The sequence below is a fragment of the Salinisphaera shabanensis E1L3A genome (genome assembly GCF_000215955.2).
In the GTDB taxonomy this organism is placed as follows: domain Bacteria; phylum Pseudomonadota; class Gammaproteobacteria; order Nevskiales; family Salinisphaeraceae; genus Salinisphaera; species Salinisphaera shabanensis.
Genome location: NZ_AFNV02000002.1, coordinates 1 through 110,369, shown reverse-complemented (window position 1 = coordinate 110,369; position 110,369 = coordinate 1). Strand labels below are relative to the sequence as shown.

Sequence of the window (110,369 nt, the reverse complement as noted above, 5' to 3'; positions counted from 1 at the left end):
GCTTAAGTGAACGGCATTAGGCCCAGAGGCCGGCTTTCCTGCGTTACGAGCGGGGCCGAAGCCCGGTCGTGCCCGCTATCAGTGGCGCTCGCGCACGATATTGAGCATGCGGCGAATCGGCTCGGCGGCACCCCAGAGCAGCTGGTCGCCGACGGTATAGGCGGCCAGGTATTCGTCGCCCATCGCGAGCTTGCGCAGGCGCCCGACCGGGATCGACAGCGTGCCGGACACGGCCGTGGCCGTAAGGTCCTTGAGGGTATCTTCCTTGTTGTTGGGCACAACCTTCGCCCATTCGTTGTGGGAGGCGATGCGCTCTTCGATCTCGTCGATGGAGACGTTCTTCTTGAGCTTGATCGTGAACGCCTGGCTATGACAACGCATGGAGCCAATGCGCACACACAGCCCGTCCATGGGGATGGGGTTGCCGTCGAGGCCGAGAATCTTGTTGGACTCGGCGCCCGCCTTCCATTCTTCCTTGGACTGGCCGGTTTCCTCGATGAGCGTATCGATCCAGGGCAGGGCGGAGCCGGCCAGCGGATAGCCGAACTGGTCGACCGGGAAGTTCGGGTCGCGCATCTTCGCGGTGACGTCGCGGTCGATATCCAGAATGGCCGAGGAAGGCGTATCCAGCTGATCGGCGACGGTGTCGCGCAGCTGGCCCATCTGCACCAGCAGCTCGCGCATATGCTGCGCGCCGGAACCCGATGCGGCCTGATAGGTCATCGCCGACATCCATTCGATCAGGTCAGCTTCGAACAGGCCGCCCAGGCCCATGAGCATGAGGCTGACCGTGCAGTTGCCGCCACAGAAGGTCTTGGTGCCGCGATCGAGGTTCTTTTCGATCACGTCGCGGTTGACCGGGTCGAGCACGATGGTCGAGTCGTCGGCCATACGTAGCTTGCTGGCGGCATCAATCCAGTAGCCGTCCCAGCCGGCGTCGCGCAGGGGCTGGTACACCTCGCCGGTGTAGTCGCCGCCCTGGCAGGTCATGATCACATCCATGGCCTTGAGCGCATCGATGTCCTTGGCGTCCTGAAGCGCCGGCACGTCCTTGCCGATGTCCGGACCGGCCTGGCCAGCCTGCGACGTGGAGAAAAACACCGGCTCAATGCCGTCGTAATCATTTTCCTCGAGCATGCGCCCCATGAGCACCGAGCCGACCATGCCGCGCCATCCAACGAACCCTACTTTAAGCATGCTTTAGCAACCCTTTCTAAGCGTGATTGGTACACGTTTGTGCTTGGGGCCAGTTTAACGTGAATCGCAAGCTTGGGCGGAATGCGCCGGGTTCGCGCTTTGGGCGGGCTGTTTTCGCGCGTCCGCGATACGCATGAAAATTCAGGGCCGGTAAAAGCTAGCCGCGCTGGGCAGAAGCGCTTGGCAGCGGTCCCCGCGAACCCACAAGCGCAGGCATGCGGCCGGTGTCGGCCGCATGCCTGGGGGGCGGTCAGGCCCTGGGCTGAGAGTGTCTAGCAGTTCTCGTCGGACCAGGCCTTGAGTTCTTCCACGGCGGCCTTGAAACGCGGCGACTTGAGCGGCGCGTGTCCGGGGTCGTTGCGCAGCACATCGGCCATGGTGTTCATGTGTTTGCGTAGCGAATCGTGGTTCAGGCGGCCTGCGGTGTCGGTAAGCGACGCCGCGACCTTGCGCAGCTGCTTGTTGTCCACTTCGGCGCTGCCGGGCGCGCCCAGCGGGATCAACGGCAGCATACCGGCTGCGATCATGTGGCAATCTTCGCGTACGTCGGGGTCCATTTCGACGTATTGCTTGGCCGATTCCTCGGTTTTATCGATATCGGCCTGCGAGCGATCGTCTGGCTGGCCCATGAGCTGCTTGATGCGTGCTTCATGGGCCTTGTAGAACTTCGCATTGTGGCGGGCGATGTCCGATTTCTGGCCTGCCTCGCCCATGAGGGCGCCGTATTTGGCCTGCAACAGCGTCAGGTGGGCGCGTATGAAGCTGCGTCCGGTGAAGCCGTGTCGATCGACCAGGGCGTGTTTTTTCGGGTCGGCGTCGATACTCGCGCCCACGCGTTCTATCGTCTCGGGCATGGTTGACGAGCCGGTTTGCTGGTCGCCGTCTTCGGCGAACGCCTCGACACCCCCATGGGCTTCGATATCGGCCTGGGCCGCTTCCAGGCGCGATAGCAGGTCTTCGCTGAGTTTGACCTGCACCGGCGCCTCGGCGGCCTGTGCATGTTGCGCGTTGACGACCATACAGGCGAGCGCCAGGAGCGCGGCGAAAACGGTCTGGATATAGCGGTTGCTGTGCATCGAATTCCCTGCGGCAATATTAAAAGCGCGCAGACTGCGTCACGCCGCGCTTTCAGTCCACGATGCCGGAGGCCGTTAAAACATTGCGCCGTAACTAGTTGCGCAATGCACAGGCGCCTTTGTCCATGCCATCACGCGAGCGTCTACGGCACGCGTCAGTCGGCGTCGCCCAGGCGCTGGCGCAGCGCCGCGTTCTCGGTTTCCAGTTCCTGCACTCGCGCCTCCAGCTCGGCGATACGGCTTTGTGACGACCCGCCACTGCCGCGGTTGGCGGCGGCTTGTTCGGCATGCGCTGCGATATCCACCGGCCCGCACAGCTGATGCATCAACTCGGCTTCCTTGCGACCGGGCGTGCGTGGCAGCTCAACCAGCAGGGCATGCGCGTCGTCGCCCATCAGGTCGGCCACGGCTGCGAGCACGGCAGCGTTGTCCTCGAAGGTATGCAGCCGGCCGCTACGCGCGCGCAGTTCGCCCGGTGTTTGCGGACCGCGCAGCAGCAGCAGGGTAAGCACGGCGTACTGGCCCTTGCTCAGCTGCAGGTCGTTGTAGGTCGTGTTGCACAGGCGCTGCTTGTATTTCTCGACGCCGTTCTTGAAGTTCTCTTCGATATGCACCTGGCTGCGATCGCGCAGGGCGCGCGCGGCGCGTTGTACCTCGGCGGGCTTGAGCGCCATGACCGGCTCGCGCGCAGACTTCTGATTGCAGGCGTTGGTGAGCGCGTTGAGCGTGAGCGGATACTGATCCGGCGTGGTGACGGCCTTTTCCATCAGACAGCCGATAACGCGGGCTTCGGTGGCGGTGAGTTGGGGCAGCATGAATCTCTCGCAGCGGTGGAATCGACAGCGCACAGGCGCTGCCAACAGTCTAACGCGCGCGACGCGATTCGCTGGGCGTGATCCGCTTAAAGCAGCGGTCGCAACGCTTTCGTCAGCGTGCCCAACATGCGCGAACAAATCCCCATTTTGCGGCCAAGACGCGCGTGCCGATAACGCACAGGCGACTCGTCGTCATCACGCTTGCGGTGATAGCCGCGCATCGCGGTCTGGGCATCGATAACCGGGTCAGCGGACTTGGCGTGAGAGGGCGCTTTAATTGCGCCGGCCTGTCCATCTGCGACAGGCCGGCCTTTGCCGGATCGCGTACCGGCTTAATTGACAGAGAGGTCCGCAGGCACGATGTAGAGGCGGTTGCCGTCAATGGTGTTGCTGTCGAGCATCTTCTGCTCCAGCTCACCGCTGGATGTTGACCAGGTGGCGAAGTCATCGTCGTTGAGCACGCCGAGCGAGTTGCTGTCGATCACCCAGAGCCCTTCCATCTTGTCGTGGGGGTAGCTCACCTGGGCGACCATATCCACCACCAGCTGCTTGTCCACCGGGACGATGTTGTAGGCGGCCAGGCCGGCCCAGCCGTTTGCCTGCACCACTTCCTCCAGGGTCTTGCCGCCGATGGTCAGGCCCAGCTCGGCGTCCTGACTCAGGTCACCGCCTGTGGCCAGGGTTTCCAGATTGGTGCCGGTGCTCAGATCAATGCGGTACACCGTTTTCTGGGCGGCCGGGTTGGCCGCGTCCGCACCTTTCGGGCCGCCATACAGGAAGCTGCCGTCGCGCTCGATCACCAGGAACTGGGTCGCGCTCAGCGCCGCCAGCTCGGAGTTTGAATTCTGGTTTTTCTCCTGCTTGTACAGGTACTGGCCGATGCTGCCATCGTCGAGGTTGATGGTCACGATGCGGGTGAGATCCAGGTCACGCACGCCCTTGTCCGGGTTGTACATGGTGGACTGCATGATGCCTACCAGGGTCTTTTCGTCCGGGGTAATCGCCAGCCCTTCCATGCCACGGTTGGCACGACGATTGGCGAACTCCGCCGGCAGGGTGTAATCGTCACGGTCGTCATCGGCGAACGGGTTGATACGGCCGATTTCCTTGCCATCGGCATCGAAGTGGACGATGTGCGGGCCGTATTCGTCGGACACCCAGAAGGTGCCGTCACTCAGCGCTACCAGGCCTTCGCCATCGAGTCCGTAATCGTCCAGGCGCAGCGGGTTGCTCTCGGCGTCGTAGGGCTGGGTCGGATCTTCCAGGATCGGAGAGCCATCGGCGTTGTAGGGCGTTTCGCCGGTGCCGCCGAGGGCACTGCTGTTGGGCAGGCCGGTGATCAGCGTGCCATCCGGGCGCTTGAGCAGAACGGTATCGAGCAGCACCACCTTGCCCTCGGCGGTCACTTCGAAGTGACCAATGCGAGGCGTGTAATTCGGGGTCGGGAACTTCTTGCCCTTGCCCTGACTGCCGGTAAAGCTGGCATTGGGGCCACGGTCGGTGAGCGCATAGAAACGGCGGCTGTCGGCCGGGTCGCCGGTCATGGCCGAACCGAAGCCCCCGTTGCGCACCTCGAAGGGCTGTTGGGTATTGGCATCGATCAGATCGGAGCGCAGCACCGTGTAGGGCAGGTCCACGCCTTGTGCCGGAACGTCGTCGGCGGGCGAAGTCGTCGACGCGTCCGTACGGCGCTCGTTATCGGATGAGTCGCTATCACAGCCGGAAAGTAGAGCGGCGAAGATCATCGAGGCGGTCAGGGTTTTCTTGAACACGGGCACGGTCCTTGGTGTTTTTCTCGGGCGGAGGTTCAGGGCTGACAGAAGGTTCTGTCGTACTGGTAGACAAACCGGGTCTTGGTCTGGCCATCGGGCTTGACCCAGTCGCTCAGGCCACGCAGCGCGTCAAAAGCCTGGCGAGCCCGATTGACGACCTTGCGGGTGTAGTCCGCGGACGGGTCTTCGTACTTGAAGGAAATCTCGGCCACTGCCGGTGCCTGGTCGCCGGAGGGCGCGCCCGCATACCAGAGCGTGATGCTGATCTCGGCATCGTGCTGGCCCAGGTCGATGTCCACATTGCGGTAAACGCGCTCGGTTACCGTGAGATCGCCGACCACGGATAGGGTCAGATCGTCATCGAGGTCATAGTCATCCTCGAAGCCGGGAAAATGCGCATGGATATCGTCCATGCGATTGAGTTTGCGGCTGTTGGGCGCCTTGGTGGAGTGGCTATACACCACCTTGAACGGCACGCTGCTGTTGGCGCCGACGTCCGCTTCCAGTTTGCTTTTCGCGCCCTTGGTGCTGGAGGAAAGATCCTCGAAATCGGCGATGTATCGATCCGGGCTGCGAAATTTCAGCGTTACTTGCGAATCGTCGTTTTCCACCCGTTCGCGAAAGCTGTAACCCCGTTCCTCCAGCACGCAGGTGCCCTGAGTGTCGAAGAACCGCACTTGCCTGTCATGATCCAGGGTGGCGGTGCCGGTCACGTTGCGGTCGATGGCGTCTTCGATGGCGGGTTTGGCCGCCTGCATCAAGCTCACTACATCGCTTTGTTCGTTCTGATAATGAAACCGACTGGCATCGAGCATCAGTTTGTATTCGCGCGAAATGACGTCCGGAGTGGCCTGCACCGGCATCGCCATCAGCACGCACAGCATTCCCAGGCTAGCGGCAATAAAACGTTTCATTGTTATCGCCCCCCAGGCTTTAAGAATCGTGCAGCGCAAGCGCGACGAGATTCTAGGAAGCACAAATGACGCTTTGATGACCTGCTGTTGGAAAAAAACGCAGTTTCTGGCTGTCGTCGGTGCCGGTCTTGGAACGCCAGGGGCCGAAGGGTGCCGGCGCCGTCTTGATGGGCGGCGCGCAGCGAAAGCCGAGCACCTGAGTGAACTCGCTCAGCCAATGCGTTCCGTGGCTTTTCAGCAGACTCCGGGCGCTCGTGGTGCTGGCCCTTGCCTTAGCGGCGCCGACGACGTCACAGCGGGCGGTCTTATGCAGTGCTCTCGGTGCGGTCAGCGGGTTGGTCGCCGGGCTTGGGCGCGGCGTAGACGCGTTGCGTCACTACTGCACCCTTCCGGTCAATCTGCGAACGGCTGGATACTTGGCGTACAGTTGGAAACGCCAGCCTGAGTAAGGAACAGCGACTTGCGCAGGGCCGCTGCCGGCGCGGGCCGGCAGACTCTCAATGACCCACCGGCCGAGCTAAGGCTGTGCCGGTCGCGCCTATGAAGCGTTGCCCTCTGCGCCCGTAAGCAGGTCTGAAATAGCCGCCCAAAGTTAAGCGGCTCGCGACATTTCAGAGGCCGAGCTGTACGAACAGATAGCCCCACAAGCCGCCGGCCACAACCAGCATGGCGATCAGCGCCATCCACACGCGGCGGTATTCACGGATCAGCGTCGCGCCGGTCGAATCGGCATCGAGAAAACGCCCGATGGTGATCTCGGACATGCGTTGGCCCTTCATTTCCTCGAAACGCTCGATTTCATAGCCGCTGGGCTTGAATGCAAGACACATCACGATGAGCGTGATCGTGCCCAGCGCGAAGGCCATCATCAGGTTGTCGATACCGGCGGGGTAGGAAATCAGCTCGTGCCGTTCGAGTTCGCCCAGCGTGATGAAGCTGATCGAGCCCACCAGCATGCAGGCCAGCACCGCCGGCGCGCTGGCCCGGCGCCATTTCATCGCCGCCACAATCGTTGGCAGCCAGGCGACCGCGAAGATCGAACCGGCATAGATGGAAATCCAGTAGATCCCGGCAGGCCGCGCGATAGCGATCACGCAGACGATGATCGAAACGATCACCTGCGAAATACGCCCGGCGAGCACGCTGCGTTTTTCGTCCAGCTTCTTTTCGAACAGCTTTTCGTAGAGATCGCGTGCCAGGGCGAAGCCTGTGAGCACGAACAGTGTGGACGCGGTGGACATGATCGAGGCCATCAAGCCCGCCAAACCCACGCCGGCCAGCACCGGGTTGGTATGGTCCATGAAACCCACGATCATGGCGCGATCCGCCGGCTCGATGCCCGGCTGGATCACCTGCATCGCGCCCGCGGCGAGATAGACCATCAGCTGCATGGCGGGTGCGAAGAACACGCCGATAACGGCGACCTTGAGGATCACGAAATCGTTCTTGGCCGGGAACACGCGCGAAACCAGCGCCGGCGTACAGGCAAAAAACAGAATCCAGACCAGGAACTGCGAGATCGACCAGCTCAGCGCGCGATCGTTGGCGCCGGCCAGCGTCCAGTAACCGGGCAGACTGTCGCTCAAGCCGCGCAGATTCTCCATGCCGGCCTGGCCGATGAGCATGGGCGAGATCACGAAGGCGATCGCCAGCATGGTGAAGAACATCATGGTGTCGGTATAGACCACGCCATACATGCCCGACAGGCTGCAGAACACCATCAGCGCGAAGGTGAAAGCGATGATGATCACCGGAAACGGCACATCGATGATCTCGGCGAGCACCAGGCCGGCGCCAATGAGCTGGATGATGCCGTAGCCGAGTAGGCCGATCACCATGAGAATGAGCGCGACCACGCTCACCCACTTGTTATTGAAGCGCCGGTCGAAGAAATCCATCATCGTGCGGCATTCCATGGCCTTCATCTTGCGCCCGATCCAGACCACCGCGATGAGCGTGCCGAGCCACGCGCCGAACGAGCCCAGCGCACCGATCACCAGCGGGCCTTCGCTATAGGAAATGCCGGCAATGCCCATGAGCGTGACGGCGCTCAGAAAGGTGGCGGCCAGGGTGCCGGTCAGCAACAGGGTCGAGCCCTGCTCGCCCATCACATAGAAATCGTCGCGGTTTTTGATGAAGCGTGTAAGCCCGGCCGCCACGATGACGTAGGCAGCAAGCACGGCGATGAATATCGTCAGCGTAATGTTCATGGTGGTCCCCCGTGGGCGCGGCTAGCGCTTATCGCTGCGTTCGCGCTTGAGACGCAGAATGGTCGGGCGGTATTCGCGCAGCAGAATCGCGCCCACCACCACACAACAGATCACCGTGGTCAGCAGGGCATTGCCGAACAGCATGAGAACGTAGGGTTTGAAGTCCATGAAGGTCTCTCGTGGTTGAGCGTCGGACGCGGTGCGTTTAAACGTGCCCGGCGCGGGCCAGGGCGGCGTTGAGCAGCACGTCGGCCGCGTACTTTGCATGTTCCGGTTCGATCGACTCGGCCTCGTGATGGCTCAGGCCATCGGCACAGGGAATGAACACCATCGCCGTGGGGCAATGTTTGGCCAGATGAAAGGCATCGTGGCCGGCGCCGCTGATGATGTCCTGCCAGGCATAGCCGAGGCCTTGCGCGGCATCGCGCACGTGGCGCACGCAGGTTTCGTCGAAGGGCAGGGCCGGGCTGCGCCAGTGCAGTGACAGGTCGTAGTCTACGTCGCGCGAGGGCAGGCGTTCGTCGAAGCGTGCGCGAATCGTATCGATTGCGCGGTCGACCACGTCATCCTCGGGATGGCGCAGATCAAGGGTGAAATGCACGTCGGCGGCAATCGTATTGCGTGAGCCGTGGGCGACATGGAATTCGCCGACCGTGGCCAGCAGGCCATCGATACCGGCCACGTATTCTTCCACGGCCGTGATCGCGGCACTGGCTGCGAACAGGGCATCGCGGCGGACCGGCATGGGCGTTGTGCCCGCATGGCCGGCTTTGCCGGTGAAGCGTACATCCAGCCAGCGGATCGCCTGGCCACCGGTTACCACGCCGATGGTTTTGTCGTTGTCTTCGAGCACGGGGCCCTGTTCGATATGCGCTTCGAAATAGGCGTCGTATTTGCGGGCTAGCGGCGTGGCGCCGGCCTCGCCGGTGGCTTGCAAACTCTCGGCAACGCTCTGGCCGTTGGCATCCTCGCGCGCCAGGCCGTCATCGAGCGTCATTGCGCCCGTGAACACCGAAGAGCCCAGCATGGCCGGGGTGAAACGTGCGCCTTCTTCGTTGGTCCAGTTGGCGATTTCGATCGGCGCAACGGTTTCGATTTCGTTTTCGTTGAGCGTACGTACGGCTTCGAGTGCGGCCAGTACGCCGAGCACGCCATCGAAACGCCCGCCTTTGGGCTGGGTATCCAGATGGCTGCCGATGACCACGGGCGGTACATCGTCGCGCCCGGCTCGACGTGCGAACAGGTTGCCGATGGCATCCCGCGAGATGGTGAGGTTTTCGGCTTCGGCCCATTGCACGAACAGCGAGCGCCCGGCGGCGTCTTCGTCGGTGAGGGCGAGTCGGCTGCTGCCGCCGTTGGCGGTCGCACCGATTTCGGCCATCGCCATCAGGCTGTCCCACAATCGTTGGCCGTTGGTTTCGAGCATAAGCGTGTTGATATCGTTGAATGGGCGCGTGGGCGCCTCGGTGCCGGCTGGCCGGCGAGCGGCAGCGGTCGCCAGTGCTCGGCGTTGCCCCCGCAAACGCCTCGTGCGTGCTTTTTTATCTAGCGGCAATAGCACGCCATCAGTCAAAGCACGCAATATTATTTGTATTATTAGTACTGCTAATAATGGTTTGATTCCACGGGGCCTGAATGGCTGATATGTCGAGCAAGAACGATGCGCCGCCAAGCGGTGAGCATGGCCAGCGGGCGCTGGCGGCCCGGCTGGACTGGAACCTTATTCGGACCTTTGTCGTGGTCGCCGACGAACTCAATCTGAGCCGTGCCGCCGAGCGGCTGTTCGTGACCCAACCGGCGGTCAGCCAGGCGCTCAAGCGTCTGCAGGCACAGCTGGGTTATGCCCTTGTTCAGCGCCGTGGCCCCCACATCACCCTGACCGGGGCCGGCGAAGAAGTGCATCGGATCGCCAGCGGCGTGTTTGCCGATGTCTCCAGCCTGGAAATGCCGGCCCGCGATGCGCTCGAGCAGGTGGTTGGTCGAGTCAAGCTGCTGAGCGTCAGCCGCGTGCATTCACAGCGCTACAACGATTTTCTCGCCGATTTCCATCGCCGGTATCCGCGTGTAGAGCTGGAAGTGGAGGTGCTGCGCGGCCACGACGTATTGATGGCGCTACGCCAGAACACGGCGTCTTTCGGGCTCGGTCTGTGCCGGGTCGATACCCCGGGTATCGAGCGACGGCTAATCGTGCCGCAGCGTTATGCGCTGTTCTGCGGGCCGCCGCATTCGCTCTACGACCGGGCCGAGGTGGATATCGCCCGCTTGCTGCACGAAGATCTGGTCACGTTCACCGGCGATTACCTCGGCGATACGCTTTCGCCGTTAACGCTGTTTCGCGAACACCACGGTTTTCAGGGCCGGCTCGCGGCCTCGTCGTCGAATCTGGAAGAAGTCTGTCGGCTGATCATGTGCGGTTATGGCATCGGCTTTTTGCCCGAAGGCGCCTTCCGTCGCGAAACCGAGGCCGGCATGTTGCGCAAGCTGCCGCCGCAAGAAGGCCTGGCCGATGTCGATATTCATCTGCTCTGGAACACCCAGCGCCCGCTGCGCGTGGCCGAAACGGTTTTTCGCGACGAACTGCTGGCCGCATTCGATCGGGAATAAGCCGCGCTATTCGCGGGCGGCGGCACAGTCCAGACAACGCAGTGTTGGGTCGCGCGCCAGGCTCTCGTTCCGCCGCCGCGCTGCGGCTGTCATTGAGATAGGCACAGACTTTCGGCTACGAGTTCTTCGAGCAGCACTTAAAGGCTTTTGCGCGCCGCGGCCATCGGCCATGCCGTCACTGCGGCGTAAGGGCGACGCTAGGCAAAGATGTCACGCGATAACCGACGTTCAGGTGGCGCCAGAGCGGCCCAAAGCCGAAGAATAAATCCCAAGTGCGCCAGCGATTTGAGCGGTCAAGGGCAGCGCTTTGCTAGCCTCTTTTAAATACGGCGAGAGATCGCGGAAAGCCTCTTGGTCGCACAAGCCTACTTCGACCTCAACACCGGCTTGGCGTAGTAGCGCGATACCCGCCCCACTATTGCGAGGGTCTGGATCGACGAGCGCGATAACTACGTTTGCCACCCCAAGTTCTGCGAGCGCCTTGGCACATGAGGGTGTCCGGCCGTGGAACGAGCATGGCTCAAGCGTTACAAAGACCGTTGCTTTTGCAAAGTCGATGTCATCGGACGACGCGAGCGCCGCTGCCTCTGCATGTTTCTTACCCGGCGGCTGTGTATGGCCTCGGCCCACGAGTCTGTCGTTCACCACGATTACACAGCCAACCGGCGGGTTTGGTTTGCAATACGTCCTGGCCTTTCTCCCTTCTGCCAGGGCTTCTCGCATGAAATGCGCTCCAGTCATCTTCGATATCGCTAACTTGTGCTCAGGACTTGCCGATGCGCAGACGATCGGCCTTGATCCGGGCGGTAGAGCCGTAGCGCCAGGCGTGATTCACACAGCCGTGGCCGACCGGCGCGTCGTAATAAAGTGCGATGCCGCGCGCGGCGCTGTATTCGGCGAATATCTCGACTAGCGACTCCATGCCGCAGGCCAGTGCACAGCGCTCGAAGCGCCCGAGGCAGATCGCTTTCATGTGGCGGGTGTCGAGCGAGTCGAGCAGTTGCTGCAGGCAGCGCTCGAGCCGGAACTCGGCCTCGCCGACGTCTTCGAGCACGAGGATGGCGTCGTCTGCCAAAGTCAGGGCAGCCGGGGTGCCGGCCACACTCGCGAGCGTGGTGAGATTGCCGCCGACCACGCGCCCGGTCAGGCGGTTGCTCGGACCGCTGTGATACAGCAGTGGCCATTCGCTGGCTTGTCCCTGCAAGCAGGCGACCAGCGATGTCATCGAGGCCGCACGTTCGGCCTGTTCGGCCGGCGTATCGCCGGGCAGGGCGAGCTCGGTGGCCACCGGCGCATGAATCGCACGCCGGCTGCGATGTTCGAAGGCGGCCAACAGCAGGCTCATATCCGAATAGCCGATCAGCGGTACCTCACGCGGGATACGGGCCCAGTCGATCGCCTGCACGAACTGGGCCGTGCCATAGCCGCCGCGCAGGCACCAGACCGCATCGATATTCGGTAATTCGAATGCAGCCTGCAGATCCCTCAGACGGTCGTCCGCGGTGCCGGCAAGATAGCGATGGTGATCGCGAGCGTGTTCACCCAGGCAGGTTTCAATACCGGCGGCATCCATCACGGCGCGTACAGTATCGATGCGTTCGTCCTTGACGCCGCCGGCCGGGGCGATGAGCGCGACGCGCGCGCCAGCAAGCGGTCGCAGGGCATCGACAAGATACGCGGGCAGCATGGATTCACAGCTCATGGGACTGCACACGATCGCCCAGCCGCGCGGCGGCCATATCGCGCAGATGCTGGTGGTGGGTGAAGAACAGCACCTGCGTTTTTTCGGCCAGCCCGGCCAGCACGTCGAGGCCAGCCATGGCGCGTTCGTCGTCGAAGTTGATAAACAGATCGTCGGCGACGACGGGTAGCGGCGTGGCACGTTCCAGATAATCCTCGATCGCGGCGATACGCAGGGCGAGATAGAGCTGGTCGCGCGTGCCTTCGCTCATGCCCGGTGGGGCCACGCGGCTGCCGTCGGATCGTACACCCACGATCTGCAGCTCGTCGCGGTCATCGAATTCACCGGTTAGCCGCTCGAAGGAGCCGCCAGTGAGCTGGTTCATGAGCGCCGAACCGCGTTCGATAAGCGGGCGCTGCTTGTCCATGGCATAGCGCTGGCCGGCCCATTTGAGCAGCAGCGCGGCTGTGCCGACACGTAGATAGCGCTCGGCAGCGTCCTGCATATCGGCGAGTGCGGTCTGGCGTTCGGCGGCAGCGGTCACGGCACGATCGTCGCCGCCGATGGCCTCGAATTGTGCACGGGCTTCGTTGCGGGCATCGCGCGCCGGGCCGAGTTCGGTGTCGAGATCGGCCAGTTGGTCGGCCAAGGCATCGATCTGTTCGCGCAGCGAATCGAGATCGCTGGCTTCGGCCGCAGCGACGAGGTCCTTGACCGGCTGGCCGTCGCCTTGGTCGGTCAGCGTTTGGCTGGTGGCGGTATGTTCGTTGACCAGCGCCTGCCGGCGCTCGGCGCGGTCGATGACGGTTTCGAGCGCGGTGGCGTCGGCAACGCCGGCCTGACGACACAGGGTGTCGATACGGCGTTGCGCTTCGGCCTGCGTCGTCTCGTGTTCGGCGATCTTGTCGCGATGGGCGACACGGTCCGCCGCGCGGGTTTGCAGGCGTTGGTGTTGGGCCTGGGCATCGCGCAGCGCGGTGCTCAGGCGTTGCACGCTCTGTTCGGCGACCTCGTTGTCGTTGGCGGTGTGGCCGGTCGCGGCCAATACGTGCGCGAGCCGGGTTTCGAAACGGCTTTGACGATCGACGAGGTCGGCGTGTTCGGCGGCCAGTTCCCGGCTTTGGCGGGCATGCTCGCGGCCGGCATCGAGTACGTCGAGCGCGGCCTGGCCGGCCTCGGCGTCCAGAACCGTATCCAGGCCCAGTTCGTCGAGCGCGCGGCGCCAGCGCTGTTGCCAATCGGCCAGGGCCGTTTCGGCTTGCGTGTGCTCGTTTTGCAGCGTGTCGATACGGTTGGCGTGTTCGCTGCGTTCGCGTTCGATACGTCGGCGTTCGTCGCGGCGGCGCTGCTCGCGCTCGACGAATTGGCGGGCGTGTTCGATGAGTATGGCCAGCGATGCATGAGCGGTCTGGTTCTCGTCCACGCCCAGTTCGACGAGCTGCGGCGCGACGTGTGCACGCTGTGCGTCGATCCGTGCGGCCAGATCATCGCGGGTCGCCTGGGCGTCAATACGATCGGCACGCGTATCCAGCACCGCATCGCGCCGGTCGAGCCAGTCGCGCATCGCGCTCGGGCTGGCGGGTTCGAGTTCGGTGGTAAACCACAGTGATGTCCATTCGGTGCGTAGGCCGTCGAGACGGGCCTTCGCCTCGTCGCGGCGCGCCGTGGCCTGTTCGAGGGCCTGCTCGCGTTCGGCCAGATGGCGTTGGCGTTCGGCGTCCTGGGCGATGGCTTCGGCATGATCGAAGCGGGCATCGGCCAGTTCGTCGGCTGCCTGGCTGCTGCGCTCGAAGGCATCGGCCGGGTTCTTTTCAGTGGCCTTGTCGAGCTTGGGCGTATCGGCGTCGTCGAACAGGTCGCGTTCGCGTTGCTCCACGTAGCGCCGGCGCACGAGCTGCCAGCAGGCATCGCGTTGTACGCGGGTCGTTGCCAGGGCCTCGGCGCTGGGCAGCGCTTCGTCGGCGCGACGCCGGGCTAATGCGTCGCGGGCGCGCTCGACTTCGTCGGTCAGTTCGTCGACACGCTGCTGATGGCGCTTGCGTGCCTCGCTGGCGTCGGTGATCTCGGTCTCGAATTCATCGACCCGTGCGCGCGTGGGCACGTCGAGGGTGGCTAGCGTATCGCTGTCGGCCACGGCCGGCTTTAAGGCTGTAAGGCGGCGTTCGATATCGCGATCCAAGCGGTCCACGTTTGCCTGGGCATTACGCAGCTCGGCTTCCAGATCGCCTTCGCGGGCGGCAGCCGTCAGCCAGGCTTCGAGCGCGCTGATCTCGGCGGCGGCGCCGAGCGTTTGCGCTTCGGTCGCCAGGCGTGTGTCGGCGTCGCGTGCAGCGTCCAGATTACGGGCAGCGTGATCGAGGCTTTGCCGGCGGGTCGCTTGGTCGGTCGCCAGACGGCGGGCCTGGGCGAGTGTTGCCGCGGTGGGCCACTCGGCGTTGTCGTCTCGCCCCCCAAGTTCGGCGCGGTCATGGGCCAGGGCGTTGGCGAGTCGCGCCTGCTCGCGTTCGATTTCCGCAATACGTTCGCGGTCGGCGGCGATCTGGCCCCGCTGCTCGGCCAGCTGTTCGATCGACTCGCCGGCCTCGCGCAGGGCCGGGTCGTCGGTGAGCGTCTCGATTTCGGTGTCGATGCGAGCGATCTGCTCCTGAATCGAGGCGATCGCTGCGCGGGCCGATTCGATGTTTTCGCGTGCACTTGCCAGCGTTGGGCGCGCCGCCGGATCCAGCGCCGGTGTCTCGCCGAGTTCGCTTAGCTCGGCCTCGATCTCGCGATAGCGTCGGGCAGGCTGGGCCACGCGGCGAATGCGTTCGAGTTCGCGCCATTGATGATTGAGTTCGCGCCGGCGTTCGGCGAGCGTTTCGTAGTGTGTTTCGGCGGTCTCGAAGGCTTCGCGTCGGCGCTGCCAGTCGCCGACCGTGACTTCGTGCTCGCGAATATCGGCATCCGCGGTCTTCAGCCGTGCTTCGGCCTGATAGTAACGTCGGTTTTGCGAGACGTTGGGCGACCACAAACCATCGGCTTCGGCCATCAACGCTTCGCGTTCGGCGAGCACGTCGGCCAGACCGGAGCCGGCGGATAGCAGCGCCGTATCGGCGTTGGCATCGGCCGCGGCCAGCGTTTCGCCGCCGGCGCGCAGGCCCTCGTGATCGAGGCTGAACATGCGGGTGAAAAATGCTCGGTCGGCGCCGGCGAGCTGGCGTTCCAGATCGGCCTCCAGCCGGCTTGCGGCGTTGCCTTCGGCGTCGAGCAGCGTGTTCTTGCGGCCTTTCTTTCGGATCGCCTCGATCTCGGCTTCGCCGGCTTCGATGCGCGCGCCGATACGCAGCGCGTTGTAGGCATGGACGAAATTCAGATCGGTCTGGGTCGGAAAACCGAACAGGAAATCGCCGACTGCCCTGCGCGCCGTGGACTTGCCGGCCTCGTTGGGGCCGAACACGATATGCAGATCGGTTTCGCCGGGCGTGAAGGCCAGCCGCCGATCGGTGAAATGGCCATAGGCCAGCAGATCGAGTCCGGCGAACCTCATGGTGCGCTCTCGTCGGCTGCCAGACGCGAGAGCAGATAATCGCCGGCGCCGTCGATCAGCGTGGCGGTATCACCGTCGATGGCCGCGCGCAGTAGCGCATCGTCGGCGTGTTCGCGGATTTCGTGCGGCAGGCGTTCGGCCAGCCGACGAATGTCTTTTTCGATCATCGCGCGTATATCGGGATCGTTCGTGGCTTCGTCGAGCAGACGCTGCATTTCGCCGAGCGCGTCCTGGCGCTCGCGACGGGTGGTGGCGTCGAGTTCTGGTTCCGTCGCCTGCTTGACCTTCTCGACATAGACGGGCGTCGAGCTCAGCCCGGACGCGGCCGCGCGTGCCTCGGCCAGCAGGCGTTCGGGCGCGGCGGCAAGTGAGTCGTGCAGGGCGGTGGTACCGGTCAATCGCAAACGAATGGCGAGCAGGCGGCCGTCGACGGCATCCGCGCCGGTTTCGATGGCGAGCCGCATGGCCGCGATCACGTCGTTGAAGTCGTCCGCAGCCGATACGTCGACCCCGCTTTCGGCCCAGCGGGCGACATCGCAATAAATTGGACGCAGCTCGGCGACGCGCCCGTCTTCCACCACGACCTCGTAAGCGCTCTTGGCTCCGGTTTCGCGGATCGAGCGGCCTTGGAGATTGCCGGAGAATACGACGTGCGGATGCTCGGCGAGCACTTCGGCACCGTGTACGTGCCCGAGCGCCCAGTAGTCGTAGCCCTTGGCGGTGAGTTCATCGAGCGAGCAGGGCGCATAGTTGGCATGACCGCCGCGTCCGCCCAGGCCGGTATGCAGCACGCCGATATTGAACGCGCCGGCTATCGGCGCCGGGTAGCCGGGCACCAGGTTGTCGGTCACGGCGCGTTCGGCATAGCTGGTGCCGTGCAAGGCCACGTCGAGGCCGTCGATGATTTTTGTTTCCGCGGCTTCGTGGGAAAAGACATGCACGTTGTCCGGCAGCGAAAGGCTACGCGTCATCTGATTCTGGGCATCGTGATTGCCGTGAATCAGATAGACGGGAATCGCGGCGGCGGCCAGCCGGTGCATCTGGCGCACGAAGAACACCCCGGTCTGATAATCACGCCAGTCGCCGTCGTAGAGATCGCCGGCGATAACGACTAAATCCACCTTGCGCTCGATGGCGGTATCGATCAGTGCAGTCAGTGCTTCCCGGGTAGCCAGGCGCAGCCGTTCGGCCACGCCGGGCACGTCGTCCGAGAGCCCGCGCATGGGGCTATCGAGATGGATATCCGCAGTGTGGATGAAACGAAACGAGTGCAAGGAGGATGGCGTGATAGCTAAGCGAGTGCGTGCATCTTAGCCCCGCTTGGGTAGCACGCCCAATGCCGAAGTGGTCGCATAAAACAGGCGGCTCGGGCAGAGTCGCGGTCATGTCGAGTATTGTTCGTACCCGCGCGTTGCGCGCGATCGTCGCCCTGAACCTGTTGTGGCTTGCCGGCTGTGCCGCATTGCGCCCCAACGACATACCGCGTCGGCCGGCCGACGCGGTGCGCGCCGAACTGGTTTCGCTCATGCCTGCGAGCGTGAATGACCGCGCCGGGTGGGCAGCCGATATCGAAACCGCCTTTGCGACACAGAATATCGAGGCCTCGACATCCAATCTGTGCGCGACGCTGTCGGTGATCGCTCAGGAATCCTCCTACCGCGTCGCACCCGTGGTACCCGGTCTGTCGCGTATCGCGCGGGCAGAAATCGAGCGGCGCGCCGCCGCGGCGCATATCCCTGGCTTTCTGCTCGACAAGGCGCTGGGTCTGGAATCCTCTACCGGCCAGACTTACGACGAACGCCTCGATACGGTGCGCACCGAAAACGATCTGAACGATCTGTTCGAGGAATTCATCGATCGCGTGCCGTTGGGTAGCACGCTTTTCGGCGGCTTCAATCCGGTGCATACCGGCGGGCCAATGCAGGTGGCGATCGACTTCGCCGAACAACATGCCGACGACTATCCATATGACGATGCGCAATCGGTGCGTAAGGAAGTGTTCAGCCGTCGCGGCGGGCTTTATTTCGGCATCGGCCATTTGCTGGGCTACGAAGTCGATTATCCGAGCCCGCTATACCGCTTCGCGGACTACAACGCCGGCTGGTATGCCAGTCGCAACGCCGCGTTTCAGCGCGCTGTGAGCCAGCTCACCGGCACAGAACTCGCGCTAGACGGCGACTTGATTGCCTATCGGGCGTTTTCCGTGAGCAATACCGAACGGGCGACCAAGTCGCTGCGTGATCGCCTGCGTATGGGTGAAGGCCCGATCCGCCGTGATCTGACCGAAGGCAACGGCCCCGATTTCGAACAAACGCGGCTCTACAAGCGCGTGTATGCACTGGCCGATGAGGCGGCCGGCGAGCGCGTGGCGCGCGTGATTCTGCCCGGCATCAAGCTGGAAAGCCCGAAGATCACCCGTAATCTCACAACCGCCTGGTTCGCCGAGCGGGTGTACTCGCGTTGGCAGGCTTGTATGCAGCGTGCCGCGCCGCGCTGATCGAGCGCGTAGCGGACTGCGCTCACTCGATGCACAACAATTGAACGCCGCCGCGAACCGAAAGTCTGCAGCGGCGTTCTAGCATGCCGTTCTACGGCGTCACAATGGCGAAGCCACGATCCGGCGCCTCGAGTAGAGAGAAAAACCGGCCGAGACTGGCGCGGTCGCCGTCGACTTTGAGTTGTTGCGGCGACAGCTGGCCACCGATGAGTGCGAGCAGTGCCGGGTGGGTCAGACGCACGGTAGCGTTGGCATTATCCGCCGGCGGTCGCTTCCAGTGATGGAGCACGCCGTTCTCGATCGTCAGTACGTGGTTCTCGCCCCGATCCTGGAAGTCGAAATTGATCGTGAGATTGCTCGTCGCGGCCTCGGGGCCGTTCAGGCGCGCGGCCATGGCATCGAAGAAACGCTCAATCGGCACCTGACGCAGCAGGCCGATGCCGCGCGACATATCCAGTGATGTGCCCTGGGCGCCTTCGCGCAGTTCCTTTGCACCGGTGAGATAGACGTCGCGCCACGGCCCGGATTGGGCGCGATAGCCGAGCTGGTCGTAGGTTTTGGCCAGAAGCGCCTTGGCGGCGTCGTTGTCCGGCTCGGCGAAGACAACGTGGTTGAGCACTTCCGCAGCCCAGCGATACTCGCCGGCGTCGTAGGATTGCTGGGCTTTCTCGATCACGGCATCGGTGCCGCCCATGAACGCGACGTACTTCTTCGCCGCGTCGGCCGGCGGCAATGGGTCGAGATTGGCGGGATTGCCGTCGAACCAACCGAAGTACCACTGGTAGACCGCTTTCGAATCGTGGCTGATCGTGCCGTAGTAGCCGCGGTTGTGGAACGGTTTGGCCAGGGATTCGGGCAGTATCAGCTGTTCGGCGATTTCGCGTGGGGTATAGCCGGCGTTGGCCAGGCGCAGCGTCTGGTCGTGGATGTACTTGTAGGTGTCGCGTTGGATCTTGAGATAGTCGACGATCCGGTCGTGGCCCCACACCGGCCAGTGGTGGCTGTTGAACACCACATCGGCCCGGCGTCCGTAGCGTTGCAGCGCCTCGTCGATATAGTCGCTCCACTTGAGCGCATCGCGCACCTTGGCGCCGCGCAGGGTATAGATGTTGTGCAGCGTGTGGCTGACGAGTTCCGCGCCGCAGAACGCCTTGAGCTGGGGCAGATAGAAGGTCAGTTCGGCGGGCGCTTCGGATTCGGGCGCGTACTGGAAGTCGAACTCGAGCCCGTCCACGGTCAACGTCTGGCCGGTGTGATCGATCACGTCCGTGGGCGCGAGAATACTGAAATGGCCCTTGGACGGCGCCTTGCCGAGCCCCGAATCCACATGGCCGCGCGGGCTGCGCGCCAGCGCGCCGCCGAACATATAGGTTGCCCGTCGGCCCATCGCCGGCCCGGCCAGCAGGTTCTCGCTGGTCGATTCCTGCATGAAGCCCTTGGGCGCGATGATGCGCACGTTGTCGCGTTGGGCGTGTTCGGCGCTGAGCACGCCCTCGATACCGCCGAAATGGTCGATATGGCTATGCGTAAAGATGACGGCGACGATCGGCTTGTCGCCGAGGATGTGGGCCTTGGCCATACGCCAGCCCGCGGCGGCCGTCTCAGCGGTGGTCAGCGGGTCGACCACGATCCAGCCGCTGTCGCCCTCGATCAGGGACATGTTCGACAGGTCGTAGCCGCGCAACTGATAGATGCGGTCGGTGACCTTGTACAGGCCGTGCAGGTCGTTGAGTTGGGCTTGCCGCCAGAGGCTCGGGTTGACGGTATCCGGGGCATCGCCTTCGATGAAATCGTAGGCGGTCATGTCCCAGACCGTATTGCCGTCGGCGTCGGTGATCACGAGATTCGGATCGCGTGCGATCAGCCCGCGCTCGGCATCCTCGAAATCGGCCTGATCGTCGAGCGGCAAATTCTGGGCGGTCGTGGCATTGGCTTGCTGGGTCGCCGTGCTGGCAGGCGTCGGTGTCGCAGTCTGCCCGGCTTCGACGACGACGCCATAGCCGGCCAGCCCGGCGCCCAGGGATAATGCGATCAGAGCAGCGGCGCGCGTATTCTGGTTCATTGTTTGTCCTCTTTTGGTGACGGGCCGTACGCGGCGTCGACGGTCTTTGCCGTGATGCGCTGCCTGAACCCGGACCCTGTCATCGTGTGTGCCCGGGCGGTCTTCGGTTGACACTTCGCGCCAAACTTTTAACTTTTAGCGACACGTGCGCGGTGGGGCCGCTATGACGAGCCTGGTCAGAAACAGTGCACTCGACGGTTTTGAGGCCTTCGTACGCCAGCTCGGCGGCGATCCCCAGGCGCTGCTGTCCGACTGCGGCATTCCGCTGGATATCGAGACCCAGACGGATGCGTTTTTGTCCTATCGGGCCTTGATCCGGCTGCTCGAGCTCGGGGCCGAGCGCCTGCAGTGTCCCGACTTCGGTATGCGCATGGCCCAGGCTCAGGGCATCGGGATTCTGGGCCCGTTAGCGGTGGTCGTGCGCCATGCCGGCACCGTGGCACAGGCATTCGAACAGGCCGCGAAATACCTGCACGTGTTCAACCCCGGCCAGCGCATGACCATTCGCCGCAACGGCGCGCGGGTATGCCTGCGGTTTCAGATCCTGCTCGACAACGTGCCCTATGCGCGTCAGGCCAACGAGCGCGCGCTGGTGTTTCTCAAGCGCACCCTTGAATTGGGTGGGGAGGCGGCGCCGCCGCGCCGCGTGCTGTTCAGCGACAGCCAGCTGGCCCCCACGAGCGTCTATCGAGAGGTGTTCGGTACCGACGCGCTGAGCTTCAACGAGGCGGTCTGCGGGCTGGACGTGGACAGAGCCACGATGACGGCCTCGCTACGGCGTTCGAACCCGCATATCCGGTCGATGGCGATCGCCTTCATGGAACAGACCGGCGGCACTCGTGAGCGCGAGGTTTCGACACGGGTGCGCGAAATCTGTCGTCGCCTGCTGCCGACCGGCGGGGTAGGTATCGATATCGCCGCCGAGTATCTCAACCTCAATCGGCGCACGCTGCAGCGCCGCCTGGTCGACGAGGGTACGAGTTTTTCGGCGGTGCTCGATGCGGTACGGATCGATCTCGCGACCCGCTATCTGGGCGAAAGCGATCTGCCGCTCAGCCAGGTCGCCGCGCTGCTCGGCTATACCGAGCAGAGTGCCTTCAATCGCTCGTGCCGGCGCTGGTTCGGCGAAACGCCCCGTGTGCGTCGGCGCGTCCTGTTGGCCGGTACGCATCCGTACCGTTTGGCGCCGTAGGGCTCAGCCGACGCGGTGCGTGCGGCACGGGATTGTCTTGCGGACTGCTGTGCGAACGTCGCATTGCAGGTCATCCCGAACAATGTGGCAGACTCATTGCAAGGGGAAATCAACGATATAACGACATCCAAAGGGAGAATCCATCGTGACACCTTCAATGGGCCGTCTGGGCCGACTCGCCGTGTTATTTTCTGCCGGCGTACTGGCGTTATCGCTGTCCGCCTGCAGCCAGGACGAAGGCGGCACGGTCGACGATATTCATCTCGTCAAAGCCGACGCGCTGACGGTTTGTACCCATATTCCCTACAAGCCATTCCAGTTCACGGGCGACAACGGGGAAGTGGTCGGCTTCGATGTCGATCTGGTCGATCTGCTGGCTCAGGATCTCGGTGTCGAGACGAACGTGGTAAGCGTCGATTGGAATCAGATTACGTCGGGCGCGGTGCTGGCGGCCGGTAAATGCGATTTGGCCATGGGCGGGGCAACGATCACCCCCAAGCGTGAAGAAGCGGTGCTCTTTTCGGACCCGTACTTCAATGCCACCCAGGCGCTGTTGGTGAAAAAAGGTAGCGATTACGCAGGCCTTGAGGACCTCGAGGGCAAGCGCCTGGGCACGCAGACCGATACCACCGGCGCGATCTACGCAGAGAAGCACGCCGAGGAACACGGCTACACCACCGTGGTTTTCGATGATCTTGCGCTGGAAACCACGGCCGTGAGCGCGGGCAAGGTCGATGCCGCGATCAACGATAACGGGCCGCTCTATCAGTACGCCGCCGATAACCCGGAAACCGAGATCGCCGCCGAATTCGATACCGGCGAGCGCTACGGCTTCCTGGCCAAGAAAGATGACGAGAATGCCCAGAAGCTTATCGATCGTCTCAACCAGGCGCTTGCCACCGCCAAGGACGACGGCACCTACGACGAAATCTTCAAGAAGTGGTTCGGTCAGGTGCCGGGCACTATCAACGAAGAGTAGCCCGGGCTCATGACAAATCGGGGGGCGGGCGTCGGGCAGCGAAAGACGAGCCCGCGTATACGAGCACGGCGTATTCGCGCGGTGCAATACGCGGTGCTCGTGGTGGCCTTTATTGCCGCAGCACTACTGGCAGACTGGCCGCAGATCGGGCGCACGTTTTTCGATCCGGGTCTGATTCGGGACACGGTCGCGCACGGGCTCTGGCTCGCGCTGTGGAACACGCTCGTCTATACCGCGGGTGGCTTCGTTCTGGGGCTTGTGGCCGGCACGTTGCTGGCGATGATGCGCTTGTCCGAGGTGGGGCCGTATCGCTGGCTGGCGACAATATATATCGAGTTCTTCCGCGGCCTGCCGGCACTGGTGGTATTCATGGCGTTTTCGCTTTTGCCGCTGGCTTTTCCCGGCCTGGCCATGCCGTTGCCGCCTTACGGCACGGTCTGGGCGGCGCTGGGTATTGTCGGTAGTGCTTATATGGCCGAAACCATTCGGGCCGGCATTCAAGCGGTGCCCAAGGGGCAGATCGAAGCGGCGCGGTCGCTGGGTATGTCGGCCGGCCAGGCGATGTGGAAGATCACGCTGCCGCAGGCATTTCGCATCATGATCCCGCCGTTGACCAACGAGTTGATCATGCTGATCAAGGATTCGTCATTGGTATTTATCGTGGGTTTGTCGGCGGCCAATTTCGATCTCACCAAGTTCGGGCGGGCGGCGGCGAACAGCAACGTCAATATCACGCCACTGGTCGTGGCCGGGCTAGGGTATCTGGTCATTACGTTGCCGTTGTCGATCATCGTACGGCGCATGGAAGCCGCCGCATCCAAGGGGCGATGAGATGACCCAGACCGATCCACTGGTCGAAATACGTGGACTGAACAAGTATTTCGGCAGCAACCATGTATTAAGGGATATCGATTTCAGCGTCGCACGCGGTGAAGTGGTCTGCGTGATCGGTCCGTCCGGGTCGGGCAAATCGACGTTGTTGCGCTGTGTGAATCTACTGGAAACGCCGCAATCCGGCACGGTCAAGGTCAACGAGCAGGAGCTGACCGATCCGGACTGCGATATCGACGCTGCGCGTCGCCAGATCGGTATGGTGTTTCAGCAGTTCAATCTGTTTCCGCACCACAGTGCATTGGATAACTGCACGCTCGCGCTAACCACGGTCCTCAAGAAGAAACGCGATGAGGCTGAGCGTATTGCCCGTGAAAATCTCGAACGCGTTGGTCTGGCTGAAAAGGTGGATGCCTACCCGGCACGCCTGTCGGGCGGCCAGCAGCAGCGGGTTGCGATCGCACGGGCGCTGTCGATGGACCCGGCACTGATGCTTTTTGACGAGCCTACGTCGGCACTGGATCCGGAACTGGTCGGGGAAGTTCTGACGGTCATGCGTCGTTTGGCCGACGAGGGCATGACCATGATCGTGGTCACGCACGAAATTGCGTTTGCGCGCGAAGTCGCCGACCGGGTCGTGTTCATGGATGGCGGGGGCATCGTCGAGCAAGGAAAACCGTCGACGCTGCTGTCCGAGCCGCGCGAGCCGCGCACACGCGATTTCCTCAAGCGCGTGCTCGAACCTGTGGCCGATTGACGTTTTGGTATAGCGGCGGAGGGAGGCGCAGCCTATGACCCACGTCTATCCGGATTGCATGGCCCGCCCCAGTTCTATCCCCTCGACGGCGCGGATGGCGTGTCGGACGGCCGTTCAAGTCACGCCGAAATTAGTCGATAGATACCGCTCTGGCCATGCGCGGCTCGCGCAGTACAACACGCCCTGGTCAAACACATGAAAACGGCTCTAATGGCGCAACAGGTGGGAGATTCCGGACGCTTGAGAGAGTTGCGCTCGCTCAAGCTGCTGGATACGCCCTTCGAGGATCGCTTCGACCAATATACGCGCCTGGTCGCAAGTGTATTCAATGTCCCGACCGCGCTAATCACGCTGGTGGAGGCCGATCGGCAGTGGTTTAAATCGATGGTGGGCTTTGATCGGCGCGAGACGTCTATCGAAGAGTCGTTCTGTGCCCATGCGCTACCGCTGGATCTACTCTACGTACCGGACGCAACGGTCGATCGCCGTTTCCATGACAACGCCCTCGTAGTGGGCGAGCCTTATATCCGATTTTACGCGGGCGCGGTTCTCAGAGGACCGTCCGGCGAGTCGCTGGGTACGCTGTGCGTGATCGACCAAAGACCGCGCGAGTTCTCCGACGTCGATAAATGGCGGCTGCTGATGTTCGCCAAAATTGTGGAAAGCGAGATCAATCTGCACCAGCAATTTGACCATTGGTCGCTAAACCTGCAGCACAGCGCGATGTATGACTCGGTTACATCCTTGCCAGGGCGCGCTCTTTTCGAGGAGTTGATTGGCAGTACGTGGGAACAGGCGTCGGTCGCGGCAAAAACGTTGACCTTGGTGCATTTTCACCTCACCAACTTCGAGGTTTTGCATTCACTGGCCGGCCGCGCTGGCTGTGACTACGTGATTTCAACGGTTGCCCGCCGACTGGAACGCAATGTCCGCGGCGAAGATCGCATCGGAATGCTGGGCCCCGACCGCCTCGGGCTGGCAATCACATCAGGCCCTGGCGTGCCGGATGAATCGCTCGAACGGGTTAACGTACTCGTGCGCACGCTTGCCAAACCTGTCGAATACAACGGTGTGCGGTTGCCCATCGAGCTCAAGGCGGGTATCAGTCGGGCGCCCGGCGATGCCCGCGACATGGATACCTTGGTTGCCCATGCGCGTATGGCTGCGGCCGACGTACAACCTGGCGCCGCAAGTGTGCGCTGCTATTCGAGCGATGTGCATCTTACCGTGGCGCGCGTTCATGAGCGCCAATATCGCCTGGCCGAAGCCTTGCGCACGGAGGCGCTGGATCAGGTTTATCAACCGATTGTGGAGTGCAGCAGCGGCCGGATGATTGGCGTCGAAGCGCTTGCGCGCTGGAACGACGGCGAATGGGGCGCCGTCAGTCCAGCCGAGTTTGTGCCGATCGCAGAAGCCGATGCCACTCTGCGGCGGCTGTTGACTCGCTGTACGCTCAATCGTGCCTGCAAGCAGCTCGCGCAATGGCGCAGCCAGTTCGATCTTGGGCTATATGTGGCTGTCAATATTGCCGGCGCGGAGCTGTACTGCGAAGACTTCGCCGATATGGTTGCGGGGCTGGTCGAGCAGCATCAGGTGCCGGCGTCGTGTCTCGTGCTCGAAATCACTGAGCAAAGCGTAATAACCGACGTCGAAACCGCGGCGAAGACGATGAAAGCGCTGCGCCAGCAAGGTTTTCGCTTTGCCATTGACGACTTCGGCACAGGCTATTCCTCGTTACGCTATCTCCAGCAGCTGCCGCTGGACATCCTCAAAATCGATCGCAGTTTCACCCAGCTCATCACCCAGGACACGACGAGCCACGAGTTGACCGTCGGCATTCTTCAGATCGCGCGCACGTTGAGCCTTGCCGTCGTGGCCGAAGGCGTAGAAACGGCCGAACAATACGCCGTGCTTCAGCAACTCGGCGCCGGCCATACTCAGGGCTTTCTGTTGGGCCGGCCGCAGTCGGCGGCGGCTATAACCGAGCAACTGCAGGCGTTGCAAACGTCGCGTTGAGCGATACAGCAGATTGTCTGCGCCCCGACTCGCGATCGTTTCAGAGTCGTTGGCGCAGTTTCGCGCTCCAGGCCTTGAGATCGAGCAGCAGCTGGAGTTGCGCGGGCTCGCCTTTCACGCGCTGCATGAGCTGGGCGATGACCTCGTCGTAGTCGTCCAGGGTCAGGCCGCCGTCGGGGGCGAATTCCAGGCGTTTCGATAGCCAGTTGTTCCAGTCGTCGCGTTCGGCGTCGACCAGCGTTTCTGGAAAATGCCGGGCGCGATAACGAAACAGCAGTTCGTTGAGCCGATTGTCCGCGAACACGATCGGACCGTCGGCCAAGTCGGCGGCCGAGGTGCGTCGTACCTGATCGGCCAGCTTGCGATCGTCATCGCTGACGAAGCCGTCGTAGAGCGCGGCCTCGGCGTCGCCATCGGGCTCGAAGGCGTGCGCATCGAATACCGCAACGGCCTTGGCTTCGACTTCGGCCAGATGATCGTGGATTGCTTTCCAGTTGCGCCGGCACTGGTTAATATCAAGATCCAGCCGCGCGGCTTCTGATTCGCGCATCATCTCGAATGGCGCAAGCACGGGGCATTTGTTCAAGTGCACGCCCTTGAGCGCGACGCGCGGCGTGTCTTCGGGCAGGTCGGCCGTGGGGGTGAAAATGCGTTCGAATATTTCGTCCGGCGGCAGTTCCAGCAACGGTGTTGGGTCGACGCGCAGATCGTAGACGATCACGCAGTTCTTATTGTTCGGATGAGACGCGATCGGCATCACCGGCGACAGACAGCCATTTGAGGCCGGAAACTTGGACGACACATGCAGCGCCGGTTTGCGCGTGCCCATATCCAGCATCTTGCGGGCGCTGTGCTTGTCGCGATTGTTCACCACGTAATCGAACAGCTTGGGCTGCTTGTCGCGGATGAGTTTCGCCAGCCCGATCGTGGCATGCACGTCGGATAGCGCATCGTGGGCGCGTTCCTGGGCCAGGTCGTTGGCACTGGCCAGATGTTCGAGCTTGAAGCTGGGCGTGCCGTCTTCGCGCTTCGGCCATTCGATGCCCTCCGGGCGCAACGCGTAGGCCAGGCGCACCATATTAATGATGTCCCAGCGCGAGCAGCCGTTCTGCCACTCGCGGGCGTAGGGGTCGAAGAAGTTGCGCCAGAGCGTGTAGCGGGTGACCTCGTCGTCAAATTGAAGGCTGTTGTAGCCTACGCTGCAGGTGTTCGGCACCGCCATTTCGGCCACGATCGTTTCGATGAACTCGGGCTCCGGCACGCCGCGTTCGAGTGCGACTTGCGGTGTGATGCCCGTGATCAGCGTGGCTTCGGGGTGGCCTAGCATGTCCACCGGCGGCTGGCAGTAGAGCACGACCGGCTCGCCGACGATGTTGAAGTCGAGATCGGTACGAATGCCGGCGAACTGGGCGGGCTTGTCGCGGCGCGGGTCGGCCCCGAAGGTTTCGTAGTCGTGCCAGAAATAGGTGGGCTGATTAGGGTTCGCGGTGGCCATTACGCAGCACTCGTATTACTGCCGTCCTTCTGCGACTCCAGCGCTTCGGCGTTTTCCATCCACGCAGCTTCGGCCTTGTCGAGCTGTTTACGCAGCTTGCCCTGTTCCTGTGACAGACGCGCGATCTCAGTGGAGTTGCCGTAGACGCTGGGCTTGGCCATTTCTTTTTCGATGGCGGCGATCTTTTCTTCGAACTTGGCCATATCGGCTTCGGCCTGCTTGATCGCCCGGCGCAGCGGTTTTTCCTTTTCGCGCTGGGCGGCGGCGTCGCGGCGAGCATCGGCGCCGCTGCCGCCGACGGTCGTGGCTTTCTTGGGCTTGTCGCTGCCTTCGCGGGCCGAGTTCTGGCGGGTTAGCCACTTGGCATAGTCGTCGAGGTCGCCATCGAAAGGCATCAGCGTGCCCTCGTCGACGCGCCAGAGCTGATCGCAGGTGGCATCGATCAGGTGGCGATCATGGGCGATCATGATGACCGCGCCGGTATAGCCGGCAAGCGCGGTTTCCAGCGCGTGGCGCATGTCCAGATCGAGATGGTTGGTCGGCTCGTCGAGCAGCAACAGATTGGGCTTGTCGTAAACCACCAGCGCCAGCGCCAGGCGGGCTTTCTCGCCGCCGGAAAACGGGGCGATGGGCTCCAGTGCCTTGTCGCCGTGAAAATCGAAGCCGCCCAGGAAATCACGGATTTCCTGTTCGGATGCCCGCGGCGCCTGGCGCTGCAGATGCGTGGCGGCGCTGGCATTGTCGTCCAGCACTTCGAGCTGGTGCTGGGCAAAGTAGCCCACACGGGTGTATTTGTCGTGCTGCACGTCGCCGCTGATCGGCGCCATTTCGCCGGCCAGCAGTTTCATGACGGTCGACTTGCCGGCCCCGTTACGCCCAAGAATCGCGAGCCGGTCGCCGGCCGTGATCTGCATCTTGATGCCGCCCACCAGCGGCACGCCGTCATAACCGGCATCGGCGTTATCGAGCCGGAGCAACGTATCGGGCAGACGATCCGGCTGGCGGAAACTGAAGGAGAAAGGCGTATCCCAATGGGCCGCCTCGACCTTTTCCATGCGCTCCATCTGCTTGAGCTTGCTCTGGGCTTGTCTGGCCTTCGTGGCCTGCGCACGGAAGCGATCGACGAATCCCTGCAGCTGGGCGAGCTTTTTCTGCTGGTTTTCGTAGGCCGCCTGCTGTTGCAGCTTGGCCTCGGCCCGCATGGTCTCGAACTCGGAATAGTTGCCGGTATAGAGCGTGGCGCGGCCGCCTTCCAGATGCAGCGTATGGCTGATCAGCGCATCCAGGAAGTCGCGATCATGCGAGATGATGATCAGCGTGGCCGGATGGCTGGCCAGGTATTCCTGCAGCCAGAACACCGCATCCATATCCAGATGGTTGGTCGGCTCGTCGAGCAGCAGCAGATCGCAGCGACGCATGAGCGCAGCGGCCAGGTTCAGGCGCATACGCCAACCGCCGGAGAAGGAGTCCAGCGGCGCGGTATGCGTTTCCGGCGCGAAACCCAGCCCGTGCAGCAGCTTGGCGGCCCGGGCGGTGGCCGAGTAACCGTCGATTTCGGCCATGCGGCCATGCAGTTCGGCCATGGCGTTGCCGTCGGCTTCTGCTTCCGCTTTGGCAAGTTTGGCCTCGACCGCGCGCAGCTCGGTATCGCCATCGAGCACGAAATCGAGCGCCGACTGATCGCCGGCCGGCGTGTGCTGACGCACGGTGGCGATATCCAGATGCGCCGGAATTTCGGCTTCGCCGGAGTCCGGCGACAGCTCGCCGAGCATCATCGCGAACAGGCTGGATTTGCCGGTGCCGTTCTGGCCGACGATGCCGATACGCTGGCCCGGCTGGAAACGCACGTTGACGTTTTCCAGCAGCTTGCGTGATCCGCGGCGAAGCGTGAGGTCTTTGAAAGCGATCATGGGCGCTATTGTAAATCAGGCGATGAAATGAAAACGGCCCGCATGAAGCGGGCCGTTGATAGCGAGCCTAAGCCAGCGATTAGGACTGGCTGCCGCCACCGCCACCACCGGAGATTGCCGCCACGGCTGCGCCGGCGTTGCTGATTGCGGCCGGGCGCATTGTTGCCACCGCCGCCGCCGCGCTTGGGCGGACGGTTGCCGCCAGCGTTATTCGGGCGACGTGCCGGTCGGTCGTCCACTTCGTCATTTTCACCGGCGCGTAAATCCACGCCTTCGACGGTCATGCGTTCGATCTGCTTGCCGATGAGCTTTTCGATGTCCTTGAGCAGCTTGCGCTCGTCCGGGCCGACCAGCGACACGGCTTCGCCGGCTTCGCCGGCGCGCCCGGTACGACCGATGCGGTGCACATAGTCTTCCGAGACGTTGGGCAACTCGTAGTTGACGACATGCGGCAACGATTCGATATCGATACCGCGGGCCGCGATATCGGTGGCGACCAGTACCTGGATCTTGCCGTCCTTGAAGCCTTCGAGCGCCTTGGTACGCGCGTTCTGGCTCTTGTTGCCGTGCAGGGCGGCCGACGGCAAGCCGTCACTTTCGAGCTGCTTGCACAGGCGGTTGGCGCCGTGCTTGGTGCGCGCGAAAACCAGCACCTGATGCCAGCCGTTTTCCTTGATCAGATGACTGAGCACCGCGCGCTTGCGCGGTTTTTCCACCATCACGACTTTCTGGTCGATACGGTCGGCGGTGGCATTACGCGGGGCGACATCGATCTCGACCGGCTTGTGCAGCAGGCTGGAGGCGAGCTTGCGGATATCCTTGGAGAAGGTCGCCGAGAACAACAGCGTCTGGCGTTTTTCCGGCACGTACTTGAGTACGCGCTTGATATCGTGAATGAAGCCCATGTCGAGCATGCGATCGGCTTCGTCGAGTACCAGGGTCTGGATGTTCGACAGGTCGGCATGGCCTTCCTGCAGCAGATCGAGCAGGCGCCCGGGGGTGGCGACAACGATATCGACGCCTTTCTTGAACTGGGCGATCTGGGGCTGGTAACCCACGCCGCCGAAGATTACCGTCGAACGGATCGCACCGGACTTGCCGTAGGTGCGTACCGATTCGTTGACCTGGGCGGCCAGTTCGCGCGTTGGCGCCAGCACCAGCACACGTGGTTTCTTCTCCTGGCGATCGCCCAGCTTGTGCAGCAGGGGCAGGGTGAAGGCGGCCGTCTTGCCGGTGCCGGTCTGGGCAGCGGCGAGTACGTCCTGGCCATCGAGTACGGCCGGAATGGCCTTGGCCTGAATAGGCGTGGGTTCGCTATAACCGGCAGCGGCGACCGCTTCGAGAAGCGACGGCGCCAGGCCGAGTTGATCAAAAGGCATAGATAGTTTTCCGTTGGACTGCGGCACATCATGAACACGAGACATCCGCTGCCGCATGGCATGATGGCGTGGATCGCAGCGCCGCGAGAAAACGCAGGGCTGCAACGACCGGCTCGCGGGGGCGAGCATGGCGTACACCGCGATAAAGCGCGGGCGCCGGGCCGAATAGCGCACTATACGCGCCGGGATGACTGAACGATAGCCGCGAACTAGAACGAATCCGGCGACGGTGTGTCGCAGGGTGCAGGCAAATCAACTAAAACAATGCGCGCGCCGCGAGGGCGTGAGCGAGTACGGGTGACATGGCGCTACTTCTTCTCTATCTACTTCTCGCGCTTGGCGTGTCCTTTCTTTGCTCGGTGCTGGAAGCGGTGCTGCTATCGATCACGCCGTCGTATATCGCCCTGAAGCAGAAGGAGGGCGGGCATGTCGGCGAGCGCTTGGATTCGCTCAAGTCGGATATCGATCGACCGCTGTCGGCGCTTTTGAGCCTGAATACCATCGCCCACACCATCGGTGCGGCAGGCGTGGGCGCGCAGTCGCAGCAGGTTTTCGGTAACGGCTATCTGACCGCCACTTCGATCGTGCTCACGCTGCTGATCCTCGTTATTTCCGAAATCATCCCGAAAACGCTGGGCGCGAACTACTGGAAACAACTCGCGCCTACGGCGGCGCTGTTGCTGCAATGGATGACCAAGGCGCTCTATCCGCTGGTGGCGCTGTCGATGGTCATCACCAAGCTGCTTACCCCCAAGCACACCGGCCCGGCCTTCTCGCGCGACGAGTTCCAGGCCATGGCCGACCAGGGCGAGGCCGAGGGCGTATTCGATATCGAGGAATCGCGCATTCTGCGTAACCTGCTGCACTTCCAGTCGCTGCGGGTGAAGGATGTCCTCACGCCGCGCGTGGTGATGGTGGCGTTCACCGAAACCCAGACCGTGACCGAGGTGTTCGAAACGCTGGGTACGCGCCGTATTTCACGCCTGCCTGTGTTCTGCGACGACGGCGAGGAAATCACCGGCTTCGTGCTGTTGTCGGATGTTCTCAGCGAAATCGCACGCGATCGCCACGACACGCCGCTGTCGGCCATCCAGCGCGATGTGCTGGTCGTGCCCGAGTCGCTGTCGCTCTACGGGCTGTTTCGCAACCTGCTCGAGCGTCAGCAGCAACTGTCGGTCGTGGTCGACGAATATGGCGGCATCGTCGGTGTGGCGACCATGGAAGACATCGTCGAAACCATGCTCGGCCTGGAAATCATGGACGAGGGCGACAAGGTCGAAGATATGCGGGTGATGGCACGCGAGCAGTGGAAACGCCGTGCACGCAAGCTGGGCCTGATCGATGAGGATGACGACGCACAAGAGGCCGCTGCGCGCCGCCGCGCGGCCACCCGCCATGAATCCTCGGCCGGTTCGCCGGTCTGACGGCGTTTACAGACCCATCTGACGCACCGCCAGATCGCGCATGATCTCTTCCGCGCCGCCGCCGATGGCGTTGACGCGTACCTCGCGATAGATGCGTTCGACCTTGGCGCCACGCAAATAGCCGGCGCCACCGAATATCTGTACGCCTTCACGGGCACAGAATTCCATGGTCTGGGTGGCCTGGTTCTTGAGCAGGCAGACATCGGCAATCGGGTTGTCGCCCTGGTCGATCTGCCAGGCGATTTGCTCCAGATAGGCCTGGGTGGCCCGGATGCGCTGGGCCATGTCGGCAAGCTTGTGACGAATCGCCTGATGATTGATCAGCGCCGTGCCGAACGTTTGCCGTTCGCGTGCGTAGGTGATCGCTTCATCGAGACAGACCTGGGCAAAGCCATTGCAGCCGGCCGCTAGCCATAGCCGTTCGCTGTTGAAGTTGTCCATGATCAGACGAAAGCCTTCGTTCTCGACGCCGAGCAGATTCGCCGCCGGCACGCGGCAATCGTCGAAATAGAGCGTGGCCGTGTCCGAACACCACCAGCCCATCTTGCGATCCAGCGGTGTGCGCGAGAAGCCGGGGGCGTCGGTGGGCACGAGAATCAGGGACACGCCGGCGCGGCCCGGCCCACCGGTGCGCACGGCCACGGTTACGTAGTCGGCGCGCATGCCCGAGGTGATGAAGGTTTTCGAGCCATTCAGCACGTAGTCGTCACCGTCGCGCACGGCCGTGGTCCTGAGGTTGGCCACGTCGGAGCCACCGCCGGGTTCGGTGATCGCCAGCGCGCTGATCTTTCGCCCCATGAAGATGTCCGGCAAGACCGCGCGTTTGATCGCGTCGGAACCGCCTTTGAGGATCGGCGGGGCGCCGATCGTATGGCTGAGCAGGCTGGCAGACAGCCCGCCCGCACCGGCACGGGCCAGTTCCTGTGCGCCGATGATGATGAAAAATCGGTCGGCCTCGATGCCGCCGTATTCGGTCGGAAAACCGAGCCCGAGCAGGCCGATCTCCGCGGCGCGACTGTAGAGTTCGCGCGGAAATGTGCCTGCTTCGTCCCAGTCGTCGACAAAAGGCGATATTTCGTCGACAACCCAACGGCGCAGCGTGTCGCGATACAGCGTGTGCGCTTCGGTATAACCTGGGTGGCTGATGTTCATGCCGGCGCCGGATTCACTCATAGCGCAGCAGCCGCGGTGTTTCGGCCAGATGAAAGCCGTTGTAGGCAGGCGCCTTGTCGTGATCGGCCATGGGAAAGTGGCCGCGTGCATTCGGCGCGCCGCCATCCACACGCAGGCAACTGCCGGTGATGAAACCGGCAGCTTCGGATAGCAGAAACACGATCGCGGCCGACACTTCCGATTCCGTGCCCCAGCGTTTGAGCGGCACGAACTGCGGCAGCGCGCGCAGCATCGGCTTGATCTCCTCCGGATAGGTATCCATGCCCGAAGAGGCGATCCAGCCGGGGGCGACCGCATTCACGCGCACGCCGGCATATTGCCATTCAACCGCGGCGGTTTCGGTCAGGCTGAGCATGCCGGCGCGCGCTGCGCCCGAGTGGCCCATGCCCGGCATGGCATTCCACATGTCGGCAATGATGTTCACGATCGCGCCGCCGTTGTCTTCCATCCACTGCGTAAAACACTCGCGGGCCATCAGGAAGCCGCCGGTGAGATTGTTGCGCACCACTGTGTCGAAGCCTTTCTGGGAAATATGCTTAAGCGGCGCATGGAACTGGCCGCCGGCGTTGTTCACCAAGCCGTCGATCCGCCCGTGTTGCTCGAGAATCGCGGTGACGGTGGCCGCTACCGTCGGTTCGTCGCGAATATCGCAGACGTGGATGGTCGCCGGAGCGCCACCCGCATCGGCGATTTCCCCGGCGACGGCGGCAAGCTTGGACTCGGTACGCCCGACCAGCGCTATGGCTGCGCCCAGGGCGGCCAGTTCGTGGGCCGTGCAGCGGCCGATACCGCTGCCACCGCCGGTGACGACGATATGCCGATTCGCGAACAGATCGGAACGGAAGACGGATGAGTAGGACACGATTTCTCCTTCGCGCGTGCGCCGGGCTTGCCGCCGGCGCTTATTCATTTTTGCGTATTTGCCGTTGACCGCTGAATAACGGTGCCATCGGTTAATGGCATCATTTCAGTAATCTGAAATACGCGCACGGTTTTGCCGTGTGTGCGGCGTGACCGACGTAGGGTGCTCGTTTTATGGCATCGTAGCGCGCTCGCAAGCACAAGCCACTACGCGCCATGAGCGATCCATTCGTCCCCTTGAGTGTTGCCGTACTCACGGTATCGGACACGCGAACCGAGGCCACCGACAAGTCCGGCAGGCTTCTGGTCGAGCGCGTTGAAAGCGCCGGCCATCATGTGTATGAAAAAGCCATCTGTATAGACGATATCCATGAGATTCGTGCGCGGGTGGCGCGCTGGATCGCCGACGACAAGCCGGATGTGGTGATCACCACGGGCGGTACGGGGCTGACCGGGCGCGATGTCACGCCCCAGGCGGTCGAGGTGCTGTTCGATCGGCGTATCGACGGCTTTGGCGAGATGTTCCGTATGCTGTCGTACGAGTCGATCGGCACGTCGACATTGCAGTCCCGGGCGATCGCGGGGGTGTCCAAGGCCACTTTTGTTTTCTGTCTGCCCGGTTCGTCCGGCGCCTGTGCCGACGGCTGGGACAAACTGATCGCGGCCCAGATCGATGCACGCACGAGGCCCTGCAATCTGCAGGAGCTGTTGCCGAGGCTGACAGAGCGTTAGACACGTATACGAAAAAAGCCCCGCCGGTCGAACCGGACGGGGCTTTTTCTCGGGCTGCTCAACGTATCGAATTCGATACGGGCAGTGGCCGGGTATCGATCAGCCCTTGTTGTAGGCCTCGATCGACTTGTTGATTTCGGCCTTGGCTTTTTCTGCGCCTTCCCAGCCGGTGATCTTCACCCACTTGCCCTCTTCCTGATCCTTGTAGTGCTCGAAGAAGTGCTGGATCTTGTTCTTCAGGCGGTCGTCCAGATCGCCGAGATCCTGGATGTCCTTGTAGTAGTTGGTGGAGATCTTGTCGGTCGGCACGCACAGGATCTTGGCATCCAGGCCGGCTTCGTCTTCGGTGCCGAGCACGGCTACCGGACGGGCCTTGATCACGCAGCCGGGCACGATCGGTTCGGGGGTGAGCACCAGCACGTCGACCGGGTCGCCGTCGTCATACAGCGTCTGCGGCACGAAGCCGTAGTTGGCCGGGTAGTGCATGGCGACGTTCATGAAACGGTCGACCATGAGGCAGTTGGTGTCCTTGTCGACTTCGTACTTCACCGAGCTCGAACCTTCCACGATCTCGATAACGACGTTGACTTCGTCCGGCGCTTTCTTGCCCGGTGTGATGGCTTCAAAGCCCATTGCAGACCCCTTTCGAAGGTGAATAATCGAATTTGTGGCGACCGATTGTAACCGATGCCTTTACGTGACGTGCTTTCAGACCTCGAAGCCTTCGCTGAGTTTCTTCTCCACCGCCACGTTCTTCAGGCGTGCGTACTGCGGTAGCCCGTCCGCGTAGGGCGGATAGGATTCGCCGGCGATCAGCGGCTTGAGATAGCGGCGTGCTGCTTCGGTGATATGAAAGCCGTCCTCGCTGATGAATTCGCGCGGCATCATCTTTTCGACATTGGCCACTTCATCCAGCGGCGCTTCACCGATGCTCCACTCATAGGGCTCGTCGGACTCGCGCACGATCGAGACCATGATGCCGGATTTGCCGGCCACCGCGTATTCCACCGCGGCCCGGCCTACGGCATAGGCCTGTTCCACATCGGTCTGGGAGGCGATATGGCGCGCCGCACGCATCAGATAGTCGGCGATCGCATAGTGATACTTGTAGCCGAGCTTGTTCTTGATCAGTTCGGCCAGCGTCGGCGCCATGCCGCCGAGCTGCTTGTGACCGAAGGCGTCGGTGCTGCCGGCATCGGACAGGAATTCGCCGTCGGCGTTGCGTACGCCTTCGGAGGCCACGATCGTGCAATAGCCGTGGCGTTTGACCGTCTCGTCGACCTTGGCCAGGAATTTCTCTTCGTCGAAGGCGATTTCCGGGAACAGCAGCACGTGCGGATCCTGGCCGTCGGCTTCGCTGGCCAGCCCGCCGGCGGCTGCGGTCCAGCCGGCATGCCGGCCCATGACTTCCAGAATGAAGACCTTGGTGGAGGTCTTGCACATGCTGGCCAGATCGAAACCGGCTTCGCGAATCGATACCGCCGTGTATTTGGCTACGCTGCCGAAACCGGGCGAGCAGTCGGTGTGCGGCAGGTCGTTGTCCATGGTCTTGGGCACATGGATCGCCTGGATCGGGTAGCCCATCTTTTCCGACAACTGGCTGATCTTCAGACAGGTATCGGCCGAATCGCCGCCGCCGTTGTAGAAGAAATAGCCGATATCGTGGGCCTTGAAGACCTCGATCAGCCGTTCGTACTGGGCACGGTTTTCTTCCAGACCCTTGAGCTTGTAGCGCGCTGACCCGAACGCGCCGGCCGGGGTATGCTTGAGGGCGGCGATCGCGCCGGCCGATTCGGCCGAAGTGTCGATCAGGTCTTCGGTCAGTGCGCCGACGATGCCGTCGCGCCCGGCGTAGACGGTGCCGATCTTGTCCGAGTGCTCGCGCGCGGCTTCGATAACGCCGGCAGCAGAGGCATTGATGACGGCGGTCACACCACCGCTTTGAGCATAAAAGGCATTCTTTCGGGTCATGGCTTCATCCTGGCTGATCAGATGCGCCGCAAAGCATACTTGAGAGTTGGCGCCGCCGAAAATTGACTTGCCCCAGGCGAATCATTAACGTCGACCGTTCGTTCGTGCGCACGCTCGGGTTGTGTGCGCAAAACGCTCTACCTTCTGGTTATGACAACGCCAAGCCGTTCGCGGAGAAATCATGCTGAAAATCGTCCTGCTGGGTGCCCCGGGTTCGGGTAAGGGAACGCAGAGTGAAAAGCTGGTCGCCGAATTCGGCGTGCCGCAGATTTCGACCGGCGATCTGCTGCGTAGCGCGGTGTCCAACCAGACCGAACTCGGCAAGAAAGCCAAATCCGCGATGGATGCGGGTGAACTGGTTTCCGACGATATCGTGGTGGGCATGATTCGCGAGCGTCTCGCCGAAGACGACACCGAAAACGGCTTCATTCTCGACGGTTTTCCGCGCAGCCTGGACCAGGCCAAGGCCCTCGATAGTCTGCTCGACGAGATGAACCGGCCTCTGCAGGGCGTGGTCCATATCAAGGTCGATAACGAAGAGATCGTACAGCGCCTGATGGCCCGCGGACGCTCCGATGACAACGAGGAAACGATCCGCAACCGCCTCAAGGTCTATCAGGATCAGACCCAGCCGCTGGTGAAGTTCTACGAAGACAAGGGTCTGCTCACGGCCGTGGCCGGTGTCGGCGAAATCGACGATATTTATGCCCGTATCAAGGCGGCGCTGCCCGCAGGCTAGCGCGGCATAGCCGCTTCGGCGGCTATGCTAAGGGTTCGATACGCCGGAGCCGGACGCGGCTTCGGCGTTTTTTATCGCCGCAAGCGCGGCCTCGCCAGCGACTGACGCGCGCCATCCCGATAACACCCGCAGCGCGCGCGTACCGGCCACCATGGCCGCGATTTCCTTGCGGCTGGCCAGTGTCGATGCAGCGATACCGTGGGCATCGGCGCGCTCGGAAAGAGTATCCATGCCGATTTTGATGAGACGCTTTTCTTCATCTGTGGGCGGTGCCGGCGGCGCCGCAAGTGGCTCGGCCGGGCGCTGAGCGGCCGCATGCAGACAGGCAAGGAGCGCTTGGCCATGCCGATTCAGTGTCTTTGCGGGTAGCGCGCGGACCTCACCCAGCGCGTCGGCGTTCTGGGGGCGGCGTTTGGCGAGTTCGATGACGATATCGTCCGCCAGAATCCAGCGTCGTGGCCGATCGCTGGCCATCGCTTCGCGCTCGCGCCAGTCGGCGATCTCGGCCAATGCCTGCTGCTGGGCAGGATTGAGCCGATGCCAGCTCTTTATACGGCGCCATGCCGCGCTGGTATCGACGTCGAAACGTTCTGGTTGGACCATCTGTTCGAAATCGTCGACCAGCCAGGCCTCGCGCTCGTGCTCTACGAGCGTGTTGCCGATCACGTGATAGGCGAGGGCCAGATAGCGAACATCGTCGGCCGCGTAGTCCAGCGCGCCCGTGGGTAACGGGCGCTTGCTCCAATCGGTGCGGGTATGCGCCTTGGGCAGTTCGATATCGAGCAACGCCTTGATCAGTCGCGCATAGCCCATCTGGTCGTCGAGTCCGACCAGCGGGGCCGCGACCTGGGTGTCGAACAACGGCGCGGGCATGGTGCCGAAACGTTGGTAGAGCACTTCCAGGTCCTGCTCCGCGGAATGGAACACTTTCAGCACGCTCGTATCGGTCAGCAACGCCGCGAGTGGTTCGAGGTCGTCGAGCGCGATGACGTCGATCAGTCCGATTTCATGGGCATCGGCGATCTGCACCAGACAGAGCTCCGGGTAGTAGGTGCTTTCGCGCAGGAATTCGGTGTCGATCGCGATCCAGTCACGCTCGCGCATGCGCGCCGCGAACTCGGCCAGGGCGGCGTCATCCGTGATCGTAACGACGTGTTCCGGTGGCTTCGGTATCATGCCGGTTGCTCTAACAAGCTTCATAAGGATGCGTTGTCCATGGTTTTTGCGCGGCGGGTGATCGAACTAATGCTGCTGCGTCGTGGCCCCCAGGATATGCCCGGGGACTCGACGACGCTCATCGGCTGTGCTGCGGCCTATTGTATCTTGCTGTTTCTGCAGGTCGGTCTGTTACTGCCTGCGGGCGCGGCAGCGCTTCAGGCGGGGTTGGCCACGGCGTTGCTCGCATTGTATGTGCGCACCGTGCTGCGTATCCGTCAACTGCCCAATCGATTCAACCAGACGGCGACGGCATTGTTCGCGTCCGGTGCCACGCTCACGCTTGTCATGCTCGCGCCCACGCATGTAATGGCGCCCTATTTGCAGGCGCTCGGTGAAGCGAGTGATCCGCAGAGCGTGACGATGCCGCCCAGCTTTGTGACGTTGTCGTATGTCGCCATGGGGCTGTGGGGACTGGCGATCTATAGCCATATCTATCGCAATGCGCTCGACGGCAGTTTATGGCTGGGCGTCGGTGCGGCCGTTGCTTTCGAAGTGTTACTGCTGCTCGCGTTCTCGGTGCTGGGTTAGTCACTCTTCGTACGCGATTCGCCCGGTATCCCGACCAGAGGTTTTTCAATGCACGTCCATATTCTCGGCATCGGCGGCACCTTCATGGCCGGCGTTGCCCTGCTGGCACGCGCCGCCGGCCATACCGTAACCGGTTCTGATGCCGGTCTGTATCCGCCGATGAGTACCCAACTGGCAGAGGCCGGTATTGACGTGATGGACGGCTACAGCGCCGACCATCTCAAGCCGGCGCCCGACCAGGTGATCATCGGCAACGCCATGAGTCGCGGTAATCCGGCGGTCGAATATACGCTCGATGCCGGCCTCGACTATATTTCCGGCCCGCAGTGGCTGGCGGAGAACGTGTTGCGCTCGCGTTGGGTGCTGGCTGTAGCGGGTACCCACGGCAAGACGACTACGGCCAGCATGCTCGCGTATGTGCTCGAGCAGGCCGGTATGGCACCGGGTTATCTGATCGGCGGTATCGCGGCAGATCTGGGCCAGTCCGCGGCGATGGGCGAGAGCGACTTCTTCGTGGTCGAGGCCGACGAATACGATACCGCCTTCTTCGATAAGCGATCGAAGTTCGTGCACTACCGTCCGCGCACGCTGGTACTCAATAATCTGGAATTCGATCACGCCGATATTTTCGATGACCTGAAAGCCATCAAGCGCCAGTTCCATCATCTGGTGCGTACGGTACCCGGCAACGGACAGATATTGCATAACGCCGCTGACCCCGAGCTGGATGATGTACTCCAGCGGGGCTGCTGGACGCCGACAGTCGGTTTCACCGGCGCCCAGGCCGATTGGCAGGCTCAGGCGCTCTGCGCGGGCGCCAGCCGGTTGTTGATCCGCCATATGGGTGAGGACGTGGGTGAGCTGCACTGGACGCTTACGGGCGCGCATAACGCCGCCAACGCGCTCGCTGCTATCGCGGCGGCACGGCATGTCGGTGTGATGCCGGCCCAGGCCATCGAGGCGTTGTCCGGCTTTGCGGGCGTCAAGCGCCGCATGGAGCTGCGCGGTACGCCCGGCGGCATTCGTGTATTCGACGATTTTGCCCATCATCCGACCGCGATTCGTACGACGCTGGCCGGTCTGCGGGCAGGGCAGGACACCGGGCGCGTATTGGCGGTGTTCGAACCGCGCTCGAACACCATGCGTCGCGGCGTCCACGCACAGACGCTTGCGGCGAGCTTTGCCGACGCCGACCACGTGTTCGTGTATGACGCCGACTTGGATTGGGACACGGCTGCCGTATTCGAGCCCTTAGGTGAGGCGCTTACCCGTTCTAGCGATCTGGATGCTCTGGTGGCGGACGTGGTGGCGATGGCGGCGCCGGGCGACAGCGTCGTCGTGATGAGCAATGGCGGCTTCGGCGGCATTCATAGCAAACTGCTGGAAGCGCTGGCGAGTTGAAAGCGGTTGTTCTGATAGCGCCCATAAAAAAACCGCCTTCGAGGCGGTTTTTTTATCTCCGAAGAGAAATTTCGCCGAGGCCGGGCCGTACCACGTCGAGGCACGAGGGGGGACCGGGAGACGCCGACCCGACCCTGGCGAAAACGTAGGCCGATCGTTTACACAATAGGCCGTTGTAAATTTCGCTTTGGCCGGGCCGTACCACGCCGAGGCACGAGGGGGGACCGGGGAGACGCCGGCCCGACCAAGCGAAAACTTGTCATACGCGCCACTTAAGCACGCGTATCGATTTAATTTCGCCTGTGCCGAGCCGAACCACGCCGAGGCACGAGGGGGGACCGGGGAGACGCCAGCCCGACCAGGCGAAAACTGTGTGGCAGCAATGCTGCCCAAACTCCTTTCTTAACGGTCTTCGCTGTCTTGCGAAGACTGCATATCGTCCATGTAACTCTGGAATTCGTCCTTATCGACCTGGCCGTCGCCATTTTCATCCATGGCGTCGAACTTGGCCTCCCAAGGCGTCGCTGATACTTCTTCCGGCGACAACGAACCATCGGCGTCGGCGTCCATGGTTGCCCAAGAGGCGGACGCCGTTTCCGCGGCTGTAGCCTGGATGCTCGACAGCGCCGTCCCGAAGGGAATGGCGATAGCGATGCCGGCCATAACTGCGTAGCGCTTCTTCATGAATCACTAACTTCAATGCGTATCTGAGAACAGATAGAGCAACCGCCGTGCCAACTATTAAAATCTAATTAATATCAATAATTTGAAAAGAATTCCGGGCGGCAAAAACGGTATTGGCCCCTTCGTATGGCCGGGACCGGGTACAGACTGTTGCCATGCAGCGACGCTACATATGCAATATATGTAAGTTGCTGATTATTATGTGTAATTAATGTCGCTGATAGGCGACATATACGCGTGATCGAGTTATTTCGATGTCGCCTGACGGCAACGACCGGCGCTAGCGTTTGTAGTCGTTGGGATCGATCGCGTGCCGGTTGAGTAGCTTGTAGAACTCGGTGCGGTTGCGCTTGGCCAGACGCGCACCGCGGGCGACGTTGCCTTCGGTTATGCGCAGCAGTTGTACAAGATAGTCGCGTACGAAGGCGTCGCGAGCCTCGGCCAGTGGTTGCAGCGACGCAGCCGCGTCCGATCTGCCGCTATGGCCAGCCAGCGCCTTGTCTACCGCCTGGGCAGAGATCACATGACCCCGCGTGAGCGCAACGTTTTGTTCAACAACATTGGAGAGCTGGCGGATATTACCTGGCCAGTGGTGCCGACAAAGGGCTTCCATGGCATCCGGCGAATACACGCGCGTACGCCGGCCGGAACGGGTCGCGATGGTTTCCAGAAAGTGCCGTGCAAGTGGCGCGACGTCTTCCGGACGTTCACGTAGTGCAGGCAGAGCAAGCGTAACGACCGCCAGGCGGTAGTAGAGATCCTCCCGGAAGCTTTGCTGCTCGATGGCGCGGCCGAGGTCGCGGTGGGTCGCCGAGATCACGCGTACATTGACCGGTAGCGATCTCGATGCGCCGACCGGTCGCACTTCACGTTCCTGGAGTACACGCAGCAACTTCACTTGAAGTGCGATTGGCATGTCGCCGATTTCATCGAGAAAGACGGTGCCGCCCTCGGCGCTGCGAAACAGGCCTTGCTGAGCTCGCTTGGCATCGGTGAACGCGCCTTTTTCGTGGCCGAACAATTCCGATTCAAGCAGCTGTTCGGGCATCGCCCCGCAGTTGATCGCCACGAACGGCGCACGTGAGCGCGGGCTGGCATCGTGCAGTGCCTGAGCCAGCACCTCCTTGCCCGTGCCAGACTCGCCGGTAATGAGCACGCTGGTGTCGCTCGCGGCGACCAGTTTGGCTTCGTCGAGCAGACGATGCATCAACGGCGAGCGGGTGACGATGCGAGAGCGCCAAATCTGTTGCCAGTCTTCGCTGCCAACGCCGGTTTGCTCGAGTGCCTGATCGACCCGCGCGAGCAGCACGTCCTTGTCGACCGGTTTGGACAGAAAATCCAGCGCGCCGCCTTGAGTCGCCGCCACGGCTTCAGGAATGGTGCCGTGCGCGGTCAATAGAATCACCGGCAGCGTGGGATGCGCGTGGCTAAGGCGGTCGAGCAGCGCCATGCCGTCCATGCCATCCATGCGCAGATCGGTAATGACGCAGTCCGCGCCGTAGGTCTCCAGAGCGCGCAGGGCCGCCATGCCGCTATCGGCGGTTTCGACCTTGTGGCCGGCGCCTTCCAGACGCAGCGCGAGCAGCCGTCGCAGGCTCGGGTCGTCGTCGACCAGCAGTATCTTGCCCCCGCGTGCCATCTATGAGCCGGAGTCGCCGAGTCGGTTTTCGATTTCTGCCAGTTCCCGCAGCTTGCGGCGGGCTTCGTCGAGCTCGCGTTCAAGCTCGCGGATATGCGCACGTGCGCGCGCGTTCGGCCTATCGTCAGTCGCTGCAGCGGTCTTGGGTTCAGGTGCGGCCGGGCGTGGGGCCGGAGGCGCGGGTTCGCTGCGCGTGTTGCTGCGTGCGCTGTCGGCATAGAGTCGGGCAAGATCGCGCAGATACTGGGTGGCCGCAGGGCTCCAGGTGGCGTCATCGGCTGTCAACGCACGCTGTGCGTAGCGTGTTGCCTCGTCGGGCGTATAGCGGCGCTGACCAGCCGTTCCGAAGGCAAGCGCCAGATGGGCGTAACTCTGTGCGTTCGGCTTTTGATCGACTTGCTCGCGTGCGGCGGCAACCGCCTCGGCACGCGCGTCGGGCGTGGCTTGTTGTAGCTGTGCGGCGTAATCGAGCAAATCGAGTACCGGGTCTCGTTCGGGCGCCAGCGGCATCGCCGGCGAGGTTTCGACTCGATCGCCCAGCGCGGGGGGCGGCGGCGGATCATTGGCGCAACCGCTGGAGGCGACGGTGGCTACGCAGAGCACAATCAGAAGGGGACCAATACGCATGTCAGATAGCATGGCGATCTGGAATTTCGACACGGAACTGGGCGCCACCGCCTGCTGCATCGGCAACGTCAATACGCCCGCCATGCGCATGCACGCATTCTCGAACCACTGATAACCCAATGCCGGTGCCGCGTAGCGCACCTTTCGCATGGGTCTGGCTGTGGGCACCCTGATAAAAGGCATCGAAGATCGCCGTGCGCTCTTGCTCTGGCACGCCGGGGCCCTGATCGCTGACCATGATAGTGGTCGCCGAGACCATGCGTTCGGCCGCGAGCGTCACGGTCGACCCCGTGGGGGCGAATTTCACCGCATTGGCGAGTAGATTGTCGACGATAAGCTGCATACGGTCCCGGTCGGCCGTGATGTCCATGGTTTCGCCCGGCGTGACGACGTCGAGCTCCTTGCCCTCAATCGTGAGCCGCTGCCGCGCCACGATCGCCTCGAAAAGCGCTTTCAAATCGAAGCGCTCGTACTCAAGTTTAGCGTGTTGTTGCTGCCAGGCGGCAAAGTCGAGCAGGTTGTCGATGAGCTTGGCCAGCTCCAAGCTGTTCTGCTGCAGAATCTCGGCGACATCGGCCTGTGATGCATTGAGCTTGCCGACAGTGCCGTCGCGCAGCAGTTCCGCGCCTTCGCGGATACTGGCCAGCGGCGTTTTCAGTTCGTGCGACATGTGCCGGATGAATTGCTGTTTTTCATTCTCCAGGGTGGCAAGCCGGCGGCGCATCCAGTCCAGACGCGCGCCCAGGGCGTCGAGTTCTGCCGTAGGCGCGAAGACCTTGATCTGCTGCGAGAAATCGCCGTCGCCAAGACGTGTGACTGCGCTCGAGATCTGGCGCAGCGGCCGTGCGATTACGCCGACGAATAACGCGGTGAGCGCGATTGCGCCCGGAATCAGCGCGAATACGCACAGCAACAGGAAAAAGCGCGCGTCTGCCGCAGTGTCCTGAAGACGGACGAGTTCTCGGTCGATGAACAGATTGCCCTGCTGAGTGATCAGGTCGGTCTCGCGCTGCATGGCGCCGATTTCGTCGATCAGACTCTGAACTTCGGTCGGGCGCGCGCGCAAGCGGTCGGCCAGATCGCGCGTCCGTCGACGCAGCGTATCGAGATTCCAGTCCGGCAGGGTATCCAGCTGGAGCGCGCCGAGCGCGTTGAGTATCTCGTCGAAATCGCGGCTCTGACGTTCGAAACGCTCGATGAGTTCGGCGCTTTGCAGTACGCCGTACTGACGTGCGCTGCGCTCCATGCCGACCAATAGCGTGCTCAGGCGCTTGCTGTACCGGGTGACTTCGACACCTTGCAGTACAAGGCGCTCGCTTTGGTCGGTAAGCCGGTCGACATAGACCACGCCGAACAGGATCGCGACGATAAGCGGCAGCGCGACCAGGCCAAAGCTGGTCAGCAGCAGACCGGTAATCGAGCGCGGACGAAAGATCAGCCCGCGGCGAGCACGGCTGCTGTGGGCATGTTCGATAGTGGCGGCAGCGGGACGCGACATGGGGCACAGCATAGCGTGAGTGTCGGCGACGTTGCGTTGGCATGTAGTGCAGCGCTACCGTTTGCCGCCTCCGCTTCGTCGCAAGAGACGTCCGCATGACCGGTACCTCCCCAGTCGATACCCAGCCCGGTCAGACCGAAGCCGGTCTGCCACAGATGCCTTGGCTCGAGGCGCGTACTCGTGAGCTGCTCGATGAGGCCCGCCAGCGCGGCGCCGATGAAGCCGAGGTGTCGATATCGGCTTCGCGCGCGCTATCGGTCACCGCGCGGGCGCGCCGGCGCGAGTCGGTCGAACACGAAGGCGACCGCGCTGCGAGTCTTACCGTTTATTGCGGCAAGCGCACAGGCAGCGCCTCGACCACCGATCTCAGCGGCGACGGTTTGCGTGCCGCCCTCGATCAGGCGCTTACCATTGCGCGCTTTACCGAAGCTGACGACTTTGCCGGACTGGCCGATGCGCAACTCATGGCGCGCGAACATCCCGAGCTGTCGCTTTTTCATCCCTGGTCGCTAGATGCCGAGCGCGCGCTCGAAATGGCTTTGGAGCTGGAGGCTGCGGCCCTGGATTACGATGCGCGTATCGTCCAGACCGAAGGCGCGACCGTCGCAAGCCGCGACGGCATCAGCGTCTACGGCAACAGCCACGGTTTTGTCGGTACCGAGCGTGCCAGCCAGCATGCGTTGAGTTGCCAGCCGCTGGCCAGGGCCGACAGTGGCATGCAGCGCGAGGTCGCTTTTTCGCAGGCGCGGCATGCCGACGATTTGCAAAGCGTTGCGGCTGTGGGCCGTTTGGCCGGCGAGCGCGCTGTGTCGCGTCTGGGTGCGAAGACGCCGCCAACCACCACCGCGTCGGTCCTGTTCACACCCCGAGTCGCACGCGGCCTGTGGGGGCATCTGATTGGCGCGATCAGCGGCGGTACGCTCTATCGTAATGCCAGTTTCCTGAAGGATAAGATAGACGAATCAATCGCGATCGAGGGGCTAACGCTGAGTCAGCACCCGCATCGCCTACGCGGACTCGCGAGTGCGGCCTTCGACGGTGATGGCGTCGCCACCAGGGAGCGTACGCTGGTCGAAAACGGCGTACTTCGTGGCTATGTGCTGTCGGCCTATACGGCACGCCGTCTGGGCATGACCTCTACCGGCAATGCAGGTGGCGTGTTCAATCTCGATGTCGCGCCTGGACATGACGATTTCGATGCCTTGGTCGCCGGTATGAGCCGAGGTCTTGTCGTCACCGAACTCATGGGGCAAGGCGTCAATCTGGTTAACGGCGATTATTCGCGCGGCGCTGCCGGGTTCTGGGTGGAGAACGGCGAAATCGCTTATCCCGTGGAGAATGCGACGATCGCGGGTAATCTTGCCGATATGTATCGGGGCATCGACGCGCTGGGCAGCGATGTGGACCTGGGCGCGGCTTTGCGTACGCCGTCGGTTTTGATCGGTTCGATGACGATTGCCGGCAGTTGATCCGGGTTAGTTGTGGCGCGCTTTAGGGCCTGGCGATGAGCGGTTCTTAGCGCTGGTTTGTCCGCGCCGTGGATGCGATACGGCGCATCAAGCCCTTTGCGGCGTATCGGTTTTTGCGCCAGCGCCCGCTCAGCGCAGCAGAAACAGCGTGCCCAGCCCCAGAAAAGCACCAAAGCCGATGACATCGGTGATGGTGGTTAGCACGACCGAGCCGGCCAGCGCCGGGTCGATGCCCATTTTCTTCATGGCTAGCGGGATGGCGACGCCCGCAATGGCGGCGCCGATCTGGTTGATGACGAGCGCTACGGCAATGATCACGCCCAGCGTGGGGTTGCCGAACCAGACCTGTGCGATCACGCCGACCACCGCGCCCCAGAGGATGCCGTTGATGATGGCTACCGCCAGTTCCTTGATCAGCAGGGTCTTGGCGTTACCAAAACCGATCTGGCCGAGCGAAAGGCCGCGAATCATCAGGGTGAGCGTCTGCGAGCCGCCGATACCGCCCATGCTGGCGACGATCGGCATGAGTACGGCCAGCGCCACGACCTGAGACAGGGTGGCTTCGAACAGGCCGACAACCTGGGCTGCCAGGAACGCAGTGAGCAGGTTCGCGCCCAGCCAAGTGGCACGCCGGCGCGCACTGCGCGCGATCGGCGCAAACACGTCTTCTTCTTCGTCGAGGCCGGCCATGCTCATGATCGAGTGCTCGGCCTCGTCGCGAATCACGTCGACCACGTCATCGATCGTGATTCGGCCGACGAGTTTTTCGTTCTCGTCCACGACAGGCGCGGAAATAAGGTCGAGATCCTGAAAACGCTTGGCGACCTGTGCCGCGGACATATCGACCGGCAGTGCTTCGATATCCGTATTCATGACCTCGGAGACATCGCGCTCCGGATCGAGTGTGAGCAGCTTGGCAAGCGTGAGCATGCCCAGATAGCGCCCATAGCGCGAAATCACGAACAGCGATTCGGTATCGTCGGGCAGGGTGCCGCGCTGCTGCAGATAGCGGCGTACGACATCCAGCGACACGTCCGGGCGTACCGTGATCGTGTCGTTGTTCATCAGGCCGCCGGCCGAGTCCGGCGGGTAGGACAGCACCGCTTCCAGGCGCTCGCGGTTGTCCAGGTCCATCGTATGCAGGACTTCACGCGTGACCTGCTCCGGCAGATCCTCGATCAGATCGGCGAGATCGTCGATCGGCATGCCTTCGGTGGCCGCCAGCAGCACATCGTCATCGAGTGCGTCGATGAGTTCGGCGCGCACCTCGTCGTTGACGTGGAGCAGGGTTTCGCCGTGATCGTCTTCCGGCACTAGCCGCCAGACGAGCTCACGCTTGGTGCGCGGGATGGATTCCAGCAGCAGACCGATTTCGGCGGGCGAAAGCGAGTGCAGCATCGGCTTGAGCCGACGCATGCGCCCGGATTCCAGCGCCTCGTTGAGATGCGCGAGCCGCGATTCCATCTGATCTTCAGTGGTCTTGGCGTCGCTCATCGCAGCGCGTATCCGAAACGGTGGGTGGTGTTTAGAAAATAGCAGAAAAATACGGATTTTCCTGCGTTTTTATGACGGCCGAGCGTTCTCCGATCTTGCCGATACGGTCGCAGCGGCCGGTTGAAGGCAGTTGTCACGTAACAAGGGTAACGACAATTCTTTGCAAACAGACGACGACACACGGCATTTGCCCGTGTACAGCGCTGTTCAAGTTTATTGTTCGAAACGCTCAGGATAATAGAGTCGGCGCTATGTCGGTGTATGGCTTGAAACGCATAGGGCCTGAGGCCCGCGCTCACAGTATCGATGGCTTCGAATACTCGAGCGTAAGTCGTTGATGCTCAGCCGGCGCTCACTCAACCGACGAGCTGTTGGCTAAGGGTTTCCAGCGCTTCGCGATAAGCCTGTGCGTCGGTGAAGGCGAGTATTTCGCGCGTTCGTGTTTTGAGTGCGTCGACGTCGGCGTTCATGATCGCGCGTTTGACTTCAAGCACGCTGGCCGGATGCATAGAGAACTCGGTCAGCCCGAGGCCGAGCAGCAGTGCGGTATAGCGCTTGTCGGAGGCCATCTCGCCGCACATCGATACACTGATACCCGCGGCGTTGCCGGCTCCGATAGTCATGCGAATAAGCTGCAGAACCGCCGGGTGCAGGGGGTCGTAGAGATAGTTGATTTCGTCATCGATACGGTCCATCGCCAGGGTGTACTGGATGAGATCGTTCGTGCCCAGCGAGAAGAAATCGCAATACTGTGCAAGCAACGGCGCGGCGAGCGCAGCGGCCGGCACTTCGATCATGGCGCCCACCTGAAGCTGCGAATCGAAATCCAGGCCCTCGCGGCGCAACTCGGTTTTGAGTTCGTCGATGAGGTGGCGCGTTTGCCGCATTTCCTGAATATTGGACACCATCGGCAGCATGATCCGCAGATCGCCCTCGGCCGAGGCGCGTAACAGCGCACGCAGCTGTGTACGAAACAGATCGGTTTCCTTCAGGCACAGGCGAATCGCGCGCAGACCGAGCGCCGGATTGCTTGATGTCTTGCCGGTATTGCGGCCGATGGTCTTGTCGGCGCCCAGATCCAGCGTACGAATGGTGACCGGCCCGTCCACCGAGCGCAGCACGCGCCGATATGCTGCGAGCTGTTCCTCTTCGCCCGGCATTTCGTCGCGGTTCATATAGAGGAATTCGGTCCGGTACAGACCCACACCTTCGGCGCCGACTTCGGCGGCGTCGGCGCTATCGTCGGGCAACTCGACGTTGGCGAGCATATGAACACGCACGCCGTCAGTGGAAATCGCCGGTTCGTCGCGCAGCATGCCGAGCATGCGCCGATAGCGCGCATCACGCTTCTGGCGATGGCGATAGAACTCGAGTGCGCTCTCGTCTGGCCCGGCGAGCACGTGCCCGGCTTCGCCGTCGACCACCACGGTTTCGTCATCAACGAGCAAGCGCCGCGCGTTATGCATGCCCACGATGGCGGGAATACGCAGACTGCGCGCGAGAATGGCCGAGTGCGAAAGGGGGCCACCGTGTTCGGTGACGAACGCTGCGACGCCTTGCTGATGCAGCAGGATGATATCGGCGGGTGTCAGCTCGTCCGCGACAATGACCGGAGGCGGCGCATCCTCGGCTTCACGCGTTTCGATGGTGCGTTCCTGCTTGAGCAGAATGCGCTGGATACGGGCGGTCACGTGAGCGACGTCGTCCCGGCGCGTACGCAGATAGCTGTCGTCCATCTGGTCGAACACCGCGGTCAGGTGTTCGGCCTGCATCTTCAGCGCGGCTTCGGCGTTGCAACTGTGCTCATGGATCAACGAACAGACCGTGTCGGTCAGCGCGCTGTCCTGCATCATCAGCAGGTGCGTTTCGATGAAGGCGCCGATTTCAGACGGCGCGTTGGCCGGAATCTGCTCACGAATATCGGCAAGCTGGTCACGCGCATCCTGCAGCGCGCTTTGAAACCGTGCGACTTCGGCTTCGATGCTGTCGGCAGAGATCGAATATTCGGGAATATCCAGATCGGTGCCGTGCACACGATGCACCGCGCCGATGGCGACACCGCGCGATACGCCGATGGCAGCAAGCCACAGACTCATGTGCGTGTCGTGTTGTGTGCGGGGCGTCGTGTCACGGCTACTGGCCTTCGCCGAAGCGGTCGCGCACCAGTTCGTCGAGTGCGTCGAGCGCGGCTTCGGCGTCGTTGCCTTCCGCGGTGACTTCGATACGCGAGCCGCGCGCGGCGGCCAGCATCATCACGCCCATGATCGACTTGCCCGATACCTCGCGCCCGTCCTTGGATACCCGGATATCGGCGTCGTACTGGGAAGCAACGGTAACGAACTTGCTTGCAGCCCGCGCATGCAGGCCGAGCTTGTTGATGATGGCGAGTTCACGGGTTGGCATAACGCGGGTCATCGTGTCGATTGAAGAAAACGAAGTAGAAAAGGATCAGCGCTCGGGCTAAGACGGACAGGCCATCACGCCGGCCCGTCCGGCCTCGATGGCTGAGGCGGCCAGGTCGTCGAGCGCAAGTTGCGGGTAATTGTAAACGCGTACCAGCATCGACAGGTTGATACCGGCCACGACGCGCGCGCCGTATTCGGCTGCCGCGCGGGTGGCGATATTGCTCGGTGTCGAACCGAAGGCGTCGGTGATGATCAGAACACCGTCGCCTTCGTCCAGACGTGACAGCGCTGCATGGGCGGCTTCGCTGCGCTCGTCCGGGTCGTCGTGGCGATGGATTTCCAGGACTTCGGTCGGGCGTGACAGGTCGCCGATCATGCCAGTGACCGTTTCCACGAAATGAGCGCCGAGACGGCCGTGGGTAATCAGCAGTACGCCAATCACGGGGCGATCTCCGATACGAGCAGGCTAGTGCAGTTCATTGTGTCTTACCAGCGTCTGGGCATAGGTTTCACGCAGGCGGCGGGCCAGCTGTTCGATGATATAGACCGAGCGATGCTTGCCGCCGGTGCAGCCGACCGCAATCGTGACATAGGCGCGGTTTTCGCGCGCGAAATCGGGGAGCCAGCGGCTCACGAACCCGTGAATATCGTCGAGCATCGCCAGGGTCTGCGGCTGCGCCTCAAGATGCTCGGCCACCGGTGTATCCTGGCCCGTAAGCTCGCGTAGTTCGGGAATCCAGTGCGGATTGGGTAGACAACGTACGTCGAAAACGAAATCCACTGCCTGCGGCAGACCGTATTTAAAGCCGAACGACTGCAGCAGAATCGACAGTTCGCCGCTTGCGCCGCCTTCGACGCGATTGCGAATGATATCGCGTAGCTGGTGGATGTTGGTCTGACTGGTATCGATCGAGACATCCGCGCTCTCGGCGATTGGCGCGAGCAGGTCGCGATCGTTATGCACGGCATCGATCAGCGAGGTCTGGTCGTCGGTGAGCGGATGCTTGCGGCGGGTTTCCGAGTAGCGCCGCAGAATCGTATCCGTATCGGCGTGCAGGTAGATGACTTCGATCTCGATCCCGCCGTCGCGCAACGACTGAACGCGATCCTGAAAGCCGGCGATCTCGCCGCGCCGCGAGCGCGCGTCGATGCCGACAGCGAGTCGGTCGAAATCCAGACCTTGTCGATTGAGCGTGTCGACCGACACGTCGCTGAGCAGGCCCAGGGGCAGGTTGTCGATACAGTAATAGCCCAGATCTTCGAGCATGTGCAGCGCGACCGACTTGCCCGAGCCGGCCAGACCGCTGACGACGATCAGTCGCATGGCTCACCTTCAATATTGAATGCGCGTGGCGCGCTGTTTGACTCTATTGTGTCCAACCTAAAGCCTAGGCGCGAGTTTTACGACCGTCGGGCATGCCGCCCTGACGACAGGGAATGCGCTATGACTCGTCTGGCGGAGCGCTCGCAGCCATCGCCTCGCTTTGGCGGGTAGCGAATTGTTCGTCGCTGTAGTGGCCCTGCATGCGCAGCAGATGATCACGACAGGCAGCCTCGACCAGCACCGACAGGTTGTGGCCGACGGCGACCGGCAGCGTGATTTCGGGGATATCGACGTCCATTATCCGCCGGACCGTGCGCGTGCCTGTCAGTCGGTCCGGCGCGTTCAGCGTGCCGGATTCGGGGCGTACCAGACGAATCATCAGGCCGAGCTGTTTACGCCGTTTGATTGCGGCTTCGCCGAACATGGCGCGAATATTGAGGATGCCCAGTCCGCGCACTTCCAGAAAATCCTGGAGTACCGGCGGGCAGCCGCCGTTGAGATCGTCCGGGCCCAGCAGTGCGAATTCGGGCGCGTCGTCGGCGACCAATCGATGTCCGCGATTGATCAGTTCGAGCGCGAGTTCGCTTTTGCCGACCCCGGGGTCGCCGGTCAGCAATAGGCCGATCGACAGCACCTCGAGGAATACGCCATGGACCGTTATCTGGCGTGCCAGCGCTTCGCCCAGAAAATGGCGCAACCGATAGGCGGCCCGATGGCCGCTGGCGGCGGTTTCGAACACGGCAATACCGGCTCGATCGAACGCGTCGCGCAGCTGCGTGATCAGCGAGCGCCCATCCGCGACCACAACCAGTTTTGTCGCGCCCGAGGTCACACGTTCGAGCACATGGGCGAGCTGTTCTGCGCCGATGCTATCGAGATACGCGGTCTCGGGCTCGCCGATGACCTGAACCTGCGGCGGGTGGATGAAGTTGAGATAGCCGACCATGGGCACGCGCCGGCTACCGATACGCGTGGCGCCCAGCGTTTCCTGACCGCCGATCTCGGCCGGCCAATACAGGCCGAGAGACGATTTCAGGCGTGTGAAAACGGTTTCGACCGCAACCCGTCGAGTTGCGAGCGATTCCTCGTCGAAAAGGTCTTCGCCAGGTCGTGCCACCGGTGTCAGCCGGTTCAGGCCTCGCTGGTATCGCGAGCGATCAGCGTTTTATAGAGTTTTTCACCATCGCCAGCATCACGCAGTTCGGACAGCGTCTGATTTTCGGAAAACAGTTCGGCCAGGCGGCGCAGCAGCTTGAGATGCTCTTCGGTGGATTTTTCCGGCACCAGCAGGCCGAACACGAGGTCCACGGGCTGCTCGTCGTTGGATTCGAAATTCACCGGCTGGGGCAGGCGCATGAATGCGCCGATGCAATCATCAATGCCTTTCATGCGCGCATGCGGAATCGCGACACCGTCGCCAATGCCGGTGCTGCCGAGTTTCTCGCGGGAAATCAGCCCGTTGAAGATTTCGCTGGCGGTCAGATAGGGCGTGCCCTGGGTCAGAATTTCTGCCAGCTGCTCGAGCGCGCGCTTTTTGCTCTGCACGTCGTCGGCAAGACGTACGCGCTGCGGGGCGACGATATCGGCGATGTTCATAAACTTCCTTTAAACGATACAAAATGCGTACAGCGGTTCGGCCATTGGCACTGTGCCAATGGCCGAGCGCAGGTCAACCGGCATCCATATCCATATTCACGTGTCGGGCCTGCCGGTTGTGATGATCCTTTTCCTTCTCCTTGTGCTTGACCGTCTGGCGATCGAGCTTGTCGACCATGCCGTCGATCGCGGCGTACATGTCGTCCTGCGTGCATTCGGCATGCAGGGTCGCGCCACGGACTTGCATGGTGACTTCGGCCTTGTGCCGGACCTTTTCGACTTCGAGTACGACTTCGGCATCGATCACATCATCGAAATGACGCTCGACGCGTTCCATTTTGGAGGCTACATAGTTATGCAGCGCTTCGGTCATGTCGATGTGATGCCCGGAGATATTCAGGTTCATCGGGTACTCCTTGTCGGCTTGGGAAAGCAGATATAAAGAGACTTAGCTGGCCTGCCGGCGGCGCTCGTGTGAGGGCGCGATCGACAGGGCCTCGCGATACTTGGCCACGGTACGGCGAGCCACCTTGATCCCGTTTTCCAGCAACAACTCGGCGAGCTTGCTGTCGGAAAGCGGTTTGCCGGGGCGCTCGTCGGCGACCATGCGCTTGATCATGGCTTGGATCGCTGTCGCCGAAGCGCTGCCACCGTCGGTGGTCGATACGTGACTGGAAAAGAAATACTTGAGTTCGAAAATGCCGCGCGGGGTCTGCATGTATTTGTTGGCCGTGGCGCGCGAAACGGTGGATTCGTGAATCTCGAGCTGTTCGGCTACGTCGCGCAGCACGAGTGGTTTCATGGCTTCTTCACCATATTCCAGAAAAGCCCGCTGCGCTTCAACAATTGTTTGTGCGACCTGTAGCAGCGTGTCATTGCGGCTTTTCAGGCTGTTGAGAAAGAATCGCGCTTCCTGCAAATGCGATTTGAGCGTCGTCTGGTCCGCGCTTTTATCGGCACGTTTGATCAGGGCCAGATACTGGCTGTTGATACGAAGACGCGGCGCGATCTCCGAGTTCAGCGATACATGCCAGCGCGACGACTGGCGGGTGACAAACACTTCCGGAACCACGTAATTCGATTCGTGGTCGGTAAAGGCTTCGCCCGGGTGTGGCTGCAGTGTCTGGATAAGCCCGATCGCCTGCTCCAGCGCTTCCGGCTCGATTCCAAGCCGGCGTGCCAGTGGCGCAAGGTCGCGCGAGGCCAAGCACTCCAGCGGTTCGTTGTCGATGATCCGAAGGGCGATATCGCGTGCCGGCGTGTCGGCTGGCATCTGATGCAGCTGGATGCTCAGGCATTCGGCCAGGGTGCGGGCAGCCACGCCGGGCGGGTCGAACCGATGAATTTCGGTGAGAACGGTTTCGATCGCCGCTTCGTCGGTTTCGAAATCCTGTATCAGCCGGCTCGAGAGTTCGTTCCAGTCCTCGAGTAGACCGCGGTCGTTGATGGCATCGATCAGATGATCGGCGATTGCACGCTGTACGTCGCTAAAGCGATGCATGTCCGCCTGCCAGGTCAGATGGGCGTGCAGATCGGGCGTGCTGGTGAGGTTGGCCTGGCGATAGTCCCAGTAGTCTTCGTCGTCGCTGGTGGGCGCCGGCGCGGGTGCTGCGCTACCGGAATAGATATCGTTCCAGTCGGCGTCGACAGGCAGGTTTTCGGGGATATCGGCGCTGGTGTCGCTGGCGCTGCGCTGGGTTTCAGCGGCTTCCGCGCGTGTGGCCTCGCGGGCGTCGATTTCGTCGTGGCCGTCGTCGGCCTCGAGCATGACATTGGTTTCCAGCGCTTCCTGGATCTCGGTCTTGAGATCGAGCGTGGACAGCTGCAGCATGCGGATCGCCTGCTGCAGCGCAGGCGTCATCGTCAGGCTTTGCGACAGATTGAGGTTCAGCGACTGTTTCATAGTCGGAAATCCTCACCCAGATAGACCTCGCGCACCTTGCGATCGGCCAGAATCGCCTCGCCGGGGCCGTCGGCGATCACCGCGCCGTCACTCAGGATATAGGCGCGCTCGCAGATCGAAAGCGTTTCACGCACGTTGTGATCGGTGATCAACACGCCGATGCCGCGGTTTTTCAGATGCGTGATGATGCTGCGGATATCGCCGATGGAAATCGGGTCGATACCGGCGAATGGCTCGTCGAGAAGCATGTACTGCGGCTGCGCAGCCAGTGCCCGGGCGATTTCCACCCGCCGGCGCTCGCCGCCGGACAGATTGATGCCCTTGGAGTCGGCGATATGGCCGATCGAGAGTTCATCGAGCAGGGCCGCGAGTTCGCGATCGATATCGGCTTTTTTCAGGCCCCGGCGCAGTTGCAGAATCGCGCGGATATTGTCGGCGACCGAGAGCTTGCGAAAGACCGAGGCCTCCTGCGGCAGATAGCCGATACCCAGCTTGGCCCGCGCATGCATGGGCAGACCGATGAGATTGCGTTCGCCCAGCATGATCTGGCCGGAATCGGGCGTGATCAGCCCCACGATCATATAGAAAGAGGTCGTTTTGCCCGCGCCGTTGGGCCCGAGCAGACCGACGACCTCGCCGGGCGCCAGCGACAGGCTGACGTTTTCGACCACGGCGCGCCCCTTGTAGCGCTTGCTCAGGTTTTCGGCAGCCGCTGGCCGTTCGCCGCCGGGGCGGGGCTTTGGGCTGCGGTTCGGCTCACGGCTGGTCTTTCCCGGACTCGGGCTGAATGGTGATGCGTACGCGTTCGTTGTTGGAACTGCCGCGTTCGGCCTGGGTGCGCTCGGTATCCAGATTGTGGCGAATCACCTGGCCGTTGATCTCGTCGCCGCCGCGCCGCACGACCGCATTGCCGCGCAATACGATGGTGGAATCGTTGTTGGCGTACTCGATCTGGCTGGCGTGGCCGGTGACCACGTCGTCGCCTTCGCGGTCCGGCTGCTTGTCGAACTTGGCCGGGCTGCCGTCGAGAACGGCCTTGATATTGCCGCGATCGTTAATGCGTGTGATCACGAGCTTGTTGCCGGTGAGCGTGAGCCCGCCCCGGGTGAGCACGACATTGCCGGTGTAGGTGCTGGTGCCGCGCTGCTGGGACAGATCCGCGTTGTTGGATTCGATATGAATCGGCAGCGGCTGCTGCGCGAACGCCGCGGCCGGCGCCAGCACAAGTGCGAGCACGGCCAGGGCGCGAGCGATACGGCTATGGCGTGTAGGTGACTTGTACATTTTCGAGCAGTCTCAACTTGTCCGTTTTCAGGTTGACCACCATGCCATCGCCTTCGACCCGCTGGCCGGGCTGGGTGGCGGTCACATGCGCCTGGGTATCGATACGATCACGATCGGGGCGCACCCAGGCGTTGTCGGTGACGATCTTGACCACGTCGCCGTCGACCCTGGGATGGCGGCCGGTGACCCCGTCATAGAGGTAGATATCGCGTTCGCCGGGCGGTATCCGCCCCTGTTTCGCGGTGACGTCCCAATACGTTTTCGTGCCTGCAAGGTAGTGTACGTCAATATCCGTGAGCCGAGCCGAGTCGTCCGGGAAGTGCAGACTCTCGGCCACGGTCATGCGATAGGCGAGCTTTCCCTGGTCGTCCATCTGGCGTACCACGGCATCGCTCATGTAGTAGTCGCTGTTGTCGGGCGTGGACAAGCGCGGCTTATCGGTGTCGGTACGGGCGCGGTCGAGCCCGACCACGCGCAGCCCCAGCAAAACGGCTGAAACGGCGAGCAGGATGGCGACGATGCGTAGCATGGGCGCGTGTGGCTAGTGGGCGTTATGGGCGGCGATGATCAGTTCGCAGGCTTCGCGAACCGCGCCCTGGCCGCCCTCGAAACGACTCACCCAGTGGGCGGTTTCGATGACTTCATCGACCGCATTGGCCACGGCCATGGCCAGGCGGGCCTGGCGCATCAGCCCCAGGTCGGGCAGATCGTCGCCCATGACCGCGGCCTGGTCGGGCGTGAGTTCGAGTTCGGCCAGCAGGGCTTCGAAATCCAGCTGCTTGTCGTGGCTGTCGAGATAGATGTAATCCACGCCCAGGGCATGCAGGCGGGGGGGCCCCCCCCGCCGGCGGGGGCCGGCCGCTGATTGCGGCCACGGCAACGCCGGCCGCCTGTAGCCGCTGTATGCCCAGTCCGTCACGTACGTGCATGCTCTTGATCTCTTCGCCGTGGTCGTAGAGATAGAGCTTGCCGTCGGTCATCACACCGTCGACATCGAATACCGCGACACGAATGTCGGCAGCACGCTGTTGTATTTCGCTGGCCTCGGGTTTCATATCACTCCGGCTCGCAGGAAGTCCTGCATGTTGAGCGCCCCTTGGGGGCGATTATCGGCATCTACCACCAGTAATGCACCGCCGCCGATCCGGTGCGTCTGCAGCATGCGTACCGCCTCGGCGGCGAGCATGTCGGCGGTCACGGTCTTGGGCGAACGGGTCATGTGTTCGGCAATGCCGGCATGTTTGATGTCGATGTCCTGATCCAGTGTGCGACGCAGATCGCCATCGGTAAACACGCCGGCCAGCCGGCCTTCGGTATCGACCACGCCGGTCATGCCCAGCCCCTTGGCGCTCATTTCCAGCAGCGCTTCGCGCAGCAGCGCGCTTTCGGGCACGAGCGGCAGCCGGTCGCCGGTATGCATGATATCGGCCACGGTCAGCAGCAAGCGTCGCCCGAGCGCGCCGCCCGGGTGCGAGCGGGCGAAATCCTCGGCGGTGAAATGCCGTGCTTCGAGCAGGGCGATTGCCAGTGCGTCGCCCATGACCAGCGTCGCGGTGGTCGATGCGGTGGGCGCGAGTTCCAGCGGGCAGGCCTCGATTTCCACGGCCACGTCGAGATGGACATCGGCCCGGCGCGCCAATGTGGACTGGGCGTTGCCGGTCATGGCGATCAGCGGCACGTCGAGCCGCTTGATCAGCGGCAGAATGGTCAGAATCTCGCCCGTCTCGCCGGAATAGGACAGGGCGATCACCACGTCCTGCGAGGTGATCATGCCCAGATCGCCGTGGCTGGCTTCGCCGGGATGTACGAAAAACGCCGGCGTGCCGGTCGAGGCCAGCGTCGCGGCAATCTTGCCGCCGATATGGCCCGATTTGCCCATACCGGTGACAACGACCCGTCCGCGGCATTCTAGAAGTGCTTCGGCGGCGGCGGCGAATTGCGCATCGATACGTGACGACAGCGCGGCGACGGCCGCGGCCTCGATATCGATCACGCGTCGAGCCGATCCCATGATGTCATGTGCGTTCATATCGCCATTCTAGCGTAGCTATGAATGGCCAAGGTATTGTTCGTTCAGGCTTTGCCGCCGCGGCCCGGTTTGCGGCGGGTCGTTGTCGTATGCAGGTTTGCACACGGGCCGTATAATGCGCGCCCTTTTGCTCGACTTGCGCGGCTGCGATGACCGAACCCGCTATCTCTATTCAGAATGTCGAAAAGCGCTATCCGAGCACGCATGCGCTCAAGGGTGTGTCGTTCGATATTCGGCCGGGGGAATACTTTGGCCTGCTCGGGCCCAATGGCGCGGGCAAATCGACCTTGATCAGCATTATTGCCGGCTTGACCCATGCCACCTCCGGCAATGTGGCCGTACTCGGCCACGACGTGCGTCGCGATTTTCGCCAATCCCGGCGCGCGCTCGGCGTGGTGCCACAGGAGCTGGTGTACGACCCGTTCTTTCCGGTGCGCGAGATGTTGCGTATTCAGGCCGGTTATTTCGGCTGCGGCAAGGACTACTGGCCGTGGATCGACGAGCTGCTCGAACGCCTGGATCTGACCGACAAGGCCGAGGTCTCCATGCGTGCGCTCTCCGGTGGAATGAAACGGCGCGTGCTCATCGCGCAGGCACTGGTCCACAAGCCCGACGTGGTGATTCTTGATGAACCCACGGCCGGTGTGGATGTGGAGCTGCGGCGCACGCTGTGGAAGTTCACCCGGGAGCTCAACGAAGCCGGCCATACCATCGTGCTGACTACGCATTATCTGGAAGAAGCCGAGGAGCTGTGTGATCGCATCGCCATTCTCGACCGCGGCCAGCTATCGGTGCTCGAAGACAAGCGGGCGCTGCTGGACCGCCATCCGTACCGGTTCCTGTCGCTGCAGCTGTCGGGCAACGGCGGCGCGCTGCCGGCAAGCGTCGAGCGGCTGATCGAGGACCGTCACGGCGACACGCTCGAACTCAAGCTCGAACAGGGCAAGGATTTCATCGCCGATGTGATGGAGGCGATCCGCGATGCGGGTTATCGCATACAGGATGTGCGTACGCGCGAACCATCGCTGGAGAATATTTTCGTCGAGCTCACCGATCACTCGCACGATACGGACGAGGATGCAGCATGAATTGGCAGGGTTGTTTCACGCTGTTTTCGAAGGAAGTTCGTCGTTTCTATAGCGTCATTCTGCAGACTGTTGGCGCGCCGGTGGTCACCGCACTCCTATATATGGTGGTGTTCGGTCAAGTGCTTCAGGGTCAGGATATACAGGGCGTGCCGGCATCGGCCTTTCTGGTGCCGGGCCTGATGATGATGAGCATCATTCAGAATTCGTTCGCCAACACGTCCTCGAGCCTGACCCAGTCCAAGATCAACGGCAATCTGGTGTTTTTGTTGATGACGCCGCTTTCGGCGTTCGAGATCTATTTGGCCTACATCGGCGCGTCGCTGGTGCGCGCGACGCTGGTGGCCTGTGTGTTGTATCTGGTTACGCAACTGTTCGTGACGGTGCCGATCGAGAACCCGTTGCTGGTCGCCACGATGCTGGTCTTCGGTGGCGGCACGTTGGCCGTCATGGGTCTGATTGCCGGCATTCTCGCGAACAAGTTCGACCATCTCGCCGCGTTCCAGAATTTCTTCATCATGCCGTTGTCGTTTCTGTCGGGCGTGTTCTACTCGATCCATTCGTTGCCGGAGTTCTGGCAGAAGGCGTCGCACTTCAACCCGTTCTTCTACATGATCGACGGCTTTCGGCAGGGGTTTTTCGGCGTGGGCGATAGCGACCCGTTGCGCAGTGTGGTGGTCGCCGCCGCGTTCTTCACGTTCGTGTCGACGATCTGTGTCGTCATGCTGGCCAAGGGTTACAAGATTCGCGGCTGAGCCGCGAACCGGGCCGCGACGAGTTCGCTCGTGCTAGCATTTCGCGCCCGATTTCCAAAGACGCCGAATCATGTATAGCCCGGAAGCCGTACGCGAACTTATCGTAGCCGCCTTGCCCGACGCCGATGTAAAGATCGTAAGCGACGACGGCGTGCATTTCGCCGGCCGTATCGTGAGCGAAAGTTTCGAAGGCAAGCCGCCGGTCAAACGCCAGATGATGGTCTATGCGGCGCTCGGTGAGCTCATGGGCAACGAAATTCACGCCCTGACCATGAAAACCTGGACGCCCGACGAATTCGCGTCGGTATCCTGATCCCTTAAGACTTTTTAGGATTTCGCGCGATGGATCTACTGCGCATCGAGGGCGGGCCGCCATTGAACGGCAGCGTGCGCGCCTCGGGGGCGAAAAACGCCACCTTGCCGATCATGACCGCGGCGCTGCTTATCGACGAGCCGCTGCTGGTGGAGAACGTGCCGCATCTGGAAGATGTGACCACGACCAATGTGCTGCTCGCGCATATGGGCGTATCGGTCACGATCGGTGATTACATGGTCGTCGAGGCCGATGCGTCGACGATTACGCGTTGTGTCGCGCCCTATGATCTGGTCAAGACCATGCGTGCCTCGATTCTCGTGCTGGGGCCGCTGCTCGCGCGCCACGGCGAGGCCGAGGTGTCGCTGCCCGGTGGCTGCGCGATCGGCGCGCGTCCGGTCGATATCCATCTACGCGGCCTGGAAGCCATGGGTGCGGAGATTCGGGTCGAAGCCGGCTATGTGAAAGCCAAGGCATCGCGCCTCAAGGGGGCACGTATCGCCATGGATACCGTGACCGTGACCGGTACCGAGAACCTGATGATGGCGGCGACGCTCGCCGACGGGGTGACGGTGCTGGAAAACGCGGCACGCGAACCGGAAGTCGTGGATCTGGCCAAGTGTCTGATCGCCATGGGCGCCGAGATCGAAGGTGCCGGCACGTCTACCATCACGATTCGCGGCAAGAAAGCGTTGCACGGTGCCCGTCATCGCGTGCTGCCCGATCGTATCGAAACCGGTACCTTCCTGGTGGCCGGTGCGGCCAGCCGCGGCCGGGTCAAGGTCACGCATACCGATCCGAGCCTGGTCGATGCGATCACCGACAAGCTCGCGGAAGCGGGTGCGCATGTCACGACCGGCAACGACTGGATCGAAGTCGATATGCGCGGCAAGCAGGCCAAGGCCGTGAACCTTCGCACCGCACCCTATCCGGGTTTTCCGACCGATATGCAGGCCCAGTTTTGTGTGCTCAACGCGCTGTCCAGCGGCGTGGGTACGGTCACGGAAACCGTGTTCGAAAACCGCTTCATGCATGTTTCCGAGCTGCAGCGCATGGGCGCGCAGATTCGTCAGGAAGGCCATACCGTGATCGTGACCGGCGTCGAACGCCTGACCGGCGCGCCGGTCATGGCGACCGATCTGCGTGCGTCCGCGTCGCTGGTCATTGCCGGACTTGTAGCCGACGGTTCGACGGATGTGCGCCGGATCTATCATATTGATCGCGGTTATGAATGCATCGAAGAGAAAATGGCGCAGCTCGGCGGGCATATTCAGCGTCTGCCCGATCGCGCGCCGGTGACTGCGCGCGAGGTGGGCGCATGAGTCGTCAGATTACGCTCGCGCTGTCCAAGGGGCGGATTCTCGAAGCCACGCTGCCGCTGCTTGCGGCCGCGGGGATCGAGCCGGAAGTTGATCCGGGCAAGTCGCGAAAGCTCGTGTTCGAAACCAATCGCCCCGGTCTGCGTCTGCTGGTGATTCGAGCCTCGGATGTGCCGACGTTTGTGGCCTATGGTGCGGCCGATATCGGTATCTCGGGCAAGGACGTGCTCATCGAACATGGCGGCGCCGATTTATACGAGCCGCTGGATCTGGGCATTGCCTGCTGCAAGCTCATGACGGCAGGGCTGCCGGGCGCGATGGACGCCGCGGGGCACCGGCCGCTGCGGGTCGCCACTAAATATGTCGAGACCACGCGGGCTTATTTCTCGCGACTGGGCCGCCAGGTCGAGATCATCAAGCTGTATGGCTCGATGGAGCTGGCACCGCTGGTCGGTCTTGCCGATGTAATCGTCGATCTCGTGGATACGGGCAATACGCTGCGCGCCAACGGCCTCGAGCCGTTCGAGGTCATCGAGGACATCAGCGCGCGTCTGGTGGTCAACAAGGCGGCGCAAAAGATGAAGCATGCCGAAATCGGCGAGTTGATCGAGCTGTTCGATCCCGCGGCAGGGGGGCTGTCGTGATGCGCCGGCTGGATAGTCACGCCGCGGATTTCGAATCGCGGTTCGAAACGCTCATCGATAGCGATACGCCGGCCCAGGCAGAAATCGATAGCCGTGTCGCAGCGATCATTGCCGATGTGCGCGCGCGCGGTGATTCGGCCGTGGTCGAATATACGCGCGAGCTCGACCGCCATCCCGCGGCCGACATGGACGTGCTGGAAATTGCGCCGGCACGTTTGACTGCAGCGTTGGAGGCGATGCCGGCCAAGCCGCGCGCGGCACTGGAAACGGCAGCGGCGCGTATCCGCAGCTATGCCGAATCCCAGAAGCTTGAGGCGCACGCTTACGAAGACGAATACGGCAACCGGCTTGGCCAGGTCATACGCCCGATCGAGCGCGCCGGTGTTTATGCGCCGGGCGGCAAGGCGGCCTATCCCTCGAGCGTTCTAATGAACGCGCTGCCCGCACAGGTGGCTGGCGTATCCGAAATCATCATGGTTTCGCCTGCGCCCGGTGGCGAGGTGAACGACTGGGTGCTCGCGGCGGCCGCACTGGCCGGTGTCGATCGATTCTTTACGATCGGCGGTGCCCAGGCCGTCGCTGCGCTGGCCTACGGTACGCAAAGCGTGCCCTGTGTGGACAAGATCGTAGGGCCGGGCAATGCCTATGTGGCCGAAGCCAAACGGCAGGTGTTCGGGCGTGTCGGCATCGAGTCCGTGGCCGGGCCGTCCGAGGTGCTGATTCTGGCCGACGGCAGCGGTGATCCGGAATGGGCCGCGCTGGATTTGTTTGCCCAGGCCGAGCACGGCGAGGATTCGCGTGCGCTGCTGATCAGCCCGGACAACGATTTTCTAGGGGCTGTCGAAGCCGCAGTCGAACGGTTGCTGGAAGAACAGCCCCGGCGCGATATTATTCGCGCATCGCTGGCCAATCACGGTGCGCTGATCGCGGTCGCCGACATGGCCGAAGCCGTCGCGTTGTCCAACCGCATCGCGCCCGAACATCTCGAGCTTGCCGTCGACAATCCGGACGCGCTGCTGGATGCGATCGAACATGCCGGCGCGATCTTCATGGGCCATCGCACGCCAGAAGCCTTCGGCGATTACTGCGCGGGGCCCAATCACGTGTTGCCCACCGGGCGCACGGCCCGTTTTTCTTCCGCGCTGGGCGTTTACGACTTCCAGAAGCGGCTGTCCATCATCCATGCCAGTGCGCGCGGCGCGGCGGCGCTCGCGCCGGTCGCAGAAGAACTCGCCTTGGGCGAGGGGCTGCATGCCCATGCGGCTTCGGCGCGTGTGCGCGCCAACGAAACCCGCGGCTAGTCAGCTTTGATTGTCCTCGGCTGTGCTATACTTTTTGGACTCCTTGCGGCGTCCATCCACGCTGCGGATCACGCACCCATCAGAAAAATCGAACCGGCATTTCTGCCCTGCTCGAAGAGGTTTTACGCATGAGCAAAGAGGGGGTCGACGTCGGCAAACGCCGATTTTTGACCACCGCCACCGCAGCCGTCGGTGGCGTGGGCGCGGCTTTTGTGGCCACACCGTTCGTCAAGTCCTGGCTGCCGAGTGCGCGCGCCAAGGCAGCTGGCGCTCCGGTGGAGGTCAACATTGCTGCATTGGAAGAGGGCGCGCTCGTGAGCGTGACCTGGCGAGGTAAACCGGTCTGGGTCGTGCGCCGCACGCCCGAGATGCTGAAAACCTTGGATGAGGTCGCGCCGGAGCTGGCCGATCCCGAATCCAAGACAGATCAGCAGCCGGAGTACTGTCGCAATAAGCATCGGTCGATAGAGCCGGCAGTGCTGGTGATGGTGGGTATCTGTACGCATCTGGGGTGTTCGCCCAAGTATCGTCCGGAAGCCGACGGTGGCCAGTTGTCCTATAGCGGCTTCTTCTGCCCGTGCCACGGTTCCAAGTTCGATATCGCAGGCCGTGTCTATTCAGGGGTGCCCGCACCGCTGAATATGGTCGTCCCGCCGCATCGCTATGAAGGCGATAGCCTCATAATGGTGGGTGAGGATCCGAACCAGGGCGGCGAGGAGGCTGCGTAAATGGCAAGCAAGTTCATGAACTGGGTCGATGCCCGGTTCCCGGCGACCCAGCTGTGGAACGAACACATCGGCCAGTACTACGCACCGAAGAATTTCAACGTCTGGTATTACTTCGGCTCGCTGGCGATGCTGGTGCTGGCCAACCAGCTGTTGACCGGTATCTGGCTGGCGATGTTCTACAAGCCGTCCGCTGCCGAGGCATTCGGGTCGGTCGCTTACATCATGCGCGACGTGGAGTGGGGCTGGCTGATCCGCTACATGCATTCCACGGGTGCATCGTTCTTCTTTATCGTCGTCTATCTGCACATGTTCCGCGCCTTGCTGTACGGGTCGTACCGCAAGCCGCGTGAGCTGCTGTGGATTTTCGGTTGCCTGATCTTTCTGGCGCTGATGGCCGAGGCCTTCATGGGCTACGTGCTGCCGTGGGGCAATATGTCCTATTGGGGCGCGCAGGTGATCATCTCGCTGTTCTCTGCTATCCCGGTCATCGGTGAGCAGCTGACGACCTGGATTCGCGGCGACTTCGTCATTGGCGACGCGACACTCAATCGCTTCTTTGCGCTGCATGTCGTGGCCCTGCCGTTCGTGCTGGTCGGGCTGGTGATTGCCCATATCATGGCGCTGCACCACGTGGGTTCGAACAACCCGGACGGTATCGAGATCAAGGCCAACAAGAACGCTGACGGCCATCCGGCAGACGGCATACCGTTCCATCCGTACTACACGGTCAAGGATCTGTTTGGCGTCGGCGTGTTCCTGATCCTGTTCTGTGGCGTAATCTTTTTCGCGCCCGAGTTTGGTGGCTTCTTCCTGGAACCGCCGAACTTCACGGAAGCGAACCCGTCGGTCACGCCTGAGCATATTGCGCCGGTGTGGTACTTCACCCCGTTCTACGCCATGTTGCGTGCGATCAACTTCGAAGTGCTCGGCGTGCCGGCCAAGCTGCTGGGCGTGATCACCATGTTCGGCGCGGTGCTCATCATGTTCGTGCTGCCCTGGCTGGATCGCAGCAAGGTCAAGTCAATCCGCTACAAGGGCTGGATCTTCAAGGCCATGTTGGCAGCGTTCGTAGTGGCCTTTGTCATACTTGGCTATATCGGTACGCAGGCGCCCAGCCCGTTGCTCACAACGATTGCGCAGGTGTGTACTGCGGTCTATTTCGCCTTCTTCCTGTTGATGCCTTTCTATAGCGTGATCGACAGGACCAAGCCGGTTCCGGAAAGGGTGACGGGATGATGCGTCGGTTGTTCATTGCGCTGTTTCTGATGATGCCGCTGGCCGCATTGGCCGCGGGTGGCGAATCCGTGCCGTTTCACCATGAGACGAATCTTGGCAACCAGGCTTCACTGCAGCGTGGCGCCAAGATGTTCATGAACTACTGCTCGGGCTGTCATTCGCTCCAGTACATGCGCTATCAGCGTATTGCCGACGATCTGGATATTCCCGAAGAGGTCATGGAGAAGAATCTCATGATGACCCGCGGGAAGATTCACGACACGATTCAGGGCACGATGGATGCCGAGAGTGCGGCCGAATGGTTCGGCAAGGCACCGCCGGATCTCTCCCTGACTGCGCGTGAGCGTGGCGCCGACTGGATCTACAGCTTTCTGTTGAGCTTTTATCGCGACGACTCGCGTCCGAGCGGTGTGAATAACGTTGTCATGAGCAACACCGCCATGCCGGCCGTGCTCGCGCCGTTGCAGGGTTATCAGGCGCTCAAGCACGAAGAAGGTGAGGGCGGCGAAGGCGAGTCCCATGGCGGAGACCACGGCGCCCCTGAGTTCGAGCTTGTCCAGGAAGGTCAACTCGATCCGGCCGAATACAAGGCGGCGGTGGGTGATCTCACCAACTTCCTTGTCTATGTCGGCGAGCCCGCCAAGCTGGTGCGTTATTCGCTGGGCTTCAAGGTCATCGTGTTCCTGCTGCTGTTCACGGCCTTGGCTTACATGCTGAAGAAGGAGTTCTGGCGCGATGTGCACTAGCCACAGTTCGCGCCACGCTCTCTCCCATGGCCAGTCGTAGCGCCACGATCACGCTCTATTCGCGCCCGGGCTGTGTGCACAGCCATCGGGTGCGGCTGATCATGGCCGAGAAGGGCGTGGCCAGCTACAACGTGGTTGAGCTTCGAGAGGATGAAGAAAGCGAGGATCTTCTCGAGCTCAACCCGTATAACACGGTACCCACGCTGGTGGACCGTGACCTGGTGGTCTACGATCCACGCATCATTCTCGAATATATCGACGAGCGTTACCCGCATCCGCCGTTGATGCCGGTCGATCCTGTTTTGCGTGCTCAGTACCGGTTGGCGATCTTTCGCATGGAATCGGATCTTTACGATCTTTGCGAAGATCTGGATGGGACCCCCGCGGTGGCCCGCAAGGCACGCGAACGCATGACTCAGCTGCTGACCACGTTGGCCGCTGAGTTTTCGCCACGCGAATATATCGGTGAGGAGTTCTCGCTGGTCGACTGCACCCTGGCGCCGATTCTCTGGCGTCTGGAACACTACAATGTGAAGTTGCCGGAACGGCACGCGAAAACGTTGTCGCGCTATGCGCAGCGGTTGTTCGCGCGACCGGCGTTTGCGGAAAGCCTGTCGGCCGTCGAAGCAGAGATGGGCTCGCTTCCCGCTGCCCGCTGAGCCCGCGCTTTTCGCGCTGCCCCGTACCGAAGCGTATATCTACACGACTTGTGTATACGTGCGATCTGCCCCACCTTCGGGTTAGGCAATTCGCTTTAGAACTTGAGTTGAGGTTGTGTTCATGGCCGAACTGACGTCCCGCCGGCCGTACTTGATTCGTGCGCTCTACGACTGGGTGCTCGACAATGATTTGACCCCACATCTACTGGTCGCCGCCGATGCCGATGGCGTCGACGTGCCACGCCAGTTCGTGACCGAGGATGGCAAGATTACCGTCAACATCAGTCCCGGCGCGGTGCGCGGTCTGTCACTGGAAAACGAGTTGATCAGCTTTTCGGCGCGCTTTTCCGGCCAAAGCTACAACGTGAGTCTGCCGCCGGGCGCGGTACTGGCGCTGTATGCGCGCGAAAATGGCGAGGGCATGTTGTTCGGCGATGTCGAAAGCTCGCCCACGCCGCCCGATGGTGGGCCTGGCAACGGCAGCGACGTTGAAACGGACGAAGACGGTGGCGACACCAAGAGCAAGCACCCGCATCTGAAGGTAGTGAAGTAGGGCGGCTTTGCGCCCGGCGTACGCCGGTCTATACCTAGTTGAGCAGGTGATCCTCGATCAGCCGGCATAGGCAGTGAATGAACAGCAGGTGCATTTCCTGAATGCGTGCCGTGCTGTTCGCCACTGCGCGTAATTCGCAGTCGTCCTCGTCGAGTAGTGCCGCCATTCGGCCACCGTCCTTGCCCGTCAGCGCAAGGACGTTCATGCCGTTCTCGTGGGCACTGTCTATCGCTTCGCACACGTTCGCAGAGTTGCCGCTGGTGCTGATCGCGAGAAGCACATCACCCGGTTGGCCTAGCGCTTCGACCTGACGAGAAAACAATCGCTCATACGCATAATCGTTGGCGATCGCAGTCAGTGTAGAGCTTTCCGTTGTCAGTGCGATTGCGGGTAGCGCTTTGCGTTCGCGCTCGAAGCGGTTGATCAGTTCCGAAGAGAAGTGCTGCGCGTCGCCTGCCGAACCGCCGTTGCCGCAAGACAGAACCTTGTGCCCGTTGTCCAGGCAGTCGATCAGTAGATCCGCTGCTTCGACGATACGCGTATCCGTCGCGGCGAGTGTCGCCATGTTGGCTTGCGCGCTATCCGCGAACAGTTGGGCAATCAGCTGGGCGCGCATGTCGGCATCATTCGGCATAGAAAGCGTTCTCTATCCAGTCGAGTTCATTGTCTGCGTTTACGCCGACCACATCGAAACGAATGGTGGCCTGCGCATAGCGCGGGTATTGCAACAGAAAATGGCGGGCGGCGCGCACGATGCGCTGCTGTTTGCTTCGGGTCACGCTGGCGGCCGCGCCGCCGTAGTCGCTACGCGCGCGATAGCGTACCTCGACTATCACCAGCATGCCTTTGGCATCATAGACGAGGTCGAGTTCGCCGCCGCGGACATTGTAGTTGCGCTCAATGCGCTTCCAGCCGCGACGCCGCGCTGCGCGGTCGACAAGAGCCTCGGCTTCGTGGCCGGTGTCGAGTGTCGTACGACGCACGACGGCTCGGCTAAGGCCGATGCGGCAGGGCCAGCCCGCCCCGGCGGCTGACGATAGGCAGTTCGCCGCCGCGCCAGCGCGAATGGCGCCGGCGCGACGGCTCACAAGTGGGTTGGGCGCGTGCTACGGGGCCCACGGATCCCGACTGTCGGCTGAGCTGCCGGCTTGATCGTTACGCGCGTCGCTGAGCGACGGCATTTCGACGAGCTGTGGCTCCCCATTGCGAAAGACCGCCCAGGCTAGATAGCGCCGAATCGTGCCATCGGGATTGACCTTCAGTACGCCGCTCATGCCCTCGAACAGATCGTCGGGGCGCAATCCCTGTTCGGCGATGCGATCGGTGAGTTTCCAGGCATCCATGCCCATCGCGAAAAGTCGCTTGTAATGCTTGGCGGTGCTGCCGTAGCGCTGTTCCGCCTCGGCGCGGCGCGACGCCAGAAAATCGCCGTCGCCCACGACCCAGGGCATGTCCACGAACTCGACGCCGTTGAGGTCGATGTCGTCGCCGGCGTTCGGAGTACCGGTATACGCGTGTGATGTGGTGAGCATGGAGAGGTTGCGGGCGCGATAGTAGCGAAGCTGGCTGCGGATCAGGCGTGCCTGATCGGGTTGGCCGGCAACAAAGATGAAATCTGCGCCGCTGCCGCGGTAGCTTTTCAGCAAGCGCTGAATGGGATCGCGATGATCGGGCTCGCTGGGCTCGTAGGTGGCCTGATCGATAATCTGGCCGCCCTGGCTTTCCAGCTCCATACGAAAGGCAGTAAATACACGCCGGCCCCAGTCGCCGCTCGGGACCAGGGCCAGGGCACGGTTGCGCCCTTTTTTGGATGCCTGGCGCGCGACTTCGCGTGCTTCGTCTTCAGGCGCCAGTGCGAACTGATAGAAGCCCGCGCGGCTGTCAGGTATATCGCTGTAGTTGAGGCCGATGGTGGGGATCTGGCTGTTCAGGCGCGCCATTTCCGCGACTTTCGGTTTGTCGAGCGGGCCCACGAGGATGCCGACCCGGTCGCTTTCCGCACGGCGCACCAGCTCGTTCGCGCTCATGGTGTTGGTGTCGTAGATCATGGGTCGTGACGGCGCGCTGCTGTCGTTTTCGAAAGCGAACATGAATCCGTCGCGAATAGCCTCGGCCGCATTGGCGAATTTGCCGGTCATGGGCAGTGCGAGGGCGACAGTATCGCTTTGCGGGCGCGGTGCCTGGCCGAAGCGCTGGCCGGGCCGGTTGCGCTCGACAGGGGAGGTCCGCGCACGATAGTCGAAGCGCTGCTCGAGTACAGCCCGGGTAGCCGGATGTTGCGGGTAGCGCTCTTCCCATGCGGCAAGCGCCTGGTCGCGTTCACGACGGCTGTTCCAGCGGCGCTGGCCGATATCGGCCAGTGCCAGCCAGCCGACGGTGGTTTGGTCTGCGTTCTGGGCGGCCTGGCTTTGCGGGCCCTGGCCGGCGGTGATCGCATCGAGCGCCTTGGAGTAGATGGCGTCATCGTTGCCGCGCAACATTTGGTCATCAACCAGCCACACGCCGCGCTGAACCAGTGCGCCGATGCCGGCGATCAACTGATTCTGTTCGAAATGCAACTGCGCGCGTTTTTCCCAGACCCGTTCGGCAACCTGGGGCGGCGTGCCGCTACCCGGCGGCGGGAGCTGTTCGAGGGCGGCGCCAGGCGCTGTGCCGACCAGGTTCACTTCGCGCCGTGCCAGTTCGTAGCGCGCGCGCTCGAGATCGTTGAGCGTGGAAGGTGGAAAGCTGGCGAGGATCTGTTTTGCCATCGCTGCATCGCCGGCCTGGGCGGCAGCGAGTCCGGCTTCGAAACGCAGTTGGCGCGCACGATCCGGGTCGGATGCCGTGGCCGAGGCCTGAGCATACAGTTCGGCGGCACGCGCATAGTCCCCTTCGGCGATCGCCTGGTCGGGAGTGCTGGCAGGCGTGCCCAGGGTGCGGTTTTGCGCTTCGCGCAGTTGCTGTGCGCAACCAGCCAGCACCAGGGCGAGCAGCAGAATGGCGAAAACGCCCAGTGTTGGCTTTTTATAGACGGTCATGATGATGGAACTCCCGGGTTCGCGCGCCAGATCCCCCAAGCGCGCCGTTGTGACCTGCATAATATCAGCGCCACCCCACGACGTCGTGAAACGACTATGCAATCGACCACGGCTGCTCTTTGGATAGTGGCCACGCCAATCGGCAATCTCGGTGATTTCAGCGATCGCGCTCGGCGCACGCTTGTCGATGTCGCGCTTATTGCTGCCGAGGATACCCGCCACAGCGCCCGTTTGACCCGTCATCTGGGCATCGATACGCCGATGATCTCGCTGCACGAGCACAACGAGAGTGCGCGGATCGAAAAGATTATTGAGCGGCTGGCCGCTGGTGATTCAGTGGCGTTAATCAGCGACGCCGGTACGCCGCTGATCAGTGATCCCGGCTATGCGCTGGTGGGCGCGGTACGCGCGGCCGGCTACCCGGTACTTGCCGTGCCCGGCGCCTGTGCTGCAATCGCGGCGCTTTCGGTGGCCGGGTTGCCAAGCGATCGCTTCGTATTCGAGGGTTTTCTGTCGTCCAAGGCAACCGCGCGCAAAACGCGGCTGGCCGAACTCGTAGACGAAACCCGCACGCTCATATTCTACGAATCGAGCCATCGTATCGAACGCTGCGTGCGCGATATCGCGGCCGTGTTCGGCCCTCAGCGCCGTATTGGCTTGTGCCGCGAGCTCAGCAAACTGCACGAGCAAAGCATCGTGCTCGAGGCCGAGGCGCTGTGTGCGTGGCTGTCGGAAGACGACAATCGGCGGCGCGGCGAATTCGTACTTGTGGTGGCCGGCGCACCGGACGTCGAGCGCACGGCGGGCGAAATCGCGCTCGATGACCTGCTGCGCGAGCTGCTCGCACTCACTGGAACCAAGCAGGCGGCCAAGGCGGCTGGCCGGCTTACCGGCGGCGCCACCAACGATATCTATGCACGGGCGCTCGAACTGTCGGCAGCCGATTGATCATCGGAGAGTGGGTCACAGTGATAGAATCCGCATTCGGAGTCGGCCACGCAATCGCGGTGTCCACACGTGGGCACGGAGGAAAGTCCGGGCTCCATAGGGCAGGATGCCAGGTAACGCCTGGGAGGCGTGAGCCTACGGAAAGTGCAACAGAGAGTAGACCGCCGATGGCTCGTTCGCGAGCCAGGTAAGGGTGAAAGGGTGCGGTAAGAGCGCACCGCGCGTCCGGCAACGGTTCGCGGCACGGTAAACCCCATCCGGAGCAAGACCAAATAGGAGGACGACGTGCGGCCCGCACAGTCCTCGGGTAGGTCGCAAGAGGCATGCGGTAACGCATGTCCCAGATGAATGATTGCGTACGACAGAACCCGGCTTATCGGCCGACTCCGAACCTCTCTTTCCAGCAGGCGGGTGCCCCATGCTCGGGTTTTCCGGGCCATCATGGGTAGACGCCCCACTTGCGCAAAGCGCGCACCGATTCTCTGGGCCACGGAATCAGCCGTTCGTCAATTCTTTCGGTGTTCAAAGGCGTTGCAGCCCTCTCCGGCTCACAAAATCGTCGAGCTAAAACCGCTAAAACCCTAAAAAACAAAACAAAATAAGAACGGTGATTTTCGTCTGAAAACACGCTTTGAAGGCGTCAGAAATCACTGTTTTGCTGGGTTTTTTTGCCCTTCGTCGTTTGCTTGACACTCGAAAGCGGCGCTGCCTATAGTGGCGCCGAGGGGTAGGAAGTGGGGCAAAGTGGTTCAACGGCTATAACGAGGCCGCAGCGTGTTCAAGGGGTCGCATCCGGTCACCATCGATGCCAAGGGTCGTATTGCGATCCCGGCGTCCTATCGCCAGTCGTTGATTGACGACTGCGCGGGTCGACTGGTTATTACGCGGCACTGGGACGGCTGTTTGTTGATCTATCCCGCGACCGAGTTTCAGAAATTCGAATCCCAGCTGTTGGCCAAGGGAAGCCTCAACCCGAAAGTGCGAGACATTCAGCGATTTTTCATCGGCAATGCGCGCGATATCGATATGGATCGGCAGGGCCGTCTGCTGCTGCCGTCCAATCTGCGCGCGGCCGCCAGTCTTGAGTCCAAGGCTGTGCTGTCGGGTATCGGCAATCTGTTCGAGCTCTGGGATGAGGCGCAGTTCAATGACCGGGCGGCCGATACCGCGGCCGCTCTGGCCGAGGATGCCGCCAACGGCGAGCTGCCCGACGTGCTTATGGACATCAGTCTGTGATGTTCGCTGCCCGACACCATCACCTGTAACGCCATGAGGATCGCTGCCCAAATGCCGCAGGCCGAACATCAACCGGTACTGCTCGACGCCGCATTGGCCGGACTCGGCCTGCGCGCCGACGGGGTTTATGTGGATGCCACCTTCGGGCGTGGCGGTCACAGCCGCGGTGTGTTGTCGCATCTGGGGCAGAATGGTCGTTTGATCGCATTCGATCAGGACCCCGACGCGCAAGCGCATGCGCAGCCGATCGTCGAGACCGACGAGCGGTTTACATTCGTGCGTGCGTCATTTGCCGAGCTCGGTGAGCGCGTCGCTGCACTTGGGCTGGCGGGTCGTGTCGACGGGGTATTGTTCGATCTGGGTGTTTCGTCACCCCAGTTCGATGTGGCCGAGCGCGGGTTCTCTTTCCGCCATGCCGGGCCGCTCGACATGCGCATGAATCCGGACGCGGGCAAGCCGCTTTCGGATTGGCTGCATAACGCCAGTCACGGCGAAATCGCCGCAGTGATCAAACGCTATGGCGAAGAGCCGATGGCCGGACGTATCGCGGCGGCCATCCTTGATGCGCGTGCGACCGGGCCGATTGCAGATACGGGTCGGCTGGCCGCTATTGTCGCCAGCGCTATTCCGGCGCGCCTTGCGGCGGGTAAGCGAATTCATCCGGCGACCCGCACGTTCCAGGCGTTTCGCATGCATATCAACGACGAGATCGGCGCGCTCGAGCGCGGTCTCGAGGCGGCGTTCGATGTGCTGGCGCCGGCTGGGCGTCTTGCCGTGATCAGTTTTCATTCGCTCGAGGATCGCCGCGTCAAGCGTTTCATTCGTGCCCAGGCGCGGCCTGTGCCGCCGCCGGTGCCGATGGCGCCCGTTGCCGCGCCCGCCTTGCTGGAAATCGGCAAGCCGGTGCGTGCTGACGCCGCCGAGCTTGAAGCCAATGCTCGCGCACGTAGCGCGATCATGCGTGTCGCCGAGCGTACCGACGCGCCGAAGGTGTCGTCATGAGTCGGCAGATGCTCACGATCGTAGCGCTGTCGCTGGCGATCCTCGTCAGCGCCGTGGCGGTCGTTCAGGCCAAGCACAAGACGCGTGAAATGGCGCACGAGTTGCAGGTCGAGCGTGTCGAGCGTGACAAGCTCTCGACCGAGTGGGCTCAGTTGCAACTCGAAGAAAGTGCCTGGGCCAATCCGGATCGTGTGGCGCAGGTAGCACGTCGTGAGCTGAGCATGGTCCAGCCGCGTAACTATGTCGTGCTGGAGTCCAGACGATGAGCCGCCGCGATTATCGAAACAGCGAGCGCAATAAGCGCGACAAGATGCCGGCGCCGCCGCGCTGGCGCGGCTGGTTCGTGCTGACGCTGTTCGCCGTCTTTGCGGTCGTGCTCGCGGGCCGAGCCTTCGATCTGCAAGTGCTCGACCAGGCGTTTCTGGCCAAGGAAGGCGACAAGCGCCATCTGCGTACCGTGTCGGTGCCGGCCGGGCGCGGCGTGATCAAGGATCGCAACGGCGAGCCGCTGGCCTTGTCGGCGCCCACCGAATCCGTTTGGGCCGTGCCGGGCGCGGTGCTGGAAGCGCCCGAAAAGATCGCGCCGCTCGCGCGCCGGCTGAATATGCCGGTTTCGGAACTGCGCAGTCGTCTGGAAAGTTACAAGAGCCGTCAGTTTCTGTATCTGCGTCGTCAGCTCGCGCCCACCGATGCGCGTGCGGTGATGGCGGTCGACGCGCCGGGCGTGTTCTTGCAGCGGGAATACAAGCGCTACTACCCGGCCGGTGAGGCCGCCGCCCAGATCGTGGGCATGACCAATATCGACGGCCGTGGTCAGGAAGGGCTGGAGCTCAATCGCGACGGTTACCTGCACGGTGAGCCGGGCAGTCGCCGCGTTGTAAAGGATCGGGTCGGTCGTGTGGTCGAAGATCTGGCTGAATTTCAGCCGCCCCAGGCAGGGCATGAGCTGCGGCTGACGATCGACTCACGCATGCAGTATCTGGCCTATCGCCATATCAAGGCGGCAGTGGTCAAGAACAATGCCAAGGGCGGTATGGTCGTGATGATGGACCCCACCACCGGCGAGTTGCGTGCGGTGGCGTCCTATCCGAGCTTCAACCCGAACGATCGCGACTCGATCGATCCGTCGGGTGTGCGTGCGCGTGCGGCGACGGACGTCATGGAGCCGGGTTCGACGGTCAAACCGTTGTTGCTGGCCAAGGCGCTGGACAGCGGGCTGTTCGATACCGACGACGTGATCCATACCAAGGGCTGGTTCATGGTCGGCCGTCTGACCGTGAAGGATTTTCGCAACTACGGCGACGTCGACTTCGCCAAGATTCTGCAGAAGTCCAGCAATGTGGGCGCTGCCCACGTTGGCCTGAAGATGGGCGCCGAGGGTGTATGGCGCGCCTATAACGATTTCGGCTTTGGCGATATCACGGGCAGTGGTTTTCCGGGTGAGCGTTTTGGCGTGCTGAAGGATTTCTACGACTGGAACAACGTCGAAACGGCAACCGCCTCCTACGGATATGGCCTCGCCGTCACTGCGTTCCAGCTGATTCGCGCTTACGGCGCGATTGCCGATGACGGCATGCTGCGCAGCCTGCGTCTGATCGAAGGCGACGGCGCGGATATGCATGTGCCGCCGCGGCGCGTGCTCAAGCCCGAGACGGCGCGCACGATGCGGCACCTGCTCGAGGGCGTGGTTACACCCGCCGGTACCGCGACACGAGCCACCATTCCCGGCTATCGCGTGGCCGGCAAGACGGGCACGGCACGCAAGGCCGGCACGGGCGGTTACAACGCCGATCGCCATCAGGCTCTGTTTGTGGGCATGGCGCCGGCAGAAAAGCCGGCGTTGGTAACGCTCGTAATGCTTGACGAGCCGAAAAAAGATGCCTACTACGGCGGCGCCGTCGCGGCACCCGTCTTTTCTGCGGTCATGCGCGATGCGCTGCGTCTGCTGCGTGTACCGCCGGATAACCCGAGCGTGCTGACCGCGTCGGCGGACAAGCGCTCCAAAGGGGCAGGGACATGAGCGCGCTGGCTCCGATCCAACCCGCACGCCAGTCATTGGCCAGCCTCCTTGACGGGCTGGCCTACGACATTCCGGCCGTGGATATCGCCGGGGTGGCGATCGATAGCCGTAAGGTCTTGGCCGATTCGCTGTTTCTGGCGTATCAGGGCACGCGTAGTCATGGCCTCGATCATGTCGATGCCGCGATCTCTGCCGGGGCTGCAGCGGTCGCCTGGGACCGTGCCCGAGCCCCTGCGCTGGATATTGCCAACGTGCACGTGGACGCGCTTGCCAAGCATGCAAGCCGTATCGCGGGCCGTTTTTATGGTGACCCGTCTCGCAAACTGTTCGTTGCCGGCGTGACCGGTACCGATGGCAAGACATCCTGTGCCTGGCTTCTGTCTCAGGCGATCGAACTTCTGGGCGAGCGCTGTGGTTATATTGGCACGCTCGGTCTGGGCTTCTCCGACGACCTGAGCGAAGCCACCCACACCACCCCCGATCCGGTGGGTGTGCAGGACTGGCTGGCGCGGCTGGCCGCGGCCGATGCCGGCGCCGTCGCCTTCGAAGTGTCTTCACATGCGCTTGATCAGCATCGCGTCGATGGCGTGGCCTTCGATGTAGCGGTATTGACCCAGCTCGGTCGCGATCATTTGGATTATCACGGCAGTGTCGACGCCTATGCCGAGGCCAAGCAGCGGCTGTTCGCCTTTGAAGGGCTGACCAGCGCGGTGCTCAATGGCGACGACGCCTATGGCCGGGCCTGGCTGGCCAGCCTCGCCGAAGAGGTCACCCCCGTAGCCTATGGCTGCGGTGACATGGCCGCGCTGGCCGATCATTACGTGCGTATCGCTGCGGTCGAAACACGGGCCGACGGTTTGTCACTCACGCTGGAAACGAGCTGGGGGAACGCCGTCGTTGACAGCATGCTGGTGGGACGTTTCAACGCCATGAACCTGGCTGCGGTACTGGCCGTGCTGTTGGCACGTGGCGTCGAGTTCGAACAGGCCGTCGGCGTGCTCGGCGAACTGACGACGGTGCCCGGGCGCATGCAGCGTGTAGACAGCCGTGTCGACCAGCCCATGGTGGTGGTCGACTTTGCCCATACACCGGGTGCGCTTACCCATGCCATTGCCGCGGTGCGCGCCCACGCCCGCGGCCGGGTGTTGTGTGTGTTCGGCTGTGGCGGCGATCGCGATGTCGGCAAGCGTCCGCTCATGGGGGCAGCCGCCGAAGCAGCCGATCAAATCTGGATCACCGACGACAATCCGCGCAGCGAATCGCCGGCTGCGATCGCGCAAGCGATTCGCGACGGCATGCATATGCGGGCGCCGGTCACCGTCGAACACGACCGCGCCGCGGCCATTACGGCTGCGATTGCCGCAGCGCGCCCGGACGACGTGGTGCTGATTGCCGGCAAAGGCCATGAAACGACCCAGCAAACCGGCGACACGCGGCGCGCGTTTGACGATCGAGTGGTTGCCCGTACCGCGCTGGAGGCCTTATGAACGGTCGTCTGTCGCAACTGGCGCAAACACTGGGCGCGGGCCTGCAGGGTCATGATGCCGAGTATGTCGGTGCGAGCATCGATACTCGTCGACTCGAGCGTGGTGCGCTGTTCTTTGCGCTGCCCGGCGCCCGCGTTGACGGCCACGATTTCGTGGCCCGTGCTGCCAGCCTCGGTGCTGCCGGTGCCGTGGTCGCCCGTCGGGTCGACTCGCCGCTGCCGCAGCTGGTGGTTGCCGACGTCGAGCAGGCCTTGCAGCAGGCCGGCGCCGCGTCGCGCCAGGCATTCAATGGCACCGTCATTGGCGTGACCGGCAGCAACGGCAAGACCACGGTCAAGCAGATGTTGGCTGCGATTCTGGCCGAAGCCGGTTCGGTGCTCGCAACCGAGGGTAATCTGAACAACCATCTGGGCGTGCCAATCACGCTCATGCGTCTGAATGACAGCATCAATCGCGCGGTTATCGAAATGGGTGCGTCCCATGCCGGCGAGATTGCCATGCTCGCAGAACTCGCGCGCCCGCAGGTCGGCGTGGTCACGAATGCAGGTATGGCCCATATCGAAGGTTTTGGCAGCCGCGAGGGCGTGGCAAAAGCCAAGGGCGAGATGTTCTCCGGTCTGGCCGACGACGGCATTGCTGTCATCAACGGCGACGACGATTTTGCGCCGCTCTGGCACGAGCTCGCCGGTGAGCGTCAGCGGCTGGTATTCGCACGTCACGCGCGCGCTGATGCCGATGTGTTTGCCAGCGATATCGAACTGGAGGCGAACAGCAGTCACTTTACGCTGCATACACCCACGGGCGCGGCGGATGTCGTTCTGCCGCTGGCCGGCGCACACAACATCAGCAATGCCTTGGCGGCCGCCGCTGCGGCGAGCGCGATCGATCTCGACGCCGATTTGATCGCGCGTTCGTTGGCGGCGATGGTGGGTGTGGGCGGCCGCATGACAATTATCGCCGGTCGTCACGGCGCCCGATTGATCGACGACAGCTATAACGCCAACCCCGGCTCACTCGCGGCAGCGCTCGGTTGGCTGGCCCAGCAGCGCGGCACGCGCTGGGCTGCGCTGGGCGACATGGCCGAGCTCGGCGATCAGGCCGAACAGGCGCACCGTGATGCCGGGCGGGCCGCGCGCGAATCCGGTATTGAAAGACTTTGGGTGACCGGCCAGCTCAGTCGACTCACGGCCGAGGCCTTTGGCCCGGGCGCGCAATGGTTTGCCAATCACGGTGAGTTGATTGCGGCACTGGAAACCGCTCTATCCGTACGTCAGAGCGATACGACTTTGTTAATCAAAGGTTCGCGCAGTGCACGCATGGATCGCGTTGCCGACGCGCTTGCCCTTGAAGCCGATGCCAAGGCGGGGGTGTCATGCTGACGTTCCTTGCCGAATGGCTGGAGCCGCTGCACAGCGGTTTTCGCGTGTTTCAGTTCATTACGTTGCGCGCGATCCTCGGCGTACTGACGGCGATGGTGTTTTCGTTCGTCGTCGGCCCGGTCATGATTCGCAAACTGACGTTTCATCAGATCGGTCAGCACGTGCGCGACGATGGTCCGCAAAGCCATCTGGTCAAAGCCGGCACGCCCACGATGGGCGGCACGCTGATCATTGCCGCGGTGCTCGTGGCCACATTGCTGTGGGGCGACCTGAGCAACCGCTGGGTGTGGCTGGTGATGTTGGTTACGGCCGCATTCGGCGTGATCGGGTTTCTCGATGATTATCGAAAGCTCACCTTCGGCAACAGCAAGGGGCTGTCGGCAAAAGCGAAATACAGTGCGCAGACGCTGGTGGGCCTGGCGGCGGGCCTTTGGCTGTATCTGGGCGCGACCAGTTCTGCCGAAACCAGCGTGCTCATTCCCATGCTCAAGGATGTGTCGGTACCTCTGGGCGCGGGCTATATCGTGTGGAGTTATCTCGTGATCGTAGGTTCGAGCAACGCGGTCAATCTGACCGACGGCCTCGACGGGCTGGCGATCATGCCCTGTGTACTGGTGGCCTCGGCGCTGGCGGTGTTCGCTTATGTGGCCGGCAATGTGCAGTTTGCCGATTATCTGGGCTTCGCCTATATCGAAGGCGTGGGCGAACTGTCGATTTTCTGTACTGCGATTGGCGGTGCCGGGCTGGGCTTTCTCTGGTTCAACGCCTATCCGGCCCAGGTATTCATGGGCGATGTGGGTGCGCTGGCGCTCGGCGCTGCGCTGGGCGTGGTGGCGGTCGCCGTACGCCAGGAACTGGTGCTGGTGGTCATGGGCGGCATCTTCGTGGCCGAAACCGTGTCGGTGATTCTGCAGGTGGCGACCTTCAAGCTCACCGGTAAGCGCATGTTCCGCATGGCGCCGTTGCACCACCATTTCGAACTCAAGGGCTGGCCCGAGCCGAAGATCATCGTGCGATTCTGGATCGTCACGCTGGTGCTCGTGTTGATTGGTTTGTCCACGTTGAAGATCCGATGAGCGGCCTGCGCGAACAACTCGCTAACGCGGCCGTGCTGGTGGTCGGCTGCGGCCTGTCGGGCGTTTCGGCTGCCCGTTTCGCCAGCGCCTGCGGCGCGCGTGTGCGCGTGATCGATACGCGTGACGAGCCGCCGGGCGCAGCCACGCTGGCCGAGGCCTGCCCGCAGGCCAGTCTCATCGTGGGCGAGTTCAACCCCATACTGCTGGACGGCATGAGCCATATCGTGGTTTCGCCCGGCGTGGATCTGCGCGAGCCGCTGATCGAGGCAGCGCGCAAGCGCGGCATGGACATTATTGGCGATATCGAATGGTTTGCGCAGGTCGTCTCTGCGCCTGTGGTAGCGATCACCGGTTCCAACGGTAAGTCGACGGTCACCGCCTGGATGGGTGAAATCGCGAAAGCCGCCGGCTTGAATTACGCCATCGGCGGGAACTTTGGCACGCCCGCGTTGAATCTGCTGGCCGACGATGTCGAACTCTACGTGCTGGAGCTGTCGAGTTTTCAGCTCGAGTTGACGCAGCGGCTGCCCGCACGCGCGGCGACCGTGCTCAATATCAGCGCCGATCATATCGACCGGCATGGCGATATCGATCATTACGCAGCGCTCAAGGCGCGTATCTTTAAAGCGGCGGATGTTGCGGTTATCAATGCCGATGACGCCCGTGTGGACGCCATGAATACGGGGTCGGCCGCCGTCGCGCGATTCGGTGAGGCCGAAAACGCGGATTATCAGTTGCTTGAAGTATCGGGTGCGCGCCATCTGGCACGTAATGACCAGCCATGGCTGGCCTGCGATCAGCTGCGTTTGGCCGGACGACACAATCAGCTCAACGCGCTTGCCGTTTGGGCGCTGGCCGAAGCGGCCGGCTTTGATGAGGCGGCAATCCAAAGCGGCCTGACCGGCTTTGCCGGCCTGCCGCATCGTTGCGAAACCATCGCTGAAATCAACGGTGTGCGTTGGATCAACGATTCCAAGGGCACCAATCCGGGCGCGATGATGGCGTCGCTCGCCGGTATGGATACACCGGTACTTTTACTTGCCGGCGGCCAGGCCAAGGGCGCCGATTTCACCGCGCTCGGCCCGCTCGCCGCCAAGAAAGCGCGGGCGGTCATTGTGTTTGGCCAGGATCGTGAAAAGATCGCGACCGCAGTCAACGACTATGTGGCAGTACAGCGTGTCGATACGCTGCGCGATGCGGTGCAGCAAGCGGCGAATCTCGCCGAGCAGGGCGATACGGTGTTGTTTTCGCCCGGCTGTGCGAGCTTCGACCAGTTCGACAACTATGTGCACCGCGGCGAAAGCTTCGTAGCTGCCGTGCAGGAGCTTGCGGCATGATTCGCGCGCTGCAGACTATTCAACTCCCGCGGGTGCGCCCGGATACCGCACTGCTGGTCGCGCTTGCACTGATTGGCGGTATCGGGCTCGTTATGGTCGGCTCTGCTTCGGTCGCGGTTGCCGACCGGTTGACCGACGATCCCATGTATTTCTTCTACCGGCAGGCCGTGTTCGCGCTGGTCGGGCTCGTGGCGGGCTTCGCCGTGCTGCATGTGCCGATGCGCGTATGGCAGGCGAATACGTTCACGCTGTTGGCCATCGGCCTCGTGCTGTTGTTGATCGTGCTTATTCCCGGCATCGGCCATGCGGTCAACGGGGCGCGGCGTTGGATCGATCTCGGCCCGGTTTCCATGCAGGCCTCCGAGCCGGCGCGTTTCTGTCTCATCCTGTACGTCGCCGGCTACGCGGCACGTCGCCAGACGGAACTCGCGACGAGCTGGGGCGGGCTGTTCCGGCCCATGTTCTTCATGGCGCTGGCCAGCTTTCTGCTGCTTATCGAACCCGACTTCGGCGCGGCTGCGGTGATGGTCGCGGTGGCCGCGATCGTACTCTTTCTTGCCGGCGCGCGGCTGACCTATTTATTGGTACTGGGAAGTCTGGCGGGTACCGCCGTCGTCGGGCTGGTGCTGTCCTCGCCATATCGACTGGCGCGTCTGGTGAGCTTCGCCGATCCGTGGGCGCATCCTTATGCCAGCGGTTTCCAACTCACCCAGTCGCTGATCGCCATCGGCCGCGGCGAGATTGCCGGCGTGGGTCTGGGCAATTCGGTGCAAAAACTGCTGTATCTGCCGGAAACGCATACCGACTTTTTGTTTGCGATCTATGCCGAAGAGTTTGGCTTGCTCGGCACGGTGTTGCTGATTGGGCTATTCGCCACGGTGGTCTGGCGCGGTTTCGTAATTGCACGCCGCGCGATTGTGGCGGGCCAGCTGTTCGCTGGCTTCGTCGCCTACGGCATGTCGAGCTGGCTGGTGCTTCAGGCGTTTCTCAATATCGCCGTAAACATGGGGCTACTGCCCACCAAGGGCCTGACGCTGCCGCTGATGAGCTATGGCGGTTCGAGCCTGGTAATGATGTGCGTGCTGTGCGCGCTGCTGATCCGTGTCGATATTGAAACGCGCGTGCCCGAAAAAGGGGGTGCCCGATGAACGCGGCGGCAGCGAATACGCATACGAGCACGCCGCACGTGCTGATCATGGCGGGCGGTACGGGCGGTCATGTCTTCCCGGCGCTTGCCGTAGCCAAGGCGCTGATCGCCCGCGGCGTGCAGGTCAGTTGGCTGGGTACCGCGGCCGGCATCGAGGCACGGCTGGTGCCGGCGAACGATCTCACCCTGCATACGATCGATGTGGCTGGCCTACGCGGCAAGGGGCTGTTGTCCTGGTTGTCTGCGCCGCTGCGTCTGGCCCGTGCCTGCCTGCAGGCGCTGGGTGTGGTGCGGCGCGTTGCGCCGCAGCTGGTCGTGGGTATGGGCGGTTTTGCGGCCGGCCCGGGTGGACTGGCTGCGCGTCTGACCGGCCGCCCGCTACTCATTCATGAACAGAATGCCGCGGCCGGTCTGACCAACCGTCTGCTGGCGCGTATGGCCACGACCGTACTGCAGGCGTTCCCGAATACCTTTGCCGGCGACAAGGCCCGCAGCGTCGGTAATCCGGTACGCGCGGAAATACTCGAACTGCCGGCACCGGCCGAACGTTTTGCGAACCGCGAAGGGCCGATCCGACTGCTCGTGCTCGGCGGTAGCGGCGGCGCGCTTGCAATCAACGAACGCGTGCCGGCGGCGCTTGCGCGTATCGATACCAACAACCGGCCGCAGGTTCGACATCAGGCCGGGCGCACGCTCGCGCAGGCACAGGCCGCTTATGACAGCGCCGGCGTCGAGGCCGATCTGAGTGCATTCATTGATGACATGGCTGCAGCCTATGCTTGGGCCGATGTGGTGATTTGTCGCAGTGGGGCGTTGACCGTCGCTGAACTCGCTGCGGCGGGCGTTTCGGCGTTGCTGGTGCCTTACCCGTTTGCGGTCGACGATCATCAGCGTGCCAACGGCCAGTATCTGGTCGATGCTGGCGCGGCCACGCTAATCGATCAGTCCGAACTGAGCGTGGAACGCCTGGCGCACGAGATAGAGCGCCTGTGCAGCGATCGTGCGGCGTTGCGCGATCAGGCCGAAGCTGCCCGCCGCGTGGCTTGGCCGCGCTCGACCGACGATATCGTCGCCGCCTGCTTCGACACCATGGAGGCGGCATGATCGCGCCCCAGGGACGTAGCATGAACGGCGATTTCCAGCCGCTGGCCGAGCGGCCAATGCGGCGTGTGCGCACGGTGCATATGGTCGGCATCGGTGGTGTAGGCATGGCCGGTATCGCCAGTGTGCTGCTTAACCTTGGCTATGCCGTCACCGGCAGCGATATCAAGGACGGCGTGACCACGCAGGCCTTGGCTGCCCAGGGCGCGAAAATCTTTATTGGTCACGCGGCTGAAAATGTCGAAAGCGCGGATGTCGTGGTCGTATCGACCGCGGTTTCGCAGGACAATCCGGAACTCGTGACCGCGCACGAGCGTCTCGTACCGGTCGTGCGCCGTGCCGAAATGCTGGCTGAGCTGATGCGGTTCCGTTACGGCATTGCCGTGGCGGGCACGCATGGCAAGACCACCACGACGAGTCTGGTCGCTGCACTCCTGGCCGGTGGCGGGCTGGACCCGACGTTCATCGTGGGCGGCAAGGTGCTGGGCGCAGATAGCAATGCACGCTTGGGCGAGGGGCCGTATCTGGTCGCCGAGGCCGATGAGTCCGATGCCAGCTTCCTGTTTCTGACGCCGATGATGGCGATCGTCACCAATATCGATGCCGATCATCTGGAAACCTATGGCGGCGAGTTTTCGCGCCTGACGGAAACCTTTGTCGAGTTTCTGCATCACTTGCCGTTCTACGGTCTGGCGGTGTTGTGTGCCGACGACCCGGTCGTGCGTTCGATTCTGGCCGATGTAGGCCGGCCGATCCTCACCTACGGCATCGACCACGACGCCGACATCATGGCCGAGAACCTGTCCTTCGACGGCACCGGCACGCGGTTCACCCTGCGCCGTGCCGGCGAGCCGGGCCACGCTGTGCATCTGAATCTGCCCGGCAAGCACAACGTGCTCAACGCGCTGGCGGCCGCGGCGGTCGCGCATGAGCTGGGCGTAAGCATGGCCGCCATTGGCGAAGCGCTATCGCAGTTCGCCGGTATTGGTCGCCGTTGTGAGGTACACGGCGAGATCATGCTGGCCGACCAGCGCGTGCTACTGGTCGACGACTATGGCCACCACCCGCGCGAGCTGGTGAGCATCATCAGCGCGGCGCGTAACGCCTGGCCGGATCGGCGCCTGGTGGTGGTGTTTCAGCCGCACCGTTTTTCGCGTACACGCGATCTGTTCGATGATTTCTGCCAGGTGCTGGCCGAGCTGGATGTGCTCGTGCTCTGCGAGGTGTATGCCGCCGGCGAACATCCGATTGCCGGCGCAGACGGTCGCGCGCTGGCACGCGGCGTACGCGCGCGCGGCAAGGTCGACCCGGTATTCGTGGACGACGTGCAGCGCTTGAGCGATGTGCTTAGCGGTGTCGTGCGTGACGGCGATGTATTGCTCACGCTTGGCGCCGGCGATATCGGCGCAGTCGCACAACAGATGGCCTGCACTCTCAAGGAAGCAACGACATGAGCAACCCGCGTATTACCGATGCGAGCGCGTTTGGCCGTGTCGCCGTGTTGATGGGCGGCTGGTCGGCAGAGCGAGCGGTCTCCCTCGATTCGGGCGCTGCCGTCGGCGCCGCTCTCCAACGCCGCGGTGTGGACGTAACGATGATCGATGTCGACCAACATCGCGTGCTGGGTCTCGCCGACGAAGGTTTCGACCGCGTCTGGCTGGCGCTGCATGGTCGCGGCGGCGAAGACGGCGTGGTCCAGGGCGCGCTGGAACTCCAGGGCCTGCCGTATACCGGCAGCGGCGTGCTCGCCTGCGCGCTGTCCATGGACAAGGTACGCACGAAAGCGCTCTGGGCCGCTCAAGGTATTCCCACACCGGCGCATCGGCTACTGGATGCGAATACGGAGTCCAAGGCGGTGGTCGAAGCGCTGGGGCTGCCGCTCATCGTCAAGCCGGTACATGAAGGCTCGACTATCGGCATCAGTAAGGTCGAGCGCATCGAGGATCTCGATGCCGCACGCGCCGAGGCGGCGAAATACGATCGCGAGGTCATGGCCGAGCAATTCGTGAACGGGCCTGAATACACGGCTGCGATCCTCGACGGGCGCGCGTTGCCGCTGATCCATATCGAGCCGTCGAGTGGTTTCTACGACTACGAAGCGAAGTACGTCGCCAACGACACGCTTTATCACTGCCCCTGCGATCTCGAACAGGGCCGCGAGGCCGAGCTGCAGCGTCTGGCGCTGCGTGCGTTCGAGATCACGGGCGCAACCGGCTGGGGCCGCGTCGACTTGATGCTCGACGATGCCGGCCAGCCGTGGTTTCTGGAATTGAATGCCATTCCCGGCATGACGTCCCACTCGCTCGTGCCGATGGCCGCACGCGCCGCAGGAATGGATTTCGACGAACTGGTGTGGCGCATTCTCGGCGCTACGCTCACGACGACCAATCAGGAGAAAGACAATGAACTGGCGTGAACCCAAACGCTGGCGGGATGCCCTGCTGGGCGCGGGTCTGCTGCTGGGCGTGGCAGCCTGCACATGGCAGGGGATCAAGCCGGAAGGCGAAGCCACCCGTCACCTGTATATTAGCGGCGATGCGGTGCATGTCAGCGACGATCGAATCGCAGAAATCGCGGCACCTTATCTGGATGCATCGTTCTTCGATGTTGACCTCGAAGGGCTGCAAGCGAAACTGGGTAATCTAGCCTGGCTGCGTGAAGTGAAGGTATCGCGGCATTGGCCCGATGGCGTGGTCGTGCGCGTGAGCGAGCACGAACCGGTCGCCCTCTGGGGCGACAGCGGCGTGCTCGCCAAGGACGGCCAGGTTTTTACACCCTCGGGCGAAACGCGCCCGAGTGATCTGGTTCAGCTCGACGGCCCGGATACCGCCGGTCTGAAGGTTTACAACACGTATCGGACGTTGTCCAAGACACTCGCGGCCCACGACGTAAAGCTCGACAGCCTGACGCTCGACGCGCGCGGCTCGTGGAGCGCGCGGCTAGCCGACGGGCTGGAACTGCGGCTTGGACGTGACGATATCGATGCCCGCGTGCAGCGCTTTGTGCGCTATGCGCTGGGTGATGAACAGGCGCGCAGCCGACTGGCCGAGGCCGGTTATGTCGATCTGCGCTACAGCGACGGTTTTGCGGTCGGCGGCACGCGTGCCGCGACGGGCAATCAGGAGAAAGGTGATGAGCAAGCGGCCTGACCAGAATCTCGTCGTCGGTCTCGATATTGGCACCTCCAAGGTCGCCTGTATCGTCGCCGAGGTGAACGAGGGCAAGCTCGAGATCATTGGTCTGGGTAGTGCGCCGTCGCGCGGGATGAAAAAGGGGATGGTGGTCAATATTGAATCGACCACCGATTCCATTCGCCGCGCGGTCGAGGAAGCCGAGCTGATGGCCGGCTGCCGGATTCAGTCCGTGCATTGCGGTATTTCCGGCGCACACGTGCGCTCGTTGAACTCGCACGGCATCGTGGCGGTACGCAACAAGGAAGTCACCGAATCCGATATCGAGCGGGTTATCGACGCGGCCTGCGCGGTGGCGATTCCGGCCGATCAGAAGATCCTGCACGTGCTGCCGCAGGAGTTCGCGGTCGACGATAACGAAGGCATCCAGGAGCCCGTCGGCATGTCCGGCGTGCGTCTGGAAGCCAAGGTGCATATCGTCACGGGTGCTGTGACATCGGCCCAGAACATTCAGAAATGTGTGGCCCGTTGCGGGTTGGAAGTTTCCAAACTGTCGCTCGAGCAACTGGCATCGAGCTATGCGGTGCTCTCTGACGACGAGAAGGATCTCGGCGTCGCGCTCGTGGATATCGGTGGCGGCACATCGGATATCGCCGTGTTCGTCAACGGTTCGATCCGCCACACGGCCGTGATCCCGATCGCCGGCGATCAGGTCACCAACGATATTGCGGTGGCACTGCGCACGCCGACCCAGCACGCCGAGGGCATCAAGATCCGCTACGGCTGCGCGCTGCCTGAGCTCATTGAAGACGACGACGCCATCGAAGTGCCAAGCGTGGGGGAGCGCCCGCCGCGGCGGCTGTCGCGTTATACGCTCGCCGAGGTCATCAAGCCGCGCTACGAAGAGCTGTTCATGCTCATCCACAAGGAGCTGGTGCGTTCCGGCTTCGAGGATCTGCTGGCCGGGGGCGTGGTGATTACCGGCGGGTCATCGAAGATGGAAGGGCTGACCGACCTGGCCGAAGAGGTCTTTCATATGTCGGTTCGTCTGGGCACGCCGCAACGCGTGCAGGGGCTCTCCGATGTGGTCAAGAATCCGATCCATGCCACTGGCGTGGGTCTGCTCGAGTTCGGTAATCGTTCCCAGCCCCGGCCGGGAATCGACGTTTCCAATAACGATAATTCGTTTGCGCAGGTCTGGGAGCGGATGAAGGCCTGGTTCCAGGGGAATTTCTAAAGACACGTTCGATCAACGTCGGATGAGCCGGCAGTCGCCGGCCCCGACACAAAAGGTTTTTCCGCAAGGAAAAAGCACGGCAACCAAGATAGAGGTGCATCATGCCAGAAGTATTTGAATTTGCAGATCAAAAGACCGACAAGGCCGTCATCAAGGTCATCGGCGTCGGCGGTGGCGGCGGTAACACCATCAACCAGATGGTCAACGGCGGCATCGAAGGCGTTGATTTCATCTGTGCCAACACCGATGCCCAGCATCTGGAACGGTGCGATGCCGATGTGCTCGTACAGCTCGGCATGAACGTCACCCGCGGCCTGGGCGCAGGTGCAGACCCGGCCATCGGCCGTCAGGCCGCCGAAGAGGATCGCGATCGTATTCGTGAATCCATCGAAGGCGCGGACATGCTGTTCATCACCGCCGGCATGGGCGGCGGCACCGGTACCGGCGCGGCACCGGTCGTGGCCGAGATCGCCCGCGAAATGGGTATTCTTACCCTGGCTGTTGTGACCAAGCCGTTCCCGTTCGAGCGCGGTCGTCGCATGGAGATTGCCAAGCAGGGTATCGAGGAACTGGGTCGTTACGTCGACTCGCTGATCGTGATCCCGAACGAAAAGCTGCTGACCGCACTCGGCAAGGCCACCACGCTGAAGAACGCCTTCCAGGCGGCCAACAACGTGCTGCATAACGCGGTGCAGGGCATCTCTGACCTGATCACCCGTCCGGGCGTCATCAACGTCGACTTTGCCGACGTGCGTCGTGTGATGTCGGTACAAGGCATGGCCATGATGGGTCGCGCAACGGCCGTCGGCGACGATCGTGCCCGTGAAGCGGCCGAAGCCGCGCTGGCTTCGCCGCTGCTGGATGATCTGAGCCTGCACGGTGCCCAGGGTCTGCTGGTGAACGTCTCCGGCGACGAGAATCTGGGTATCCACGAGTTCCAGATCGTCAACGAAGTCATCGCCGACATGGGTGCGGACAACGCCGAAGTCATCGTTGGCATGGCCGAGGATCCGACCATGGGCGACGAGATCTGCGTGACCGTGGTCGCCACCGGTCTCGGTCACCAGGCCGAGGAGCGCGAAGCCATCCGGGCCGTCAAGCGTGATGCCGGTGGGCAGATGCGTTACGAGGATCTGGATCGCCCGACCGTGATCCGCAATCGTCCGCAGCAGTCCTCGCGGGAGAACGCCGCGGTCGATATGGACTACTTCGACGTCCCGGCCTTCCTGCGCAATCAGGCGGACTGAAGACGGCGATGCAGGGCAACTGCCGAAGCCGGCCCGCGGGCCGGCGGCAGGAGATCGTGCGTCGGTCGGCGGTAGCCGTGCGCTGCCGACCGACGCCCCTGTGTTAACCTAAGCGGCTTTGTGGGTTGGCCTGCGGGCCTGCTCCGGACGCGAAAGTATGGGCGCGGCAGGTTAAGGCGAAATTAAGCCATTGTGCATAAAGTATGTGTTCAACAGTTGACGACTTTGTGACACGGCGCGCCTAGCGTTACTGGACCGCCACAAGGACAAGAATTCGATGCTTAAACAACGCACCCTGAAAAACCCCATCCGGGCGACCGGTGTCGGCCTGCATACCGGTCAGAAGGTCTACATGACCTTGCGCCCGGGCAAGGCGGATATGGGCATCGTGTTCCGTCGTACCGACTGTTCACCGATGAAGGAATTCCGCGGCGACGCCTTCAAGGTCGGCGACACGACGCTGGCCACCACACTGGTCGACGACGGTGTGCGCGTGCAGACCGTCGAGCATCTGCTGTCGGCCATGGCCGGGCTCGGTATCGACAATGCGATCGTCGAACTGTCCTCGGACGAACTGCCGATTATGGATGGCAGCGCCGGCCCGTTCGTATTTCTGATCCAGTCGGCCGGCATCCAGGAACTGGATGCGCCGAAGAAGTTCATTCGTATCAAGCGCTCGGTGCAGGTTACCGACGAAGACAAGTGGGCCCGGTTCGACCCCTTCGACGGGTTCAAGGTAAGTTTCTGCATCGATTTCGATCATCCCGCGTTCGATTCCGACACCCAGTCGGCGACGGTGGATTTCTCGACGACCTCGTTCGTCAAGGAAGTCAGCCGCGCGCGCACCTTCGGCTTCATGCGCGATATCGAGTTTTTGCGCTCGCACAATCTTGCCCGCGGCGGTTCGATGGACAATGCCGTGGTGCTGGACGATTATCGGGTGCTCAACGCCGACGGCCTGCGCTACGACAACGAGTTCGTGCGCCACAAGATTCTGGACGCGATCGGCGATCTGTATCTGCTCGGGCATGGCCTGATCGGCAGCTACTCCGGCTACAAGTCCGGCCATGCGCTCAACAACAAGCTGCTGCGCGCACTGCTCGACGACGAAAAAGCCTGGGAAGAAGTCACCTATGAGGATATTTCCGAATCGCCGGTGACCTATATCAACGCGCGGCCGGTGGTCGCGGCCGCCTGAGCCGGACTCGGCCAGGCGATTTGAAAAGCGTCGACCGTTCTCGCGGCCGGCGTTTTTTATGACCGCCGTTCGCAGGCCTCAGCGCAGCAGCCGCTGGCGGTAGACACGCCAGAGTGCGACCCAGCCGAACACGAGCGGGTGGCGCCGCAGGCGATCGGTCACCTCGATTGCAACCCCGGTATGGCGTTCGATCTTGAAGGCGGCATAGTCGACCGCGTCGCTGAACGTGAAACAGGCCTTGACGAGCCGCGCGACCGACACCAGCTTGCCGGCGCCGCGCCGTAGCGGCCAACTGATCTTCGCCAGCTGTCGGCGCTGTGCCGAGGGCCGATACCGTACCGCCTGCGGATCGTCGAGATTGACCTCGAACGACAGCAACGGCGCCGCGCACCGCAGCCGGTGGCTGTATTCCGCCGCATCGGCGGCGACCAGCGCAACGCTGCGCCCGGCGCGCTCGACCCGCAGCTCGCTGGCGTAGCTCAGTGTGAGCGCGGCGGCGAAGGTGTCGGCCGCCGAGGCGGGCGGTGCAACGGCGGGCAGGGCCTTTTCCAGCAGGGTGACAACGGCCTCGCCACAGGCGGCGCGTACACGGTCGTGGTCGTGCGCGCTGCGTGCGTGGACGATCGCGACGGGCTGCGCGAAACGCCCCCAGATCGACGACAGGAACGCACGCCTGCCGACGCCGGCCTCCAGTTGCTCGACGCTGAGCACCGCGTATTTGCAGCGCAGTATGCCGTGCCCGGTCGCGCGTTCGGCGTAATACACATTGGGCGGCACGAGCCGGTTGGCGAGGGCGCCGATACGGCTCTGGCCGGGGCGCCCGTAGTCGTCGACCACGACATAGAAATCGATCAGGCCATCGTAGGGATCGCCGCTGCGCAGGCAGGAGCCGTAGTAGATGACGGCGGCGAGGGCGTCGCCGAAGCGCGCACTGATCACGGCCAGCAGCGGTTCGAGCTGCGGCGTTTGTGGCGTGCTGCATGGTCCGGCGATGATGTGCAGTTGATGCAGCCGGCGGTCGCGCTGTGCGGCTGGCATGTTCAAAGATTCAGGAACGAGGCCTTGCCCGCCGAACTGAGTACGACCGGCCCGTCGGCCACGCGGGCGCTGAAGAATTCGCCGTCGACGATGTAACCGCCGTCGAACAGCAGCTCCAGGCGCTGGGTATTGTGGCTGCGATAGCCTTTCTCGGGCGTCATCCAGCGCCGCCGTCGCCCACGGCAGACGGCCGGCATGCGGCGCAGAAATTTCTCCGCCGATTCGGCCACCGTGGTCCAGGCGACCGGACCCGGCTCCTCGCCCCAGAACGGATGTAGCCGGAGCACGAGGGTGTCGAGCGTGCTGGCGAACAGCAGAATGCTCGCTTCGTCGAGATCGTTGCCCAGGTCATCGCGCAAGCGCACCGTCACCGGTGAGAAATAGCGTCGATCGCCGGTCGCAACGGCCTTGACGAAGCGCGTGAATGCCACCCCGGGGCCCACGTCGCCGCGCAGACCGTACTGGTGCAGATTGCGTTGCGTATGTTCGACCGCGTTGTAGATCGCGCCGGCGCCGAAGAACATGCCGCAGAACGCGGGGGCATCGCCGCCGGGGTCTATCTTGAGCACGTCGCGGGCGACCACGCGTTGTTCGATATCGACCGGGTTGTCGGCCCAGGCCTGCAGTTTCTGCCATCCCTCGCGCTTGACCCGCACCGTGCCGACGTCGTTGCCGGTCATGTTGGTGCTGCCGGTGGGCACGAGCGCCAGCAGAGGCGGGCGCTCGAACAGATCGCCGAGCATCACATGGCTCAGCACCGACTGAACAGTGCCGTCACCGCCCGCGATGGCGAGCAGCTCGACGCCCTCGCGGGCGAGTTCGGTCAGTCCGGCGCGGATTTCTTCGGCGGTTTTGGCACGAATCGCGGGTACGCTGTCGCCGAGGTCGGGCTGGGCCCAGCGTTTGCGATGTCGGCCGCTGTGGGCGTTGTAGAGGATGCCCAGCTTGAGCGACCGCTGCGCCACGGCCGCAGGTTGCCGCGCGCCGGTCACGAGCGGTACACGACAGCAGATGTCGTCGACGGGCGCCGGTCATCGGCGCGGGGAGAGCGGGCGTCGAGCATGGGCCGCAGCTTGCGGGTCGGGGGGGTCAAGGCGCCGATGGTAACGCATGTGCCCCGGATGGCCCCACGCGCATGCCTCATCCCACGCGTCTGAGCCAGAGCACCGCGACCACGCATAGCAGCAACCCTGGGGTGAGCATGCACAGCGGCGCCGACAGCCCCAGCACGAACGCGAGATTGCCGACCGCCTGCATCGATGCATAAGCGAGCAGGCCGATGCCGGCGGCGACCGCGACCCGGAGCCCGAAATTGGCACCGCGGGGATTAGCGAAGACCAGCGGCATGGCCAGCAGCAGCATGGCAATCGCGGTGAGCGGCATGGCGAGCTTTTGCCACAGCGCGACGCGAAAACGCTGAGCGTCCTGATCATGGGTCTGCAGATAGCGGCTGTAGCGATACAGCGACAGCGGCGACAGGCTCTCGGGCGACCGGTCGAGTACCGCCAGCTGGCGCTCGTAGAGGGTGGGCGACCACGCCAGCGTGGCGCGCTGCGCGGTGGTGTCGCCGCGGGGGTTGAAGCCTTTGACCGTCACCTGCTGCAGCCGCCAGGGCCCGGACAAGGGGGTATCCGCGCGCGCGGCGTGCAGATAACGGGTCAAGGTCGCGTCCGCGCCGAACTCGAATATCTCGATCTCTACCGGTACCCGTGCATTTTCCAGCGCGCCGATGTGGACGACGCCGTTGCGGGCGCGTAGCCAGAAACTGGCGTCGTCGGCGATGCTGCCGCCGGTGATCGCGCTTGCGCGCATCTGTTGCGCTCGCTGCAGCAGCGGCGGCGCCACGAATGATTGCACACACAGCATGATCACGAGCAGCGCCACGCCGGCCTTGAACACGGTGCCGGCGATACGGGCCGGAGACAGCCCGGCGCCGCGCAGGATGACCAGTTCGTGGCGGCTGGCCATCAGTCCCAGGGCAATGACCACGGTGAGCAGGGTCGCGAACGGGGTCAGTTCGACCAGCCGCTGCGGCAGTTGGCGCAGCGTGAAGGCCACGGCGTCGAAAGTGCTGTAGTTGCCCTGGCCGACGTCGTCCAGCTGCACCGACAGATCAAAGAAGCCGAACAACCCGAGCAGCATGAGATTGACCACGACCCAGGCGCGCAGCAGTTCGGCGTGGATATAGCGTTCGTAGAGGCGCATCAGTAGCTCGAGCGCCGACGAAACAGCAGAACGCAGGCAATGGCGCCGACCAGCGCGTCGACCCAGTAAACGCCTGGAATGATCGCCACCACACCCTGTTCCACCCAGCTGCGCGCGACGCTTGCCAGCCCGTAGTACAAGGCGAAACTCACCGCGGCGGCGACCATGTTGCCGGCACGCCCCCGGCGCGGCGTCGAACGCGCGAACACGATGCCCAGCAACGCCAGAAAGATCACCGCGACCGGCCGGGAATAACGCCACTGGCGTTCGGCGATATCGTCGCGATCGGTCATCTGAAGCAGCGAAGCGCTGGATGCGGCCTTGCGCTTGTAGCCGACCACGCGGCTGGACGGCGACAGATGCCACTGCAGCTTGCCGAAGCCGACCACCCGATCGTTCGGGCCCTGCATGTCCAGCTGATAGAGATGACCGTCGCGAAAATCCAGTGTCGGCGCGCCATCGGCGTCAGTGGAGCGGCGCATATGGGCAGCGCGTATGACGACGCGGCGCTCGTCATCGATGAAACGGGCGAATACGTCGTTCAGCTGGTGCCCGTTATCGGACTTGCTGTTGGCGTAGATGGCGGCATCGTCGCTGGTATAGAACCGCCGCGGGGTAATGGCGCTCAGGTCCAGGCGTGCTTCGACGGCGACTTCCACGGCGTAGAGCTTGCCGTAGGCCCAGGGGCGTCCGTACAGCGACAGTGCGGCGACCAGCACGCTCACCACCAGCGCGAACGCCAGCAGTGGCCGGAGCATGCGCGACCGGCCGAGGCCGCCGGCCTGCAATGCAATCATCTCGCTGTCTGCGTAGAGACGGCCGAGACCGATGATGATACCCAGGTACAGACCCAGCGGCAGCAGTACCTCGAGCGCCACGACCACGCGCAAGCCGATCATCTCGGCGACGAAGCGCATCGCCTGCTGGCCCTGGGCGGCTTCGGCCAGGTAGCGCGTCACGCTGTAACTGGCGAAGATCGCGGCCAGCGCCGCAGTCACCGCGAGCCAGGGCCAGAACACCGCGCGCAGCAGATAGCGGTCGGATACGGTCAGCATGTCAGCGCCGCCGCGTTGATGGGCCGATACAGCGTGCGTCGACGCCGATCAACGCGGGCGAGACCGTACGGTATCGAAGCATTCGCAGACGGGCGGATCGGTGAGGTTCATCTTGTATTACGTTGTATCGACGCGGCGGTTACCGGCGAACGCGGCCAGACGCGTGGCCAGAATCGACTCGACGAGCCGCAGATCGGCCAGCGAATCGACATCGATCGCGGCCTCCGGCTCGGACAGCAGCACGGCGCTTACGTTCACGCGTCTGCGCCGGGACAGACGGGCGAAGGCGTCGGCCAGCGTCAGCCGATGCAGGGCATAGCGCAGCACGCCTATCCAGCCGAGCATGCCGGCGACCACGCGCGCCGGGTTCTTGCGTTCACGCTCGACGCGGCGCCAGTCCGACACCAGTTGCCGGCCGGCCGCGGTATGAATCGCGAACAGGTTGCAGCTACAGTAGCCATCGCCTCGGCCCAGCCGGATCGCGGTGCGCCGGCTATGCGGGTAGGCGGCGCGCACGGCGGCATATTCGACCATGCCCACCGACAGATCGTTGCCCTCGGCCGCCAGCAGCGGCGCGATCATCGACGGCCTCAGCAGCGCGTGATCAGCGGTGGTGAGCAGCGCCGGCTGGTCGGGTTCGAGCAGCGCCAGCGCCCCTGCCGCGCTCGCGCTCGGTGAATCGGCGGGAGCGACCCACCGCACGCCGGGCATTTGTAGCAGGGTGTCGAGTTGTGCCGCGGCATGGCTGTCATCGGCGAACATCGTGCGCGCGGGGCCGACCACGATGATCGATCCGATCCGGGGCGTGTCGCGCAGCGTCTCCAGCACACGTTCGAGCAGGGCGATGCCGCCCACCGGACTCAGCGATTTGCAGGGCGCGCCGGTCGCCGCGGCAATCGGGTCGTCCGGACCGCGGTCGCCGGCGAGCACGATGGCCGCGTAGGCACGCGTTCTCGTCACAGCGGTTTTTCGTAGATACGGTAGGTCTTGTAGACATCGCCGCCGATGCTTTCGATGATATCGCGCATGCCCTTGTTCGACTCCAGAATCCACGACAGCTCACAGCCGCGGGCCCCGCGCGCATAGAGTTCGGTCTGCAGCGCCCCGATTACGCAATAGGCCAGGGCCGCGCCCAGCGGGCCGCCCTGGTAGCGTTGGCGCACGCCCATGAGCGGCACGCGAGAGGTCTCGGGAAAACGGACCTTGAGCCGCCACAACAGCTTCATCAGCCCGGCCGGGAACAGACGACCGTTGAGATCGCGCGCCGCTTCGTTGAGGTTGGGCAGGCCCACGATGAAGGCCGCCGGCTTGCCGTCGACCTCGGCAATCTGGACCAGCTCGTTGGGCAGCAGCAGCTTGAGCGTCTTGCCCATGTCCCGGAACTCTTCTTCGGTGAGCGGCACGAACCCCCAGTTGTTGGCCCAGGCGTCGTTGAACATGTCGCGGATGATATCCAGCTCCTCGACGAACTTCTTACCATTGATCGGCCGTACCGTCACACGCTTTGCATAGCGCGCGAGCAGACGCTGCATCACGCGCGGATGCTCGAAATCGAGGTTGATCCAGTACGCGTGCAGATCGATTGCCTTGGCGTAGCCCAGCCGCGTCAGTTGCTGTGCGTAGTAGGGCCGTGCATGCCCCATCATCACCATCGGCGGGGTGTCGAAACCATCGACGAGCAGGCCGCATTCCTCGTTGATGGTCAGATTGAACGGGCCGTGCACCGCGCGCATGCCGCGTTCGCGCAGCCAGCTCTCCGCGGTTTCGGCCAGGGCGCTGAAGACGGCCGTGTCGTCGGGCGCGTCGAGCATGCCGAAATAACCGACATCGTCACCGTGGATCGGCTTGCGCAGACTATCGATCTGGGCGCTGATGCGGCCGACGCATTCGCCGTCCTGCCATGCCAGCCAGGCCTGGAATTCCAGATGCTCGAACGCCGGATTCTGTTTTGGCGACAGATGCATCTGGCGTTCGATGCGCAGCGGCGCACGCCAGGCGTTATCATCACGAAATATACGCGCGGGCACGTCGATGAACCGCCCACGAGCCTTGCGGTCGTCGACCGCGGTAATGCTGATTTCCCTGTCCGATTTCACGGATATCGCCATGGCCGATTCAACTCATTGTCGTGGGTGCGGGATATTGAGGCAATGTCGCGCACAGGCTTAAAAAAATCCCGACACGACCGTTATATTTTGTTAACGGAAGTAGGTGGAAAAACCGTTAAACTTACCCTAAAGCAAAGGTTGAAAACGGTATGCGTTTTTCATGATGCACTCAAGCGGCAGGATTCGGCGTGCCGGGGTTTGAAACCCGCGCGATCGTCGCTCATGGCCATCGTGAACGCGTGTTTTTTCAGTCTATCCGGGCATTGCGGTTATATTGCGTGCCAACTTGCGGTATTCTCGATAAAATATATGTCAGATGCACGGTCATAAAAACGGTTGTCGGCACGCGACCTGCGCCCGCGGGCTGTCCAGGCTCGCGCGCGCCGGATGGTCCGAGCGGGCGAACCTTTTCGACCGGTACCGGTCATTGAACCGGGCGCGCGCCACCTGGTCGACCCGATCCGCGCGCTGTGCGCGATCCCGATCGCCGATCGCGCCCACCGATCCGTGCGAGACAGCTTTTAATCAGGAATCCGGAACATGATGCCAACCCCCACACAGCATCGACTACCGATGCGTCACGGCGATTTTTCCAGGCTCGCGGATGCGCTGGATTACGCAGCCCAAGGGGAGACCGGGTTCAATTTCTATAACGGCCGGGGTGATCTCGTCGCGCCGTTGTCGTATCGGGAACTGCGCACGCGGGCGCTGGCGACCGCGCGCCGGCTGATCGGTCTCGGACTCGAACCCGGCGATCGCGTCGCGCTGGTTGCGGATACGGTGCCGGGCTTCATGGATTGCTTCTGGGCTTGCCAGTACGTGGGCCTGGTGCCGGTGCCGCTGCCCGTGACCGTGGGCCTGGGCAGTCGCGACGCATATATCCGCCAGTTGAGCGGCCTGCTTGGCGGCTGCGATGCGGCGGCTGCGTTCGCGCCCGAAGATTTCATGGCATTCCTGGAAAAAGCCGCCGAGGGGCATCCCCTACGCCATATCGGTAGTTTCGAGACGCTCCAGGACTTGCCCGAGGCCAATACGTTGCCGCCTTTGCCGGAGGTGTCCGCGACCGCCTATCTGCAGTTCACCTCGGGCAGCACCCAGTTTCCGCGCGGCGTGATCATCACCCAGGCGCAGGTCATGCAGAACCTGACCAGCATCCTGCGCCTGGGCGTACAGATGCGTGAGGACGATCGGCTGGTGTCCTGGTTGCCGCTCTACCACGACATGGGCCTGGTCGGCTTCATGCTGGCGGCGCTCACCTCGCAGCGCTCGGTGGACTATCTCGCGACCCGCGATTTCGCCATGCGCCCGCGCCAGTGGCTGAGTCTGATCAGCCGCAACCGCGGCACCATCGCCTTCAGCCCGTCGTTCGGCTACGAGCTGTGCGCGCGCCGTATCCGTCACGGCGCCACCGATTTCGATCTGAGCAGCTGGCGTATCGCCGGCGCCGGGGCCGAGACCATCCGCCCGACGTCGCTCAACCGGTTCGCCGAGACGCTGGCGCCGGCGGGTTTCGATTCGCGCGCGTTCCTGGCCTGTTACGGCATGGCCGAGTGCTCGCTGGCGATCAGCTTCGCGCCGCTCGATACCGGCCTGGAAATCGACACCGTCGACGCCGAGAAGCTCGCTACCCAACAGATTGCCGAGCCGGCCGATGCCCAGCAGGTCGAACGGACCAATACCTTTGTCGATTGCGGTGAGGTCCTGCCGGAATACGACTTCGAGATTCTCGACGGCGAGGGTCGCCCGTTGGGCGATCGGCGCGTCGGTGCGATCAAGGTGCGCGGGCCGAGCGTGATGTCGGGCTATTTCGGCAGCCCCGAGCAGACGCGCAAATCGCTTTCCGACGACGGTTGGCTGGACACCGGCGATCTGGGTTATCGGATCGGCCGGCGTATCGTGATCACTGGTCGTGCCAAGGATCTGATCATCGTCAACGGCCGCAATATCTGGCCGCAGGATCTGGAATGGCTGGCCGAGCAGCAACCGGAACTGCGCCCGGGCGATGCACTGGCCTTTGCCGCGCCGTCGGCGGTCGGTTCGGATGCCGCCGTCGTGGTCGTGCAGTGCCGGGCGCGCGAGGCCGAAGCACGCAATGCTTTGATCAAGCGCCTGGAAGGTCTGATCCGGCGTGAATTCGGCGTTGAGTGCCTGGTCGAGGCAGTGGCACCGCATACGCTGCCGCGGACGTCGTCGGGCAAGCTCTCGCGTGCTGGCGCGCGTCGCGACTATATTGCGCGTCTGCAGGAGCGGGTGCATGAGCGCCGTCGCCCGGCGGATGTGGGCAGCACGGCGGATGCCGATCACGATAGCGATCGCCAGGCAGGCTGACGCTTTGGCGCCCCGCGTCGCGGTCACCGGCGCCTCCGGCTTCATCGGCTCGACCGTCACCCGTGCGCTCGCCGCCGAAGGCTGGCAGGTCAGGGCACTGACGCGTACCGACAGCTGGGCCGGTCGGCTGCGTGATCAGGGGCTCGAGGTGACCGTCGGCTCTTTGGCAGAGCCCGCGGCACTCGATGAACTCGTGACCGGCGTCGATGCGGTCGTGCATTGCGCGGGCGCGGTGCGGGGTTCGTGTTATGCCGACTTCGCCGAGATCAACGTCGCCGGCACCGAGAATCTGATCGCGGCGATGGCGGGGGGCCCCCCCCCCCCCGGGGGGGGGGGGGCCCCCCCCTGCCGCTGGTGGCGTTGTCCTCGCTGGCCGCGCGTGAGCCGCAGTTGTCGGACTACGCGCGCAGCAAGCAGGCCATGGAAGCGCTGCTCGCGGAGACCGATATCCCGCTGGACTGTCTCGTGTTGCGTCCGCCGGCGGTCTATGGCCCCGGCGATACCGAACTCAAGCCGCTGTTCGATGCCTTTGCCCGCGGCCTGGCCCCGTTGCCCGGCGCCCCGGATGCGCGCGTGTCGCTGCTGTATGTGGACGATCTCGCGGCGGCGATTGTCGCCTGGCTGAATGCATCCGAACGTACCGGTGGGGTGTATGAAATTGGCGACGCGAGCGCACGTGGCTATAGCTGGGACGAGGTGGTGCGGACCGCGGAAACGCTGCTCGAACGTCGTATCCGTAGAATACCGGTGCCCGGCGCGGCCCTCGATGGCGTGGCCTGGGTGAACACGCGCATGTCGCGCTGGCTCGGGTATGCGCCCATGCTGACACCGGGCAAGCTACAGGAACTGCGCCATGCCGACTGGGTCTGCGACAACCGTCCGCTGCAGCAGATGCTCGACTGGGCGCCGCAGGTCGATCTGGCGGCGGGTCTGAAAACGACCTGTGGCTGGGGCCGGGCCGCGTAGAATAGAGCGGCAGGCAAAACGACGAGGCAAGTTCAATGGCGAGTTACGACGATATCTACGGCGAGCTGCGTACGCTGCTCGCGGCGTATGTGCCGGCCGGCAAGACGATCGAGCCGGACAGTCTGCTTGTCGACGATCTGGGGCTGGATTCGATGCAAACCATGGAAATGGTCATGGACATGGAAGATCAGCTGGATATGGCGATTCCGCTGAATCTGCTGCCCGACGTGCAGACCGTGGACGATCTGGTCAAGGCGCTGGCGCAGGTCGCCGCATGAGTATCTTCGACAAGTTCGCGCCCATCGCCGACGTGCGCCGGCGGATCGCCGCCACCGGGGTCGATCCGCTCGGCGTGCCCATCGATCAGATCCTGTCTGCCACCGAAGCCATGGTGCGCGGCAAGCGCACGATCCTGGCCGGTAGCAACAACTACCTGGGCCTGACCTTCGATCCTGCCTGCGTGGACGCCGGGGCCGACGCGGTCCGGCGCGAAGGCACCGGCACGACCGGTTCGCGCATGGCCAACGGCTCCTATGCCGGGCATCTGGCCCTTGAACGTGAACTCGCCGAGTTCTACGGCGTGGGCCAGGCGATCGTGTTCTCGACCGGCTATCAGGCGAATCTGGGCATGCTCTCGGCGCTGGCGGGGCCGCGCGACGTGGTCATGCTCGACGCCGACTGCCATGCCAGCATCTACGACGGCGTCAAGCTCGGCGGCGCCGAAACCCTGCGTTTTCGCCACAACGACGCTGCCGATCTGGACAAGCGCCTGCGGCGCCTGGGCGAACGTGCGACCGATGCACTGGTGGTGGTCGAAGGCATCTACAGCATGCTCGGCGACCGCGCCCCGCTGGCGGCGCTGTGCGAAGTCGCACATCGCCACGGCGCGCTCATCTATGTCGACGAAGCGCACTCGCTGGGCATCTGCGGCGAGACCGGCAGCGGCGTTGCCGAGGCCGACGGAGTGCTCGACCAGGTGGATTTCATCGTCGGCACGTTCAGCAAGAGCCTGGGCGCTGCCGGTGGCTACTGCGTGAGTCGCCACGACGCGCTCGACGTGGTCCGCTATGCCAGCCGGCCGTATATATTCACCGCGTCGCCGGTGCCGTCGGTGATCGCCTCGACGCGTGCCGCGCTCGCGCGTCTGCGCGCCGCGCCGCAACTGCGTGAGCAGCTCTGGCGCAATGCCCACCGGCTGCACGACGCACTCGTGGCCCAGGATTTTCGTCTCGGCGCCGAGCCCGGCCCTGTCGTCGCAGCCATGTTCGATACCCCCGAGCAGGCGTTGACCTTCTGGCAGGGACTGCTTGATCACGGCGTGTACGTGAATCTCATGCTGCCGCCGGCGACCCCGAACGGCTGGTGTCTGGTGCGGTGCAGCCTGAGCGCGGCTCACAGCGACGCACAGATCGATCACCTGATCGCGTCGTTCAGCGCGCTCAAGGACGATGCCCGGGCAGCGGCCGCCGGTTGAACGATTCCATGCGTAGCGACCACGCTCTGTTGTCCGAACATTCCGCCCGTGGTGGTGTGTTGCCATGGGCGTGACCCTGCTCACCGGCGCCTCGTCCGGCATCGGTCGCAGTCTCGCGCGCCGGCTGGCGGCCGGCGGAGAGGTGATGGCGCTGGTCGCGAGGCGCGACGAGTTGCTGGCCAGTCTGGTGGCGGAAATCGAAGCGGCCGGCGGCAATGCGCTGGCCTTGCCCTGCGACGTCACCGATCGGGTCGCGCTCGCAAACGCCGTGGACATCGCGGAATCGCAGCTGGGGCCGGTCACGCGTCTGGTCGCCAACGCGGGCGGCGGCGAGCCGACGGATGCGACACAATTCGACGCCGGCGTTTTTGAGTCGGTGGTCCGACTCAATCTCGTCGGCGTGGCCAATGCCGTCGCCGCGGTGCTGCCGGGCATGCTTGCCCGCGGCGACGGCCACCTGGTCGCGACCGGTAGCCTCGCGGGCTGTCGCGGCCTGCCGAGTGCCGCGGCTTATTCGGCGGCCAAGGGCGGGCTGGCCAATCTCATGGACAGCTTGCGTATCGATCTGCGTGGGCGTGGCATTGCCGTTACCCTGTTGATGCCGGGCTTCGTGCGCACCAAACCGAAAAAGCCCGGCGGCTCGCGCGGCAAGCCGTTCCGAGTGGATCTCGAGGTGGCGACCGCGCGTATGGAAAACGCGATCCTGGCGCGCCGGCGGCGGCTGATATTCCCCTGGTCGCTGGCGCTCGCGATTGGCCTGACGCGGCTGCTACCATTCGGTATCGACGAGTGGCTGCTGGCCGGGCGCGGCCGCACGGCCGGGCCGCGCCGAAACGAACCGCCGGCATGATCCCGATCACTTTTCGAGCATCCCTTTTCCAGAAAGGCAATCTCATGGCGACCCAAGCAGATCAATCCGGCGACAAGCGCCGCAAACTCGTCAAGCGTTTCGGCAAGAAACTCTTTCGCGGCACGCTCCTCGAGTTTCTCTCCAAGCAGTCGAAGATTCCGGACCAGCCGGTGCTCGACAACGCCTTGTTCCCCTGGGCGGAAGAACTGCGGGTGCAGTGGCCCGAGATCCGTGACGAACTCGAGGCCTTGCTCGAACATCGCGCCGCCTTGCCGAGCTTTCAGGAAATTAGCCCGGATCAGGCGCGTATCTCCAGCGATGCGCGCTGGAAGACGTTCATGCTCTACGGCTTTGGCACGCGCATGGATTTCGGCTGCGAGATGTGCCCGAAAACCGCGGCGGCGCTAGAGAAGCTGCCCAATATTTCCAATGCTTTCTTCTCCATTCTCGCACCCGGCAAGCATATTCCGCGTCATCGCGGCGTCACCAAGGGGCTGGTGCGCTGTCATCTGGGCCTGCGCGTACCCAAGGGCCCGGAACGTTGCCTGATCGAAATCGATGATCAGCCGATGCGCTGGGGCGAAGGCGAAATGTTCTTCTTCGACGATACCTATCCGCACGAAGTCTGGAACGAAACCAGCGAAGAGCGGGCGGTACTGTTGTTCGATATCGAGCGGCCCATGGGGCCCGCCGGGCGCGCGGTTTCGCGTGCAATGATCTCGGTGCTGCGGCGCACGGCCTATTTCAAGGACGCGATGCGCAATCAACGCGCCTGGGAACAGCGCTATCGCGAGACGGTGCTGGCCGGCCAGGGGCACTGACGCCGTGACGATGCATGTCTGCGAGTCCGTCGGTCGTCGCGCGATCGCGTCGGCGTGGCAGCGGTCGGCGCGCAGCTGAGGTCGCGACATGGCTCGGTATTATTTTCTTCCCCAGCGCCTGCAGAAGGCGGTACGACTGCCCCAGCGACTGGTGTGGTGGGTCGAATATATCGTCATCGGCGGCCTGATCGAGTTGTTCAAGCGCCTGCCGATCCGTTTGTCGATGCGGTTTGCCGCGTTCGTATTCGGCCTGTTCGGTCCGTATACACCGCGCGCCGACAAGGTCCGGGCCAATCTGATGGTCGCTTTTCCGCAGACGCCGGACACGCGGCTCGAGGAGTTGATGCGCGACTCCTATCGTCATCTGGGCGTGGCGATCGCGGAGCTGGCGTCGCTGAAACAGATCTGGCGCGAGCGCGAACGACGGATCGAATTCACCCTGGAGCCGGGCGCGGTCATGCCCACCCCGGACAAGCGCAGCGTGTTCGTCACCGCGCATCTGGGGGCCTGGCAGCTGACCCCGCTGATCGGCCCGCATTATGGGGTCACGCTTCCGGTGATCTATGCGCCCGAGCAGAATCCGCTGGTCGACCGCAAGCTGGGCGCGATGCGTCGTGCCTTCGGTGGGCCACTGGTGTCGCGTGATGGCGGTATCCGCGTGCTGATGCGCGCGCTCGATCAGGGGCAGTCGATCGGCCTGACCGCCGACACGCGCATGGACGCGGGCGAATCGCTGCCGTTCTTCGACGAGCCGGCGATGACCAATACCGCACCGGCGCGGCTGGCGCTGCGCTATGACTGCGACCTGGTGCCTGTGCTCGCCGAGCGTCTGCCTGGTGCGCGTTATCGGGTCAAACTGTTCGCGCCGATCCGCGCCCGTGCGGATGCCGCCGATCGGCAGGCGCGGGTACAGGACATGACCGGCCAGCTGAATCGCCTGTTCGAGCAATGGATCCGCGATCGTCCGGATCAGTGGCTGTGTCTCAAGCGCCGCTGGCCGAAGGCGGTTTACAAGCGTCTTCAGGCGCGCTGAGCCGCGATGTTGTCGTCGGTTCCAGTTATCTTTTCCATCATCGCGCCCCCAGGGGCCGCGATCCCGGGGAGTCGTTAGTCCATGGCCGTTCGATCGCAACGTGTACTGGCCTCGTTTCTGGCCGGCGACGACAATCGTCGTCCAAGCGCGGCACAGGTCGGCACCATCTGCATCACGCTGGCGCCAAAGGCCGGTGTCACGCCCAGCGACAAGCCGCCGGTGCGGATCTATCTGGGTACGGAATCGGCCCAGTTCCGTGCGGAGCGGGCGTTCGTGTGGTCGATCGAGCGCCTACGCGATCCGGCGCGCCGCTACGATATCCATCTGATGAAGGACTTCGCGGGTTTCGAGCGCCGCCTGTGGCTGACCGGCTTCACCAACTACCGTTTCGCGATTCCGGAGCTGGCCGGGCGTGAGGGTCGGGCGATCTACAACGATGCCGATCAGATCTATCTGAAGGATCCGGCGCTGTTGTTCGACACGGCCATGGGCGATCACGGCGTGCTGTCGATCAACGATCGCGATACCTCGGTCATGCTCATCGACTGCGCGCGCATGGCGTCGCTGTGGAACTGGGACAGCGCCAAGGCGACCAAGAACCGCGAACTGGAAGCGCGCATGCGTGCAGTGGATGGCCTGTGGGGCGAGCTCGACGCCGGCTGGAACGCCCGCGACGAGGAGTATGCCCCGGTCACCTCGCATCTGGTGCACTACACCACGATTCATACCCAGCCGTGGCGGCCGACGCCCGGCGACTATGTGTATCGGGCCAATGTGGCCAGCGATCTGTGGCTCAACATCGAAGCGGAGGCGGATGCCGCCGGCTTCCAGCTGTTTCATGCCGAGGACCCGACGCCGCAGTTTGCCGATGCCGCCACGGTCAGCGATGAGCGCCGGCGGCAATTCACGCCGGATCTCGAGGCGTTTCGCGAACTCGCCCAGGACGCCGAGGCGCAATCGTTGTACTACTGCGGCTTCGCCTCGGCCGCGACCCTGCGCACGCTGGCCGACCAGTGCGGCTTGAGCGTGGAGCGTATCGACACGGCGACGCCACTGCAGGAAAGCGGTCGCGATCCAAACCGGGACAGCGTGGATGTAGTCGCCGCGGACGGGCTCGAGCAACTGCCCGACCTGGATATTCCATGGCTGCTGGACCGGCTGTTCGCCCGCGCGACGCGTGCGCTGGTGGTGAGCGTGACGCTGGGCAGTGATCGAACGCGCCTGTGCCCGGCCGACCCGCACTGGTGGTATGCGCAGCTCGCGGCCGCCGGTCAGCGTTTTCCGGACCGCCACTGGCATCTGGTGGTGCATCGCAAGCGCCGCAGGGATGGCGCGCAGGCGGCTCACTGGTCGGGCGGGGCGCTGTTGCGCGTGCCGCCGACGACCTGGGTGCTTCAGCATCACAAGACGGGCCATCGCAGCCAGGCGCTCGGCATCGCCGACGCCCTGGGCTGGGATTACGAAACGCGCGAGATTCCCCACGCGCCGGCGCGCACGTTGCTCGCCGCGCTGCGCGCACGCCTGCCGGTGGGCGCGCACGGGCTGTCGGACACCATCCGCCCGCCGTGGCCGGATCTGATCATCGCTTCGGGCTGGCTGCCGGGCCTGGTGGCCCGCTGGGTGCGGGACCAGAACCAGGGTAATACCCGAGTCATCCTGATGGGGCGCCGTGGCGGGCCGGTCGGCGAGACACAGGATCTGGCGATCGACTGCCCGCACTTTGGCCTCACCCCACATCCGCAGCACCTGCAAACGGTGCTGCCGCCGAGCAAGGTCGGCGCTGATCGCATGGCCGAGGCGGGCGCGCGCTGGCCGCAGGTGTTCGGCAAGGATGCCGCCACGCCGCGCGTTGTCTGGCTTGTCGGCGGTACCAGCGCGCAGCATCGCCTGGACGCCGAGCACGCGACGCGGATGCTCGACGACGTCCACGGCGCCACCCGCACAGCGGGAGGCACGCTGGCGGTGCTCACCAGCCGGCGTACCGGCGAAGCGGTCACCCGCACCCTCGCCCAGAGCGCTGACCGGGGCGCTGATGGGGGTGTCATTTTCGAGCCCTGGCGGGCGGCGTCAGATGCCGATAACCCGTTCCTGGGTTATCTGGCCCATGCCGATATTCTGGTCGTGACCGGTGAGAGCGAATCGATGCTTGCCGAAGCCGTGGCCACCGGCAAGCCCGTCTATATACTGCCGCTGCCCGAACGCGCGCCCTCTGCGCGCCAGCGTATTGCCGACTGGGTGCATACCCAGTCGCAGACCGATCGCTACAACGCCCGTGGCTCGCGCCGCCCCCAGCAGGGCCTGCAGTATCTGAGCGCGCGCCTGATCGAACAGCGGATATTCCTGCCGCGACGGGATATGCCCGCGCTGCACGGCGCGCTCGAGGCGCAGGGTCTGGCACGGGTTTTCGCCGGTGTGCTGGAGACCTGGCAGCCGCAGCCGTGGAACGAACTCGAACTGCTCGCAGGCGAGATTCGCGCGCGCCTGGCTCCCGACGTTCGCCGTGGCTGATGTGCGCGTGTCTGACGACGCGTCGGCCCCGCGCGTGTGGGTGCTGCTGGGCGAAGGCGCCGGCGGTAATGCCCAGATGTGCGCGCTGGCCGAGGCACTCGGCTGGCCGTTCGAGACCCTGCAGCTGCGCTACAACCGGCTCAACCATGTACCCAGCGCGCTGCTCGGTCCCAGCGTGCGCACCGTGGATCGGGAACGCTCCGACCCGTTGACGCCGCCGTGGCCCGATCTCGTCATTGCCGCTTCGCGGCGTTCGGCGCCGGTGGCACGCTGGATCAAGGCCCAGTCGGGCGGCCATACGCGCCTGGTACATCTGCTGCATGCGCAGGCGCCGCTGCATCATTTCGATCTGATCGTGACCCTGCCGCAGTTTCGGCTGCCCGATGCCCCCAACGTGCTGCACAACACGCTGCCGTTGAACGTGCTCGATCAGGCGCGTCTGGAGCGTGCCGCCCAACGCTGGCGCCCGCGTCTTGCGGACTTGCCGCGACCGTGGATCGCAGTACTCGTCGGCGGCGACAGTTCCAGCTATCGTCTCGACCCGGCCACCGCCCGAAAGCTGGCCCAGCAAGCGGTCGACGTCGCCGAGCGCCACAGCGGCAGCCTGCTGGTGACCACCAGCAAACGGACCCGCGCCGATGCCGCCCAGGCGCTGTGGCAGGCGATCCGTGGGCCGTCGTACCGCTATGCATGGCAGGCCGACGACGCCGACAATCCCTATCCGGCTTTTCTCGCGCTCGCCGATCGTTTCATCGTGACCGCCGACAGCGCCTCGCTGCCGGCCGAGGCCTGTGCGACCGGTCGTCCGGTGGAGCTGTTCGACTGGCAGCCGCGTGCGCAGCCGACGGGATGGGCGCGGGGGGCGCAGACGGCACTCGCACAACGCATCGGGCGCGGTTTAATCTACTGGGGCGCGGTCAAGCCGCGGCGTGATTTCGCGGCGTTTCATCGCGGGCTCGTCGAACGCGGCCTGGTCGGCAGCGACAGCCCCCGCGGCCGGGTACCCGACGACATGGGCCGCACCGTGGCGCGGATCCGCGCGTTGATGCAAACGGCGGTGTCGCCGTCCGCCGGCGATCGGCGATCGCGCAACGATTCGCCGTGCTCCAATCATTCTTCCTGAAGGACATCGTGTTCGCCATGGAATTTCTCGACTACAAGCGCCTGGAAGCCATCGAAGCGAAACGCTTCCAGCAGACCGATCCCTATCCGTGGATCAATCCGGCCGGCCTGCTGACCGACGCCGGCTATGAGCGTCTGCTTGGGCATATGCCCAGCACCGATCAGATGACGCCGACCTTCGGCATGCAACGCTCGCACGGCCAGAAGGCCCACGATCGCTATGCGCTGGAATACCGCGACGATGTCGATCTGGACCCGGCCTGGCACGAATTCATCGCCGAACTGCGCGGCAAGCGCTACCACGACTTCATCAAGCGCATGTTCGGCCGGGGCCTGTTCAAGCTGAATTTTCACTGGCACTACGCGCCCCGTGGGGCGTCGGTGTCGCCGCACTGCGATGCCCAGCGCAAGCTCGGGTCGCATATCTTCTATTTCAGTTCGCCCGAAAACTGGGATGTGAGTTGGGGCGGGGATACCGTGATCCTCGACGATCACGGCAAGTTCGATCGCAAGTCCGCCCCGGAGTTCGAGGATTTTCCCGACGCCTACCAGGGCGAGAGCATGGGCAACTACAGCCTGCTGTTCCAGCGCCAGGCCAAGTCCTGGCACGGTGTGCGCGAGATCACCTGTCCGGAAGGCATGCACCGCAAGGTCTTCATCGTGGTCATCAACGACCGCGTGCGCGCGGCCGTGCGCCGGATCAAGGGTCGCCTCAAGGGCGAGGAAATTCGTGACGTCTGAGACGGCTGCCCGTACCGACACCGTCGTGGCCGCGGCGGATCCGAATCGCTCCACCGTGATCGCGGTACTCGGCGCGGGCCGCAGCGGTACCAGCGCAATCACGCGCGGGCTGGCCGCGCTCGGCGTGGATCTGGGCGACAAGCTGCGTCGGCCGGGCGGCAAGAACCCGACCGGCTTCTTCGAAGACAACGATGTGCTGGCGATCAGCAAACGCCTCAAGCGGGCGCTGGGCATCCGTGGACACAGCGTACGCCTGCTCGATGACGCCGAATTCGACACGCCGCGCATGAAAGCCATCCAGGCGCGCGCAATCGCCACCCTCGGCGCGCGTTTCGGCGCCACGCCGCTGTGGGGCTACAAGTATTCGCGAACCCTGCGCACGATGCCGTTCTGGGAAGGCATCCACAACGCCCTGGATCTGGACGTGCGCTATGTCATCGCGCTGCGCAATCCCCTGAGCGTGGCTCGCTCGCGCGGCCAGATCAATCCGCAGCGCGGTCGTCAGGTCTGGTCGGATATGGAATGGCTGGTCAACGTGGTGCCGTATTTTCACCGCACCGCGGGCTGTCTCCGTACCGTCGTCGACTTCGACCGGCTGATGGCCGATCCACAGGCGCAGCTCGCCCGGGTGGCGCGCGACCTGGGCCTGCCGATCGGCGCGGCGGAGCAGGCCGGCATCCACGAGTACGCGACCCGGTTCCTGAAGCAAGACAAGCCGCGTACGCGCTTCACCCGCGCTGATCTGCTCACGGATCCCACCGCCAATCGCTGGACCGCCGAGGGCTATAGCCTGCTCGACGAGGTGGCGGCCGATGAACGAACGCTGGATGCCCCGGAGTTTATCGAGCGCTGGGCCGCGGTCGAACAGGCGGTTACCGATCTGGGCCCGTTCCTGGCCGAGTTCGATCATATGCGGGCCGAAAACGTGAAAGCGCGCTGGAACCCGGCCAGTCCGCTCCACGAAGTGCATCAGATCTGGCGGGATCTCAAGGCGAAGTAGGCCTGCTCCGAGTTGCCTGGCAAGCGCAGGCCGCAAACGGATTCGGCCATGCGCTCAGTCCAGTCAAGCGGCGGGCGGCCGCGCTCCGGTGAGCAGTTGGGCGTAGCGCGCGGCCGATCGCTCGGCCGAGTAGTCCTCCGCTCGGGCCATCAGTCGGGCGCTGTCCGGAGGCAAGTCCAGCGTGGCCTCGATCGCGCCGGCCATGGCGTCGATGTCGCCGATCGGTACCAGCTGGCCGTAGTCGCCATTCGCGAGAATTTCCGCGCTGCCGCCGGGGCAATCGGTGGCCACCGGCGGGGGGGC

The 110,369-nt window shown here is 63.2% G+C and carries 101 protein-coding genes, 1 other RNA gene and 1 pseudogene; 54 read left to right on the top strand and 49 right to left on the bottom strand.

Annotation, left to right across the window (positions count from 1 at the left end):
- Positions 1–78: 78 nt before the first annotated feature.
- From asd to SSPSH_RS01850, 8 genes are all read right to left on the bottom strand, one after another.
- A complete protein-coding gene (gene asd, locus SSPSH_RS01880) occupies positions 79–1,197 on the bottom strand; it encodes an aspartate-semialdehyde dehydrogenase (RefSeq protein ID WP_006913045.1) in 1,119 nt (372 codons plus the stop codon).
- Positions 1,198–1,469: 272 nt separating this feature from the next.
- The gene (locus SSPSH_RS01875; RefSeq protein WP_006913046.1) at positions 1,470–2,273 is read right to left on the bottom strand and encodes a hypothetical protein; all 804 of its coding nucleotides are present in this window, start codon (positions 2,271–2,273) and stop codon (positions 1,470–1,472) included.
- A gap of 155 nt (positions 2,274–2,428) precedes the next feature.
- Positions 2,429–3,088 (bottom strand): YceH family protein, encoded by a 660-nt coding sequence (locus SSPSH_RS01870; protein ID WP_006913047.1) that lies wholly within the window; start codon positions 3,086–3,088, stop codon positions 2,429–2,431.
- Between the two features lie 332 nt (positions 3,089–3,420).
- Positions 3,421–4,860: an esterase-like activity of phytase family protein gene (locus tag SSPSH_RS01865; protein ID WP_006913049.1), complete on the bottom strand. Its 1,440-nt coding sequence runs from the start codon at positions 4,858–4,860 to the stop codon at positions 3,421–3,423.
- A gap of 35 nt (positions 4,861–4,895) precedes the next feature.
- Positions 4,896–5,774, bottom strand: coding sequence for a hypothetical protein (locus SSPSH_RS01860; RefSeq protein WP_021031297.1), 879 nt, complete (start codon positions 5,772–5,774; stop codon positions 4,896–4,898).
- Positions 5,775–6,385: 611 nt separating this feature from the next.
- Positions 6,386–7,984, bottom strand: a complete 1,599-nt coding sequence (locus SSPSH_RS01855; RefSeq protein ID WP_006913052.1) for a sodium:solute symporter family protein — start codon at positions 7,982–7,984, stop codon at positions 6,386–6,388.
- A gap of 21 nt (positions 7,985–8,005) precedes the next feature.
- Entirely contained in the window at positions 8,006–8,152 is a 147-nt protein-coding gene (locus SSPSH_RS19055; RefSeq protein ID WP_006913053.1) for a hypothetical protein, read from the bottom strand.
- Between the two features lie 37 nt (positions 8,153–8,189).
- On the bottom strand, positions 8,190–9,410 hold the full coding sequence (locus SSPSH_RS01850; protein ID WP_006913054.1) for a Zn-dependent hydrolase: 1,221 nt from the start codon (positions 9,408–9,410) through the stop codon (positions 8,190–8,192).
- Positions 9,411–9,619: 209 nt separating this feature from the next.
- Here SSPSH_RS01850 and SSPSH_RS01845 point away from each other — a divergent pair, with 209 nt between their 5' ends.
- Positions 9,620–10,588 (top strand): LysR family transcriptional regulator, encoded by a 969-nt coding sequence (locus SSPSH_RS01845; RefSeq protein ID WP_006913055.1) that lies wholly within the window; start codon positions 9,620–9,622, stop codon positions 10,586–10,588.
- A 228-nt stretch (positions 10,589–10,816) separates the two neighbouring features.
- On the opposite strand, the gene SSPSH_RS01840 is transcribed toward SSPSH_RS01845, so the two are convergent.
- From SSPSH_RS01840 to SSPSH_RS01825, 4 genes are read right to left on the bottom strand one after another with little or no spacing between them, the layout of a single operon-like run.
- Entirely contained in the window at positions 10,817–11,311 is a 495-nt protein-coding gene (locus tag SSPSH_RS01840; protein WP_021031296.1) for a bifunctional diaminohydroxyphosphoribosylaminopyrimidine deaminase/5-amino-6-(5-phosphoribosylamino)uracil reductase RibD, read from the bottom strand.
- Between the two features lie 40 nt (positions 11,312–11,351).
- The gene (locus SSPSH_RS01835; protein ID WP_202962111.1) at positions 11,352–12,290 is read right to left on the bottom strand and encodes a S66 peptidase family protein; all 939 of its coding nucleotides are present in this window, start codon (positions 12,288–12,290) and stop codon (positions 11,352–11,354) included.
- Complete coding sequence (locus tag SSPSH_RS01830; protein WP_021031295.1) at positions 12,280–15,795, bottom strand: ATP-binding protein; 3,516 nt, start codon at positions 15,793–15,795, stop codon at positions 12,280–12,282. Before SSPSH_RS01830 ends, SSPSH_RS01835 begins: the two co-directional genes overlap by 11 nt.
- Positions 15,792–17,069: a metallophosphoesterase family protein gene (locus tag SSPSH_RS01825; RefSeq protein WP_006913058.1), complete on the bottom strand. Its 1,278-nt coding sequence runs from the start codon at positions 17,067–17,069 to the stop codon at positions 15,792–15,794. Before SSPSH_RS01825 ends, SSPSH_RS01830 begins: the two co-directional genes overlap by 4 nt.
- Positions 17,070–17,179: 110 nt before the next feature.
- Here SSPSH_RS01825 and SSPSH_RS01820 point away from each other — a divergent pair, with 110 nt between their 5' ends.
- Positions 17,180–18,292 (top strand): DUF1615 domain-containing protein, encoded by a 1,113-nt coding sequence (locus SSPSH_RS01820; protein WP_006913059.1) that lies wholly within the window; start codon positions 17,180–17,182, stop codon positions 18,290–18,292.
- Between the two features lie 91 nt (positions 18,293–18,383).
- On the opposite strand, the gene SSPSH_RS01815 is transcribed toward SSPSH_RS01820, so the two are convergent.
- A complete protein-coding gene (locus SSPSH_RS01815; protein WP_006913060.1) occupies positions 18,384–20,354 on the bottom strand; it encodes an alkyl/aryl-sulfatase in 1,971 nt (656 codons plus the stop codon).
- Positions 20,355–20,517: 163 nt separating this feature from the next.
- On the opposite strand from SSPSH_RS01815, the gene SSPSH_RS01810 reads away from it, so the two are divergent.
- The 5 genes from SSPSH_RS01810 (at position 20,518) to SSPSH_RS01790 (ending at position 26,129) form a co-directional block, all read left to right on the top strand.
- Entirely contained in the window at positions 20,518–21,546 is a 1,029-nt protein-coding gene (locus SSPSH_RS01810) for an AraC family transcriptional regulator (RefSeq protein WP_006913061.1), read from the top strand.
- Between the two features lie 157 nt (positions 21,547–21,703).
- Entirely contained in the window at positions 21,704–22,525 is an 822-nt protein-coding gene (locus SSPSH_RS01805; RefSeq protein ID WP_006913062.1) for an ABC transporter substrate-binding protein, read from the top strand.
- 9 nt (positions 22,526–22,534) lie between these two features.
- Positions 22,535–23,356, top strand: coding sequence for an amino acid ABC transporter permease (locus tag SSPSH_RS01800; protein ID WP_006913063.1), 822 nt, complete (start codon positions 22,535–22,537; stop codon positions 23,354–23,356).
- A gap of 1 nt (position 23,357) precedes the next feature.
- Positions 23,358–24,113 carry an amino acid ABC transporter ATP-binding protein gene (locus SSPSH_RS01795; protein WP_006913064.1) on the top strand — a complete coding sequence of 252 codons (756 nt, stop codon included), beginning with the start codon at positions 23,358–23,360 and terminating at the stop codon, positions 24,111–24,113.
- Positions 24,114–24,308: 195 nt separating this feature from the next.
- Positions 24,309–26,129, top strand: coding sequence for a putative bifunctional diguanylate cyclase/phosphodiesterase (locus tag SSPSH_RS01790; protein ID WP_021031292.1), 1,821 nt, complete (start codon positions 24,309–24,311; stop codon positions 26,127–26,129).
- A 40-nt stretch (positions 26,130–26,169) separates the two neighbouring features.
- Here the strand turns inward: SSPSH_RS01790 and sbcB are convergent, their stop codons facing one another.
- The 3 genes from sbcB to SSPSH_RS01775 are packed head-to-tail and all read right to left on the bottom strand — an operon-like array spanning position 26,170 to position 30,913.
- The gene (gene sbcB / locus SSPSH_RS01785; RefSeq protein ID WP_006913066.1) at positions 26,170–27,624 is read right to left on the bottom strand and encodes an exodeoxyribonuclease I; all 1,455 of its coding nucleotides are present in this window, start codon (positions 27,622–27,624) and stop codon (positions 26,170–26,172) included.
- On the bottom strand, positions 27,624–29,534 hold the full coding sequence (locus tag SSPSH_RS01780; protein WP_006913067.1) for an ABC-F family ATP-binding cassette domain-containing protein: 1,911 nt from the start codon (positions 29,532–29,534) through the stop codon (positions 27,624–27,626). Before SSPSH_RS01780 ends, sbcB begins: the two co-directional genes overlap by 1 nt.
- Before the next feature lie 5 nt (positions 29,535–29,539).
- Positions 29,540–30,913, bottom strand: coding sequence for a DEAD/DEAH box helicase (locus SSPSH_RS01775; RefSeq protein WP_021031291.1), 1,374 nt, complete (start codon positions 30,911–30,913; stop codon positions 29,540–29,542).
- A 302-nt stretch (positions 30,914–31,215) separates the two neighbouring features.
- Here SSPSH_RS01775 and SSPSH_RS01770 point away from each other — a divergent pair, with 302 nt between their 5' ends.
- Positions 31,216–32,337 carry a CNNM domain-containing protein gene (locus tag SSPSH_RS01770; protein WP_006913069.1) on the top strand — a complete coding sequence of 374 codons (1,122 nt, stop codon included), beginning with the start codon at positions 31,216–31,218 and terminating at the stop codon, positions 32,335–32,337.
- A 6-nt stretch (positions 32,338–32,343) separates the two neighbouring features.
- Here the strand turns inward: SSPSH_RS01770 and SSPSH_RS01765 are convergent, their stop codons facing one another.
- Positions 32,344–33,510, bottom strand: coding sequence for an acyl-CoA dehydrogenase family protein (locus tag SSPSH_RS01765; RefSeq protein ID WP_006913070.1), 1,167 nt, complete (start codon positions 33,508–33,510; stop codon positions 32,344–32,346).
- Entirely contained in the window at positions 33,503–34,420 is a 918-nt protein-coding gene (locus tag SSPSH_RS01760; RefSeq protein WP_006913071.1) for an SDR family oxidoreductase, read from the bottom strand. Before SSPSH_RS01760 ends, SSPSH_RS01765 begins: the two co-directional genes overlap by 8 nt.
- A 167-nt stretch (positions 34,421–34,587) precedes the next feature.
- Here SSPSH_RS01760 and moaB point away from each other — a divergent pair, with 167 nt between their 5' ends.
- Positions 34,588–35,103 carry a molybdenum cofactor biosynthesis protein B gene (gene moaB, locus SSPSH_RS01755; RefSeq protein ID WP_006913072.1) on the top strand — a complete coding sequence of 172 codons (516 nt, stop codon included), beginning with the start codon at positions 34,588–34,590 and terminating at the stop codon, positions 35,101–35,103.
- A gap of 99 nt (positions 35,104–35,202) precedes the next feature.
- Here the strand turns inward: moaB and ppa are convergent, their stop codons facing one another.
- Entirely contained in the window at positions 35,203–35,736 is a 534-nt protein-coding gene (gene ppa, locus SSPSH_RS01750; protein ID WP_006913073.1) for an inorganic diphosphatase, read from the bottom strand.
- Positions 35,737–35,811: 75 nt separating this feature from the next.
- Complete coding sequence (locus SSPSH_RS01745; protein ID WP_021031289.1) at positions 35,812–37,074, bottom strand: 6-phosphofructokinase; 1,263 nt, start codon at positions 37,072–37,074, stop codon at positions 35,812–35,814.
- Between the two features lie 181 nt (positions 37,075–37,255).
- On the opposite strand from SSPSH_RS01745, the gene SSPSH_RS01740 reads away from it, so the two are divergent.
- Positions 37,256–37,813: an adenylate kinase gene (locus SSPSH_RS01740; protein WP_006913074.1), complete on the top strand. Its 558-nt coding sequence runs from the start codon at positions 37,256–37,258 to the stop codon at positions 37,811–37,813.
- A 27-nt stretch (positions 37,814–37,840) separates the two neighbouring features.
- Here SSPSH_RS01740 and rnd read toward each other — a convergent pair whose 3' ends face one another.
- On the bottom strand, positions 37,841–38,989 hold the full coding sequence (gene rnd / locus SSPSH_RS01735; RefSeq protein WP_006913075.1) for a ribonuclease D: 1,149 nt from the start codon (positions 38,987–38,989) through the stop codon (positions 37,841–37,843).
- Positions 38,990–39,028: 39 nt separating this feature from the next.
- Between rnd and SSPSH_RS01730 the strand changes: the two genes are divergently transcribed.
- A complete protein-coding gene (locus tag SSPSH_RS01730; RefSeq protein ID WP_006913076.1) occupies positions 39,029–39,559 on the top strand; it encodes a hypothetical protein in 531 nt (176 codons plus the stop codon).
- Positions 39,560–39,607: 48 nt separating this feature from the next.
- Positions 39,608–40,960: a UDP-N-acetylmuramate:L-alanyl-gamma-D-glutamyl-meso-diaminopimelate ligase gene (mpl, locus tag SSPSH_RS01725; protein WP_006913077.1), complete on the top strand. Its 1,353-nt coding sequence runs from the start codon at positions 39,608–39,610 to the stop codon at positions 40,958–40,960.
- 402 nt (positions 40,961–41,362) lie between these two features.
- Here the strand turns inward: mpl and SSPSH_RS17640 are convergent, their stop codons facing one another.
- From SSPSH_RS17640 to SSPSH_RS01705, 4 genes are all read right to left on the bottom strand, one after another.
- Positions 41,363–41,644, bottom strand: coding sequence for an EF-hand domain-containing protein (locus SSPSH_RS17640; RefSeq protein WP_021031288.1), 282 nt, complete (start codon positions 41,642–41,644; stop codon positions 41,363–41,365).
- A gap of 280 nt (positions 41,645–41,924) precedes the next feature.
- The gene (locus SSPSH_RS01715) at positions 41,925–43,283 is read right to left on the bottom strand and encodes a sigma 54-interacting transcriptional regulator (RefSeq protein ID WP_006913080.1); all 1,359 of its coding nucleotides are present in this window, start codon (positions 43,281–43,283) and stop codon (positions 41,925–41,927) included.
- Positions 43,284–43,910: a hypothetical protein gene (locus SSPSH_RS01710; RefSeq protein ID WP_006913081.1), complete on the bottom strand. Its 627-nt coding sequence runs from the start codon at positions 43,908–43,910 to the stop codon at positions 43,284–43,286.
- A gap of 1 nt (position 43,911) precedes the next feature.
- On the bottom strand, positions 43,912–45,408 hold the full coding sequence (locus SSPSH_RS01705) for a sensor histidine kinase (RefSeq protein ID WP_006913082.1): 1,497 nt from the start codon (positions 45,406–45,408) through the stop codon (positions 43,912–43,914).
- A 95-nt stretch (positions 45,409–45,503) separates the two neighbouring features.
- On the opposite strand from SSPSH_RS01705, the gene pmbA reads away from it, so the two are divergent.
- Positions 45,504–46,877, top strand: a complete 1,374-nt coding sequence (pmbA, locus tag SSPSH_RS01700) for a metalloprotease PmbA (RefSeq protein WP_006913083.1) — start codon at positions 45,504–45,506, stop codon at positions 46,875–46,877.
- Between the two features lie 129 nt (positions 46,878–47,006).
- Here pmbA and mgtE read toward each other — a convergent pair whose 3' ends face one another.
- From mgtE to SSPSH_RS01630, 14 genes are all read right to left on the bottom strand, one after another.
- Positions 47,007–48,371 carry a magnesium transporter gene (mgtE, locus tag SSPSH_RS01695; protein ID WP_006913084.1) on the bottom strand — a complete coding sequence of 455 codons (1,365 nt, stop codon included), beginning with the start codon at positions 48,369–48,371 and terminating at the stop codon, positions 47,007–47,009.
- Between the two features lie 356 nt (positions 48,372–48,727).
- On the bottom strand, positions 48,728–50,467 hold the full coding sequence (gene ptsP / locus SSPSH_RS01690; protein ID WP_006913085.1) for a phosphoenolpyruvate--protein phosphotransferase: 1,740 nt from the start codon (positions 50,465–50,467) through the stop codon (positions 48,728–48,730).
- 37 nt (positions 50,468–50,504) lie between these two features.
- The gene (locus SSPSH_RS01685; protein ID WP_040607278.1) at positions 50,505–50,774 is read right to left on the bottom strand and encodes an HPr family phosphocarrier protein; all 270 of its coding nucleotides are present in this window, start codon (positions 50,772–50,774) and stop codon (positions 50,505–50,507) included.
- Positions 50,775–50,831: 57 nt separating this feature from the next.
- Positions 50,832–51,218: a PTS sugar transporter subunit IIA gene (locus SSPSH_RS01680; RefSeq protein WP_006913087.1), complete on the bottom strand. Its 387-nt coding sequence runs from the start codon at positions 51,216–51,218 to the stop codon at positions 50,832–50,834.
- Between the two features lie 24 nt (positions 51,219–51,242).
- The gene (rapZ, locus tag SSPSH_RS01675) at positions 51,243–52,100 is read right to left on the bottom strand and encodes an RNase adapter RapZ (protein WP_006913088.1); all 858 of its coding nucleotides are present in this window, start codon (positions 52,098–52,100) and stop codon (positions 51,243–51,245) included.
- A 118-nt stretch (positions 52,101–52,218) separates the two neighbouring features.
- Positions 52,219–53,217 carry an HPr(Ser) kinase/phosphatase gene (gene hprK / locus SSPSH_RS01670; RefSeq protein ID WP_021031285.1) on the bottom strand — a complete coding sequence of 333 codons (999 nt, stop codon included), beginning with the start codon at positions 53,215–53,217 and terminating at the stop codon, positions 52,219–52,221.
- 14 nt (positions 53,218–53,231) lie between these two features.
- Positions 53,232–53,696, bottom strand: coding sequence for a PTS sugar transporter subunit IIA (locus SSPSH_RS01665; protein WP_006913089.1), 465 nt, complete (start codon positions 53,694–53,696; stop codon positions 53,232–53,234).
- Positions 53,697–53,769: 73 nt separating this feature from the next.
- Complete coding sequence (gene hpf, locus SSPSH_RS01660) at positions 53,770–54,102, bottom strand: ribosome hibernation-promoting factor, HPF/YfiA family (RefSeq protein ID WP_006913090.1); 333 nt, start codon at positions 54,100–54,102, stop codon at positions 53,770–53,772.
- A 42-nt stretch (positions 54,103–54,144) separates the two neighbouring features.
- Positions 54,145–55,599 carry an RNA polymerase factor sigma-54 gene (locus tag SSPSH_RS01655; RefSeq protein WP_006913091.1) on the bottom strand — a complete coding sequence of 485 codons (1,455 nt, stop codon included), beginning with the start codon at positions 55,597–55,599 and terminating at the stop codon, positions 54,145–54,147.
- Positions 55,596–56,270 carry an LPS export ABC transporter ATP-binding protein gene (gene lptB / locus SSPSH_RS01650; protein WP_021031284.1) on the bottom strand — a complete coding sequence of 225 codons (675 nt, stop codon included), beginning with the start codon at positions 56,268–56,270 and terminating at the stop codon, positions 55,596–55,598. The genes SSPSH_RS01655 and lptB overlap by 4 nt, the downstream gene beginning before the upstream one ends.
- Positions 56,271–56,355: 85 nt before the next feature.
- The gene (gene lptA, locus SSPSH_RS01645; protein ID WP_021031283.1) at positions 56,356–56,883 is read right to left on the bottom strand and encodes a lipopolysaccharide transport periplasmic protein LptA; all 528 of its coding nucleotides are present in this window, start codon (positions 56,881–56,883) and stop codon (positions 56,356–56,358) included.
- Complete coding sequence (gene lptC, locus SSPSH_RS01640; protein WP_006913094.1) at positions 56,858–57,412, bottom strand: LPS export ABC transporter periplasmic protein LptC; 555 nt, start codon at positions 57,410–57,412, stop codon at positions 56,858–56,860. Before lptC ends, lptA begins: the two co-directional genes overlap by 26 nt.
- Before the next feature lie 12 nt (positions 57,413–57,424).
- Entirely contained in the window at positions 57,425–57,694 is a 270-nt protein-coding gene (locus SSPSH_RS18920; RefSeq protein ID WP_006913095.1) for an HAD hydrolase family protein, read from the bottom strand.
- 240 nt (positions 57,695–57,934) lie between these two features.
- Positions 57,935–58,912, bottom strand: a complete 978-nt coding sequence (locus SSPSH_RS01630) for a KpsF/GutQ family sugar-phosphate isomerase (RefSeq protein WP_006913096.1) — start codon at positions 58,910–58,912, stop codon at positions 57,935–57,937.
- Positions 58,913–59,061: 149 nt separating this feature from the next.
- Between SSPSH_RS01630 and SSPSH_RS01625 the strand changes: the two genes are divergently transcribed.
- The 11 genes from SSPSH_RS01625 (at position 59,062) to SSPSH_RS01575 (ending at position 68,251) form a co-directional block, all read left to right on the top strand.
- The gene (locus SSPSH_RS01625; RefSeq protein ID WP_006913097.1) at positions 59,062–60,000 is read left to right on the top strand and encodes an ABC transporter ATP-binding protein; all 939 of its coding nucleotides are present in this window, start codon (positions 59,062–59,064) and stop codon (positions 59,998–60,000) included.
- Positions 59,997–60,752 (top strand): ABC transporter permease, encoded by a 756-nt coding sequence (locus SSPSH_RS01620; protein ID WP_006913098.1) that lies wholly within the window; start codon positions 59,997–59,999, stop codon positions 60,750–60,752. Before SSPSH_RS01625 ends, SSPSH_RS01620 begins: the two co-directional genes overlap by 4 nt.
- A gap of 70 nt (positions 60,753–60,822) precedes the next feature.
- Positions 60,823–61,065 carry a BolA family protein gene (locus SSPSH_RS19630; RefSeq protein WP_006913099.1) on the top strand — a complete coding sequence of 81 codons (243 nt, stop codon included), beginning with the start codon at positions 60,823–60,825 and terminating at the stop codon, positions 61,063–61,065.
- Positions 61,066–61,094: 29 nt separating this feature from the next.
- Positions 61,095–62,387 carry a UDP-N-acetylglucosamine 1-carboxyvinyltransferase gene (gene murA, locus SSPSH_RS01610; protein ID WP_006913100.1) on the top strand — a complete coding sequence of 431 codons (1,293 nt, stop codon included), beginning with the start codon at positions 61,095–61,097 and terminating at the stop codon, positions 62,385–62,387.
- Positions 62,384–63,028, top strand: coding sequence for an ATP phosphoribosyltransferase (gene hisG, locus SSPSH_RS01605; RefSeq protein WP_006913101.1), 645 nt, complete (start codon positions 62,384–62,386; stop codon positions 63,026–63,028). Before murA ends, hisG begins: the two co-directional genes overlap by 4 nt.
- Complete coding sequence (hisD, locus tag SSPSH_RS01600) at positions 63,028–64,329, top strand: histidinol dehydrogenase (protein WP_006913102.1); 1,302 nt, start codon at positions 63,028–63,030, stop codon at positions 64,327–64,329. Before hisG ends, hisD begins: the two co-directional genes overlap by 1 nt.
- 128 nt (positions 64,330–64,457) lie before the next feature.
- A complete protein-coding gene (gene petA / locus SSPSH_RS01595; protein WP_006913103.1) occupies positions 64,458–65,057 on the top strand; it encodes a ubiquinol-cytochrome c reductase iron-sulfur subunit in 600 nt (199 codons plus the stop codon).
- Entirely contained in the window at positions 65,058–66,293 is a 1,236-nt protein-coding gene (locus SSPSH_RS01590; protein WP_006913104.1) for a cytochrome b, read from the top strand. It abuts the gene before it with no gap.
- Positions 66,290–67,039, top strand: coding sequence for a cytochrome c1 (locus SSPSH_RS01585; RefSeq protein ID WP_006913105.1), 750 nt, complete (start codon positions 66,290–66,292; stop codon positions 67,037–67,039). Before SSPSH_RS01590 ends, SSPSH_RS01585 begins: the two co-directional genes overlap by 4 nt.
- Before the next feature lie 26 nt (positions 67,040–67,065).
- Complete coding sequence (locus tag SSPSH_RS01580; protein ID WP_006913106.1) at positions 67,066–67,698, top strand: glutathione S-transferase N-terminal domain-containing protein; 633 nt, start codon at positions 67,066–67,068, stop codon at positions 67,696–67,698.
- 130 nt (positions 67,699–67,828) lie between these two features.
- A complete protein-coding gene (locus SSPSH_RS01575; RefSeq protein ID WP_040607295.1) occupies positions 67,829–68,251 on the top strand; it encodes a ClpXP protease specificity-enhancing factor in 423 nt (140 codons plus the stop codon).
- A gap of 34 nt (positions 68,252–68,285) precedes the next feature.
- Here SSPSH_RS01575 and SSPSH_RS01570 read toward each other — a convergent pair whose 3' ends face one another.
- The 3 genes from SSPSH_RS01570 to SSPSH_RS01560 all read right to left on the bottom strand — a co-directional run bounded on the left by SSPSH_RS01570 (position 68,286) and on the right by SSPSH_RS01560 (position 71,331).
- Positions 68,286–68,867, bottom strand: a complete 582-nt coding sequence (locus SSPSH_RS01570) for a phosphoheptose isomerase (RefSeq protein WP_084623360.1) — start codon at positions 68,865–68,867, stop codon at positions 68,286–68,288.
- Between the two features lie 7 nt (positions 68,868–68,874).
- Positions 68,875–69,234 (bottom strand): YraN family protein, encoded by a 360-nt coding sequence (locus tag SSPSH_RS01565; protein WP_021031281.1) that lies wholly within the window; start codon positions 69,232–69,234, stop codon positions 68,875–68,877.
- Positions 69,235–69,357: 123 nt separating this feature from the next.
- Entirely contained in the window at positions 69,358–71,331 is a 1,974-nt protein-coding gene (locus SSPSH_RS01560; RefSeq protein ID WP_040607275.1) for a penicillin-binding protein activator, read from the bottom strand.
- 36 nt (positions 71,332–71,367) lie between these two features.
- Between SSPSH_RS01560 and rsmI the strand changes: the two genes are divergently transcribed.
- The 18 genes from rsmI to lpxC all read left to right on the top strand — a co-directional run bounded on the left by rsmI (position 71,368) and on the right by lpxC (position 90,817).
- Entirely contained in the window at positions 71,368–72,219 is an 852-nt protein-coding gene (gene rsmI / locus SSPSH_RS01555) for a 16S rRNA (cytidine(1402)-2'-O)-methyltransferase (protein WP_021031279.1), read from the top strand.
- A gap of 38 nt (positions 72,220–72,257) precedes the next feature.
- Positions 72,258–72,611: RNase P RNA component class A (gene rnpB, locus SSPSH_RS17645), an RNA gene on the top strand.
- A 382-nt stretch (positions 72,612–72,993) separates the two neighbouring features.
- Positions 72,994–73,455, top strand: coding sequence for a division/cell wall cluster transcriptional repressor MraZ (gene mraZ / locus SSPSH_RS01550; protein WP_006913112.1), 462 nt, complete (start codon positions 72,994–72,996; stop codon positions 73,453–73,455).
- 33 nt (positions 73,456–73,488) lie between these two features.
- Positions 73,489–74,457 (top strand): 16S rRNA (cytosine(1402)-N(4))-methyltransferase RsmH, encoded by a 969-nt coding sequence (gene rsmH, locus SSPSH_RS01545; RefSeq protein WP_202962109.1) that lies wholly within the window; start codon positions 73,489–73,491, stop codon positions 74,455–74,457.
- Positions 74,454–74,723, top strand: coding sequence for a cell division protein FtsL (gene ftsL / locus SSPSH_RS01540; RefSeq protein ID WP_006913114.1), 270 nt, complete (start codon positions 74,454–74,456; stop codon positions 74,721–74,723). Before rsmH ends, ftsL begins: the two co-directional genes overlap by 4 nt.
- The gene (locus tag SSPSH_RS01535; protein WP_006913115.1) at positions 74,720–76,477 is read left to right on the top strand and encodes a peptidoglycan D,D-transpeptidase FtsI family protein; all 1,758 of its coding nucleotides are present in this window, start codon (positions 74,720–74,722) and stop codon (positions 76,475–76,477) included. Before ftsL ends, SSPSH_RS01535 begins: the two co-directional genes overlap by 4 nt.
- Entirely contained in the window at positions 76,474–77,964 is a 1,491-nt protein-coding gene (locus SSPSH_RS01530) for a UDP-N-acetylmuramoyl-L-alanyl-D-glutamate--2,6-diaminopimelate ligase (RefSeq protein ID WP_006913116.1), read from the top strand. The genes SSPSH_RS01535 and SSPSH_RS01530 overlap by 4 nt, the downstream gene beginning before the upstream one ends.
- The gene (locus SSPSH_RS01525) at positions 77,961–79,343 is read left to right on the top strand and encodes a UDP-N-acetylmuramoyl-tripeptide--D-alanyl-D-alanine ligase (RefSeq protein ID WP_006913117.1); all 1,383 of its coding nucleotides are present in this window, start codon (positions 77,961–77,963) and stop codon (positions 79,341–79,343) included. The genes SSPSH_RS01530 and SSPSH_RS01525 overlap by 4 nt, the downstream gene beginning before the upstream one ends.
- On the top strand, positions 79,337–80,419 hold the full coding sequence (mraY, locus tag SSPSH_RS01520) for a phospho-N-acetylmuramoyl-pentapeptide-transferase (RefSeq protein ID WP_006913118.1): 1,083 nt from the start codon (positions 79,337–79,339) through the stop codon (positions 80,417–80,419). Before SSPSH_RS01525 ends, mraY begins: the two co-directional genes overlap by 7 nt.
- Positions 80,416–81,756, top strand: coding sequence for a UDP-N-acetylmuramoyl-L-alanine--D-glutamate ligase (murD, locus tag SSPSH_RS01515; RefSeq protein WP_006913119.1), 1,341 nt, complete (start codon positions 80,416–80,418; stop codon positions 81,754–81,756). The genes mraY and murD overlap by 4 nt, the downstream gene beginning before the upstream one ends.
- Positions 81,753–82,904, top strand: a complete 1,152-nt coding sequence (gene ftsW / locus SSPSH_RS01510) for a putative lipid II flippase FtsW (RefSeq protein ID WP_006913120.1) — start codon at positions 81,753–81,755, stop codon at positions 82,902–82,904. The genes murD and ftsW overlap by 4 nt, the downstream gene beginning before the upstream one ends.
- Entirely contained in the window at positions 82,901–84,007 is a 1,107-nt protein-coding gene (gene murG, locus SSPSH_RS01505; protein ID WP_006913121.1) for an undecaprenyldiphospho-muramoylpentapeptide beta-N-acetylglucosaminyltransferase, read from the top strand. The genes ftsW and murG overlap by 4 nt, the downstream gene beginning before the upstream one ends.
- Complete coding sequence (murC, locus tag SSPSH_RS01500) at positions 84,004–85,458, top strand: UDP-N-acetylmuramate--L-alanine ligase (protein ID WP_006913123.1); 1,455 nt, start codon at positions 84,004–84,006, stop codon at positions 85,456–85,458. The genes murG and murC overlap by 4 nt, the downstream gene beginning before the upstream one ends.
- Positions 85,455–86,420 carry a D-alanine--D-alanine ligase gene (locus SSPSH_RS01495; RefSeq protein ID WP_006913124.1) on the top strand — a complete coding sequence of 322 codons (966 nt, stop codon included), beginning with the start codon at positions 85,455–85,457 and terminating at the stop codon, positions 86,418–86,420. Before murC ends, SSPSH_RS01495 begins: the two co-directional genes overlap by 4 nt.
- The gene (locus tag SSPSH_RS01490; protein WP_006913125.1) at positions 86,407–87,153 is read left to right on the top strand and encodes a cell division protein FtsQ/DivIB; all 747 of its coding nucleotides are present in this window, start codon (positions 86,407–86,409) and stop codon (positions 87,151–87,153) included. The genes SSPSH_RS01495 and SSPSH_RS01490 overlap by 14 nt, the downstream gene beginning before the upstream one ends.
- Positions 87,137–88,372, top strand: a complete 1,236-nt coding sequence (gene ftsA, locus SSPSH_RS01485) for a cell division protein FtsA (RefSeq protein WP_006913126.1) — start codon at positions 87,137–87,139, stop codon at positions 88,370–88,372. Before SSPSH_RS01490 ends, ftsA begins: the two co-directional genes overlap by 17 nt.
- Before the next feature lie 101 nt (positions 88,373–88,473).
- Entirely contained in the window at positions 88,474–89,619 is a 1,146-nt protein-coding gene (gene ftsZ, locus SSPSH_RS01480; protein ID WP_006913127.1) for a cell division protein FtsZ, read from the top strand.
- 277 nt (positions 89,620–89,896) lie between these two features.
- On the top strand, positions 89,897–90,817 hold the full coding sequence (gene lpxC, locus SSPSH_RS01475) for a UDP-3-O-acyl-N-acetylglucosamine deacetylase (protein WP_006913128.1): 921 nt from the start codon (positions 89,897–89,899) through the stop codon (positions 90,815–90,817).
- Positions 90,818–90,895: 78 nt separating this feature from the next.
- Here lpxC and SSPSH_RS01470 read toward each other — a convergent pair whose 3' ends face one another.
- The 6 genes from SSPSH_RS01470 to SSPSH_RS01445 form a co-directional block, all read right to left on the bottom strand.
- A complete protein-coding gene (locus SSPSH_RS01470; protein ID WP_006913129.1) occupies positions 90,896–91,855 on the bottom strand; it encodes a hypothetical protein in 960 nt (319 codons plus the stop codon).
- A 2-nt stretch (positions 91,856–91,857) separates the two neighbouring features.
- Complete coding sequence (locus SSPSH_RS01465; RefSeq protein ID WP_161627792.1) at positions 91,858–92,820, bottom strand: diacylglycerol kinase family protein; 963 nt, start codon at positions 92,818–92,820, stop codon at positions 91,858–91,860.
- Positions 92,821–92,995: 175 nt separating this feature from the next.
- Positions 92,996–94,060, bottom strand: coding sequence for an LPS export ABC transporter permease LptG (lptG, locus tag SSPSH_RS01460; protein WP_006913131.1), 1,065 nt, complete (start codon positions 94,058–94,060; stop codon positions 92,996–92,998).
- Entirely contained in the window at positions 94,060–95,115 is a 1,056-nt protein-coding gene (lptF, locus tag SSPSH_RS01455; protein WP_006913132.1) for an LPS export ABC transporter permease LptF, read from the bottom strand. Before lptF ends, lptG begins: the two co-directional genes overlap by 1 nt.
- A gap of 117 nt (positions 95,116–95,232) precedes the next feature.
- Positions 95,233–96,075 carry an NTP transferase domain-containing protein gene (locus SSPSH_RS01450; RefSeq protein ID WP_006913133.1) on the bottom strand — a complete coding sequence of 281 codons (843 nt, stop codon included), beginning with the start codon at positions 96,073–96,075 and terminating at the stop codon, positions 95,233–95,235.
- Positions 96,072–97,223, bottom strand: a complete 1,152-nt coding sequence (locus SSPSH_RS01445) for a hypothetical protein (RefSeq protein WP_006913134.1) — start codon at positions 97,221–97,223, stop codon at positions 96,072–96,074. Before SSPSH_RS01445 ends, SSPSH_RS01450 begins: the two co-directional genes overlap by 4 nt.
- 540 nt (positions 97,224–97,763) lie before the next feature.
- On the opposite strand from SSPSH_RS01445, the gene SSPSH_RS01440 reads away from it, so the two are divergent.
- The 12 genes and pseudogenes from SSPSH_RS01440 (at position 97,764) to SSPSH_RS01390 (ending at position 110,066) form a co-directional block, all read left to right on the top strand.
- Positions 97,764–99,551, top strand: a complete 1,788-nt coding sequence (locus tag SSPSH_RS01440; RefSeq protein ID WP_021031278.1) for a fatty acyl-AMP ligase — start codon at positions 97,764–97,766, stop codon at positions 99,549–99,551.
- Positions 99,478–99,846, top strand: a pseudogene (locus SSPSH_RS19805) (NAD-dependent epimerase/dehydratase family protein); the annotation flags it as partial. The gene SSPSH_RS01440 and the pseudogene SSPSH_RS19805, both read left to right, overlap by 74 nt.
- A gap of 59 nt (positions 99,847–99,905) precedes the next feature.
- The gene (locus SSPSH_RS19625; RefSeq protein ID WP_006913136.1) at positions 99,906–100,517 is read left to right on the top strand and encodes an NAD-dependent epimerase/dehydratase family protein; all 612 of its coding nucleotides are present in this window, start codon (positions 99,906–99,908) and stop codon (positions 100,515–100,517) included.
- Between the two features lie 35 nt (positions 100,518–100,552).
- Positions 100,553–100,795 carry an acyl carrier protein gene (locus SSPSH_RS01430; protein WP_006913137.1) on the top strand — a complete coding sequence of 81 codons (243 nt, stop codon included), beginning with the start codon at positions 100,553–100,555 and terminating at the stop codon, positions 100,793–100,795.
- On the top strand, positions 100,792–101,991 hold the full coding sequence (gene spt, locus SSPSH_RS01425; RefSeq protein WP_021031277.1) for a serine palmitoyltransferase: 1,200 nt from the start codon (positions 100,792–100,794) through the stop codon (positions 101,989–101,991). The genes SSPSH_RS01430 and spt overlap by 4 nt, the downstream gene beginning before the upstream one ends.
- Positions 101,992–102,055: 64 nt before the next feature.
- Entirely contained in the window at positions 102,056–102,841 is a 786-nt protein-coding gene (locus SSPSH_RS01420; protein ID WP_006913140.1) for an SDR family NAD(P)-dependent oxidoreductase, read from the top strand.
- Positions 102,842–102,885: 44 nt separating this feature from the next.
- Positions 102,886–103,662, top strand: a complete 777-nt coding sequence (locus tag SSPSH_RS01415) for an aspartyl/asparaginyl beta-hydroxylase domain-containing protein (protein ID WP_021031276.1) — start codon at positions 102,886–102,888, stop codon at positions 103,660–103,662.
- Positions 103,663–103,750: 88 nt separating this feature from the next.
- Complete coding sequence (locus SSPSH_RS01410) at positions 103,751–104,695, top strand: lysophospholipid acyltransferase family protein (RefSeq protein ID WP_006913142.1); 945 nt, start codon at positions 103,751–103,753, stop codon at positions 104,693–104,695.
- Between the two features lie 81 nt (positions 104,696–104,776).
- The gene (locus SSPSH_RS01405; protein ID WP_006913143.1) at positions 104,777–107,203 is read left to right on the top strand and encodes an ELM1/GtrOC1 family putative glycosyltransferase; all 2,427 of its coding nucleotides are present in this window, start codon (positions 104,777–104,779) and stop codon (positions 107,201–107,203) included.
- Positions 107,196–108,326, top strand: a complete 1,131-nt coding sequence (locus tag SSPSH_RS01400) for a mitochondrial fission ELM1 family protein (protein ID WP_006913144.1) — start codon at positions 107,196–107,198, stop codon at positions 108,324–108,326. The genes SSPSH_RS01405 and SSPSH_RS01400 overlap by 8 nt, the downstream gene beginning before the upstream one ends.
- Positions 108,305–109,066 carry a 2OG-Fe(II) oxygenase gene (locus SSPSH_RS01395; protein ID WP_202962108.1) on the top strand — a complete coding sequence of 254 codons (762 nt, stop codon included), beginning with the start codon at positions 108,305–108,307 and terminating at the stop codon, positions 109,064–109,066. Before SSPSH_RS01400 ends, SSPSH_RS01395 begins: the two co-directional genes overlap by 22 nt.
- A complete protein-coding gene (locus SSPSH_RS01390; protein ID WP_006913146.1) occupies positions 109,056–110,066 on the top strand; it encodes a sulfotransferase family protein in 1,011 nt (336 codons plus the stop codon). Before SSPSH_RS01395 ends, SSPSH_RS01390 begins: the two co-directional genes overlap by 11 nt.
- Positions 110,067–110,129: 63 nt before the next feature.
- On the opposite strand, the gene SSPSH_RS18915 is transcribed toward SSPSH_RS01390, so the two are convergent.
- On the bottom strand, positions 110,130–110,369 hold a 240-nt coding region (locus tag SSPSH_RS18915; protein WP_021031275.1), incomplete at its 5' end, for a glycosyltransferase.

Coding starts and splice junctions, on each gene's coding strand:
- rapZ (WP_006913088.1), bottom strand. CDS start 52,100: ATGCGACTGATCGTCGTCAGCGGTCTGGCCGGCTCGGGCAAGTCGGTC.
- SSPSH_RS01415 (WP_021031276.1), top strand. CDS start 102,886: ATGGCGACCCAAGCAGATCAATCCGGCGACAAGCGCCGCAAACTCGTC.
- SSPSH_RS01560 (WP_040607275.1), bottom strand. CDS start 71,331: ATGCAGGTCACAACGGCGCGCTTGGGGGATCTGGCGCGCGAACCCGGG.
- SSPSH_RS01655 (WP_006913091.1), bottom strand. CDS start 55,599: ATGAAACAGTCGCTGAACCTCAATCTGTCGCAAAGCCTGACGATGACG.
- lptF (WP_006913132.1), bottom strand. CDS start 95,115: ATGCTGACCGTATCCGACCGCTATCTGCTGCGCGCGGTGTTCTGGCCC.
- mpl (WP_006913077.1), top strand. CDS start 39,608: ATGCACGTCCATATTCTCGGCATCGGCGGCACCTTCATGGCCGGCGTT.
- SSPSH_RS01715 (WP_006913080.1), bottom strand. CDS start 43,283: ATGGCACGCGGGGGCAAGATACTGCTGGTCGACGACGACCCGAGCCTG.
- SSPSH_RS01740 (WP_006913074.1), top strand. CDS start 37,256: ATGCTGAAAATCGTCCTGCTGGGTGCCCCGGGTTCGGGTAAGGGAACG.
- ppa (WP_006913073.1), bottom strand. CDS start 35,736: ATGGGCTTTGAAGCCATCACACCGGGCAAGAAAGCGCCGGACGAAGTC.
- SSPSH_RS01585 (WP_006913105.1), top strand. CDS start 66,290: ATGATGCGTCGGTTGTTCATTGCGCTGTTTCTGATGATGCCGCTGGCC.
- murA (WP_006913100.1), top strand. CDS start 61,095: ATGGATCTACTGCGCATCGAGGGCGGGCCGCCATTGAACGGCAGCGTG.
- rnd (WP_006913075.1), bottom strand. CDS start 38,989: ATGATACCGAAGCCACCGGAACACGTCGTTACGATCACGGATGACGCC.
- SSPSH_RS01815 (WP_006913060.1), bottom strand. CDS start 20,354: ATGAACCAGAATACGCGCGCCGCTGCTCTGATCGCATTATCCCTGGGC.
- SSPSH_RS01820 (WP_006913059.1), top strand. CDS start 17,180: ATGTCGAGTATTGTTCGTACCCGCGCGTTGCGCGCGATCGTCGCCCTG.
- ftsA (WP_006913126.1), top strand. CDS start 87,137: ATGAGCAAGCGGCCTGACCAGAATCTCGTCGTCGGTCTCGATATTGGC.
- SSPSH_RS19630 (WP_006913099.1), top strand. CDS start 60,823: ATGTATAGCCCGGAAGCCGTACGCGAACTTATCGTAGCCGCCTTGCCC.
- lpxC (WP_006913128.1), top strand. CDS start 89,897: ATGCTTAAACAACGCACCCTGAAAAACCCCATCCGGGCGACCGGTGTC.
- hpf (WP_006913090.1), bottom strand. CDS start 54,102: ATGAACCTGAATATCTCCGGGCATCACATCGACATGACCGAAGCGCTG.
- SSPSH_RS19055 (WP_006913053.1), bottom strand. CDS start 8,152: ATGGACTTCAAACCCTACGTTCTCATGCTGTTCGGCAATGCCCTGCTG.
- SSPSH_RS01860 (WP_021031297.1), bottom strand. CDS start 5,774: ATGAAACGTTTTATTGCCGCTAGCCTGGGAATGCTGTGCGTGCTGATG.
- SSPSH_RS01710 (WP_006913081.1), bottom strand. CDS start 43,910: ATGCGTATTGGTCCCCTTCTGATTGTGCTCTGCGTAGCCACCGTCGCC.
- ptsP (WP_006913085.1), bottom strand. CDS start 50,467: ATGAGTCTGTGGCTTGCTGCCATCGGCGTATCGCGCGGTGTCGCCATC.
- murG (WP_006913121.1), top strand. CDS start 82,901: ATGAACGCGGCGGCAGCGAATACGCATACGAGCACGCCGCACGTGCTG.
- hisG (WP_006913101.1), top strand. CDS start 62,384: ATGAGTCGTCAGATTACGCTCGCGCTGTCCAAGGGGCGGATTCTCGAA.
- SSPSH_RS01805 (WP_006913062.1), top strand. CDS start 21,704: ATGGGCCGTCTGGGCCGACTCGCCGTGTTATTTTCTGCCGGCGTACTG.
- rsmI (WP_021031279.1), top strand. CDS start 71,368: ATGCAATCGACCACGGCTGCTCTTTGGATAGTGGCCACGCCAATCGGC.
- mraY (WP_006913118.1), top strand. CDS start 79,337: ATGCTGACGTTCCTTGCCGAATGGCTGGAGCCGCTGCACAGCGGTTTT.
- SSPSH_RS01665 (WP_006913089.1), bottom strand. CDS start 53,696: ATGAACATCGCCGATATCGTCGCCCCGCAGCGCGTACGTCTTGCCGAC.
- SSPSH_RS01810 (WP_006913061.1), top strand. CDS start 20,518: ATGACGAGCCTGGTCAGAAACAGTGCACTCGACGGTTTTGAGGCCTTC.
- murD (WP_006913119.1), top strand. CDS start 80,416: ATGAGCGGCCTGCGCGAACAACTCGCTAACGCGGCCGTGCTGGTGGTC.
- petA (WP_006913103.1), top strand. CDS start 64,458: ATGAGCAAAGAGGGGGTCGACGTCGGCAAACGCCGATTTTTGACCACC.
- SSPSH_RS01840 (WP_021031296.1), bottom strand. CDS start 11,311: ATGCGAGAAGCCCTGGCAGAAGGGAGAAAGGCCAGGACGTATTGCAAA.
- lptC (WP_006913094.1), bottom strand. CDS start 57,412: ATGCTACGCATCGTCGCCATCCTGCTCGCCGTTTCAGCCGTTTTGCTG.
- SSPSH_RS01430 (WP_006913137.1), top strand. CDS start 100,553: ATGGCGAGTTACGACGATATCTACGGCGAGCTGCGTACGCTGCTCGCG.
- lptG (WP_006913131.1), bottom strand. CDS start 94,060: ATGCGCCTCTACGAACGCTATATCCACGCCGAACTGCTGCGCGCCTGG.
- spt (WP_021031277.1), top strand. CDS start 100,792: ATGAGTATCTTCGACAAGTTCGCGCCCATCGCCGACGTGCGCCGGCGG.
- SSPSH_RS01445 (WP_006913134.1), bottom strand. CDS start 97,223: ATGGCGATATCCGTGAAATCGGACAGGGAAATCAGCATTACCGCGGTC.
- SSPSH_RS01830 (WP_021031295.1), bottom strand. CDS start 15,795: ATGAGGTTCGCCGGACTCGATCTGCTGGCCTATGGCCATTTCACCGAT.
- SSPSH_RS01795 (WP_006913064.1), top strand. CDS start 23,358: ATGACCCAGACCGATCCACTGGTCGAAATACGTGGACTGAACAAGTAT.
- lptA (WP_021031283.1), bottom strand. CDS start 56,883: ATGTACAAGTCACCTACACGCCATAGCCGTATCGCTCGCGCCCTGGCC.
- SSPSH_RS01590 (WP_006913104.1), top strand. CDS start 65,058: ATGGCAAGCAAGTTCATGAACTGGGTCGATGCCCGGTTCCCGGCGACC.
- SSPSH_RS01410 (WP_006913142.1), top strand. CDS start 103,751: ATGGCTCGGTATTATTTTCTTCCCCAGCGCCTGCAGAAGGCGGTACGA.
- SSPSH_RS01760 (WP_006913071.1), bottom strand. CDS start 34,420: ATGAATAAGCGCCGGCGGCAAGCCCGGCGCACGCGCGAAGGAGAAATC.
- SSPSH_RS01775 (WP_021031291.1), bottom strand. CDS start 30,913: ATGCCTTTTGATCAACTCGGCCTGGCGCCGTCGCTTCTCGAAGCGGTC.
- SSPSH_RS01495 (WP_006913124.1), top strand. CDS start 85,455: ATGAGCAACCCGCGTATTACCGATGCGAGCGCGTTTGGCCGTGTCGCC.
- pmbA (WP_006913083.1), top strand. CDS start 45,504: ATGACCGGTACCTCCCCAGTCGATACCCAGCCCGGTCAGACCGAAGCC.
- SSPSH_RS01800 (WP_006913063.1), top strand. CDS start 22,535: ATGACAAATCGGGGGGCGGGCGTCGGGCAGCGAAAGACGAGCCCGCGT.
- SSPSH_RS01470 (WP_006913129.1), bottom strand. CDS start 91,855: ATGCCAGCCGCACAGCGCGACCGCCGGCTGCATCAACTGCACATCATC.
- SSPSH_RS01850 (WP_006913054.1), bottom strand. CDS start 9,410: ATGCTCGAAACCAACGGCCAACGATTGTGGGACAGCCTGATGGCGATG.
- ftsZ (WP_006913127.1), top strand. CDS start 88,474: ATGCCAGAAGTATTTGAATTTGCAGATCAAAAGACCGACAAGGCCGTC.
- SSPSH_RS01770 (WP_006913069.1), top strand. CDS start 31,216: ATGGCGCTACTTCTTCTCTATCTACTTCTCGCGCTTGGCGTGTCCTTT.
- SSPSH_RS01875 (WP_006913046.1), bottom strand. CDS start 2,273: ATGCACAGCAACCGCTATATCCAGACCGTTTTCGCCGCGCTCCTGGCG.
- SSPSH_RS01855 (WP_006913052.1), bottom strand. CDS start 7,984: ATGAACATTACGCTGACGATATTCATCGCCGTGCTTGCTGCCTACGTC.
- SSPSH_RS01525 (WP_006913117.1), top strand. CDS start 77,961: ATGAACGGTCGTCTGTCGCAACTGGCGCAAACACTGGGCGCGGGCCTG.
- SSPSH_RS01405 (WP_006913143.1), top strand. CDS start 104,777: ATGGCCGTTCGATCGCAACGTGTACTGGCCTCGTTTCTGGCCGGCGAC.
- SSPSH_RS01705 (WP_006913082.1), bottom strand. CDS start 45,408: ATGTCGCGTCCCGCTGCCGCCACTATCGAACATGCCCACAGCAGCCGT.
- SSPSH_RS01440 (WP_021031278.1), top strand. CDS start 97,764: ATGATGCCAACCCCCACACAGCATCGACTACCGATGCGTCACGGCGAT.
- SSPSH_RS01870 (WP_006913047.1), bottom strand. CDS start 3,088: ATGCTGCCCCAACTCACCGCCACCGAAGCCCGCGTTATCGGCTGTCTG.
- SSPSH_RS01730 (WP_006913076.1), top strand. CDS start 39,029: ATGGTTTTTGCGCGGCGGGTGATCGAACTAATGCTGCTGCGTCGTGGC.
- SSPSH_RS01835 (WP_202962111.1), bottom strand. CDS start 12,290: ATGAGCTGTGAATCCATGCTGCCCGCGTATCTTGTCGATGCCCTGCGA.
- SSPSH_RS01530 (WP_006913116.1), top strand. CDS start 76,474: ATGAGCGCGCTGGCTCCGATCCAACCCGCACGCCAGTCATTGGCCAGC.
- SSPSH_RS01490 (WP_006913125.1), top strand. CDS start 86,407: ATGAACTGGCGTGAACCCAAACGCTGGCGGGATGCCCTGCTGGGCGCG.
- mgtE (WP_006913084.1), bottom strand. CDS start 48,371: ATGAGCGACGCCAAGACCACTGAAGATCAGATGGAATCGCGGCTCGCG.
- ftsL (WP_006913114.1), top strand. CDS start 74,454: ATGAGTCGGCAGATGCTCACGATCGTAGCGCTGTCGCTGGCGATCCTC.
- moaB (WP_006913072.1), top strand. CDS start 34,588: ATGAGCGATCCATTCGTCCCCTTGAGTGTTGCCGTACTCACGGTATCG.
- ftsW (WP_006913120.1), top strand. CDS start 81,753: ATGATTCGCGCGCTGCAGACTATTCAACTCCCGCGGGTGCGCCCGGAT.
- SSPSH_RS01765 (WP_006913070.1), bottom strand. CDS start 33,510: ATGAGTGAATCCGGCGCCGGCATGAACATCAGCCACCCAGGTTATACC.
- SSPSH_RS01570 (WP_084623360.1), bottom strand. CDS start 68,867: ATGCGCGCCCAGCTGATTGCCCAACTGTTCGCGGATAGCGCGCAAGCC.
- SSPSH_RS01625 (WP_006913097.1), top strand. CDS start 59,062: ATGACCGAACCCGCTATCTCTATTCAGAATGTCGAAAAGCGCTATCCG.
- SSPSH_RS01790 (WP_021031292.1), top strand. CDS start 24,309: ATGAAAACGGCTCTAATGGCGCAACAGGTGGGAGATTCCGGACGCTTG.
- SSPSH_RS01420 (WP_006913140.1), top strand. CDS start 102,056: ATGGGCGTGACCCTGCTCACCGGCGCCTCGTCCGGCATCGGTCGCAGT.
- SSPSH_RS01580 (WP_006913106.1), top strand. CDS start 67,066: ATGGCCAGTCGTAGCGCCACGATCACGCTCTATTCGCGCCCGGGCTGT.
- hisD (WP_006913102.1), top strand. CDS start 63,028: ATGCGCCGGCTGGATAGTCACGCCGCGGATTTCGAATCGCGGTTCGAA.
- murC (WP_006913123.1), top strand. CDS start 84,004: ATGATCGCGCCCCAGGGACGTAGCATGAACGGCGATTTCCAGCCGCTG.
- SSPSH_RS01535 (WP_006913115.1), top strand. CDS start 74,720: ATGAGCCGCCGCGATTATCGAAACAGCGAGCGCAATAAGCGCGACAAG.
- sbcB (WP_006913066.1), bottom strand. CDS start 27,624: ATGGCCACCGCGAACCCTAATCAGCCCACCTATTTCTGGCACGACTAC.
- rsmH (WP_202962109.1), top strand. CDS start 73,489: ATGAGGATCGCTGCCCAAATGCCGCAGGCCGAACATCAACCGGTACTG.
- SSPSH_RS01745 (WP_021031289.1), bottom strand. CDS start 37,074: ATGACCCGAAAGAATGCCTTTTATGCTCAAAGCGGTGGTGTGACCGCC.
- asd (WP_006913045.1), bottom strand. CDS start 1,197: ATGCTTAAAGTAGGGTTCGTTGGATGGCGCGGCATGGTCGGCTCGGTG.
- SSPSH_RS01685 (WP_040607278.1), bottom strand. CDS start 50,774: ATGCCAACCCGTGAACTCGCCATCATCAACAAGCTCGGCCTGCATGCG.
- SSPSH_RS01845 (WP_006913055.1), top strand. CDS start 9,620: ATGGCTGATATGTCGAGCAAGAACGATGCGCCGCCAAGCGGTGAGCAT.
- SSPSH_RS17640 (WP_021031288.1), bottom strand. CDS start 41,644: ATGAAGAAGCGCTACGCAGTTATGGCCGGCATCGCTATCGCCATTCCC.
- SSPSH_RS01620 (WP_006913098.1), top strand. CDS start 59,997: ATGAATTGGCAGGGTTGTTTCACGCTGTTTTCGAAGGAAGTTCGTCGT.
- SSPSH_RS01630 (WP_006913096.1), bottom strand. CDS start 58,912: ATGAACGCACATGACATCATGGGATCGGCTCGACGCGTGATCGATATC.
- SSPSH_RS01780 (WP_006913067.1), bottom strand. CDS start 29,534: ATGATCGCTTTCAAAGACCTCACGCTTCGCCGCGGATCACGCAAGCTG.